The organism is Solibacillus sp. FSL W7-1436 (genome assembly GCF_038007305.1).
Classification (GTDB): domain Bacteria; phylum Bacillota; class Bacilli; order Bacillales_A; family Planococcaceae; genus Solibacillus.
In genome coordinates this window covers 3,101,957-3,217,299 of the sequence record NZ_JBBOWV010000001.1, presented here as the reverse complement: position 1 = coordinate 3,217,299, position 115,343 = coordinate 3,101,957, and the positions used below count along the sequence as shown (strand labels likewise).

Annotated in this window: 117 protein-coding genes and 6 pseudogenes (2 of these 123 running past the window's edge); 36 read left to right on the top strand and 87 right to left on the bottom strand. The window is 38.2% G+C overall.

What is annotated here, in order from left to right; translation table 11 throughout:
- From MKX73_RS15885 to MKX73_RS15875, 3 genes are all read right to left on the bottom strand, one after another.
- A protein-coding gene (locus tag MKX73_RS15885; RefSeq protein ID WP_340718297.1) for a nucleoside-diphosphate sugar epimerase crosses the window boundary here: on the bottom strand, window positions 1-500 show its 5' portion. It extends 253 nt beyond the left edge of the window; 500 of the gene's 753 nt are visible here — the first part of the coding sequence; it begins with the start codon at window positions 498-500; the stop codon falls past the left edge of the window.
- Between the two features lie 20 nt (window positions 501-520).
- Window positions 521-4,267, bottom strand: coding sequence for an AAA domain-containing protein (locus MKX73_RS15880; RefSeq protein ID WP_340718296.1), 3,747 nt, complete (start codon window positions 4,265-4,267; stop codon window positions 521-523).
- Window positions 4,268-4,388: 121 nt separating this feature from the next.
- Window positions 4,389-4,814: an acyl-CoA thioesterase gene (locus MKX73_RS15875; protein WP_340718295.1), complete on the bottom strand. Its 426-nt coding sequence runs from the start codon at window positions 4,812-4,814 to the stop codon at window positions 4,389-4,391.
- A gap of 228 nt (window positions 4,815-5,042) precedes the next feature.
- Here MKX73_RS15875 and MKX73_RS15870 point away from each other — a divergent pair, with 228 nt between their 5' ends.
- The 3 genes from MKX73_RS15870 (at window position 5,043) to MKX73_RS15860 (ending at window position 6,600) form a co-directional block, all read left to right on the top strand.
- Complete coding sequence (locus tag MKX73_RS15870; protein WP_340718294.1) at window positions 5,043-5,936, top strand: AraC family transcriptional regulator; 894 nt, start codon at window positions 5,043-5,045, stop codon at window positions 5,934-5,936.
- Between the two features lie 215 nt (window positions 5,937-6,151).
- Entirely contained in the window at window positions 6,152-6,325 is a 174-nt protein-coding gene (locus tag MKX73_RS15865) for a hypothetical protein (protein WP_251688012.1), read from the top strand.
- 119 nt (window positions 6,326-6,444) lie between these two features.
- A complete protein-coding gene (locus MKX73_RS15860) occupies window positions 6,445-6,600 on the top strand; it encodes a uroporphyrinogen-III decarboxylase (protein WP_340718293.1) in 156 nt (51 codons plus the stop codon).
- Between the two features lie 57 nt (window positions 6,601-6,657).
- Here MKX73_RS15860 and ligD (MKX73_RS15855) read toward each other — a convergent pair whose 3' ends face one another.
- The 3 genes from ligD (MKX73_RS15855) to ligD (MKX73_RS15850) form a co-directional block, all read right to left on the bottom strand.
- Entirely contained in the window at window positions 6,658-7,884 is a 1,227-nt protein-coding gene (gene ligD / locus MKX73_RS15855) for a DNA ligase D (RefSeq protein ID WP_445783328.1), read from the bottom strand.
- Complete coding sequence (locus tag MKX73_RS19900; RefSeq protein ID WP_445783316.1) at window positions 7,835-7,969, bottom strand: hypothetical protein; 135 nt, start codon at window positions 7,967-7,969, stop codon at window positions 7,835-7,837. Before MKX73_RS19900 ends, ligD (MKX73_RS15855) begins: the two co-directional genes overlap by 50 nt.
- 113 nt (window positions 7,970-8,082) lie before the next feature.
- Complete coding sequence (ligD, locus tag MKX73_RS15850) at window positions 8,083-9,264, bottom strand: non-homologous end-joining DNA ligase (RefSeq protein WP_340718292.1); 1,182 nt, start codon at window positions 9,262-9,264, stop codon at window positions 8,083-8,085.
- 240 nt (window positions 9,265-9,504) lie between these two features.
- On the opposite strand from ligD (MKX73_RS15850), the gene MKX73_RS15845 reads away from it, so the two are divergent.
- Window positions 9,505-10,446, top strand: a complete 942-nt coding sequence (locus MKX73_RS15845) for an ATP-dependent DNA ligase (RefSeq protein WP_340718291.1) — start codon at window positions 9,505-9,507, stop codon at window positions 10,444-10,446.
- A gap of 305 nt (window positions 10,447-10,751) precedes the next feature.
- Here MKX73_RS15845 and MKX73_RS15840 read toward each other — a convergent pair whose 3' ends face one another.
- From MKX73_RS15840 to MKX73_RS15800, 9 genes and pseudogenes are all read right to left on the bottom strand, one after another.
- Window positions 10,752-11,531 carry a sulfite exporter TauE/SafE family protein gene (locus MKX73_RS15840; RefSeq protein WP_340718920.1) on the bottom strand — a complete coding sequence of 260 codons (780 nt, stop codon included), beginning with the start codon at window positions 11,529-11,531 and terminating at the stop codon, window positions 10,752-10,754.
- An 81-nt stretch (window positions 11,532-11,612) separates the two neighbouring features.
- Window positions 11,613-11,840: a sulfurtransferase TusA family protein gene (locus MKX73_RS15835; protein WP_340718290.1), complete on the bottom strand. Its 228-nt coding sequence runs from the start codon at window positions 11,838-11,840 to the stop codon at window positions 11,613-11,615.
- 122 nt (window positions 11,841-11,962) lie between these two features.
- Window positions 11,963-13,090, bottom strand: coding sequence for an MBL fold metallo-hydrolase (locus MKX73_RS15830; protein WP_340718289.1), 1,128 nt, complete (start codon window positions 13,088-13,090; stop codon window positions 11,963-11,965).
- A 119-nt stretch (window positions 13,091-13,209) separates the two neighbouring features.
- Window positions 13,210-13,605, bottom strand: coding sequence for a DsrE/DsrF/DrsH-like family protein (locus tag MKX73_RS15825; protein ID WP_340718288.1), 396 nt, complete (start codon window positions 13,603-13,605; stop codon window positions 13,210-13,212).
- Window position 13,606: 1 nt separating this feature from the next.
- Window positions 13,607-14,167, bottom strand: a complete 561-nt coding sequence (locus MKX73_RS15820; protein WP_340718287.1) for a sulfurtransferase TusA family protein — start codon at window positions 14,165-14,167, stop codon at window positions 13,607-13,609.
- Window positions 14,168-14,229: 62 nt separating this feature from the next.
- Window positions 14,230-14,526 (bottom strand): rhodanese-like domain-containing protein, encoded by a 297-nt coding sequence (locus MKX73_RS15815; RefSeq protein WP_340718286.1) that lies wholly within the window; start codon window positions 14,524-14,526, stop codon window positions 14,230-14,232.
- 13 nt (window positions 14,527-14,539) lie between these two features.
- A pseudogene (locus tag MKX73_RS15810) lies at window positions 14,540-14,827 on the bottom strand (rhodanese-like domain-containing protein).
- A gap of 64 nt (window positions 14,828-14,891) precedes the next feature.
- Window positions 14,892-15,368 (bottom strand): DsrE/DsrF/DrsH-like family protein, encoded by a 477-nt coding sequence (locus MKX73_RS15805; RefSeq protein ID WP_340718285.1) that lies wholly within the window; start codon window positions 15,366-15,368, stop codon window positions 14,892-14,894.
- Window positions 15,369-15,418: 50 nt separating this feature from the next.
- A complete protein-coding gene (locus tag MKX73_RS15800; RefSeq protein WP_340718284.1) occupies window positions 15,419-15,679 on the bottom strand; it encodes a metal-sensitive transcriptional regulator in 261 nt (86 codons plus the stop codon).
- Between the two features lie 1,018 nt (window positions 15,680-16,697).
- Here MKX73_RS15800 and MKX73_RS15795 point away from each other — a divergent pair.
- Complete coding sequence (locus MKX73_RS15795) at window positions 16,698-17,924, top strand: MFS transporter (protein WP_340718283.1); 1,227 nt, start codon at window positions 16,698-16,700, stop codon at window positions 17,922-17,924.
- A 335-nt stretch (window positions 17,925-18,259) separates the two neighbouring features.
- On the opposite strand, the gene MKX73_RS15790 is transcribed toward MKX73_RS15795, so the two are convergent.
- Window positions 18,260-19,252: a DGQHR domain-containing protein gene (locus MKX73_RS15790; protein ID WP_340718282.1), complete on the bottom strand. Its 993-nt coding sequence runs from the start codon at window positions 19,250-19,252 to the stop codon at window positions 18,260-18,262.
- A 126-nt stretch (window positions 19,253-19,378) separates the two neighbouring features.
- Between MKX73_RS15790 and MKX73_RS15785 the strand changes: the two genes are divergently transcribed.
- The 3 genes and pseudogenes from MKX73_RS15785 to MKX73_RS15775 all read left to right on the top strand — a co-directional run.
- Window positions 19,379-19,726 carry a helix-turn-helix domain-containing protein gene (locus MKX73_RS15785; RefSeq protein WP_340718281.1) on the top strand — a complete coding sequence of 116 codons (348 nt, stop codon included), beginning with the start codon at window positions 19,379-19,381 and terminating at the stop codon, window positions 19,724-19,726.
- A 127-nt stretch (window positions 19,727-19,853) separates the two neighbouring features.
- Window positions 19,854-20,681 carry a hypothetical protein gene (locus MKX73_RS15780; RefSeq protein ID WP_340718280.1) on the top strand — a complete coding sequence of 276 codons (828 nt, stop codon included), beginning with the start codon at window positions 19,854-19,856 and terminating at the stop codon, window positions 20,679-20,681.
- 241 nt (window positions 20,682-20,922) lie between these two features.
- A pseudogene (locus MKX73_RS15775) lies at window positions 20,923-21,006 on the top strand (IS3 family transposase); the annotation flags it as partial.
- Between the two features lie 75 nt (window positions 21,007-21,081).
- Here the strand turns inward: MKX73_RS15775 and MKX73_RS15770 are convergent.
- Both MKX73_RS15770 and MKX73_RS15765 read right to left on the bottom strand, forming a co-directional pair.
- Complete coding sequence (locus MKX73_RS15770) at window positions 21,082-21,495, bottom strand: universal stress protein (RefSeq protein ID WP_340718279.1); 414 nt, start codon at window positions 21,493-21,495, stop codon at window positions 21,082-21,084.
- 13 nt (window positions 21,496-21,508) lie between these two features.
- A complete protein-coding gene (locus tag MKX73_RS15765; protein WP_445326860.1) occupies window positions 21,509-22,936 on the bottom strand; it encodes a SulP family inorganic anion transporter in 1,428 nt (475 codons plus the stop codon).
- Window positions 22,937-23,029: 93 nt separating this feature from the next.
- Here MKX73_RS15765 and MKX73_RS15760 point away from each other — a divergent pair, with 93 nt between their 5' ends.
- Entirely contained in the window at window positions 23,030-23,572 is a 543-nt protein-coding gene (locus MKX73_RS15760; RefSeq protein ID WP_340718278.1) for a recombinase family protein, read from the top strand.
- A 160-nt stretch (window positions 23,573-23,732) separates the two neighbouring features.
- Here MKX73_RS15760 and MKX73_RS15755 read toward each other — a convergent pair whose 3' ends face one another.
- On the bottom strand, window positions 23,733-24,356 hold the full coding sequence (locus tag MKX73_RS15755; protein WP_340718277.1) for a DUF421 domain-containing protein: 624 nt from the start codon (window positions 24,354-24,356) through the stop codon (window positions 23,733-23,735).
- 153 nt (window positions 24,357-24,509) lie between these two features.
- Between MKX73_RS15755 and MKX73_RS15750 the strand changes: the two genes are divergently transcribed.
- Window positions 24,510-25,373 (top strand): manganese catalase family protein, encoded by an 864-nt coding sequence (locus MKX73_RS15750; protein WP_340718276.1) that lies wholly within the window; start codon window positions 24,510-24,512, stop codon window positions 25,371-25,373.
- Window positions 25,374-25,527: 154 nt separating this feature from the next.
- On the opposite strand, the gene MKX73_RS15745 is transcribed toward MKX73_RS15750, so the two are convergent.
- Complete coding sequence (locus tag MKX73_RS15745) at window positions 25,528-25,863, bottom strand: STAS domain-containing protein (protein WP_340718275.1); 336 nt, start codon at window positions 25,861-25,863, stop codon at window positions 25,528-25,530.
- A gap of 224 nt (window positions 25,864-26,087) precedes the next feature.
- On the opposite strand from MKX73_RS15745, the pseudogene MKX73_RS15740 reads away from it, so the two are divergent.
- Both MKX73_RS15740 and lgt read left to right on the top strand, forming a co-directional pair.
- Window positions 26,088-26,853, top strand: a pseudogene (locus MKX73_RS15740) (IS110 family transposase); the annotation flags it as partial.
- Between the two features lie 263 nt (window positions 26,854-27,116).
- A complete protein-coding gene (lgt, locus tag MKX73_RS15735) occupies window positions 27,117-27,935 on the top strand; it encodes a prolipoprotein diacylglyceryl transferase (RefSeq protein WP_340718274.1) in 819 nt (272 codons plus the stop codon).
- Window positions 27,936-28,127: 192 nt separating this feature from the next.
- Here the strand turns inward: lgt and MKX73_RS15730 are convergent, their stop codons facing one another.
- Window positions 28,128-28,460 carry an STAS domain-containing protein gene (locus MKX73_RS15730; protein ID WP_340718273.1) on the bottom strand — a complete coding sequence of 111 codons (333 nt, stop codon included), beginning with the start codon at window positions 28,458-28,460 and terminating at the stop codon, window positions 28,128-28,130.
- Between the two features lie 493 nt (window positions 28,461-28,953).
- Between MKX73_RS15730 and MKX73_RS15725 the strand changes: the two genes are divergently transcribed.
- A complete protein-coding gene (locus tag MKX73_RS15725; RefSeq protein WP_340718272.1) occupies window positions 28,954-29,625 on the top strand; it encodes an exosporium glycoprotein BclB-related protein in 672 nt (223 codons plus the stop codon).
- Between the two features lie 207 nt (window positions 29,626-29,832).
- On the opposite strand, the gene MKX73_RS15720 is transcribed toward MKX73_RS15725, so the two are convergent.
- The 6 genes from MKX73_RS15720 to MKX73_RS15700 form a co-directional block, all read right to left on the bottom strand.
- Window positions 29,833-30,384 (bottom strand): cupin domain-containing protein, encoded by a 552-nt coding sequence (locus tag MKX73_RS15720; RefSeq protein WP_340718271.1) that lies wholly within the window; start codon window positions 30,382-30,384, stop codon window positions 29,833-29,835.
- A 121-nt stretch (window positions 30,385-30,505) separates the two neighbouring features.
- On the bottom strand, window positions 30,506-30,766 hold the full coding sequence (locus MKX73_RS15715) for a spore coat protein (protein WP_340718270.1): 261 nt from the start codon (window positions 30,764-30,766) through the stop codon (window positions 30,506-30,508).
- 12 nt (window positions 30,767-30,778) lie between these two features.
- Window positions 30,779-30,967: a hypothetical protein gene (locus MKX73_RS15710; RefSeq protein ID WP_340718269.1), complete on the bottom strand. Its 189-nt coding sequence runs from the start codon at window positions 30,965-30,967 to the stop codon at window positions 30,779-30,781.
- Window positions 30,968-31,094: 127 nt separating this feature from the next.
- Complete coding sequence (gene cydS / locus MKX73_RS19895) at window positions 31,095-31,187, bottom strand: cytochrome bd oxidase small subunit CydS (RefSeq protein WP_445326859.1); 93 nt, start codon at window positions 31,185-31,187, stop codon at window positions 31,095-31,097.
- Between the two features lie 12 nt (window positions 31,188-31,199).
- Window positions 31,200-32,228, bottom strand: a complete 1,029-nt coding sequence (locus MKX73_RS15705; RefSeq protein WP_340718268.1) for a cytochrome d ubiquinol oxidase subunit II — start codon at window positions 32,226-32,228, stop codon at window positions 31,200-31,202.
- Complete coding sequence (locus MKX73_RS15700) at window positions 32,219-33,559, bottom strand: cytochrome ubiquinol oxidase subunit I (RefSeq protein WP_340718267.1); 1,341 nt, start codon at window positions 33,557-33,559, stop codon at window positions 32,219-32,221. The genes MKX73_RS15705 and MKX73_RS15700 overlap by 10 nt, the downstream gene beginning before the upstream one ends.
- 338 nt (window positions 33,560-33,897) lie before the next feature.
- On the opposite strand from MKX73_RS15700, the gene cydD reads away from it, so the two are divergent.
- Complete coding sequence (gene cydD, locus MKX73_RS15695) at window positions 33,898-35,613, top strand: thiol reductant ABC exporter subunit CydD (RefSeq protein WP_340718266.1); 1,716 nt, start codon at window positions 33,898-33,900, stop codon at window positions 35,611-35,613.
- Window positions 35,597-37,273 carry a thiol reductant ABC exporter subunit CydC gene (gene cydC / locus MKX73_RS15690; protein WP_340718265.1) on the top strand — a complete coding sequence of 559 codons (1,677 nt, stop codon included), beginning with the start codon at window positions 35,597-35,599 and terminating at the stop codon, window positions 37,271-37,273. Before cydD ends, cydC begins: the two co-directional genes overlap by 17 nt.
- 230 nt (window positions 37,274-37,503) lie before the next feature.
- Here cydC and MKX73_RS15685 read toward each other — a convergent pair whose 3' ends face one another.
- The 27 genes and pseudogenes from MKX73_RS15685 to MKX73_RS15550 all read right to left on the bottom strand — a co-directional run bounded on the left by MKX73_RS15685 (window position 37,504) and on the right by MKX73_RS15550 (window position 56,282).
- Window positions 37,504-37,893, bottom strand: coding sequence for a DUF302 domain-containing protein (locus MKX73_RS15685; protein ID WP_340718264.1), 390 nt, complete (start codon window positions 37,891-37,893; stop codon window positions 37,504-37,506).
- A 283-nt stretch (window positions 37,894-38,176) separates the two neighbouring features.
- Window positions 38,177-38,363 (bottom strand): annotated as a pseudogene (locus tag MKX73_RS15680) (ArsB/NhaD family transporter); the annotation flags it as partial.
- A gap of 82 nt (window positions 38,364-38,445) precedes the next feature.
- Entirely contained in the window at window positions 38,446-38,970 is a 525-nt protein-coding gene (locus MKX73_RS15675) for a peroxiredoxin family protein (protein ID WP_340718263.1), read from the bottom strand.
- Entirely contained in the window at window positions 38,967-39,653 is a 687-nt protein-coding gene (locus MKX73_RS15670; protein WP_340718262.1) for an ABC transporter ATP-binding protein, read from the bottom strand. Before MKX73_RS15670 ends, MKX73_RS15675 begins: the two co-directional genes overlap by 4 nt.
- A complete protein-coding gene (locus MKX73_RS15665) occupies window positions 39,650-40,462 on the bottom strand; it encodes an ABC transporter permease (protein ID WP_340718261.1) in 813 nt (270 codons plus the stop codon). The genes MKX73_RS15670 and MKX73_RS15665 overlap by 4 nt, the downstream gene beginning before the upstream one ends.
- The gene (locus tag MKX73_RS15660) at window positions 40,459-40,917 is read right to left on the bottom strand and encodes a nitrous oxide reductase accessory protein NosL (protein WP_340718260.1); all 459 of its coding nucleotides are present in this window, start codon (window positions 40,915-40,917) and stop codon (window positions 40,459-40,461) included. The genes MKX73_RS15665 and MKX73_RS15660 overlap by 4 nt, the downstream gene beginning before the upstream one ends.
- A complete protein-coding gene (locus MKX73_RS15655) occupies window positions 40,914-42,245 on the bottom strand; it encodes a right-handed parallel beta-helix repeat-containing protein (protein WP_340718259.1) in 1,332 nt (443 codons plus the stop codon). Before MKX73_RS15655 ends, MKX73_RS15660 begins: the two co-directional genes overlap by 4 nt.
- Window positions 42,246-42,250: 5 nt before the next feature.
- Window positions 42,251-42,913, bottom strand: coding sequence for a nitrous oxide reductase accessory protein NosL (locus MKX73_RS15650; protein WP_340718258.1), 663 nt, complete (start codon window positions 42,911-42,913; stop codon window positions 42,251-42,253).
- A 277-nt stretch (window positions 42,914-43,190) separates the two neighbouring features.
- Entirely contained in the window at window positions 43,191-43,973 is a 783-nt protein-coding gene (locus MKX73_RS15645; protein WP_340718257.1) for a sulfite exporter TauE/SafE family protein, read from the bottom strand.
- A gap of 65 nt (window positions 43,974-44,038) precedes the next feature.
- Window positions 44,039-44,266 carry a sulfurtransferase TusA family protein gene (locus tag MKX73_RS15640; RefSeq protein ID WP_251401579.1) on the bottom strand — a complete coding sequence of 76 codons (228 nt, stop codon included), beginning with the start codon at window positions 44,264-44,266 and terminating at the stop codon, window positions 44,039-44,041.
- A 129-nt stretch (window positions 44,267-44,395) separates the two neighbouring features.
- Entirely contained in the window at window positions 44,396-45,523 is a 1,128-nt protein-coding gene (locus MKX73_RS15635) for an MBL fold metallo-hydrolase (protein ID WP_340718256.1), read from the bottom strand.
- Window positions 45,524-45,635: 112 nt separating this feature from the next.
- The gene (locus MKX73_RS15630; protein WP_340718255.1) at window positions 45,636-46,031 is read right to left on the bottom strand and encodes a DsrE/DsrF/DrsH-like family protein; all 396 of its coding nucleotides are present in this window, start codon (window positions 46,029-46,031) and stop codon (window positions 45,636-45,638) included.
- A gap of 1 nt (window position 46,032) precedes the next feature.
- The gene (locus MKX73_RS15625) at window positions 46,033-46,593 is read right to left on the bottom strand and encodes a sulfurtransferase TusA family protein (protein ID WP_340718254.1); all 561 of its coding nucleotides are present in this window, start codon (window positions 46,591-46,593) and stop codon (window positions 46,033-46,035) included.
- Between the two features lie 50 nt (window positions 46,594-46,643).
- Entirely contained in the window at window positions 46,644-46,940 is a 297-nt protein-coding gene (locus MKX73_RS15620) for a rhodanese-like domain-containing protein (RefSeq protein ID WP_340718253.1), read from the bottom strand.
- Between the two features lie 12 nt (window positions 46,941-46,952).
- Window positions 46,953-47,294, bottom strand: a complete 342-nt coding sequence (locus MKX73_RS15615; RefSeq protein WP_340718252.1) for a rhodanese-like domain-containing protein — start codon at window positions 47,292-47,294, stop codon at window positions 46,953-46,955.
- Between the two features lie 10 nt (window positions 47,295-47,304).
- Window positions 47,305-47,781, bottom strand: coding sequence for a DsrE/DsrF/DrsH-like family protein (locus tag MKX73_RS15610; RefSeq protein WP_340718251.1), 477 nt, complete (start codon window positions 47,779-47,781; stop codon window positions 47,305-47,307).
- Window positions 47,782-47,830: 49 nt separating this feature from the next.
- On the bottom strand, window positions 47,831-48,091 hold the full coding sequence (locus MKX73_RS15605; protein WP_340718250.1) for a metal-sensitive transcriptional regulator: 261 nt from the start codon (window positions 48,089-48,091) through the stop codon (window positions 47,831-47,833).
- A 558-nt stretch (window positions 48,092-48,649) separates the two neighbouring features.
- Window positions 48,650-49,729 (bottom strand): sensor histidine kinase, encoded by a 1,080-nt coding sequence (locus tag MKX73_RS15595; RefSeq protein WP_340718249.1) that lies wholly within the window; start codon window positions 49,727-49,729, stop codon window positions 48,650-48,652.
- On the bottom strand, window positions 49,716-50,399 hold the full coding sequence (locus tag MKX73_RS15590; protein WP_340718248.1) for a response regulator transcription factor: 684 nt from the start codon (window positions 50,397-50,399) through the stop codon (window positions 49,716-49,718). The genes MKX73_RS15595 and MKX73_RS15590 overlap by 14 nt, the downstream gene beginning before the upstream one ends.
- Window positions 50,400-50,503: 104 nt before the next feature.
- Entirely contained in the window at window positions 50,504-51,256 is a 753-nt protein-coding gene (locus MKX73_RS15585; RefSeq protein WP_340718247.1) for a cytochrome c biogenesis CcdA family protein, read from the bottom strand.
- Between the two features lie 31 nt (window positions 51,257-51,287).
- Window positions 51,288-51,872: a TlpA disulfide reductase family protein gene (locus tag MKX73_RS15580; protein WP_340718246.1), complete on the bottom strand. Its 585-nt coding sequence runs from the start codon at window positions 51,870-51,872 to the stop codon at window positions 51,288-51,290.
- Window positions 51,865-52,275: an OsmC family protein gene (locus tag MKX73_RS15575; RefSeq protein WP_340718245.1), complete on the bottom strand. Its 411-nt coding sequence runs from the start codon at window positions 52,273-52,275 to the stop codon at window positions 51,865-51,867. Before MKX73_RS15575 ends, MKX73_RS15580 begins: the two co-directional genes overlap by 8 nt.
- 50 nt (window positions 52,276-52,325) lie before the next feature.
- Window positions 52,326-52,532 (bottom strand): hypothetical protein, encoded by a 207-nt coding sequence (locus MKX73_RS15570; RefSeq protein WP_340718244.1) that lies wholly within the window; start codon window positions 52,530-52,532, stop codon window positions 52,326-52,328.
- Window positions 52,533-52,660: 128 nt separating this feature from the next.
- Window positions 52,661-53,038 carry a YidH family protein gene (locus MKX73_RS15565; protein ID WP_340718243.1) on the bottom strand — a complete coding sequence of 126 codons (378 nt, stop codon included), beginning with the start codon at window positions 53,036-53,038 and terminating at the stop codon, window positions 52,661-52,663.
- 153 nt (window positions 53,039-53,191) lie between these two features.
- Window positions 53,192-53,503: a thioredoxin gene (gene trxA / locus MKX73_RS15560; protein ID WP_340718242.1), complete on the bottom strand. Its 312-nt coding sequence runs from the start codon at window positions 53,501-53,503 to the stop codon at window positions 53,192-53,194.
- A gap of 3 nt (window positions 53,504-53,506) precedes the next feature.
- The gene (locus MKX73_RS15555) at window positions 53,507-54,553 is read right to left on the bottom strand and encodes a TlpA family protein disulfide reductase (RefSeq protein WP_340718241.1); all 1,047 of its coding nucleotides are present in this window, start codon (window positions 54,551-54,553) and stop codon (window positions 53,507-53,509) included.
- A 39-nt stretch (window positions 54,554-54,592) separates the two neighbouring features.
- Window positions 54,593-56,282 (bottom strand): annotated as a pseudogene (locus tag MKX73_RS15550) (FAD-dependent oxidoreductase).
- 662 nt (window positions 56,283-56,944) lie between these two features.
- Here MKX73_RS15550 and MKX73_RS15545 point away from each other — a divergent pair.
- A pseudogene (locus tag MKX73_RS15545) lies at window positions 56,945-57,144 on the top strand (flavoprotein); the annotation flags it as partial.
- 222 nt (window positions 57,145-57,366) lie between these two features.
- Here MKX73_RS15545 and MKX73_RS15540 read toward each other — a convergent pair.
- The 6 genes from MKX73_RS15540 to istA (MKX73_RS15515) form a co-directional block, all read right to left on the bottom strand.
- Entirely contained in the window at window positions 57,367-57,816 is a 450-nt protein-coding gene (locus tag MKX73_RS15540; protein ID WP_340718240.1) for a hypothetical protein, read from the bottom strand.
- 222 nt (window positions 57,817-58,038) lie between these two features.
- A complete protein-coding gene (locus tag MKX73_RS15535; protein ID WP_340718239.1) occupies window positions 58,039-59,391 on the bottom strand; it encodes a transposase in 1,353 nt (450 codons plus the stop codon).
- Window positions 59,392-59,578: 187 nt separating this feature from the next.
- Window positions 59,579-60,559, bottom strand: a complete 981-nt coding sequence (locus MKX73_RS15530) for a hypothetical protein (protein ID WP_340718238.1) — start codon at window positions 60,557-60,559, stop codon at window positions 59,579-59,581.
- Window positions 60,522-61,214 carry a hypothetical protein gene (locus MKX73_RS15525; protein ID WP_340718237.1) on the bottom strand — a complete coding sequence of 231 codons (693 nt, stop codon included), beginning with the start codon at window positions 61,212-61,214 and terminating at the stop codon, window positions 60,522-60,524. Before MKX73_RS15525 ends, MKX73_RS15530 begins: the two co-directional genes overlap by 38 nt.
- Window positions 61,215-61,361: 147 nt before the next feature.
- Window positions 61,362-62,114, bottom strand: coding sequence for an IS21-like element helper ATPase IstB (istB, locus tag MKX73_RS15520; RefSeq protein WP_340718236.1), 753 nt, complete (start codon window positions 62,112-62,114; stop codon window positions 61,362-61,364).
- A complete protein-coding gene (istA, locus tag MKX73_RS15515; protein ID WP_340718235.1) occupies window positions 62,114-63,667 on the bottom strand; it encodes an IS21 family transposase in 1,554 nt (517 codons plus the stop codon). Before istA (MKX73_RS15515) ends, istB (MKX73_RS15520) begins: the two co-directional genes overlap by 1 nt.
- A 669-nt stretch (window positions 63,668-64,336) precedes the next feature.
- Here istA (MKX73_RS15515) and istA (MKX73_RS15510) point away from each other — a divergent pair.
- The 3 genes from istA (MKX73_RS15510) (at window position 64,337) to ku (ending at window position 67,851) form a co-directional block, all read left to right on the top strand.
- Complete coding sequence (gene istA / locus MKX73_RS15510; RefSeq protein ID WP_340718234.1) at window positions 64,337-65,758, top strand: IS21 family transposase; 1,422 nt, start codon at window positions 64,337-64,339, stop codon at window positions 65,756-65,758.
- On the top strand, window positions 65,751-66,473 hold the full coding sequence (gene istB, locus MKX73_RS15505) for an IS21-like element helper ATPase IstB (protein ID WP_340718233.1): 723 nt from the start codon (window positions 65,751-65,753) through the stop codon (window positions 66,471-66,473). The genes istA (MKX73_RS15510) and istB (MKX73_RS15505) overlap by 8 nt, the downstream gene beginning before the upstream one ends.
- Window positions 66,474-67,026: 553 nt before the next feature.
- Window positions 67,027-67,851 (top strand): non-homologous end joining protein Ku, encoded by an 825-nt coding sequence (ku, locus tag MKX73_RS15500; protein ID WP_340718232.1) that lies wholly within the window; start codon window positions 67,027-67,029, stop codon window positions 67,849-67,851.
- Window positions 67,852-67,898: 47 nt separating this feature from the next.
- Here the strand turns inward: ku and MKX73_RS15495 are convergent, their stop codons facing one another.
- A complete protein-coding gene (locus tag MKX73_RS15495; RefSeq protein ID WP_340718231.1) occupies window positions 67,899-68,462 on the bottom strand; it encodes a glutathione peroxidase in 564 nt (187 codons plus the stop codon).
- A 346-nt stretch (window positions 68,463-68,808) separates the two neighbouring features.
- Between MKX73_RS15495 and MKX73_RS15490 the strand changes: the two genes are divergently transcribed.
- Window positions 68,809-70,050, top strand: coding sequence for an erythromycin esterase family protein (locus MKX73_RS15490; protein ID WP_340718230.1), 1,242 nt, complete (start codon window positions 68,809-68,811; stop codon window positions 70,048-70,050).
- 114 nt (window positions 70,051-70,164) lie between these two features.
- The gene (aac(6'), locus tag MKX73_RS15485) at window positions 70,165-70,599 is read left to right on the top strand and encodes an aminoglycoside 6'-N-acetyltransferase (RefSeq protein WP_340718229.1); all 435 of its coding nucleotides are present in this window, start codon (window positions 70,165-70,167) and stop codon (window positions 70,597-70,599) included.
- 112 nt (window positions 70,600-70,711) lie between these two features.
- Here the strand turns inward: aac(6') and MKX73_RS15480 are convergent, their stop codons facing one another.
- From MKX73_RS15480 to MKX73_RS15460, 5 genes are all read right to left on the bottom strand, one after another.
- The gene (locus tag MKX73_RS15480) at window positions 70,712-71,221 is read right to left on the bottom strand and encodes a YfiT family bacillithiol transferase (protein ID WP_340718228.1); all 510 of its coding nucleotides are present in this window, start codon (window positions 71,219-71,221) and stop codon (window positions 70,712-70,714) included.
- A gap of 31 nt (window positions 71,222-71,252) precedes the next feature.
- Window positions 71,253-72,773, bottom strand: coding sequence for a succinate CoA transferase (locus MKX73_RS15475; RefSeq protein WP_340718227.1), 1,521 nt, complete (start codon window positions 72,771-72,773; stop codon window positions 71,253-71,255).
- 382 nt (window positions 72,774-73,155) lie between these two features.
- Window positions 73,156-73,695, bottom strand: coding sequence for an NADPH-dependent FMN reductase (locus tag MKX73_RS15470; RefSeq protein ID WP_251688034.1), 540 nt, complete (start codon window positions 73,693-73,695; stop codon window positions 73,156-73,158).
- 189 nt (window positions 73,696-73,884) lie between these two features.
- Window positions 73,885-74,196: an ArsR/SmtB family transcription factor gene (locus MKX73_RS15465; RefSeq protein ID WP_079528762.1), complete on the bottom strand. Its 312-nt coding sequence runs from the start codon at window positions 74,194-74,196 to the stop codon at window positions 73,885-73,887.
- Window positions 74,197-74,238: 42 nt separating this feature from the next.
- Window positions 74,239-75,195, bottom strand: a complete 957-nt coding sequence (locus MKX73_RS15460) for a cation diffusion facilitator family transporter (protein ID WP_340718226.1) — start codon at window positions 75,193-75,195, stop codon at window positions 74,239-74,241.
- Window positions 75,196-75,288: 93 nt separating this feature from the next.
- Between MKX73_RS15460 and MKX73_RS15455 the strand changes: the two genes are divergently transcribed.
- Window positions 75,289-76,671 carry a DHA2 family efflux MFS transporter permease subunit gene (locus MKX73_RS15455; RefSeq protein WP_340718225.1) on the top strand — a complete coding sequence of 461 codons (1,383 nt, stop codon included), beginning with the start codon at window positions 75,289-75,291 and terminating at the stop codon, window positions 76,669-76,671.
- Between the two features lie 48 nt (window positions 76,672-76,719).
- Here the strand turns inward: MKX73_RS15455 and MKX73_RS15450 are convergent, their stop codons facing one another.
- Together MKX73_RS15450 and MKX73_RS15445 are read right to left on the bottom strand one after the other, a co-directional pair.
- A complete protein-coding gene (locus MKX73_RS15450) occupies window positions 76,720-77,898 on the bottom strand; it encodes a M14 family zinc carboxypeptidase (RefSeq protein WP_340718224.1) in 1,179 nt (392 codons plus the stop codon).
- Window positions 77,899-77,998: 100 nt separating this feature from the next.
- Window positions 77,999-81,085, bottom strand: coding sequence for an efflux RND transporter permease subunit (locus MKX73_RS15445; protein ID WP_340718223.1), 3,087 nt, complete (start codon window positions 81,083-81,085; stop codon window positions 77,999-78,001).
- A gap of 93 nt (window positions 81,086-81,178) precedes the next feature.
- Here MKX73_RS15445 and MKX73_RS15440 point away from each other — a divergent pair, with 93 nt between their 5' ends.
- Window positions 81,179-82,000 carry a TetR/AcrR family transcriptional regulator gene (locus MKX73_RS15440; protein ID WP_340718222.1) on the top strand — a complete coding sequence of 274 codons (822 nt, stop codon included), beginning with the start codon at window positions 81,179-81,181 and terminating at the stop codon, window positions 81,998-82,000.
- Window positions 82,001-82,037: 37 nt separating this feature from the next.
- On the opposite strand, the gene MKX73_RS15435 is transcribed toward MKX73_RS15440, so the two are convergent.
- Both MKX73_RS15435 and MKX73_RS15430 read right to left on the bottom strand, forming a co-directional pair.
- Window positions 82,038-82,775, bottom strand: coding sequence for an alpha/beta fold hydrolase (locus MKX73_RS15435; protein WP_340718221.1), 738 nt, complete (start codon window positions 82,773-82,775; stop codon window positions 82,038-82,040).
- A gap of 102 nt (window positions 82,776-82,877) precedes the next feature.
- The gene (locus MKX73_RS15430; protein WP_340718220.1) at window positions 82,878-83,750 is read right to left on the bottom strand and encodes a DMT family transporter; all 873 of its coding nucleotides are present in this window, start codon (window positions 83,748-83,750) and stop codon (window positions 82,878-82,880) included.
- 430 nt (window positions 83,751-84,180) lie between these two features.
- On the opposite strand from MKX73_RS15430, the gene MKX73_RS15425 reads away from it, so the two are divergent.
- Window positions 84,181-84,561 carry a nucleotide excision repair endonuclease gene (locus tag MKX73_RS15425; protein WP_079526647.1) on the top strand — a complete coding sequence of 127 codons (381 nt, stop codon included), beginning with the start codon at window positions 84,181-84,183 and terminating at the stop codon, window positions 84,559-84,561.
- A gap of 220 nt (window positions 84,562-84,781) precedes the next feature.
- Here MKX73_RS15425 and MKX73_RS15420 read toward each other — a convergent pair whose 3' ends face one another.
- The 8 genes from MKX73_RS15420 to MKX73_RS15385 form a co-directional block, all read right to left on the bottom strand.
- Complete coding sequence (locus MKX73_RS15420) at window positions 84,782-85,375, bottom strand: transcriptional regulator (protein ID WP_340718219.1); 594 nt, start codon at window positions 85,373-85,375, stop codon at window positions 84,782-84,784.
- 137 nt (window positions 85,376-85,512) lie between these two features.
- Window positions 85,513-86,085 carry a 5' nucleotidase, NT5C type gene (locus MKX73_RS15415; RefSeq protein ID WP_340718218.1) on the bottom strand — a complete coding sequence of 191 codons (573 nt, stop codon included), beginning with the start codon at window positions 86,083-86,085 and terminating at the stop codon, window positions 85,513-85,515.
- Between the two features lie 9 nt (window positions 86,086-86,094).
- Entirely contained in the window at window positions 86,095-87,171 is a 1,077-nt protein-coding gene (locus MKX73_RS15410) for an FAD-dependent monooxygenase (protein ID WP_340718217.1), read from the bottom strand.
- A complete protein-coding gene (gene ribD, locus MKX73_RS15405; RefSeq protein ID WP_340718216.1) occupies window positions 87,164-88,279 on the bottom strand; it encodes a bifunctional diaminohydroxyphosphoribosylaminopyrimidine deaminase/5-amino-6-(5-phosphoribosylamino)uracil reductase RibD in 1,116 nt (371 codons plus the stop codon). Before ribD ends, MKX73_RS15410 begins: the two co-directional genes overlap by 8 nt.
- Window positions 88,280-88,291: 12 nt before the next feature.
- Entirely contained in the window at window positions 88,292-89,026 is a 735-nt protein-coding gene (locus MKX73_RS15400) for a GTP cyclohydrolase II (protein ID WP_340718215.1), read from the bottom strand.
- A 261-nt stretch (window positions 89,027-89,287) separates the two neighbouring features.
- A complete protein-coding gene (gene panF / locus MKX73_RS15395; RefSeq protein WP_340718918.1) occupies window positions 89,288-90,733 on the bottom strand; it encodes a sodium/pantothenate symporter in 1,446 nt (481 codons plus the stop codon).
- Window positions 90,733-90,996 (bottom strand): YhdT family protein, encoded by a 264-nt coding sequence (locus MKX73_RS15390; protein ID WP_340718214.1) that lies wholly within the window; start codon window positions 90,994-90,996, stop codon window positions 90,733-90,735. The genes panF and MKX73_RS15390 overlap by 1 nt, the downstream gene beginning before the upstream one ends.
- A gap of 210 nt (window positions 90,997-91,206) precedes the next feature.
- Entirely contained in the window at window positions 91,207-92,190 is a 984-nt protein-coding gene (locus tag MKX73_RS15385; protein WP_340718213.1) for a diaminopimelate dehydrogenase, read from the bottom strand.
- A gap of 252 nt (window positions 92,191-92,442) precedes the next feature.
- Here MKX73_RS15385 and MKX73_RS15380 point away from each other — a divergent pair, with 252 nt between their 5' ends.
- Both MKX73_RS15380 and MKX73_RS15375 read left to right on the top strand, forming a co-directional pair.
- Window positions 92,443-92,895 (top strand): hypothetical protein, encoded by a 453-nt coding sequence (locus MKX73_RS15380; protein ID WP_340718212.1) that lies wholly within the window; start codon window positions 92,443-92,445, stop codon window positions 92,893-92,895.
- The gene (locus tag MKX73_RS15375; RefSeq protein WP_340718211.1) at window positions 92,883-93,176 is read left to right on the top strand and encodes a YxcD family protein; all 294 of its coding nucleotides are present in this window, start codon (window positions 92,883-92,885) and stop codon (window positions 93,174-93,176) included. Before MKX73_RS15380 ends, MKX73_RS15375 begins: the two co-directional genes overlap by 13 nt.
- Before the next feature lie 270 nt (window positions 93,177-93,446).
- On the opposite strand, the gene MKX73_RS15370 is transcribed toward MKX73_RS15375, so the two are convergent.
- The 6 genes from MKX73_RS15370 to MKX73_RS15345 form a co-directional block, all read right to left on the bottom strand.
- On the bottom strand, window positions 93,447-95,600 hold the full coding sequence (locus MKX73_RS15370) for a 5'-nucleotidase C-terminal domain-containing protein (RefSeq protein ID WP_340718210.1): 2,154 nt from the start codon (window positions 95,598-95,600) through the stop codon (window positions 93,447-93,449).
- A gap of 200 nt (window positions 95,601-95,800) precedes the next feature.
- Window positions 95,801-97,063, bottom strand: coding sequence for a group II intron reverse transcriptase/maturase (gene ltrA, locus MKX73_RS15365; RefSeq protein ID WP_340718832.1), 1,263 nt, complete (start codon window positions 97,061-97,063; stop codon window positions 95,801-95,803).
- Window positions 97,064-97,670: 607 nt separating this feature from the next.
- Window positions 97,671-100,367: an aconitate hydratase AcnA gene (acnA, locus tag MKX73_RS15360; RefSeq protein ID WP_340718209.1), complete on the bottom strand. Its 2,697-nt coding sequence runs from the start codon at window positions 100,365-100,367 to the stop codon at window positions 97,671-97,673.
- Between the two features lie 300 nt (window positions 100,368-100,667).
- Entirely contained in the window at window positions 100,668-101,498 is an 831-nt protein-coding gene (locus tag MKX73_RS15355) for a DUF2785 domain-containing protein (protein WP_340718917.1), read from the bottom strand.
- A 114-nt stretch (window positions 101,499-101,612) separates the two neighbouring features.
- Window positions 101,613-102,995, bottom strand: coding sequence for a vWA domain-containing protein (locus tag MKX73_RS15350; protein ID WP_340718208.1), 1,383 nt, complete (start codon window positions 102,993-102,995; stop codon window positions 101,613-101,615).
- A gap of 24 nt (window positions 102,996-103,019) precedes the next feature.
- The gene (locus tag MKX73_RS15345) at window positions 103,020-104,138 is read right to left on the bottom strand and encodes an AAA family ATPase (RefSeq protein WP_340718207.1); all 1,119 of its coding nucleotides are present in this window, start codon (window positions 104,136-104,138) and stop codon (window positions 103,020-103,022) included.
- 277 nt (window positions 104,139-104,415) lie between these two features.
- On the opposite strand from MKX73_RS15345, the gene MKX73_RS15340 reads away from it, so the two are divergent.
- Window positions 104,416-106,350, top strand: coding sequence for a right-handed parallel beta-helix repeat-containing protein (locus MKX73_RS15340; RefSeq protein WP_340718205.1), 1,935 nt, complete (start codon window positions 104,416-104,418; stop codon window positions 106,348-106,350).
- 98 nt (window positions 106,351-106,448) lie between these two features.
- Here the strand turns inward: MKX73_RS15340 and yfkAB are convergent, their stop codons facing one another.
- Together yfkAB and MKX73_RS15330 are read right to left on the bottom strand one after the other, a co-directional pair.
- Complete coding sequence (yfkAB, locus tag MKX73_RS15335; protein ID WP_340718204.1) at window positions 106,449-107,552, bottom strand: radical SAM/CxCxxxxC motif protein YfkAB; 1,104 nt, start codon at window positions 107,550-107,552, stop codon at window positions 106,449-106,451.
- Window positions 107,553-107,689: 137 nt separating this feature from the next.
- The gene (locus MKX73_RS15330) at window positions 107,690-109,507 is read right to left on the bottom strand and encodes a dynamin family protein (protein ID WP_340718203.1); all 1,818 of its coding nucleotides are present in this window, start codon (window positions 109,505-109,507) and stop codon (window positions 107,690-107,692) included.
- A gap of 240 nt (window positions 109,508-109,747) precedes the next feature.
- Here MKX73_RS15330 and MKX73_RS15325 point away from each other — a divergent pair, with 240 nt between their 5' ends.
- The 5 genes from MKX73_RS15325 (at window position 109,748) to MKX73_RS15305 (ending at window position 112,882) form a co-directional block, all read left to right on the top strand.
- The gene (locus MKX73_RS15325; protein ID WP_340718916.1) at window positions 109,748-111,181 is read left to right on the top strand and encodes a SulP family inorganic anion transporter; all 1,434 of its coding nucleotides are present in this window, start codon (window positions 109,748-109,750) and stop codon (window positions 111,179-111,181) included.
- Between the two features lie 10 nt (window positions 111,182-111,191).
- Window positions 111,192-111,611, top strand: coding sequence for a universal stress protein (locus MKX73_RS15320; protein WP_340718202.1), 420 nt, complete (start codon window positions 111,192-111,194; stop codon window positions 111,609-111,611).
- Window positions 111,612-111,730: 119 nt separating this feature from the next.
- Window positions 111,731-112,198: a hypothetical protein gene (locus MKX73_RS15315; RefSeq protein WP_340718201.1), complete on the top strand. Its 468-nt coding sequence runs from the start codon at window positions 111,731-111,733 to the stop codon at window positions 112,196-112,198.
- A gap of 22 nt (window positions 112,199-112,220) precedes the next feature.
- Window positions 112,221-112,403, top strand: coding sequence for a hypothetical protein (locus tag MKX73_RS15310; RefSeq protein WP_340718200.1), 183 nt, complete (start codon window positions 112,221-112,223; stop codon window positions 112,401-112,403).
- Between the two features lie 179 nt (window positions 112,404-112,582).
- Entirely contained in the window at window positions 112,583-112,882 is a 300-nt protein-coding gene (locus tag MKX73_RS15305) for a hypothetical protein (RefSeq protein WP_340718199.1), read from the top strand.
- A 137-nt stretch (window positions 112,883-113,019) separates the two neighbouring features.
- On the opposite strand, the gene MKX73_RS15300 is transcribed toward MKX73_RS15305, so the two are convergent.
- Complete coding sequence (locus MKX73_RS15300; RefSeq protein WP_340718198.1) at window positions 113,020-113,577, bottom strand: DNA-3-methyladenine glycosylase I; 558 nt, start codon at window positions 113,575-113,577, stop codon at window positions 113,020-113,022.
- Window positions 113,578-113,672: 95 nt separating this feature from the next.
- Between MKX73_RS15300 and MKX73_RS15295 the strand changes: the two genes are divergently transcribed.
- From MKX73_RS15295 to MKX73_RS15280, 4 genes are all read left to right on the top strand, one after another.
- The gene (locus MKX73_RS15295) at window positions 113,673-114,239 is read left to right on the top strand and encodes a TetR/AcrR family transcriptional regulator (RefSeq protein ID WP_340718197.1); all 567 of its coding nucleotides are present in this window, start codon (window positions 113,673-113,675) and stop codon (window positions 114,237-114,239) included.
- Between the two features lie 5 nt (window positions 114,240-114,244).
- A complete protein-coding gene (locus MKX73_RS15290) occupies window positions 114,245-114,583 on the top strand; it encodes a DMT family transporter (RefSeq protein WP_340718196.1) in 339 nt (112 codons plus the stop codon).
- Window positions 114,583-114,897, top strand: coding sequence for a DMT family transporter (locus MKX73_RS15285; protein WP_339176356.1), 315 nt, complete (start codon window positions 114,583-114,585; stop codon window positions 114,895-114,897). Before MKX73_RS15290 ends, MKX73_RS15285 begins: the two co-directional genes overlap by 1 nt.
- An 83-nt stretch (window positions 114,898-114,980) precedes the next feature.
- Window positions 114,981-115,343 carry the 5' end (the start) of a TDT family transporter gene (locus MKX73_RS15280; protein ID WP_340718195.1) on the top strand. Its footprint extends 609 nt past the window's final position, so the window shows 363 of its 972 coding nt (coding positions 1-363); the start codon lies at window positions 114,981-114,983; its stop codon lies beyond the right edge, outside the window.

Here is a 115,343-nt window from a genome sequence, read left to right as displayed (position 1 = left end):
AACGTCTCTTCAATCGCTTCGATTTCTTCTGTTTCGATTGTCGGGAAAGGCTCCGGAAATTCTTCCAGATCCGCAAATTCCTCCAGGTCACCCCCGAGTGGCTGTTCATGAATCGGGCTGTATTGAATGAAATAACTTGTTTCTTCAAGTTCCTCTTCAAAAATGCCCGATTCCAGCTGTGCTTTCCCTTTGGCAGTAAGTGCAAATTCCTGTTCCTTCACAATCATACCCAGTCGTAACATTTTATTCGTCAAATCATGAATAAATAACAGTTCCACCAATAAAATTTCGGCTAATAGCTCCACATTTTTCAGTTTCGCCTTCTCAAATGAAATGAGCATCATTTTCATCAAAATATCCATGACATTACGCATTACCGGATGATATTTCACTTCCAATGTGTGAATCGGAATGGCATACTGCATTTGTTTTTTGATTTCAACGGGTGGATTTTGGGTGAGTTCTTTCTGCAGCTGTAAAACTGTATTTTGTAAATCCATTCAATCCAATCCCCCTGTTTCTACACAGCAAAATAGCCGTCTTGCTCTTTTACTGTCGTTAATACATGGGCATACATATCCCTTGTTTTCGCGCTCTTTGGACGCTTTGTGAACATTTCGGTACTGCCGACCATAATGAGCAGTTCCCGTGCGCGGGACAAGGCAACATTCAGACGGCGGTAATCTTTCGCAAATCCGATTTCTCCGCGCTCATTGTCATGATTCCGCACCATGCTGACGATAATGACATCCATCTCCATCCCTTGGAATTTATCGACGGATCCTGTACGGATGTGTAAATGCGGTACACTGATTTCCTGGTCGATCAGACGATTGATGCGCTTCACCTGCTCCGCGTAGAATGATATAACACCAACCGATTTTAATGCGTCCTGTGGAATCAGCCCTTGAGCTTTCGCCTGTTCTGTTGCGGCATTTAATTCAAGCAGCTGCTGTTTAATCTGTTCCAGCTCCGCTAAATTGAATAAACTCGAACCTTCTTTCATACGCTCTTCAAAATACGGCTTGGCATTCGGAATATCAAGCCATAGTAAATGGTGATTTCGTGTAATTTTTGATGTTTCAAGGAAATGATCACGTACGGCATCTGAATCCTCCAAACCACATTGCAGCTGTTCGGATTCATTTTCGTAAAACGGTGTGATAGTTGACATAATATTTTTATGCATTCGATATTGGAGTGCGAGCATCGTTTTGTTTTGCGATGGCAAATTGTTATAAAGACGCTCGAACAATGATTCTTCCAGTAACTTTTCAAGCTCCCGTTTTTCTTCAAATGTTGTACTTTCCTTCACAACTTGCTCCAATGTCTCTTCAAATGTCGCATCGCCTACAAGCGGCGGCAGCTGGTGATGGTCCCCAACTAAAATGATTTTTGCGCCTTTTAACATCGGCAACAGCAGTTCCGGCGGTGTTGCTTTCGAAACTTCATCAATAATGACGACATCAAATGTCGGATAGTTGTCCATAAACTCTTTATTGGCCGATGCGACACAAGTTGTGCCGATCACATTGGCATGTTTTACATACAATTTGCGGATTTCGTCCAAGTCATGGGCATTGGCATTTTTCAGCAGACCGTGCCATTCGTTTTGAAGTTCTGCCGTTACCGGAAGCAGACTGATTTTCACTTCAAGCGTCTCGATCTTTTCTGTAAGAAGCCCGATCTTTTCATTTACTTCATTAATCGCCTGCTCAGGGTTCAGTTTTGTCTGCTGTTCAAGTTCTGTCCTGCGTTTTTCAAGCTGCACGCCTTCACTGTTGATTCCTTTAAAGCGCACTGTTAACTGTTCGACCGTCTCCGTACCAAGGGCAATCTGTTCATTTAACACTGCCAGCTCTTCCGCTTTTTTGTTCAGCTGAAGTTCCACTTTTTCACGGTTTTGGCGCTGTGTTTCGGTTTTCATCTGATCCAGTTCATTTGTCGCGAGCAGTTCTTCCAGTTCATCCGTGGAATGGTTTAGCGTAATCGTCGGATCGATTTTTTCATTGATCGCATCCATTTGGGCTTTTACAGCTGTCGCCTCTTCTTCCAGCTGCTGAAGATGCTGTGCTTTCACATCATTTTGTTCTTTGAACTGAAGAATGATCTCCTCTTTCAGCTTTTCGAATATAAGCACGGTTTCACGGATCGCGTCCATATACTTATTGTTCAGCTGCTCGATGTATTGCATGCGCAGATGAATCCCCTGAATGGAGCGGGTGCCGTTTTGAGCATTTACACGTTGGTCTCTAAATGCGATGCTAAGCTTCGTCAAAAACTCCTGAATCTCTTCAAGCGTATAATGATGGCCCATGTCCAGTCTGTCCGGTGTTACATGGATTCCTAACGCGGTTTCACTGTAGTGCAGTGCCTTTTCCAGACGTTCCTTCACATCTTTAATCGGCTTATACTGCTCCATTTGCGGCTGAATTCGATCAAGTGCTGTTAGTAAACGGTCCATTGCATAGTTTCGGCGAATATTGTATTCACTCATGAACTCCTCTATTTCGTACACTTTTTTCAACGAAGCAATTTTATCTACAAGCAAATCATAGTGGGACGTTTCATTCGCCTTTTCGATTTTCGTTTTAACCGCATCAAAACGCTGCTGGAATTGATCCAGTTGCGCTTTATAGTGACTTTGCGTTAGTTGCTGCTGGAAGTTTTCTCTCGCTTCTTTCAACTGTTGTGCTTGTTCTGTCAGTTGCTCGACAGTCAATCCGTCTTTTACCTGCTGTTCAAAATTCGCTACGGTTTCGGCTACTGTACTTTGTGTCGCCTGCAGTTTTTCCAGTTTGCGTTCATTGTCTTCCAGTTCTTTTTTGCATTCAGTCAATTGTTTTTTTAATGCCAGGATCTTTTCGGCCAAAACATGCAATTCTGCTTTTGCCGCTTCTTTTTGTTCAATTTGCAGTTCAAGCTCTTTTTGTTTTTGTTCAAGCGCGGCAATCTCCCTTTGCGCTTCATTGATTTCATCATTTAATAGCTGTTCTTTTCTTTCATGCAGCGAAATTTCATGCCCGATTGCTTCAAATGTCTGCTCCTGCCAATAGGACGCAACATTTTCCTCAATGAACTTTTTCCCTTCTTCTTCAATGCTCTCTGTACGGCCGTAACGCAAAATCCGAATATCTTTGTTCGATAAAAGCCGGCTTAATGCATTGTCGACCGCTAAGTTTGATTGGGAAGCAACGAGTGTTTTTAGTCCTGCTTTTGCATTTTGATAGCAAATTTCCGAAATTACCGTCGTTTTACCGGTACCCGGCGGACCTTGAATGACATAAAGATCTTCGGAACTCATCGCCCCTTCGACTGCCTGCTGCTGGTACTGATTCAGACGGTTATGAAAATCGAGAGGAACCGTTTTTCTGCGCTCGGCGATGACCGGTTTATCTTCAAATAAAATCGTTTCGAGGTTCGCATTTGCGGCCAAGCCTTCTTTTAACCGCTCAAACCCTTTTAACAGGCGTTTTAGCTGTGATTTCGTCGCAGCATTGGAGAATTCGATATCTTCTGATTGGAACTGAAGCTCATTTCTCCGCGCCAGATTGCTGTAATACGGTTTCAACGCAATTTCAACGGTATTTTCGTTGCGGCGGATTTTGGCAACATCCCCGATTTCCTGGACATACCCGCGCAAACGCGCACTAAGCCCTTCCAGTTGTTTCCACTGCTTTTTATCGAGATTGCTTATGCGAACCGTCATATGAGAAAAATCGGCGTCAAACGTGACACTTGAAAAACGGGCATGAATATCTTCAATGTCCGCGTTTTTGTTTAACACTTTTAAATAGCCTTCCCAGCTGCTGATCCGCTTATTGACATAGTCAAAACGTTCCTGTGCAATCGGCAGTTCATCAATGGCTTTCAGGAACGGCTCCTGGTATGTATGGCCGCTAATACGGGATGCAACGAAGTGGATTTTCATTGTGGCGCGGCGATTTGTGACAACCGGTGTCCCTTTGCCGCGTGTTCGAAAGCTTTTCGCCACAAGTCCGTTTTTCCGGTCAAATACACAGTCCATGATGACGACACGTTCTTCAAACTTGTTTTTTAGTTTTACGTTTTTCTCATTATCGAAAAAGATGCTCAAATGGGTTTGCTCTGCATCGACCGATACTTTTTCAATCGCGACAATGAAATATTGCTGTAAATTAAAAAAGGCGTGTTCATCTGGAACATGCTCCTTCATCGCTTCACGTGCCGTATTCGTCAATAAAATATGACAGCGGGTTTGGATATTTGCGATTGTTTTTGGTGCCATGAACACACCTCCCTCATAGTTTTTTTATATACAGTTCCGTTTGGTCGTATATGATTATAACAATATTCGTCAGTTCGTTAAAGAAAAAATGCCCTGTTATCAATTTAACAGGACATGTCGATTAACTTTGAATTTTCGCAACTTCCGCATATTTGGCATCCCATGCCGCGTCAATCTTTTTCAAAGCGACCGGACGGAAGTTTTCCTTTTTCACTAAAATATGTTGAGACTTCGCCGTTACTGCAACGGTGCCGTCTTCATGCAGAATTTCATAGCCGTATGTAGTGCGCAGCTTCGTATGTTCTTCAATCCATGTGCGAACCGTAGCCGTTTGTCCATAGCGCATCGCCGCTTTATATTGAATCGAGAAATCCATAACAGGCGATAAATAGCCGTCTTCTTCAAGCTTTGCATAGTTAAACCCTAAATCCTTCACGATTTGCGTTCGCCCGATTTCGCACCAAACGAGATAATTGGCATGATAAACGACACCCATCTGATCTGTCTCAGCATAACGGACTTCTACTGTTGTTTCTGAAATAAACATTCTCTTCACCTCTAGAGGTATTATAGCGCTAAAGTGAACGAGTTGTAAGGATAATGATTCGATATTTACTTTAAACACAGGAAATTTTGAAGTAATGAAGAAATCCAATGAACACTTCTTTAGGCACTCAAGAATTTTCCAAATACAGCAATTTTGGAACAGTTTTCCTCTAGTGCTTTGGTATACTGATTTTACTGTACGAATTACTTTACAGCTGGGGGAATTTAAATGGACACAAGAGAAACTTTACAGATGATTTTAGAGTTTATTGACGAGAATATCACTGAAAACATTAGTCCGGATATTTTGGCTGCACAAGCTGGCTATTCAACTTGGCATTTCAGTCGAGTATTCCAATGGGGTACCGGATATTCGGTGATGAACTATGTCCGGAACCGCCGCCTTGCGTTTGCTGCACATGAACTTTCATCGGGCAAGCGGATTCTCGATATTTCAATAGAATACGGGTTTGAAACTCACTCTGGATTCAGTAAAGCTTTTCGGCGATTTTACGGCTGTTCACCAGGAACTTACCGTCTGCATGCGCACAGTACTCGTCCGTTTCCGCCAAGCCTTTCCTGCACGTACAAATACTTTATCGGAGGAATTGTTATGGAACCTAAATTTGTCACACTGCCTGCAATTAAACTAGCTGGTTATGCCATTAAAACGACGGCAACTGGCGGCGAAAACTCTACCGCAATCCCGGCTTTTTGGGACGACTATATAAGTGGCGGAAGAATGGAAAAACTTCATTCGGAAAACTTTATTAAAAAGCACGATGAATACGGTGTATGCTTCCCGGAAGATCCGACAACCGGAGAATTTGAGTATGTAATCGGGGTCGAACTGAAAGACGGTGCTGAAATTGCTGGTGAATACCATGTTCGTGAAGTATCTCCCGCAACTTATGCGGTCTTTTCAACACCTCCTTCTGATGCCACAAACTTTGTAGCTGCTATTCAAGGAACATGGAATTTTATTTTTAATGAATGGTTCCCTAAGTCTGGTTACGAATATGCACCGGGTTGTAATGATTTTGAATTGTACGATGACCGTTGTATGCTTGATGAAGGAAAAGTTTGTGATATTTATATTCCGGTAGTTAAGACTCAAAAATAAAGTTTTGAAATAGTCATTAACTGCAGTTAAGAAACATATATTATTATAAGTGGTCATTTTATGGACTTGAGTGGTCGCTCAGGTCTTTTTTTTTATGTTTATGTAGTTGATTTGTTACTTAAGACCTTTTTATAACATAAATCTATCTGAAATAGTTTAAAGCTATTATTATTTTGGGAATAACAAAACTAGAAACTTAAAAAGGGGTAATTATCATGAACATTTCAAAATTATTAGGTGCGCCATATGCTAATTTAAAAACAGCCAAAGTGTTTGTTAAACCGGGGCAAGTCGTCGTTACATATAATAAGAAAACATACTTTATTGTAAAAAAGGATGTATTTACAAATATTCTTCATCCATTAAACTATAATGCTATTAATTCTTGAGAGATAATTTTATCTCTCTTTTTTATTTGTCTCCGTCAATTTTCTCATAACATGCAGCATGGATAAATATAAAATAAATTTTCATACTAATTCTATACTTTAAAAAGGATGTGACTTTTGTGGAAGAAACGAAATTTGCCGATTTGGATCGCGATAAAATCGGAGAAATTAAGAAACTGGAACAAAAATTAAATGTTACTTTGATTGCTTATGATTTATCCCCGAGTCATCAAGCCCATCATGAGGAATCCCCAATTGTGATTAATCCTTCTTAATGTATAAAAGCCTCCGCATTACTTGCGGAAGGCTTTTTTAAGTTGAATGAATGCCAACTACACTTGCTTCCCCTTTATTTGATCAAGAACAGATCGGAATGGCTGCCACTCACCCGCTTGCCTAAAATCTTTAAAGGGATTGCCTATGCTATTTAAACGCGCCATCACATTCGGAATAGTGAAAAGATCGGGCGTTAATTTTTCGTTTACTTCTTCCCATAACATCGGTGTGGCGATCAATCCTTTATTATTGCCGCGTGCTGAATAGGGTGCAACAATCGTTTTCCCTTCCCTATGCTGGACATAATCCAAATACAGCCTCTTTCCTCTGTTTTTCTTCATCCTCTCGATTGTGAACGAATCAGGATATTGCTGAACGAGGAATCGGCATATAAACTCCGTAAACACACCCGTTTCTTCATAGGAGAATGTGTTGAGCGGCAATGGAATATAAATTTGCATACCTTTACCGCCTGACGTTTTGACAAAGCTTGTCAGTTCAAAATAATCCAAAATCGATTTGAACTTCAATGCAGCATCTACCGCCATTCCAAATTCTTCAACGGATGGTGGATCCAAATCAAAGACAATTTCTGTCGGCTGTTCTGTAGTAACCGGCTGAAATGGAATATGGAATTCCAATGCGAGCTGATTGCCCAACCATAAAAGGGACTCAATATTATTACATAAAATAAAATGGGTGTCGTCCACTAACTTTGTCTTCATAAAATCCGGCAATTTATCTGGATAGTTTTTCTGATAAAAGCTTTCTCCTGGAACCCCGTGCGGATAACGGATGACCGTCAATAAACGGTCCTTCAGAAAAGGCAGCATCATCGGTGCAACCGTCTGCAAATAATATAAGTAATCATCTTTTGTAATATTGGTTGCAGGAAATACCGGTTTATCCGGACTTGTGACTGTTACCTTTTCCGGAATCGGGTTTAACTGTCTATGCATTTGGTGCCAGTTACAATCCGAAACCTCCAGATGATGCTGGAAAGAATGAAAGCGCGGTTCTCTCAATTTACTGCCGTCAAAATCAATACAGGCAACGGATACGCAAATTGAAGGAGTAATTTCAAATATACTTTTTGTCACCAGTGTTCCATTTGTTTTAAAAAAGGCGATCAATGTTTTGCTTTCTTCTTCAGATAAACCATGTTTAAACGACACAATCTCCAAAAGCATATCTTCTTTATAAATTGCACCATTTAAGAAACCGTTTGACTGATCAAATTTTGTAAGAATGACATTTACGTGTTTCCAGTTTTTTATTTTCAGCCAGCTTTTCGTTCTCGTCTCTTCCAGCCATTTGCTGTTGCGCTTCTTTAAAAGTATCTACATAAAATAGATGTACATATATCAATGAAACTTATCCTAAACCTTTTAAGACAACATTATCTAAAGCATAATAGTGATGTACATAAATAAAAAACGTACATAACTGTGCCAATTATGTACATTTAATCAGAATTATCTCTAAAGATTTACCTTTAAAGTAGAAATAATTTCTAATAGATTTGCATTCTCCTGTATAAAAAAATCATCCATTGGACATTTAACTTTTGAAAGTCGATCAAGTACAAATGGAATATTGAATTTCTCTATTCTTAAATTTCCGTTCACTTCTTCCCAATAAAGGGGTGCAGCAACTGTGGCATTTTCTTGTCCACGGGTTGAGTAAGGGGATATAATTGTTTTCCCTTCTGCATGTTGCAGATAATCGATGTAAAGTTTACCATTTCGTTTTTTCTTTAACCTTTCAATTGTAAAATCATCAGGAAATTTTTCGATTAAATATTTCGCTATAAAGTACATGAAAATTCGAGTATCCTCATACGTAAGAGAATTTACCTTAATTGGTATATGAATTTGCAGACCTTTATTACCAGAGAGTTTTGGGTAACTTCTTATTTCCAAGCTGTCGAAAATTTTCTTCATTTCTAATGCTGCTTTTATTGCCAAGTGAAAATCCCCCTTACTTGGCGGATCTAAGTCGAAAACAATTTCTGATGGTTTTAATGAATCAATTGTTTGAAATGGAATATGATATTCAATTGCAAGTTGGTTACCTAGCCAGAGTAAAGTTGATAATTCATTACAAACTATATAATTTATGCCCTCTACTGATTTCGTCAATATTGAGCTAGGTGCATAATCTGGACAATTCTTTTGATAAAAGAAATCACCAGGTATACCATGTGGATAACGAATAGTAGTTAAAGTTCGTCTTTCTAAAAATGGTAACATATACGAAGAAACCTGAATTAAGTAAGATAGAAACCCTTCTTTATTAATATAAGGTGTCTTCCATAAAGTTTTTTTAGAGTGAGTTAACTTCATTCCACCTTCAACTAGTGTATTATCTATAATTAATCTGTCCCATGTACAATTCTCCCAGCTAATCTCTAGTTGAAATGAATTAAATATAGGATTTATTAACTCATTTTCCTTTATCGTTTTAAAAAATAATTTTACACATATTCCTGGTTCGATTAAGATATTTCCATTTTCTCTTCTCTTTTCATTCTTAATAATGGATTGGATTAAAGAATCTTTTTCGTTTGTTTTCATTCCCTTTGAAAAGGTACCAATTTGAACAATAGCATCATCTTTCTTTAAACCAACCAGGAAATTTTCATTCTGACTATTAAAACCCAATACAAAAAAAAACCACTAAATTCCGACTTTTTTCCATCAACTTTCCAGATATTCTGCAATAAAATCACCTCTTCCTCAGTTTGTCCAAGTTAATATAGATTAATCGATTTTAAAATTACATTTAAATCAGACTATCTGTGTTATACTGACAAATTTTAACTCCCTAAATAAAAAATTCTTTATAATGGCACATTAATCACAGAGTAATTGTAAATGATAAATATAAAAGGAAAAAATACTATGACAAAAATAAAGCCGATAAAACCTTTTGAACCTATTGTTACAGAGATAATTCCTAATGATGATAATTGGATTGGACAAGTGAAGTGGGATGGAACTAGAATTTTGGTTTATTCATCTGATAAAAACATACAAATTTTCAACCGGAACTTAAATGAACGTTCAAAACAGTACCCTGAGTTAATGACTCCACAAGAGTACTCCAATACTAAGAATTTTATTATTGATGGCGAAGTAATAGCTTTTAAAGATGGTGTTCCATCATTTTATGAGGTTATGAAAAGAGATAAAATTAAAAACATTGAGAAAAACAAAGAACTTATTGAGAATACACCGATTGTTTATATGGTTTTTGATCTGCTATCAATTAATAATAAATGGATTACAAACCTACCACTAATTGAACGACAAAAAATCTTAAAAGAAATGATTATTCCAAATAGCCATGTACAAGTTGTAGAGAACTTTTCTGATACTGAAGCACTCTTCGATGCCTGTATAGAAAATGACTTGGAGGGCGCAGTTTTCAAAGATATAAATAGCACTTATATTATAAATGGTAAAGATAACAGATGGCTAAAGAAAAAGAAAAATCAAGATATAGTTGCTATAGTTGGAGGTGTAACCTTAAATGGCTCATTAGTAAAATCTCTTCACTTAGGATTATATAATGAAAATAAACAATTAGTTTATATAGGTAGTGTTGGCACTGGAAAGTTAACAAAGGAAGACTGGTTGCAGTTTACTGTAGGAATAAATTCATTTATTAGGAATAATTCCCCTTTTGAAAACTTTATTAGTAAAGATAGTGTTTGGATAGAACCATTAATTACTGTGAAAGTTCACTTTCTTGAATGGATTAATGGAAAAAAGTTAAGACAACCAGTTATCGAAGCTTTTGTATCAATAAATCCTGAAGAATGTAAATTAATTTTCGATTAGTCCAACTCCCTGTCCCCTTATAAACTTAATTCAAGTTAGAAAATTCGTTCTGAAATTTTCTCATAGTTGTTTGACACAAATATCTTACTTAACGGTATAAACTAGTAATTGGGAATTTAATCGAATAACAGAGAACTAAAAACGCCTTATGGTAGATATATTCTTCCATAAAGCGTTTTTGGTTTAATTCATATGTCTGTGAAAATGTTTAGGTTTACAACTTTATTCTTAATAGAATAAATTAAACGTCCTTTTTTGAAACATCGTCAGCAATTCTTTTATTTTACTTTTTCCCCTGTTGGATTTTATCCTAATATATCCATCCAAATTTTAACTGCAGTACCTGCGATCATAACTGCTAATAACCATTGTAATACTTTGACATTCATCTTTTGGCCTACTTTTGCCCCCAGTGGCGCCGCTAAAATACTCGCAATGATCATAATGAATGCTGGCCAGTACTCAACTTGACCCGTCATCACTTTACCAACTGAACCACCGATTGATGAAATAAACGTAATAGCTAAACTTGTCGCAATTGTAACACGTGTTGGAATTTTAAGCACCGTTAACAAAATCGGTACTAATAAGAAGCCACCTGCTGCACCGACAATCCCTGATGCAATGCCGACGATTAACGCTAAGCTTACCGCTAACGGTTTATTAAACGTAATATTTGTTGTGTCCTCCACTTTTTTACGCGGAATAAACATCATAATAGCCGCAATCACAGCTAACATTCCGTATACAATATTAACCGCATTCTCCGATAAGAAGCCCGAGCCGTAACTACCAATAAAACTACCAACTAAAATTGAAGCCCCCATATAAATGATTAACTCTTTATGCAGTAATCCGCTTTTACGATAAGCCCAAACTCCCGCAATCGATGCGAACAGTACTTGAACGGCACTAATGCCAGATACTTCATGTGCCGTAAACGCTGCTAAACCAAATAGTGGTGGAATATATAACAGCATCGGATATTTAATAATTGAACCACCGACACCTAACATCCCTGAAATAAATGAACCGATAAAGCCAAGCCCAAAAATTACGGCGATATACATGATAGATAAATCCATTTCCATGTTCTTTTCCTTCTTTCTGAAATGAAGAAAGCTGCCTTCACAACTTGTTGCGTCGACAGCTTACAACCTTTTAAATTATGCTTTTTGAATGTAGAAGTAAAGCACGCCTGCTTCTTCTTTTTGTTCTATGATTGTGTGGCCGCCTGCACCTGCCCATGCTTTGAAATCGTTTAATGCGCCTTTATCTGTTACTAAAACTTCAAGTACTTCACCAGAGTTAATTTTATCGATTGCCTTTTTCGTTTTTACGATTGGCATTGGACATGCTAAGCCTTTTGCATCTAATGTTTGTGTAATATTCATTGAAATTCCTCTATTCTTAAATTTGTTTGTTGTAAGCGACCTATAAGTTTATCGTGTAACCAGGTTGCGTGCCTCTTGAGCGTAAGGCACGCATAGGTGTAACATCTCATTGCTAAACTAAATTAGCGTACTGCGCAACGGTTTGGACCAATCTCCATTTCCGTTTGCTCGTCGTTATCAGGTGTAATTTTACCCATGTTAACGTGGCGAATTTCCTGATAAGCATTTGGTTGTGGTGGTAAGTTATCTGTTACCATTGAGCGGAATACTGCTTCGTCCTCCACGTTTAGCCCGTGGTTTTCAGCAAATAAATCACCAAGGCGTTTTGCAACTGTACCGTCTTCGTTTAGCTCGTCAATGATCATAAAGTGAGCTGGTAAAACGATTAAGTCTTCTGCTAATGTGCGGTAGCGAGAATATAATGTTTCGCGTAAGTCACCAACCCAGTCTTCAGCAAGTCCTGCTAAGTCTGGACGACCGATTGAATCGATGAATAAGATGTCACCTGTTAATAAGTATTGACCGTCGACGACAAATGATGTTGAACCGATTGTGTGACCAGGTGAATAAAGTGCGCCTACTTCGATTTCAGAAGCACCTAATTGTACTTTTAAACCGTCTTCAAGTGGTGCGTAGTCAAATACAACTTCCTCTGCGTCTTTCGGTGGTAAGTAGTATGTTGCACCAGTAGCTTCAGCGATATGACGACCGCCTGAGATGTGGTCTGCGTGTAAGTGTGTATCGAATACATGCTTAATTTCTACGCCTTTTTCTTCAGCGAACTTTGTGAATACTTCTGTGAAGCGTACTGCGTCGATGATCGCTGCTTCGCCTTCAGAAATCACCATGTAAGAAAGACAGCCTTTACCTAAGCGTACGAACTGGTAAAGTTCACCGCCGTTTGCAAGATCCCCGACTTTAATTGGTTCAAGGTACATTGACCAAGATTTCATACCACCTTCTAAGTAGCCAACTTCGCGACCTGCTTCAGATAACATATCTGCTACCATGATGGAAGAACCTTCTTTTGCACAAACAACCAATACCTCTTTGTCGGCAGGAATTTGTGGTAAAATTTCTTCTACACCGTCTAATAATTCGAAGTAAGGAATGTTTAAATACTCGAATTTGTGACCGTCAATTTTCCAGTCTTCAAATGCATCTGCATTACGAACGTCTAAAATGAATAATTCTTTATTATCAATTACTTTGCGTGCTACTTGAGCCGCTGTCCATGCTGTTACTGTCATAATTAATTACCTCCATAGGGACAATTTTTGTTTTTTGATTTGGTAGCATAAAGCTACCGAAACCAAGTAAAGAAAATTGTGTATTATATAAAACAATTTGGTAAATTGAATACCGCTAATTAAAAAGTTAATGTTGGTGCTGCGTCTTTTGCATATTCTAGGAAAGTTACGGCGCCACCAACTTCGATGCCATCTACGAAGTCTTCTTTCGTTAAGCCCATTACGTCCATTGTCATTTGGCAAGCTACAAATTTCACACCTAGTTCCTGAGCCATTTCTACTAATTGTGGAATGGCTGGTACTTGTGCATTTTTAAAGCCTTCGGCAAAATGCTCTTTACCTGCTGGCATTTCTAATGCATGCATACCTTGCTTGTGGATTAAGTTTAAGCCTTCGAATGTGAAGAAAATTTCTACTTCCTTTTCAGAAGCTGCTGCTGCCGTTGCGATATTGAATACTTTATACGCATCGAAAAGTCCGCCGTTCGCTGCGATGATTGCTACTTTGTTTGTCATTTTACTCTACCTCTTTCTGTAATTCGCCTTCATAACCTGTCATTCCAGGCAAGACGTTGTATACTTTTGTAAATCCTGCTTCAGCCAGTTGTTTTGCTGCCATGTCTGAACGCGTACCTGTACGGCAAATCACGTAAATGACTTCGTCATGATTTAATTCACCCATACGGTCTGCAAGCTCACCCATTGGGATTGATTTTGCACCTGGGATGTGGCCGAATGCGTACTCCGCTGCTTCACGCACGTCTAAAATCGTTGCGCCTGCTGCGATCGCTTCTTCATTTGTCGCTGTTTGTTCGAATGTTTTTTCAGCTGCTGCACTCGTTTCAGGATTACATTTGCGGATGTAATGATATAAAACGTCGCCTTCTTCAGTAGTACCGATATATTGGTGCCCAACTGTTTTTGCCCAAGCTGCTAGATCCGCCTTTGATCCTTTATCAGTTGCCACTACCTCTAATACTTGACCATCTTCTAAGCCTTGCATTGCCTTTTTCGCTTTCACGATTGGCATTGGACAAGCTAAACCTTTTGCGTCTAATTTTACGTCTGCTTTAATCATCATGTACCTCCATACCTATTAGGGTATATTATTTTATAAATTTTTTTTGCTTAAGAAGCGGATTACTCTATCTCTCCAGCCCAATCTAACATGCCACCTGTCATGTTCGTTACGTTAAATCCTTGGGACTCAAGGAACTGTGTTGCTTGACCGCTGCGACCACCTGAACGGCATACCATGTAGTAATGCTCGTTTTTATTTAATTCATGCATACGGAATTCCAATAAACCAAGGGGAATATGTGTAATACCAGGAATATGGCCTGCTTCAACTTCTCCTATTTCACGCACGTCGATTAAGTTAACTGCTTCACCAGCTTCAATTTTCGCTTGTAATTCTGTTGTTGAAATGGATTTCATTAAAAGTTCCTCCTTAGTATTCACTCATGCCACCACGGACATTCGTTACTTTTTCATACCTTAACTTCTTTAATTTTAAACATGCTTGCTTTAAGCGCATGCCGCTTTGAGAAATCTCAACGATCTCTTTATCCTTTGGTAGCTTTGAAAAGGCTGATCCAAGTGGTAAGTTTTTAAACTGCTATAAACCGCGTGCTTTATACTCGCCTTGTGTGCGAACATCGATAAAAAATTTGTCCTTATCGTTAATAATCGATTTCAATTGTGCCGTTGTAATCGCCTTTACACTTTTTGTTGGCATCATACGCCATGCTAAAATCCTAATAAGTACTTCAAGTTCAATCTAAGTTTCCATTTCGCATCCCTTAAATAAATAAGTTTACGTTGCCATCTTCTGCGTCTGCTAAATAGGCAGCTACCCCCGCATATTCGATGCCATCTAATAACTCTTCTTTTTGTAAGCCAAGTAAATCCATTGTCATCGTACAAGTTACAATTTTAATGTCTTGTTCTTGTGCCATTTCGATTAATTGTGTCAATGTTAAGGCATTATGCTTTTCCATTACGTGCTTAATCATTTTAGGACCCATACCTGCCATTTGCATTTTAGATAGACCTAATTGCTCTGCACCACGTGGCATCATTTTGGCAAACATTTTTTCTGAAAAGCCTTTTTTCACTTCAACAGGCTCTTGCTTGCGTAATGCGTTAATTCCCCAGAATGTATGGAAAATCGTTACTTCATGATCATACGCTGCTGCACCATTTGCAATAATGTAAGCCGCCATGGCCTTATCATAATCTCCACTAAATAAAACGATTGTTGTTCTTTTCTTTTCCATCGCAACCTCCACTACCCATAGGGGTATTAAATTATTTAAAAATAAAAGTCCTATCGACTTTTTAACAATAAATCAACTGCTTGCTTGATCATTTCATCTTGATTCATACTTTTTTTATTTTCTTCTGACATACAACTCACGAGATTCTCAGTAACAATCACACCAATTGAACGATCGACAGCAGAACGAACGGCACTTAGCTGCGTAATAACGGCTTTACAATCTTTTTCGTCTTCCATCATACGTAAAATCCCTTTCAGCTGACCTTCAATTTTTTTTAGTCGGACTGTGACTTTCGCATCGTATTGCATAATGTTCACCTCTTTACATGTTGCGCATCAATCTAATACACATACTACTACCCCTATAGGTATATGTCAACGCTTTTACTTCACTTTTTTTAAAAGTTTTTAAATTAGCGTAAATTACTCTTATATAACTTTAAATATACTTTCCTAATAATTATTTCTTTCCTTTTAAGATTTTACTAAAAGAAAAAGCCCTATACTCTATGTATAAAGCTTTCTTATTTTTTTGCTGATGGTCAATTAAAAGCAAAAACAGCAGGATTTTAACCCCTTTCTAATTTAATTGAATTTAATTGAATTAATGTTTTAAATTATGTGTTTTTATTTTAACTGAGGGAATCGTAAATGAAAATTGCCTACTTTGTTAGGTTTTAAAGATATTATAAAAGTAAACTTACTTTAAAATATACTTCTTTGGGTTAAAGAATCCTTCTTTCACTAACCTGCTTCGTTAGTTCAATATGAATTAAACAACTTTATTATTTTTTAAAGGACTTTATTATAAAATTAAATAATTATATTATCTCCGCACACCTATCCGGTGGTTTAACTGTTGGCAAAATGGGTTGGATCATTGCTGTTTATCATGCAACGTGGGGAATTTTCTAATTGTTCACAGGTGGCTTATTGTATAAAATTGGATGTAAAGGACTGATTGTGGGCGGGATATGAGTACAGGCGAGCTCGATTTGGCTTATTTTACTTGAGGATTCCTATATGGCATGGCTCATTGGAGCAATTTTAGTTGGACTTGGGACCGCGATGGTTTATCCAACGCTACAAACTGCCATTAGTGATATGGCACCAACAAGATGGCTTGCTCATTAATGAGAATTTATCGTTTTTGGCGTAACAGTGACTCCACGTTCGGAGCACTATTTGCAGGGCTGTTAGCGGACTGGCACTCGCTACCGGTTGCGATGGGGATTATCGCTGTTTTACCAATGCTAGCAAGCTTTAACTATTTACGAACAAAAGAAACTTTACAAAAATATAATCAATTTAAGAAAGTTGGGACTATATGCATACTGAAGTGCTTTCAGAACAACAGCAACGCAAACTCTATAAACGAACACTTTGGATTATTATCACCTCTCAAATTTTTGGTGGGGCAGGTTTAGCAGCAGGTGTAACAGTTGGGGCTCTTTTAGCAAAGGACATGATGGAGAGTGATGCCATTGCCGGGTTACCGACAGCCCTCTTTACACTCGGTTCAGCACTTGCCGCTTTTTCCATTGGGGCGATTTCACATAAAAGGGGACGCCGCATCGGGTTAGCAACAGGCTTTTTCATTGGAACGATTGGGGCACTCGGGGTTATATATGCAGCAGCGATTGATTCCATTGTGCTACTTTTTAGTAGTTTATTTTTATATGGTGCAGGGACTGCGACCAATTTACAAGCTCGTTACGCAGGCACCGACTTAGCTACTCCTACGACGAGAGGTAAAGCGATTAGCTTGGCGATGGTTTTTACAACGATTGGGGCTGTCACAGGACCAAACCTTGTTGCACCGACTGGTAGAATGGCAGATTCAATCGGTCTTCCTACATTAACAGGACCATTTATCCTAGCAGCTGTAGCTTACGGCTTAGCGGGCGTCATTATATTCTTTTTACTAAAACCAGATCCACTGCTCGTTGCCCGAACAATTGAAACGAAGACGCAAGTAACGACCGAATCTACTGAAAAGCGACCACTCATTTATTTAGGTGCAATCGTAATGATTGTTACACAAGTCATTATGGTCGCCATCATGACGATGACACCGATTCATATGACGCATCATGGGCATTCCTTATCGGCAGTTGGTTTAGTCATTGGTATGCATATTGGAGCCATGTATTTACCGTCCCTTGTGACGGGGGCGTTAGTCGATAAATTTGGGCGTTCAGTTATGATTATCGCTTCATCGGTTACCTTATTCTTATCAGGGGTCATCGGAACGTTTTCACCTGCTGATTCCCTACTTAGCATTACGATTGCGTTAACTTTACTTGGTGTTGGTTGGAATTTCGGTCTCATTAGTGGAACAGCACTCATTATTGACGGGACGACATTGAAAACACGTGCGAAGGTCCAAGGAACAACCGATGTATCCATTGCAGTTTTCGGTGCAAGTGCTGGTTTACTGTCAGGCGTATTCATGTCTATGTCGTCATTTGGTACACTGGCATTTGTAGGCGGAGTAATCGGCTTTATTTTACTTCCGGTCTTGTACTGGGCAACCAATAAAACACGTTCATAACGAATATCTCAGCACCAACAAAAGCCCACCGATTCGATGAGCTTTTGTTGATGCTATTTTTATTTTCGCTACTTTAACATATCTTGTCGTGTGATTTGTCTAACAAAAGACGTTTTCACGCCATTTTCATTCATGACAAACCCCTTAGTATTTGCAAAAGCTTTATCATTTAAACACATCGCACAAAATGCCTATAGCGGTACTTTCACAATTCCAGCAACTGTTTGTAATCAATGTCCCCTACTTGAGTGCCAAGTCGGCAGCTTACATCTTTTCCATTTCACTTTTTTAAAATAAAAAAGCTGACAGCATATTGCTTAGCCAGCTTGAAATTCTTATTTAACACAATTCAAAATGTCTTTAGCCAACATTTTAGATCCGGCTACCCCTTTTAAATACTTTAAATCTCCAATAGAAAGCCAATCTATATTACTTAAATTCGCCATTTTGTTAGCGATTTTAACTGAATCCGGTTGTTGCGATTTTGAAAGATAATTTTCATTTAGAATCGTATTACCTGCAATCGCTAATGCATTTAAACAAGTTATGTGAGTCATTCTATATAATTTATTATCCTCCCACTCATCGGGAAACAATTCTTTAATTAAATTGAAGTAAAATAGCGCTAAATTTAACTTTTTTTCTTTCGGCAGTGAAGCTAACTCTGAACCTTTTGTAAGAAGATGAACGATATTATAAAGATTTTGTAATGTGATATTACGCTCTTTACTTCGCATACCTATTAAAGTTCCTTTAGAGAAAAAAGGACTTTCGGGTTTAAGAATGAGGTTTGTAGCTACCCAGCTTAAATCATCCGTATTTCGGTTGAGATAACGGCTTAATGAAGTCCCAATCCCCTTTGCTTTCGTGTTTATGACATCGAAAAGTAAAATTTCTTCATCTTCATCTAAATAATGAAATGCTAGGAATGGGACATTTAATGTAGATCCTGTCTCTTCCATATATTCTTTGATTCCTCCGAGACGATGTTGGCCATCCATCAAAGCGGCCTTGTTTTTACATAATAATCGTCCAAAAGACGGGCGATTTTTATCGTAGGCATGAAACTCCCAATTCCCTGCTGCATTTAAAAGAATAGGCGTATAAAGTGCGCCTTCACCTTGTGATAAATAATTCGCAAAATCAGTACAACGCTTTTTCGTTATTGGGCGCTGGTAACCTTTTCCTGATGGATCGTTATAGAGCTTAGAATAAGAAAACTGTATAGCAATTTGCGACGAGACAGCACCTTGATATGCTACTCTGCCTCTCATTTTAGTCTGAACAACATTTTCTATTGCAATATTAGAATTTAATAAATTACTCAATTTCTTAACTCCTTTTTGTTACTACTAAGTATAATAATACTTTTACGTATAGTATTCAAGTTTTTTGCGCTTATGGTTATCTTTTGGATTTTTAAATCTCACATAATCTTAAAGTGAGGTGATAAAATGTCAGAACTAATTAAAGTTATTTGTGCAAACATTAGAGAAGTTAGGAAAATTAATGGTTTAACGCAAGAAGAATTGGCCGAAAAATGCGGTTTACATACCACTTACTTAGCAGGTGTTGAGCGTGGAGAACGCAATATTACTATGCAAACACTTGAAAAAATAGCGCATGGATTAGAAATATCACCGATCGAATTATTAAAGTTTGAAGGATTAGACATTGATGAGCAATTTTTTAATAAGCAAGAGAAGCTAAAGGTATTATTAAACATAATGAATGACTTTAATGAGCGTGAAATAAGTAGAATTATTAATATTGTTCAAGAAATAAAACAAATGTATAAATAAATATGTATCTATATAGTTAGAGCAGCAATTCCATCATGGAATTGCTGTTTTTTTATCCTGGTTATTATCACTTACTATATGGAATTGATATAATACAATTAAACATTAGTTGCAGGGAGGAAGACTTTTGATAGATGAATTTCTTAATTTTTTAAATTCAGAATCAAATTTGCTACAAAATTTAGTTTCTATTTTCACAATATTTGGGGTTATTATTGCAGTAATAACCGTTATACTTACTATGATTAATTTAAAGGCTGTTGTTAGACAAGTTTATGAAATGCAATTACAAAGAACACATTCACAAGAACCAGATTTATTTATCGAACCGGTTGAGTTATTTGTTAATTTTCAAAATGAAGAAATCTTATTTGCTGCCTCATGGAGCAATAACATTGGAGATTCATTCAGTGAGGTTAATCCTCTACCAGTTAAAATAACGAATATTGGAAATGGTGTGGCAAAGTATGTATCACTCAAGGCATATATTGAAAAAGACTATCTCAATGAATTAATAGAATTGGATAAGGATAAAATTTTTAATTTACGAAATTTGTATACTGATTACGGTATGGAATTTTTTCAGTATGAATACGGTGAAGATTTTAAAAAGAAGTCTATGCACAATTATGATATGGATTCAACAGATAATCAGTCTTTTAATTATATACGACCAGAGCAATCAGTTTCTTTTCTATTAAATAAAAGTCATCAAGCGATTTTTAATATTGCTATACTCTTAAATTGTATTCATTTTGACTCTAAATTAATTCCTAGAATGAAAGTATTAGTAACCTATTATGATTCATTTAATAATAAATATGAAAAGGATACTGACATTTACATTGGAAGAAGTACTGTTAAACATTCATTTCAAAATGATTATGATATTTCGGTAAATTTTAAACTAGAGGGACTCAATAGATTACCTAACAAGGATATTAATCTTGATTAATGCTGCTTTGTAATAAAGTTTAATTAATCTTATTAATCTCAAACAATAAGAAGAGCGTTTTGATTAAGATTAATCAAAACATACTCTTTCTTATTCGCAGCTTATTTCTTTAATAAGTTAAAGTATTTAATAAACCTTTTTTCTCTAAAGCCGTTTATCTAGCCTCAGTTAGTATTCTCCAGGCACAATCCCTATTACGTCTTATGTGTCTGGGTTTACAAATACAAGTGGGCAGTAAGTGTATCTACGATTGTATTATAATCACAAACGGATTATAGAAAAATTAAAAGGATTGAGTCCGGTACAATACCGAATTCAATCCTGAAGTTGCCTAACTTAATATATAATATTTAACTTTTTGGGGTGCAAAAGGTGATAAGTACTTTTTAATTACATCACGTTATTTCACAATTAATGCTGGGCAATGAACACGCTTCATTACTTTATGGCTTACACTACCTAATACCATTTCCTGTAATGAATTCAAGCCACGGCTACCTATGATAACAAGATCAACTTTTTTCTCATTAGCATATTTCACAATTTCAGGGCCTGGTGTACCATGTAAAATTGTTAATTTAAATTGCTTACCAGCGGATCTTAAAACTTCTTCTATTGGCGCTATTTTACGTTTACGCTCCAACATTAAACTTTCGCTGGACTTTGCATGTAAAACTTCGGTTTTTGCCTTTTCAAAATCTGCAACATATATCATTTCAATTAATGAAGCATCTGAAGCAATTTTCACTGCTTCTTTAGCTGCACGCACAGCATTTTCAGAACCGTCAACCGCTAATAAAATATGCTGATACATAAAGAATCCCCCTTTAATGTGACACACTAACATTTAATAATTGTTTATAGAGCTTTTCACTCGCAGGATTCATACCGATGACTTTTACTGTCTTACCCTGCTCTTCCAGCTTTGTGACGACTTTTACAACAGCACCAACAGCGGATTCGTCCCATAAATGACTACTTGTTAAATCAATCGTGACATAATTTTCTTTTGCTTCTTCAAGCGTTTGAATAAAGTTTTGTGTCGATGCGAAAAACAGTGGCCCTTCTACAATAAACACACCTCTATTCTGATGGATACGAACCTTTGAAATCGATGCTACGAAGAATAATGCACTTAAAATTACTCCCAGAACAACGCCAATTGCTAAGTTGTGTGTATATACAACTGCTGCAACTGTAGCAAGCATCACAATCGCATCTGTCCGAGGCGCTTTTGCAAGATATTTAAACGAACCCCAATCAAATGTACCGATACTCACCATAATCATAATTCCTACAAGTACAGGCATTGGGATATCTACTACAACATTCCCAAGTACTAAAATCAAGAACATTAAGAATAAACCTGCAACAAGTGAAGATAGGCGACCTCGCCCACCAGATTTGACATTAATAATCGATTGGCCAATCATTGCACAACCAGCCATCCCACCGAAGAAACCGTTAATTAAGTTTGCAATTCCCTGTCCACGTGCTTCTTGGTTTTTGTCTGATTTCGTATCTGTCATATCATCGACAATTTGAGCCGTCATCAGAGATTCCATTAAGCCAACTAATGCCAGTGCAAGTGCATATGGGAAAATAATCGACAATGTTTCTAAATTTAACGGTACATCTGGAATGAAAAAGCTTGGTAAGCTCTGTGTAATTGAACCTAAATCCCCAATTGTCTTTAATTCCACATTAAACATAAATGTGACTGCTGTTAATAATATAATCGCGATTAATGGAGCTGGAATCGCTTTAAAGAAACGTGGCAATATATAGACGATAAGTAATGTAACGGCTATAAAAACATACGTCATTGTCCCTTCACCTAAAAAATGGGGTACTTGTGCCATAAAAATAAGAATCGCTAAAGCATTCACGAAACCTAACATAACTGAATTCGGAATAAAGCGCATTAATTTCGCAATGCCAAACACGCCAAATAGTACTTGTATAACCCCTGTTAAAATTGTGGCTGCTAATAAATACTGTAATCCATGATCTGCTACTAAATTAACGATAACTAATGCCATTGCGCCAGTTGCAGCAGATATCATTCCCGGTCTGCCACCAACAAATGCTATAATAACTGCAATAGAAAATGACGCATAAAGTCCGACCATTGGATCGACACCAGCAATGATGGAAAAGGCAATTGCTTCTGGAATGAGCGCTAATGCCACGACAATCCCTGATAAGATGTCTCCACGTACATTACCGAACCATTGTTGTTTTAAACTTTGCATGATATTCTCCTTCATATAAAATAAATTCCTAGAATATCATAGCATACTTTTCCCAAAAAGGAACCTTTATGGGACGAAAATGGAGTGAAATGAATGATTTACGGTTATCAACGACCACTATACAACGATGAAGGTATGCACATACAAACGGCTGCTTTAATGAATTGTGACCAAGTTTTCACTGAAAATCATGGCCGTGCAAAAAAGCGGATAGCTCTTGAAGAATTACTCATGGCAATAGAAAAAGGAGATACGATTCAAGTACTACGTTTCTTTAGTATTGCCGATTCTACGAGGCATTTAGAGGAGTTACTTAAAATTTGTAAACGTGATCAAGTCACGCTTCATTTCATGGAGGAAAATATTACATCTACACAATTACTCGGAAAATCGCTTGAACAGGTTTTACACTTCTTTTTAACATTTCAAAGCGATATCGTTAAGCAATCGACTACTTTAGGTATGGCGGATGCAAAAGCGAAAGGTAAATCTATCGGGCGCCCTAAAAAATCCGATGATAATGTGAAGAAAGCGATTGATATGTATCAGTCCGGGAAATTTACACTTTTAGATATTAAAAATGAGACAGGCATTAGTAAATCGACACTATACCGCTATCTTGAAACTATTGAATAAAGGACCTATTAAAAAAGCATCTGTGCATAGAGTAAACCAACAGATGCTTTTCAGTATTATATACTCGTTCACTTCCCTAAATTAAATCTTATAAGTAGTGGTGGAGTTATAGTTAGCGTCACAATAATATTATCATTGTATCCAATGAACACAGTCCCTATTATTGTAGGTCCTTTGGTGGTGGCGACTGGTGACCCTTGTTCTGAATTTCTAAGAATATATTTTCTTGATTATTTCCTTCATTGGTTACTTCATTTGTATGATTATCTTGAGAATTATTAGTTATTAAACTAATCATATTTCTTTTAAATTCTTCGAAATCCTTTTTCGTTACAGGTTGAGCATCTTGTTTTAACTCAATACCTAATTGACCATTCGGTTCTAATGTTGCCCATTTCACGTCACTTATTTTAGATACACTATTTTGCCTCAATTTCATTTCCAGTTGGTCTACGGATAACCTAAGTTTCTTTAAATTTTGTTTATTCAATTTTCCATTATCTATTACAATTTTTGCTTTACCTGTAATTAATTTTTCAATAATATCAGATTTTATTTGAATATATTCCATCACTAACAGTGTCCCAACAAGCACACCTCCAACTAATATGGTTGTCCAAATATCCTTACCGGCTACAGGTTGAATAAGTAATGACCCAATTCCAATCATAATAACTGTTTCAGCCAATGTCATTTGTGAAATTGTCTTCCTGCCTGCAATTCTCAAGAGAACTGTTCCCGCAACAACAACTAATATAGCTTTCCATATATAATCCCATTCCATCTAACAGATAACCACCGTTCATTAAAAGAATTAATAATAGCTTCTCCAAATTTATTATCACTATTCAATGATTAAACAATCCTAAAAAGGTTTAGGATTAAAAATGAATTTTAATGTCTAAAATAAAAAGGAAAATTAAAGGAGGGGCTTTTAATGTTCTACCATATTAAAGAATTACAATATAATGCTAAACCAGAACGACCAGATCCGGTTTATGCAAAAAAACTTCAAGAAATTTTAGGTGGACAATTCGGTGAGATAACGGTTATGATGCAGTATCTATTTCAAGGTTGGAACTGTCGAGGAGAAGAAAAATATCGAGATATGCTTTTAGATATCGGTACTGAAGAAATCGCACATGTCGAAATGATTACCACAATGATTGCCCAGTTACTTGATGGAGCTCCCGTGAATGAACAAGAACAAGCTGCTAAAGATCCTCTAATAGGAGCCGTCTTAGGTGGAATGAATCCACAACATGTTATTGTTTCCGGACTAGGTGCAACCCCAACAGATAGTGTGGGTTACCCGTGGAATTCACGCTATACGATTGCTAGCGGCAATCTTTTGGCGGATTTTCGTGCAAATCTTAACGCTGAATCTCAAGGAAGATTACAAGTAGTAAGATTATATGAGTCTACAACAGACCCCGGTATAAGAGATATGCTATCATTTTTAATTGCTCGGGATACAATGCACCAAAATCAATGGATGGCTGCTATAGAAGAGTTAGAACAAAAACAAAAGCCAATTGTTCCTAGTACCTTCCCACAAGGACTTGAAAAACAGCAAGTCTCTTACTCTTTTATGAACTTCTCAAAAGGGGAAGAAAGTTCACAAGGGCGATGGGCTTCCGGACCAAGTATGGATAAGCAGGCTAATTTTGAATATATTGCAAATCCTGAAGCAATGGGACAAGTACCTAAACTGGGGCAAGCACCCGCTTATATTCATAATACACCAATTCCCGGAGAGGCTGCTCCCTCAACGGAATCAGCAAACTATACACAAGAATAAAAGCTAAAGTTTCAATTGAAAAGACTTCAAACTATAGAGGGTGTTTATCGCCCTCTTTTTTATTTATCACTCCATTGGACTTCGAATTATTTCGAGACATTGTTTTTTTATTCAAAAAACAATAGGTAATCATCGTTATTACTTTTAATATTAATTACACTTCTAGAATTTTCTCGTTTTTTACTTCAATATCTATAAACTGACTAAGGCCCGTTATATTAAATATTCTTGTTAATTTTGCAGATGGGTTAATAAATATTAGTGAAGTGTTTTCTTTAATTACTTTCTTATAGAAGGCTACAAGTACACCAAGGCCACTACTATCCATATAAGTTACTTTGGATAAATCTAATTTTATAATCAAACCGTCCGACAAAACAATTAACCCTAATTCATCTTTTAATATTGGTGCTGTATGAGTATCGATTTCACCTTCAATAAATCCATAGAGTAAATCACCAATTTCCCGCCTTTGTAATTTTAAATTCATTTAGTTTCCCCTCCGTTAATCTACAGTAATATTCGTCTCCCTTAAGACTATTTAACCATTTTTATTTAGATTAGAAAAGAAGAATAATCCTTCGTCATTGATTTGTGTATATATCGCAACCCAATAGTGAGCCACTTAACCCACTGTGTATTTTTCAGACGCACAGCTCGGCTTCATTTGGAGTGGCGGGCATGATACCCTTATTCGAGCGTTAAACCCCTACAGTTTTAGATCAAGTTTTCCCTGAATATAGTAATGTTTTTGGAGACTTATATTCGGATGTTTCTTTAAAAATACTACAGGCATTTCCTACATCAAAAGATATATTGAAAGCCAATAATGAAGTATTAACAACTAAAATAAAAGAATTCTGTAATTCTCGTTCTCTATAATGGGCAAATCAACAGGCCGAAAAGCTAATGACTGCAGCAGCTCAAAACCCTTTTCAGAAGGCTTTATATTAGTCTTTCCCTAAGTTTAGATATGTATGTTAATATGCTCTTTGAATACAAAAAACATCTATCCCTACTTGAAAATGAGATAGATGTTTTAACAAAAAGTATTGAAGAATCTAAGATTATCCAATCAATTCCTGGAATCGGAAAAAAAATCGCTGCCACGATTGTTTCTGAAATTGGGGAAATTGAAAGGTTTAATCACCCTAAGAAACTAGTCGCATTTGCCGGTCTTGATCCAAGTGTCTTTGAATCTGGTACATTCAAAGGTACTTACAACCGAATAACCAAAAGAGGCTCTAGCAGACTACGGCAAGCTTTGTATATGGCTGTTAAATGTGCTATTCGTGACTGTCGAAAACAGAAAACAACGGATGAAATCCTTCCTCGTAATAAGAAATTACGAGCGTTTTATGATAAAAAACAGGAAGAAGGAAAACTATTTAGAGTAGCTGTAATAGCTTGTGCAAACAAACTCTTACTTTGGATTTATGCACTATTAAAAAGCAAGAATTCTTTCCAAGACATAGATTGATTTAACAATTTAACCAAGTAAACCTGAACTTTCCAAATTAAGAATTTGGACGGTTATTTGGCATGCACAAATTTAGTATAACATGATATTTTTATTATTTTTAATAAAAATTATTGACAACTATTAGCTGGTTTTGTGGAATAAACACGCAGAAATGCCCCCTAACTTTATCTAGAGGTAATACTTATATTTCATTTTAATGTTAAAATAAACATAATTGTGTCATTCTTATTTAGTTAAATGAAATGGAGGTTTTTGTTTTCGTGAATTTGTTATTGCTTACCATTAATCCTATTGCTTTTAGCATTGGATCTATAGATATTCGTTGGTACGGTATTTTAATTGCATCAGGTATTCTTTTAGGATACATAGTTGCAAATAAAGAAGCTGATAAACGGGGCTTACCAAAAGATTTTTATACAGATTTTTTAATGTGGGCTATTCCTATTTCGATTATTTCTGCACGAATCTACTACGTTACAATGGAATGGGATCAATATGCGGCTAATCCTCTGCGAGCAATTGAAATTTGGAACGGTGGTATTGCGATCCATGGTGGATTAATCGGAGCCATTTTAACGACTATTATTTATTGTAAAGTAAAAAAAATATCCTTTTTCAAAGTTGCAGATATTACAGTACCAAGTTTACTAATTGGACAAATTATAGGACGCTGGGGTAACTTCATGAATCAAGAAGCTCATGGTGGACCAGTGAGTCGAGCATTTTTAGAATCATTACACTTACCTAATTGGTTAATTAACCAGATGTATATAGAAAGCTTGAGTAGTTATGTTCACCCTACATTTTTATATGAGTCTTTATGGAATTTAGTCGGGTTAATTATTGTCTTACTTATTCGCAAACACTTAAATCGGGGTGAAGTATTTGCAACATATTTAATTTGGTATGCGATTGGTCGTTTTTATATCGAAGGCATGCGCACGGACAGCCTTTATTTAATCGGGGAATTACGTTCAGCACAAATTGTATCGATTCTTAGCCTTATTGTAGCAATTGGATTAATTGTTTATCGTCGATTTTTTATAAAAATACCTACTAAATATCAAGAAAAATTTTAGCAAGAAACAATTCTAAGCCCCTACATTAAGGAAACATAAATGTAGGAGCTTTTTTGTTGTATTAATTAAGGAAAGCGCCCGATTATGTATTAGGGGTGGGACGGTGGGTTAGGGAGAATGTCAGCATCGTCAGTGATGGAATTAATAATTGAATTGGCTTTCTTACTAAAATTCATTAGCGTTATTGCTTTTTTAGCCTACACTAGTGACTTTTCTTATTTCAATATTCATAAACTGACTAAGGCCCGTTATATTAAACATTCTCGCCATTCTTGCAGATGGATTCAACAATTTTAGGGAAGTATTTTCTTTAATTACTTTCTTATAGAAAGCAACAAGTACACCAAGACCACTACTATCCATATAAGTTACTTTGGAAAGATCTAATTCTATAATAAAGCCGTCTGACAAAGCAATTAATTCTAGTTCACCTTTTAATATTGGTGCTGTATGACTATCGATTTCACCTTCAATAAATCCCTGTATCAAATCTTCAACTTCCCGCTTTTGTAATCTTAAATTCATTTATTCCCCTCCTTAAGTCCCATTATATTTTCCCATCTTAAGAACTATTAAAACACTTTTATTCAGAATAAAAAAGCGAAATCCTTCGTCAAGATTCCCTATTTTTGCGTAAAATATGCATAAATTTATGCATATTATCTTTAGCAACAGATACCCATTGTTCTACAGCGCTTTTTCTATTTGCTCATTTGTAATAGCTGCTAATAGCTTACTGCCTATTCCTTCTCACTTTCGATTTGGATTTAAATACAATACATAAAGCTCTACAACATCGTCCTGTATCGTTTTTCTGAATTTTGAACTAGTTCTTTAAATCCTTTTGAATTACTCGATTGAATGCGTCGAATAACTTTTTCGAAATTTGACTTACAATTCGATTCGCGGTACCGCCCATGCCGCTTGAGTCTGCAAAAAGAGCGCAGTCTCATTCGTCATGATCCGGCGGTTGGTAAGGCGCGAATCATAAATAACTGCACTTCAATTTTATATTGTTATGAATAGGATATTAAAGAAGGGGGGTGAGAGAATGTGTAATTGTATGAATAGAGGGTGCAGTGTTAGTTCTAATCAACTATCGGTTAAATGTGGAAATCTATGTTTTTCATCAGGTCCACTTAGAGCAACTAGTACAGTATGTCCTCCTGAAAATATAGGTTCCATAATTCCGTTTTCTTCAGGAACTGGACTAGTAACAGTAACGTTTACACCTCCAGAACTTGGAGAAGTTAGAGGAGTGTCTGCAATCGGTTTTGGAAGTGCTGTTGATACTATTGCAATAGGAAATACGGTTATCTTACCAACTGAAGTAGCAGGTACAACAGAAGCTTTTTCTGTTCCACGTGTAGGAACTAATACCGCTATTTCTGCAACATTTACAGAAACAGCTATTGCTGATGTTACAGGAACGGCTATTATTACTGCACAAGTTTATCGCGCCCCTGCTGGAATTATCACATTCACAGCAACAAATGCATTTGTTAACTTAACGCCGGTACTTACAGGAACGATTAATGTCGGTACTACCTTCCAAGGATTAGCGAATTTATCAAATATTCCGGTATCCGCTGGTGACCGTTTAGCAATGGTGTTTTCTGTTAGTGGAACAGGTGTTACAGATATTATCGTACTTACAGGTGCTGCAACAGCAGGTATTACGATTTCTTAAACTTCTACCAATTCATATGCTTTTTCTGGAACATATCCTTTTCCTACAAGAATTCCCATGAGTATAAATTATTAAAGAATGTGTTTTATATTATTTTCTTTTTTAACATCTTCCAACCCTTCGTTGACTAAAAATTCCGACCTTTGAATCCATAGGTCTGGGTGTTATACCATCAATTCCGGGGCTACCATTAAGTTAAGAAATCCCTTACTCAGCATGCATTGCATCTGCCTTGGTGCGGTGAATCGTGCCAAATGGATGATTAGGTGGTGCATAGATAGAATATAGCCTTAATGGAATATTCCCTGTATTCGTTAAGTTATGCCATGTTCCAGCGGGGATAAAAATTGCGGAATCATCCTGAACATTTCTACTAAAGTCTAACTGATTTTTACTTTTACCCATTTGAGTAACACCTTGACCTTGTTCGATTCGTAAAAATTGGTCAACGTCAGGATGCATTTCTAAACCGATATCTTCACCTGGATTTAGGCTCATTAATGTAGCCTGTAGGTGATTTCCTGTCCACAAAGCAGTACGATAAGTATTGTTTTGTTTAGCTGCCTCATTAATATTTATAACAAAAGGACGTTTTCCGTAATCACTGATTGGCAAACCATTATTTTGAGATGAATTAGTTTGATTTACAAGAACAGGACCTTGAGGATTCCATTGATTTGTATTCACAGCATAATGATACATCGGAGCAATACTGTAATATGGGTGTTGATATGGATACCCGTATGGGGAATAATACATTTTTTCAACCCTTTCGAAAATAATATACTATTGTATGCTAACTTTTAATAATGTGTTTTCTAAGTATAGATTTCGATTTAGGCAAAAAAAAAGCCGAATACATAGTTCGGCTTACTAAATATTAGTTCTGCATGTCAGACATTAATTGGTTTCGCAATTGCTGAACGACCTCTTTTGAAGCTGGTGCAGCAGGTTGATAGTATCCTTTTTGAAGGGCATAACTGTATAAAGTTCGTTGACGGGATTCATCCTGATTTCGCAATTGGATTAATGTTTGTCTGAGTTCCGCATTATTCGTTTGTGCGATGATATTGGCATATCCAGTTAAGCTTGCATTTAACCCGGCCAGATAATCATTGACCATTTCTTTATCTTGAAACATTTACACTCCTCCTTAGTTTAAATATGTTATTAAATCCTGTTGTGCTTGCTTAGCAGCTTGTGCATCTCTTTCAAAGAGTGCTTTTAAATCTGTATCTGTGCAACTTGATGCATACATTTCCAATTTTTTTGCAACGTTTCCATGCCCACCAATTAAACTACGTAAATGCTCAACTTCTAGTTCAGTTAAGTTATGATTCACTGTTAATTCCTCCTTTACATTAATAATTCACCTTTATTAAAAATTTATACAATACTTGACTAACAACTTAACACATGAAAACGACATATTTTCCTAAACAAAGGATTCAATCCTCCAGTTAGGTACTTTATAACTCCGTTTTTGCTGCAACGAAAAATGCAGCAAAAACGGATATGATCACAACAATAATCGGTGCATAAGTTATTAAAAATGCTTCCATTTCCACATCTCCTCATACATGCGTTTCATCATCACCTGAAAGATAGCCTTTATTAAAAATAAAAAGCTTGAAAACTAAATATAGTGAAGGGATTAACAAACATAACCCTGCAATGAAGACAACAACAAGTGAAATTGCCATGGCTTGATTTGTAAAACTATCATGAATGGTTAAATGCGGATACAACAAATATGGATAATGCGAAAATCCATATGCAAAAAATGCAGCCGCAAATTGTAGTATTAACAAAATGACGGCTAAGCCGTATTTCGCTTTTCTCCATAAAAGCCAATACGTTGCTAAGAAGAGAGTACCTGAAATAATAAATAACCAAGATATATCTAACATATTTTCATAATGCCAGTGTTTTTCAGCTCTAAATTCAAGAATAATACCAATGGCACTAACAATTAATGGAATCCCCCAAATAAGTGCATATTTACGCATTAAATCGCTTGCATCTGAGTCCCCTGCTTTTTTGGCATACCACGTTAAAAATACTGCTGATATATAGAGTACTGCTGTAACACTTAACGCGACAATCGACCAAGATAATGTACTAGTGAATAATGCAGGATAATCTAATTTAGGACCTGCATCTTGGATCGTCACAAAGCCTCCCTCAGAAATCGTTAAAATAACCGAAAAGGCTGCAGGGATGAAAAGACCGGCGATTCCATAAGCAAATGCATAGCCTTTATGTCCACGTAAAGTGCTGTAGGATTCAAACGCATAATAACTTCCTCGTATCGCCAGTAAAATAAGCGCAACGGATGCAGGTACTAATAGAATAGTCCCATAATAGTAAGCTGTTTGTGGGAAGAACCCAACGATTCCGACAAAGAAAAATACTAAAAATACATTGGTAATTTCCCATACGGGGGATAAATAACGTTTAATAACTTTAGAGAGAATATGGTTTTTCTTCGTGATTAAACTGTAAGCATTGAAAAATCCCGCACCAAAATCTATGGAAGCGATAATTACATATCCAAATAGAAAAATCCATAGTACAGAAATCCCTAAAATTTCTATGTCCATGACTTTGCACCACCTTTACGTGCAGCCAATTCTTTCTCTGCAGGATTATTTTTAAACATACGATTTAATACCACAATACTGCCTATTCCTAAAATTAAATAAACAATCGCAAAAACAATAAATAACCATTCGACGCCTGTTGCTGTTGTCGCGCCTTCTTCAGTACGCATAATACCGTATAAAATCCATGGTTGACGTCCTTGTTCGGCAAGCCACCACCCTGCTTCAATAGCAATTATTGATAAAGGTCCACTTAGTACAATCAACCATCTAAACAAACGGGAATGGATCCATTTCCATTTCCCCCATCTACCAATAACAAAAGCAAGGGATAAAAGAATCAGTAAAACTCCAATGGTAACCATTGTATCGAAGAAATAGTGAATATACAGTGGAGGCCGATCTTCCTCCGGATATTCTTCCAAACCGATCACTTCCGATTTAAAATTACTAAATGCTAAAAAGCTTAGTAATTTGGGAATGCGAATTTGATATTTTACATCTTCTTCATCTAATATACCGAAAAATATTAAATCCGCTCCTTCTGTCGTTTCAAAATGCCATTCCGCTGCCGCTAATTTCTCAGGCTGATATTCTGCTAAATACTTGGCCGAAAAATCACCTACCAATGCTGTAGCAAGCGAAAAAATAATACCAAGCTTCATGAGTAATGATAAGGCTTTTTTATGATAAATTTCGTTTTCACCTTTTAATAATTTGTAAGCAGCAATTGCAGCTAATACGAAGGCTACCGTCATAAAACCAGAAACTAATACATGTGCAATTTTAGTAGGCATTGCGGGGGTAAACATTGCTAATAGTGGTTGAATATTAATCAATTCGCCATTGACTATGTCAAAGCCCCGAGGTGAGTTCATAAATGCATTTACAATTGTAATAAATATGGCAGACATTGCTGAACCCAGCGCTACTGGAATGAGTAATAGCATATGATGCTTTGGATTTTTAAAGCGATCCCATGTATATAAATATATGCCTAAGAAAATAGCTTCAAAGAAAAAGGCAAAGGTCTCCATAAATAATGGGAGTGCAATAACCTTTCCAGCAAGTTCCATAAATTGTGGCCATAATAATGATAATTGCAAGCCGATGATGGTTCCTGTTACAACACCTACAGCAACAGTAATCGTATATCCCCTTGCCCACCTCCGTGCCATTAACGTGTAATGTATATCATTCTTTTTATAACCGACATATTGTGCAATCAAAATCATTAGCGGTACTCCAACACCAAGCGTTGCATAGATAATATGGAATGATAAAGTTAATTCTGTTAATGCCCTACTCCAAAATACCGAGGAGCCTTCCATCTCAATTCCTCCTAACATCCAAAAAAATTGCGGTTATAACATAAATCATTACGATGGTTGATAACGAGAGCTCGTCACAAATATTGCTTTTTTCTTAGGCATAGTTATTCACCTCGTATAGAATATTTAATCAATTTAATTTTCTTCTAGTGCAAATTTAAAAGGTTTTTCATTATAAAACGGTGAGATGCTTCGATTAATGTTCGAATCTTCTTTTTCATAATTCCCGCTTATTGTACGCGTTTAAATTTATCCTAATCACGTAACACTAGTAAATATTCTACTTCGCCTGTTTTAGTATTCGTATAAATAGCTGATGTGCGAAAGGAGCGAATCTTATGCATTTTTTACAACAACTTACAAATAAAAATAAGTTGCTATTATTACTTCTCATTCTTATTTCCGGGATAACTGGCGCAAGTATCATATTACAAGCCTTAAGCATTGTAACAATTGTTAATGACGTGTTTATCGAACACGTACCGTTCCAGGATACGTTTCCGTCTTTTGGTTACTTATTTTTATCAATGATCGGAAGATTGCTTTCTCAATTTGGGATTGGCAAAATCGGTGGCATATTTGCAGCGAGCGTGAAAATAGCTGTTCGACATGAGCTTTTAGCGAAGTGGTCTGAATCTTCTTTAGAGAAGCACATTCAACATAAAACTGGTGAAAGAGTGACACTTTTTGTGGATACAGTTGAACAATTAGAAAGCTATTATCGTGAATACATTCCGCAAGTAATTAAAACAATCATTGTGCCAATAATGATATTAGCCACTGTCTTTTATATTCATCCTAATAGTGGTTGGATTATGCTCATTACTGCCCCGTTTGTGCCGATTACGTATATTATTATTGGCATGCAAACAAAGAAAAAATCAGAAGAACAACTAGAGGCTTTAAATCGTTTTTCAGGGAAATTTCTCGATTTACTACAGGGCCTGCAAACCATCCGATTATTTGGACAAAGTAAACAACAGGAACAAGTGCTAGCTACCAGTAATGAAGGCTTTATGAAACGTACATTAAGCGTATTAAAAATTGCGTTTGCATCGACATTATTTATTGAACTAATTGCCACATTAGGTATTGGCTTAATTGCACTCGAGATTGGCTTTCAAATGATTGTCTTTCAAACGCTCGCATTTGCACCAGCCTTTTTCATTTTGACACTTGCACCTGAGTATTATAATTCATTGAAGGAATTAGGCAGTGCCTTTCATACAGGACGAGGAAGCCTTGGTGCGGCAAATTTAATCGAACAGCAACTTACTGAAAAAACAGCCCCTGTTCAATGGGGTACCAATAGCTTACCAACGCAGCCCAAAATAGCATTAAATCAAGCCGTTTACAGCTATGCAAACGGGACGACCATTGGACCTATATCTTGTACAATATCTCCTAGAAAAACCGTTGCTTTCATCGGTCAAACTGGACATGGGAAAAGTACAATTTTAAATATGCTTTCAAGTTTGATTGAAATTGACCAAGGTTCCGTTATGTTAAATGATCAGCCGCGTGCAATCTATAAGGAATCGGACTGGTATGCTCAGGTAAGCTACATTTCACAACATCCTTATATATTCTCTGGTACGTTGCGAGACAATATTTGTATGGGGCTGCCGTATAGTGACGCAGAAATTTTAAGAGCATTGAAGGATGCCCAACTTATGGACTGGCTCTCAATGATTCCACAAGGATTGGACATTGCGCTTGGCGAAGGGGGACTTGGCTTATCAGGTGGTGAAAAGCAACGCGTTGCCATTGCGCGTGCCTTTTTAAAAAAGGGACACATTGTATTTTTTGATGAACCAACAGCTGGACTTGATGTGTTAACAGAACAACTATTAACACATTCCATTCAAGTATTAAGTGAATTTGCAACCGTCATTATTGCCGCACATCAATATAAAAGTATTCGCTTTGCAGATGTTATCTATATCGTTGAAAACGGACAAATTGCTGCTTATGGTACACAAGGTGAACTAGTCCAACATCCATTTTATCAAAAGATGATGAAGGGAGGATTTATCGATGAAATCATTAGTTGAGTTCATTTGGACAGATAAGAAAGATGTGTTACTAGCACTGTTATGTGGAACAATTGGTGGTTTAACAGCAGTTGCGCTTTTTGCACAAAGTGGGCTTCTTATTTCTAAAGCCGCGCTATTACCACCCTTTTATATCATTTTAATCCTAACCGCCTTTTTAAAACTATTTGGTGTAACAAAATCAATTAGTAAATACACCGAGCGCTTGATTACACATCGTGTAACATTTCGTTTCATCAGTAAAATTCGAATGCTATTTTTTAATAAACTGCTACCTAAAGCGCATTTATTAAACACTTATAAAAGTGGTGATTTACTAACCAGAGTTACAACAAATGTGGAGACTGTACAAAATTTTTTTTTACGTGTATTATACCCACCGTTTGTGACAGGCATTGTCTTTTTTACAACATGTTTATTTATGCTTTTCTTTTCAACTTGGATTGCGCTTTGTTTACTATTAGGCATTGTTTTAACAAGTCTTATCGTGCCGTATATATTACTCCGTATTCCGCATAAAACAGCAACTGAAGATAAAAAAATGATGACAATAGAGGGTACGGAATATTTTTATGGTTATCGTGATTTAGTCTTGCATAATCAGCTAGAAGCTAAAAAACAAACTTTATTACAGTGGAATAAGCAGTTCGCAAAAGCAAAACAAAAAGAATTGGATCAAGAACAATCAGCATTTTTAGGGAATCAACTTGTTGCCCTATTTACGACCTTTTTGATTCTGTTCATTGGTGCTTATTTAACTTCAACGAAGCAACTAGATGGAGTTTATTTAGCGATGATTGTTCTTGTTTCTTTAACGGTTTTTGAGTCTGCAATTCCCCTCGCAATGGCTCCTAACTATGTGAGACATACAAAAAAGGCCATGCAGGAGCTTAATGAAATCTCACCAACAATCGAGAAGCAGAACGGTATTTTACTTAGAGACAATATCCATTCAATTCATTTTAATCATGTTTCCTATGTTTATCCAAATATAGAACGACCAGCAATTGAAGACATAAACTTATCGGTACAATCCGGTCAAAAGATTGCCATTATAGGTCCAAGTGGATCTGGTAAGTCAACAATATTACAGTTATTGATGAATGAATTTGAACCAAGTAACGGGGAAATTTTATTTGATATGTACCCTTTATCAAGCTTTGATACTGACTCAATTTATAAACAATTAAGTATAATGCTACAGCACAACCATTTTTTTTCTGGAACCATAGAGACAAACTTACAACTAGCGAAACCAGAGGCAACACGTGAAAAAATGCAACTCATATTGAATAAAGCTTGTCTCTTCAAAAAACTAGAGGATGTTGTATATGAAAAAGGCGAGAATTTATCCGGTGGTGAAAAGCAACGTCTAGCTTTTGCTCGTTTTTTATTAAAAGATAGCCCGCTTTTGGTTTTAGATGAGCCATTTACAAGTTTAGATATTCAAACAGAAAGAAAATTGTTTCAAACGTTGTTAAATGAATCAACAAATAAGATACTTATACTCGTGACACATAAGTTAATAGAGTTAGACAAGTTCGATTGTATTTTTGTCATGCAAAACGGAAGATTAGTCGAAGCAGGAAAACATGCGGAGTTAATCAGTCAGCAGGGGCTTTACTTCGCCATGTACCAAAAACAATTCAACAATAGGTAGTTTGGATAATCAGTAAAAGCAAGATCTTAGCTATTATTTGTACCTACCAAAATAAACAAATTTTAGGACAAAACATAGTTTAGTGACTAATATGTTTTGTCCTTTTTTAAAAAGAATATTATTCAATTGATAGTCCTAGGTGTGATTCTTGTATAAGTATTACCCGTAATCCTTAAATAAAATGAAAAAACAAGAATGCATTATTTCATACATTCTTGTCCGGTAATTCATTATTTACTTTTTTCTAATACATCTATGAGGATTTTTTCAATTTTTTCTGCTATTGCAATTAATTCAGTATCATTTAATAAACCTATCATAGCAGTTGGTTTAGGAAGTCCAATTTTGGTTTTTCCTTCTTCTTCATAAACGGTAATTTTACAAGGTAAGAAGTAACCCACTAAAGGATTATGCTCTATTACTCGTGCCGCTTCTAATGGATTGCAAACTTCTAGAATTCGGTAAGGCTTTTTATAGCTGTCTACGCCTTTTTTCAGCAAAGTTTCAGTCAAGTTAAGTTGCCAAAGAACCCCAAACTTATTTTCTTTAAGATTTTGTTCTATAGATGTAATCGCTTCATCAATTGATTTATCACTATTTACTGTAAAATGAAAATCCATATATATCCCCCTATTTTGAATTATAATTTAATCAGATTATAATTTGATTATTTAGTTTGGATAATTTTAAAAAATCTATCCATTTCTTTAAAGCAGTTGCTTTATTAGAACAGCTAGTATTCCTTGTAATACTTTTGTGTCCATCTTTTTGCTTATTTTTACCCCAATTGGTGCTGCAATTAAACCCGCAACAATTATAATGACCGTTGCCAGATAGAAAAAGCTATTCCCCAATCATGTCTGCCGATATGATATTGACTAAGTTACTCACGGTAAAAGGTTAGCTCGTTGTACCATCAATATAACCCCTCGCCAAATAAACTGGAAAATCATTTTTCGCTAAACAATTGGCGTTAAGAACAGTTCAGCTCAGCCATTCGAAATTAATGCAGCAACGGCAGCTCCGATCAAACTAATATACACAAACATTTTTATGCCATTCCCATTGCAACACGTGCCAGATGTAATGCCCAATAAACTTATCAAAATATAAAAGGATGTTTGAAACTTATAACTCTTTCAAACATCCTTTCCATATATTTAGATCTTTACTTATAATAAGGGTTCTACATATTTAAGTAATAAAGCTTCATCCATTGGGCCTAAGATTTCACGAGCAATATTTCCTTCTCGGTCAATTATAATTGTCGCTGGAAGTGCAAAAGCACCATAGATCGTACTAATCTCTCCAGATGTGTCTAGTAAGATTGGAAACGTTAAATCATACTCATCCACAAACGCTCCTACATTTTTCATCTTGTCTTTTCTTGTAACATTCACAGCTAAAATTTCAATGTCTTGATTATATTCTTCATAGAATGTTTGAAAATGGGGCATTTCAATTCTGCAAGGCTCACACCACGAAGCCCAAAAATTTAAAATAACAATTTTCCCATGTTGCTCTTGAAGTGAAATTTTTTTCCCATCAAACGTTGGAAGTTTAAAATCTGTGGCTTGCATCATATTTTCCACTCGAACTGGAACATGTTCTTGCGATTCCTTTATGGTTCCAACAAGTTCCCAGCATATAAACAACATAACAGATACAACGAAAATAATCGTAAACCACTTTTTCATCGCTCTACCTCTTGTTTTGTTATTTGTAGCCATAGTTGCTCAAGTGTGTGGCATTTACCCTCTTGTAATAAGTATTTAATATCACCTGAAGCCAAAATACGGCCATGATGAATTAGAATAACTTGATCAGCAATTTCTTCTGCTAAACTTAGTAAATGCGTAGAAAATAAGATGATTTGCCGATTGTCCCGCTCTTCTTTGAGCATAGCTTTTAATTGGGCAATCCAAAAAGGATCTAACCCATTTGTCGGCTCGTCTAAAATATAAAATTGGCTTTCCCCCATTATGCTTTGTGCCAAATTCAATCGTTGCCGCATTCCTTTTGAGAATTGACCAACCTTTAAATTTCTTGCTTCCCATAAGCCTACTTTATCTAATAATTCTATCTGTCTTTTTACTGGGACCTTTTTCAAATTCCCTAAAAAGTGCATAATCTCCTTAGCTGTTAGCGTATCAGGAAATTCAATATCATCTGGCATAAATCTTACTTCTTGGGATTCGCGAATAATCTCTCCATTATCGGGGTGCAATAAATTCGTTAATATGTTAATAATCGTACTTTTTCCTGCCCCATTGGAGCCGACAAGCGCAGTAATATGCCCTGGCTTTAGTGTGAAATTGACATCAAAAATCCCTCGTTCCCCTTTAAATACTTTCGTAACATGATGAAGTTGTACCGTCATACTCGTTTACCTCGAATCTTCAAAATAATTGTCGCCACAACTAATGAAATGATGACCCATAGACTTGAAATGATGATGAAGAAAAGATAACCTGGTGGAGAAGAATAAAATTTCGACATTCCATAAAAGGCCGGCCCTAATACAGCTGTTTGCTCGGAAAATACGAAATAGCCATAACGAATCCATTCAAGTGGATTAAAGTGAATCGTTGCAATGACTAGCTTCTGTAAAAAGTTTTCAGACGTAACAGTACCGATCGCCATCACCATATAAGAAAATAATAAACTTATAACAGACCAAACCCCTAACCCCATTGCAAGTGCATGCAAGCGACTTTTTGCCATCGTTCCTACTAATATACTCACCGCATTAAATATGAGCAAAATCAAAGCTGTAATACCTATTGCAAATAGAGGTAGCTTCAGCCCGCCAAAGAAACTTCCCACTAGAAAAGCCACAGCAAACACAAACAGGACTACTCCCGCGAAAACTATGCAGAGTGCTATATATTTTGTCAACACATACTGTCCCATTGTTAAAGGATATGTTCGAAGTAATCCCAACCAGCCTGATTCTTGATCACTCGCTATATTCATACTGCCAATCGTTAACATAAACAGCGGCAACAAAAACAGCAAAATATTAAGTAAAGAGGCGGTTTGACGGGTAAAGCCCTCCGTTTCCGGTAAAGCTAAATGTTGAATCATTAAAATCGCAGTAAATACAATTGCAAATAAAATTGTTACAATCTGTATCCATCTACTACGTAAAAGCTGCTTACATTCCAATAAAATCATTTGCATGCTCATTCGTGCTCATGTACTCCCCAATTAAATGTAAGAAGCTCTTCGTAAGGAACAATTTCGCCTGGCTGCGCTTTTATATAATCGTTTGCTTCCTCTTGTGAATTAAAGGCGAGTACCCCATAATTCATAGGCGTCCAATATTCTTTAGAATACACATAAATGGCTTCTTCAATATTCAACCATTTAGAAGAATTAGTATCTCGAATAAAGCCTGCACCTATTTTCTCTTTCCCCTGTTCCAATACATATTCCATTAAGCAACCTAAATCATCAAAGGCGACATGATCACCATTTTTCAATACAATCTGTGCTGCATAATCCACATGTGTAATACTCATATTGCACATATAGCAAACATCTGCCTCTGCGTTAATTTCTCTCGGCTCATACGTTTGTTCACTACATGCTGCTAAAATGAAAACCGATATCGTAAACCCAATCCATTTAAATAATTTCATTTTAATCTTCTCCTTATAATCAACATGCTTATTAAAAGGATACTGCTAATAAGCAACTGCCAAATATGAATATCTATCTCCAAACTAAACGGCTTCTTTAAAATGATAGGGTATTCATCTACAACAACTTGTGTATTGTTTTCCGTTACTTCTGTATCCATCATATTTAAAGTCACAACACTGGGGGATTCCATAAAGTATTGATAAACGGGTTTACGTACCATCCATTGACCGAATGAATTCGTCGCTATATATTGGGTATCCCCTATCTGATCCCCGTTATAATCTTTTCCTTCATAATCGTCATAATAATTCCTTTTTAAGCTGAAACCTTGCTGATCTGTACGAACAGTTAAAATATTGCCATGAAATTCATTTTGTTGAACGAATAATTCTTGTGAGCGCTGTACATGTAAAACAGTACCATTTACTAAAAAGACATTCTTCTCAACTGTGATATCACGAGCATTTTGTATATCCATCGCCGTCGTATTTTCCCTTAATTCATTGTCTTCAAATAGCACATTCTCAACGTCATATACGTAAACTCCTAAACTGTTGAGCATATTATTTTTTGCTACCATATTATCGGAAATCTGTACATCCTTTGCAATCATCACCATAAAGCCAGTCATATTATTAAATAGGTTATTATTGGCTAACTCGATATGATTGCTATACATCATATGCATGGCATAACGACTATTTTTGATACTATTATTCGTCAAATGAATGTCCTCGACACTTTCAAGATAAAATCCGTCCAGTACTTGCTCTATATCATTATCTGTAGCTGTAATTTTCTTCGATTCATAGATTGCAACAGCGTGTCCCTTTGAAGAGAAATGTCCTTCTTTTCCGAGAACATCTACATCGTGCAGACTGATATTTTCACTTTTCGTAATTTGTATACCAGCCATCGAATCGCCTATTCCGACATTTTTCAAGTGAATATTTTGTACATTGCTTACAACAATCGCTGTATTCTCTGCTTGAAAACTGATATTCTCCAACACGACATTTTGTGTATCAGAAACTGTTAATGCCGTTGTGAGTGAGTGAATCTTAGTATCGTCCATTCCAATAATAGTGATGGGCTTTGTAATCGATAAAGAACCACGATAAACACGCTTTTCTAAGAAAAGCGTGCCCCCTGGTTCCGTACGATCTATTAATTTTTGCAACTGGCTTTTTTCACCCTTTAACGGTTTTTTCGGTTGCACAAAGCTAGGTGATTCATGCTGATGCTCCGAACTTGCTTCTGCAACAATCGGTGTAAGAATACCTACTAGTACGCCACAAACAGTGGCAATGATCCAGTTTTTCATTGTCATCACTCGCTCGATTCATCTGAAGACATATTTTCTTGGTGACCATTAGTATTATTTTCTTCATTCGAATGATCGTTATTCTCTCCATGACTATGCTCTTCGCCATTTTTCATTTGCTTTTTCTTATGACGTTCGATTGCTTGCGTTCTGATTTCATCAATTGTTGCCATAGCAGCATGCTCGTTCTCAGCAATGTAGTTTTCCGCATCTTCTTCAAACTTAAAGAAAATGTAGCCCCAGTTCATTGGTGATTTCATATCAGTCTTTACAGCAAATGCTTCTTCAACGTTAAACCAGTTTAGCGTATGATAATCACGTACAAATTTTTCATTCTCTACTTTATTGACATACTCATCGTTTAATAAACAGCCAATATCATCATAGAAAACCACTTCGCCATTTTCATGTACAGCTTGTGCAGAAAAGACACCTTGTTCATGATCTCGTGTATACACTTTCATATTGCACATATAACACGTTGTATCCTCTGTTGGCTCTTGTAAACGCTCATCTACAGTCCATTCTGCTTGTTCAGATACCGAAACCTTCTTCTCTTCTAGGGATTCTTGTGAAACCTCTGCTTTTTCACCACTTCCCTTCACTTCCTCATCACCACAAGCATATAAAGTGAGTGCTAAAGGTGCTGCAAACAATAGTTTTTTCATAATTCCCCTCCGACATGGATAGTTTTACAAATTCAATTATATAAGTGAAATATGGACTTCAATTGAAATGGATGTGACGATTCTATAGCGAATTAATGAACTAATCTTCACAAATTTTATTCTAAGATAGCTTACGATCTAACAGTCAACACCTTCAATTCTACCTCTAATCCAGTATGGCGCAAGTTACGAAAAAAATTCATGATCGTATTGCCTCAACTCAAACTAACTTCGTAAATAACAAATAGGAACTCTATTTTAAACTAACGATTTTGTACTATAAAATATCGATCCAGATTTTAATGGCTGTTGCACCAATCATAAGTGCCAATAACCATTGAAGAATTTTAACATTCATTTTTTGTCCGATTTTTGCGCCCAGAGGAGCTGCAATGATACTTGCAATAATCATAATAAACGCTGGCCAGTACTCAATTTGACCGGTAATGATTTTACCCACACTACCTCCGACCGAAGAAATAAATGTAATCGCTAAACTCGTCGCAATTGTTATGCGAGTTGGAATTTTTAAGACCGTTAACATAATCGGTACGAGTAAAAACCCACCGGCTGCCCCTACAATTCCTGAACCGATACCAACAATTAATGCTAATGAAATTGCCAACGCTTTATTAAATGTAATAACAGATGTGTCTTCAACCGTTTTACGGGGGATAAACATCATTACTGCTGCAATTGCTGCTAAAATTCCATATACGATATTCACGACTTCTTCTGATAAGAAACCTGAACCATAACTACCGATAAAACTACCGATTAAAATAGCGCCCCCCATATAGATGATGAGCTCTTTGTGCAGTAAACCACTTTTTCTGTACGCCCAAACACCCGCTATCGATGCGAAGAACACTTGAATCGCACTAATTCCTGATACTTCATGTGCAGAGAATGCTGCAAGTCCAAATAGTGGTGGAATGTATAAAAGTAAAGGGTATTTAATAATAGACCCTCCAACACCTAGCATCCCTGAAATAAATGATCCAAAAAATCCAAGTGCGAAAATAACGGCTATAAATGTGAATGATAAATCGATTTCCATTTGTTTGTCCTTCTTTCATAAAAATTAAAGCGAGTAGAACAATGCTCTACTCGCCCAAAACACTGTTATGCTTTTTGAATATAAAAGTACAGTACGCCTGCTTCTTCTTTTTGCTCTAAAATTGTGTGACCACCTGCGCCAGCCCATGCTGTGAAGTCTGCAAGTGCACCTTTATCTGTTACTTGTACCTCTAATACTTCACCTGAGTTAATTGTGTCAATTGTTTTTTTCGTACGTACGATTGGCATAGGGCAAGCTAAACCTTTTGCATCCAAAGTTTTTGTAATATTCATGTTGAATTCCTCTTCTCGTAAATTTCTTTTTTGTAAGCGATTTTCTAATTTACCGAATAAAACGTAAACGGTTACTTGCCTTTTGAGCGTGAGACAAGCATAGGTGTAACATCTCATTGCTAAACTAAATTAGCGTACTGCACAACGGTTAGGACCAATTTCCATTTCCGTTTGTTCATCATCACTAGGCGTCACTTTACCCATATTCACGGTACGAATTTCTTGGTACGCGTTTGGTTGTGGTGGTAAGTTATCTGTAACCATTGAACGGAATACGTCTTCGTCTTCTACGTTTAAACCGTGGTTTTCAGCAAATAAATCACCCAGGCGCTTCGCTACTGTTCCATTTTCGTTTAACTCGTCAATGATCATGAAGTGTGCTGGTAACACGATTAAATCTTCTGTTAATCTGCGGTAGCGAGAATATAATGTTTCGCGTAAGTCACCAACCCAGTCCTCTGCAAGACCTGCTAAGTCAGGGCGACCGATTGAATCGATGAATAAAATATCACCTGTTAATAAATACTTGCCGTCAATCACAAATGATGTTGAACCAATTGTGTGACCTGGTGAATAAAGTGCGCCTACTTCAATTTGAGAAGTGCCTAACTGTACTTTTAAACCATCTTCAAGTGGTGTGTAATCAAATACAACTTCTTCTGCATCTTTTGATGGTAAATAGTATGTTGCCCCTGTCGCAGCTGCGATATGACGACCGCCTGAAATATGGTCCGCATGTAAGTGTGTATCAAATACGTGCTTAATCTCTACACCTTTTTCTTTTGCAAAGTTTGTAAATACGTCTGTAAATCGTACTGCATCGATAATCGCTGCTTCCCCATCGTTGATAGCCATATAAGAAAGACAGCCTTTTCCTAAACGTACGAATTGGTATAACTCGCCATTGCCGTTAAGATCGCCTACTTTAATTGGCTCAAGGTACATTGACCAAGATTTCATACCTCCTTCAAGGTAGCCCACTGAAAGACCCGCATCCGATAACATTTCCGCTATCATGATAGAAGAACCTTCCTTCGCACATACTACAAGTACGTCTTTATCCCCAGGGATTTTCGGTAAAATTTCTTCTACCCCATCTAAAAGTTCGAAGTAAGGGATATTTAAGTAATCGAATTTATGACCATCAATTTTCCAATCTTCAAATGCATCTGCATTACGAACGTCTAAAATAAATAATTCTTTGTTATCAATCACTCTGCGTGCAACTTGTGCTGCTGTCCATGCTGTTACTGTCATATAATTGTACCCCCATAGGTATTATTTTAATTAAATTTTTTTCGGCTCAGGTAGCCTAATTGCTACCGGAACCAATGGATATGTTACATATATGAAAAGAAAATGCTAGTCATTAGAATGTTAATGTCGGTGCTGCGTCTTTTGCAAATTCTAGGAATGTAACGGCGCCACCAACTTCAATATCGTCCACGAAATCTTCTTTCGTTAAGTCCATAACATCCATTGTCATTTGACAAGCGATGAATTTCACGCCTAATTCCTGCGCCATTTCTACTAATTGTGGAATGGCTGGTACTTGTGCATTAGCAAAGCCTTCTGCGAAGTGCTCTTTTCCTGCAGGCATTTCAAGTGCTTGCATCCCTTGCTTGTGGATTAAGTTTAAGCCTTCAAATGTGAAGAAGATCGCTACTTCTTTTTCAGAAGCGGCTGCTGCTGTTGCGATATTGAATACTTTATACGCATCGAAAAGACCACCGTTAGCTGCTATAATTGCTACTTTGTTTGACATATTACTTTACCTCTTTCTGTAATTCGCCTTCATAACCTGTCATGCCAGGTAAGACGTTATAAATATTTGTATAACCTGCTGCTGCTAATTGCTGTGCAGCTAAGTCAGAACGCGTGCCTGTACGGCAAATGACATAAATAGTTTGTGCTGGATCAAGCTCATTCATACGGTCCGCCAAGTCACCCATTGGAATGGATTTAGCACCTGGAATGTGGCCAAAAGCATATTCTGCTGCTTCACGTACATCTAAAATTAACCCTTCACCGTTAACAGCGTCTTCATTTGAAATTGTTTGCTCAAATGTCTTTTCAGCTGATTCACTCGTTTCAAGATTACATTTACGAATATAGTGATAGAACACACCGTTATCTTCACTTGAGCCAATGTATTGATGACCTACTGTTTTTGACCATGCGGCTAAATCCGCCACAGAGCCTTTATCTGTTGCTTGAATTTCTAACACTTGCCCTTCAGCCACATCATTCATTGCTTTTTTCGTTTTTACGATCGGCATTGGACAAGCTAGACCTTTTGCATCTAGTTGTACGTCTGATTTAATCATTAGAAACCTCCATTTATACTTATGGTATTATTTATAATAAAATTTAAGATTTACTTCACTTCGCCCGTCCATTCAAGCATTCCGCCTGTCATGTTCGTTACATCAAAGCCTTGTGATTCTAAAAACATTGTTGCTTGACCACTCCGTCCACCTGAACGGCACACCATAATATAAGGCGTTTTTTTATCTAATTCCTGCATGCGGAACTCAAGTAATCCTAGTGGAATGTGCGTAATACCAGGAATATGGCCTGCTTCTACTTCTGCTACTTCACGCACGTCGATTAGATTCAATGCTTCGCCAGCTTCTAATTTTGCTTGTACCTCTATTGGTTGAATTGTTTTCAATATTTACTCCTCCTAGTATGCACTCATGCCACCACGGACATTCGTTACTTTTGTATACCCTAATTTTTTTAACTGCTTACATGCCTGCTTTGAACGCATTCCACTTTGGCAAATAACGACAATTTCTTTATCCTTTGGCAACTTTGAAAAGTCAGAACCAAGAGGAATGTTTTTAAATTGCTTTGCATTGCGTGCCTTATACTCGCCAGGTGTGCGTACATCGACAAAAACTTTATCTTTATCGTTAATCATTGTTTTAAGCTGTGCTGTTGATATATTGTTAACTCCTTTTGTTGGCTTCATACGCCAAGCAAAAAATGCGACAATTCCGATTATTAAAATTACAGTTTCCATTGGTCACCTCTTAAATGAATAAGTTTACGTTACCTTCTTCAGCATCTGCTAAATAAGCAGCTACACCAGCATACTGAATACCATCTAATAATTCTTCTTTTTGAAGACCCAGTAAATCCATTGTCATCGTACAAGTAACCAGCTTAATATCTTGTTCTTGTGCCATCTCAATAAGTTGCGTTAACGTTAATGCGTTGTGCTTGTTCATTACGTGCTTAATCATTTTAGGACCCATACCGAGCATTTGCATTTTTGATAAACCAAGTTTTTCCGCACCACGTGGCATCATTTTAGCAAACATTTTTTCAAGGAAACCTTTATTCACTGCTACTGGCTCTTGTTTACGTAGCGCATTGATACCCCAGAATGTATGGAAGATTGTTACCTCGTGATCATAAGCTGCTGCACCATTTGCAATAATGTACGCTGCCATTGCCTTATCATAATCCCCACTGAATAAAACGATTGTTGTTCTTTTCTTTTCCATAATATCTCCTTACCCCTATAGGTATAATTTATTTTAAAAATAAAAAGTCTTAGCGACTTTTTACTAACAACTCTACTGCTTCTTTTACCATTGCATTTTTATCTAAACTTGCTGCATCTTCTTTCGATAAACAATCTACTAAGTTGTCTGTGACAATAACACCAATTGTGCGATCAACAGCTGAGCGAACGGCACTTAATTGTGTGATAACATCCTTACAATCTTTCTCTTCATCCATCATACGTAAAATACCTTTAAGCTGACCTTCAATCTTTTTCATTCGTGCTGTAACCTTTGCATCGTATTGCATTATTTCACCTCTTTTTTAAATCATTTCATTATCTATTTCGTATCATACTACCCATACGGGTATATGTCAACAAATAAAACTTCTTTCATAAAACCTCTAAAAACATTAATTTATAAAGGTTAAAAAAATATTTAAGAGCAATTACTATCTGTTTAATATGCTACTACCCCTAAGGGTATATGTCAATTGATAAATTCACTTTTACACTAAACTAAAAAACAGAAGCTACTTTTAGATAGCCTCTGGTTTACATCTTCATTATTTATCTTGATATGTGACGGTCGATTTTAAATAAAAACGGCGATAAATAATCGCAGAGAATCCTACTACAATTAAAAGTAATGATACGACTTGCGCCGAACGTAGTTCACCAATTAAATATAAGCTATCTGTACGAAGTCCTTTAATATAAACGTCCGACCGAATACCAAATTAGTTCGCTATGTTCATATACCTCAAATAGTAGTACCCCCCTAGGCACTTACAATCCTTAAACATAATACGTTTCTCCATCACTGCAAGCATCGTTCAATATGGCCGTTTCTATAGGAAACGACCTTAATTTCGAAGTGGGAGCTTTACAAGAAAGGTATGATAAGTACCGTCTGTCTTAAGCGAAACCGTCCCTTCATGCTGTTCAACAATTTGCTTGGAGATGGCTAGTCCGAGCCCTGCCCCTTTCTCTATTGAATGATTTATCGCGTCTACACGATAAAAACGTTCAAAAATCAATGGGTTTTCCGCTTCTGAAATGGTTTTTCCTTGTCCGCTAACTGAAATTACATAAAAACCCGTCATTTTTTTTCCGACAATTTCAATAGGTTTCATCCCTTCGTAATAACGAATGGCGTTTTCAATGAGATTACTCATTACCTGTGTAAGTCCATATGGATCTACTTCAAGTATTTGCTGCTCTAGTTGTACATGGAGCGCGATGTTTCTACTTTTCATTGTCCAACTAAACATTTGGATAACTTGATGTATGACGTCTGCTATTTCAATGTCTTGTTTTTGTAAATACTTTTGCTGCTCCGCATAGGTCAATTCTTCAATCGATTTTAATTGCTCCACCATCAAAATTAAACGCTTCGATTCTTGATGCAATGCTTGAAAGAGCTCTGGATTCCCAGAAATCACGCCCGTTTGAAGAGCCTTTAGATAGCCATTAATGTTGGTTAAAGGTGTACGAAATTCATGAGAAAACTCTGATAAACGCTGATGACGTTGCTTTTTATTAGATTCTAACTGGTTGACCAAGTCATTAAATTGATCCATCAACGCGGTGATTTCATCTTCATACTCTGAGCGAACATTTTGTACTTCTTTGCCTTGCTTCAACTTTTCCATCGACTCCATTAATTCACGTAACGGTTGTAATTGATGACGTGTAAAAAAATACTGAAGTGATACCACAAAAGCAGTAAATAATACAACGAAAATCCCTATGTACTGCAATAATATATCTTTAATAATTTTTCCTTCTTGAATCGCAACATTCTCGTCTACAACTATGCAAGTTGCTTCATAAATCGCCCAGCACGCAAACAAAATAAATGCGCTGATAATCAAACTATTGACGAATGTTAACCGCCATAACAACTTTTTTGATAAAAATCTCGCCCATCTATTTCGTAACAAACTTATACCCCATTCCTCGTACCGTTTGAATTCTTTTCGGTCGACTTGGGTTTTCTTCAATTTTCTCACGTAGTTTTTTGATATGGGCATCAATCGTTCGCTCCATCACGTCTTTCTCAAGATACGGATATAACGATTCGATTAACCTTTCTCGGGGCATAATAATATTTGGATTATCCATCAAATGAAATAGCAATTGAAACTCATGCTTCGTTAAACGGAGTTTTTGATTATATAGTAGGACTTCTCCTTTTCTTGGCTTAATACAAAGTCCATCATAAGTAATCTTTTGACAAAACTGTCCTGTTCGCCGTAAAACTGCCTCAATATGTGCCACTAGTTCCTCTGGGTCGAACGGTTTCGTCATATAATCGTCTGCACCGAGTCGTAGCCCATGAATTTTGTCAGCTGTCTGCACTTTCGCACTTAACATAATGATCGACACTTCATTTCTTCCTTGCTCCTTGACCCATTCACAAAGCAGTTCCCCACTGACTTTCGGTAACATCAAATCCAACACAATTAAACACGGATGCTCGTTAAGAAAAACAGACTTCGCCACCTCACCATCGTCTGCTTCTACGACCTCATAACCTTCTTTTTGTAAATAAATTTTAATGAGGTTACGAATCATTTGATCGTCTTCTACAATTAGTATTTTTTGTTTCATAGTACCCCCTCGTCCTGTTGGTTGAAGGGAGACACCTCCCTTCAATCAACAAAAAATTCTTATTTTATTGTACCGAAAATTGAATGCTCGCACTATCAACTGAACTAACCTAAATTAGAAAGCCATGTTCCTTCTATTAAGCGTAATAAAAAAATACTCAGTTGGGACATTTGGCCAAAAAACAATAAAATCCCCATGAAAATCATCATAATGCCACCAATTTTCATCAGAAGACCACTTTTTTTCACAATCCACTTTGATTTCCCGATGAAAAACGTTAACAGGATAAAAGGCACGGCAAAGCCAATCACATACATGAGAGTATACACTAAGCCTGCTCCTGGATTCGTCGCTGCTAATAATAAAATTGACGCAAAGATCGGTCCAATACACGGCGTCCATCCTGCCGCAAAGCCTAAGCCCACAAAAAATGTTCCGACATAACTTGTTGGTTTTTTCGCCACATGGAGTCTTTTTTCTTTCATAAGTACTGGAATCGTCAGCCATCCTGCCACAATTAAGCCCATAAAGACGATAAAAATACCCGCTAATTGCTGAATGAGTGTTGCCGTTTGCCCAATAAATAAATGCTGTAGCCACTGTCCAAAATAGGAGGCACTTGCACCTAAACTAATGAAAACCACGCCGATTCCTGCTAAAAAGGTAACTGAATGGATCAATATTTTTTTCCGAATTGCTGCCGTTTGATCGGCTTGCATTTCCATGACACTAATTCCTGTAATATAAGAGAGATACGCTGGGAATAAAGGTAATACACAGGGTGATAAAAATGACAGCACCCCGGCCCCGAATGCTAAAAGAATTCCCACGATGAGGACCGTATCTGTTTCAATCATGATTTCCCACCTACTTTTCTAATCAATTTTATTATTCATAGGAACGAAGGGCTTCAACTAATTCATTCATTACTTGCTCATCCATTGCTCCGATAATTTTTTGAAAAACACGTCCTTCCGCATCTAAAATATAGCTCGTTGGCAGCGTCATGATTTCATACGTGAGACCAACCTCTCCACTTTCATCGAGTAAAATCGGAAATGTTAGCTCATGCTCCTGCACAAATTGCTCAATTGCTGGTCGACCATCATCCATATTTTTTACATTGACAGCTAGAATTTCAACCTCTTCATGATGCTTCTCATAAAAACTTTGCATATGGGGCATTTCTTCTCGACAAGGTGGACACCATGTTGCCCAGAAATTGACGATTGTAATTTTCCCTTTCGAATCCGACAAACTTACTGGCTCCCCATTTAAAGTCGGTAGCGTAAAATCCTGTGCCACAGGAATGTCGGACGTAATTGCTCCCGTCTCAACCTGTTCTTCTGGAGCATCCATCATTTCTTGAGTCGGTTCGTTCACTTTTTTTGTCTTCTCACCGGCTAAGTAATCCCAAGTAGCATAGCCTCCAAGTAAAACGAGGAGTACAATCGCTAACAATTTCTTAATCATGCTCTTTCTTCCCCTTTGCTGTAGCGGGTACAATTGTAAATTTGATATCCACCGCTTCGATTACCGTTTGAATCATCCCACAATTTTTTACAACCAACTTTTCAAGCTTCGCTAGTTGCTCTCCCTTCACTTCCTCGTTAAATGACACGTGTGCTGTGATGACAATCGCTTCGATTCGATTCGCCATCTCTGGATTACGATGCCCCTCTGATGTAAATGAAACCTCTACAAAATGAAGACGCATCTTTTGTAACAGCATCACTAGTAACGATCCACTACACGTCGTCAACGAGGCGAGAAGTAACTCATACGGCTTATAACCTTTTAGTGGATTCGTAGACGTGTACAACTCACCAAATGACAACTGCCCAATCAATCGCTCCTGTTCATAAACAAATTGCATTTCACCCACTCCCTTCACTTGAAGTATGGAGGAGAAATGTGAAAATTTCGTTAATATATACAAAAAAAGCAAGCAAATGAATCATTCACTTGCTCGCAACTGGATGGAACTATTCGTTTGCTTCCTCTGAAGAAGTCATTTCTGCATGACCATTCACCTTCATTTGAATGGTCATGATTATGTGCTTCGCCATCTTTCATCATTTTCTTTTGATGACGTTCGATTGCTAGTGCACGAATTTCATCAATTGTTGCCATTGAAGTATCTTCATTTTCAGCTATATAGCCTTTTGCATCTTCTTCAATTATTACTTAATCTAAATGAACCAAAATCGGTTCTCTTCATTCTTTTATAGATAGATAGCTTTATAAAAAAACCGATTTTATCATGCCCATAATATAAACATGAAATAATTAATGATTAATAAAATAAAAATAATCATCAGTATGGATAATAAATTAATATGTGCACTAGATGGCTGAAACTTTCCATTCATAATCCCTTGCTCTTTATTTTTATAATTACGATTTGTAATATAAATGACGATAATACCTAAAATGCCAGAGAAAATACCTAAAATAATTGACAACACATCTACCCACGCATTTCGTATGTTTCCAATTGTAAAATGCAAGCTTGTTGCTAAAAAGCCCACTCCTACAATGGCAATAGCTGTTCGTACCCAAGCCAAGTACGTTCGCTCATTGGCCAAATGCTGTTGTGCATACTGGATTTGATTAATCTCCGTTTGGTCTTTTTTCATTTTTTCACCTCTTCCTTTTACTCTAAAAATAGAAATAATTTGTTTAACTCTATAGCCAGCTTTAAAAAGCATCTGTTTAATAGAGCGGTAAAATCTTTACAAAAGGACACTAGAAAAGCCATACACATTTGCTGTATATGGCTTCTTTGACCATTAATATTGCCGAATAAAATCAATTAAATCTTCTTTTGGCATGAAGCCCGCAGTCTTGCCTTTTAATTCACCGTCTTTAAATACTAACAACGATGGAATTGACATAATCTGATAGTTCGCTGCTGTAACTTGGTTCGTATCTACGTCTACCTTCACAATTTTCACTTCGTTGCCGATTGCTGCATCCACTTCCTCTAAAACTGGCGCAATCATTTTACATGGACCGCACCAGGCTGCCCAAAAGTCCACTAATACGACACCGTTTGAAATTTCTTGTTCAAATGTTTGATCTGTTGCATGTACAATTGCCATGTTTTATTCCTCCAAATATGTTTGATGTTTTTTGATTAATTGGCGCAAGCCCTCTTCACTGACAGGGCCTACGATGCGCTCCAGTTCCTCACCTTGTGCATTAAGTAGCACGGTTGTCGGAATGGACATTACCCGAAAGGCAGTTCCTACTTCATCTGTTTCATCCATTAAAATTGGATAGGTCACTTCATAAGTTTCCATAAAATTAGCCAATGCCTGCTCGCCATTATCACGGTCTGTTAAGTTCACCCCGATGAGCGCTACCCCCGCCGGTAAATTTCCCGCAAAGCTTTGCAAGTGTGGCATTTCTGCTTTACATGGTGGACACCAGGTTGCGAAGAAGTTAACTATGGTCAGTTTCTGCTCTTGCTCCGATAAATTATACATTTCCCCGGTCGTTGTCGGTAAATCAATCATTTCATGGGCTATTGTTTCAGTTGCTCTCTCTACATCCACAAGCATCATTGCCACTAAACTTAAAATACCCGTAATAACCAAATACTGTGCTTGCTTTGTTTTTAGATACACTGTTAACAAAACAAAAAGATGGACGAGTGTTAGACTACTCGTAAAGCCATTCAACCATGCTAGTAGTAAAAACTGTCCGAGTAACAGCCCGTGTTGATATTTTCTTTCAACAAGTACAAGGGCCAAAAGCCAGATCACCGCAAGCAGCCAGTGCTCCTGAAACCCTAAACTAATGACGTTAATTACAGCCACAACCCTTGCCCAGTATATCCAAATATCTGCCCATACTAGTATTTGTCTTTTTCTTAATAGAATAAAAGCAAGCACCACTAATGCGAGAATATGTCCTCTTAGCCCTCCGTCAAAATAAACTAGTGATAACGGTGCTTTTATAAAGTCAGGTAAAGAAAATAGGATATAGCTGAACTTCCAAACGAGAATATAGGTAATGACAAGTTGCTCTAATAATTTATTTGTTGCTACACCTGCCTTCCGACTTCTAAAATCGCTATAAAAAATAGCAAGTAAGAAAGCGAGCCATGCGATCGGAATATTTACTTGTCCTAAAGATATATACGTCATCTGAAAATTCCTCTCTACCAACAGTTGGCTCTCTATAGCTTATTTAAAATTATAATTTGTCACAATCGGATCACGGTTTTTTGCTTGATCCTGGTAATACTCAAATAAAGAAATTCCTAAAAACGAACCTGAAATATTCTTAACATTTTTATACCCATTATTATTCAATTCCATTACTGCATTATAGCTACGCTGTGATGAACACAGTGCACATAAACTGGTACATCTGTCGGAATTTCATGCAAACGTGCACGTAACTCACTTAATGGAATATTGACTGCCCTTTTAAGGCACCTTGTGCAAACTCATTTACTTCACGTACATCGACAATATACGCTTCTTCTTCCACTAAATCACGTACGTCACTCACACGTACTTGCTTAAAGCGTCCTGCCATTAAGTTTGTTGCAACTAATGCCGCTAAATTCACGACATCCTTTGCCGTTGAAAACATTGGTGAATATGAAAGCTCTAATTCCTTTAAGTCCTCTATCGTGCCGTTCATCGTAATAAGCGTCGCAATGACATCAATTCGCTTATCGGAATTGCCCTTACCGATTGCCTGTGCCCCAATAATACGACCTGTTGGCACTTCGAAAATTAGTTTGAAATGTAAGGGATTACTCGAAGGCATCAAGCCAACTTTATCCGGTGCAATGATATACACCGCATCGGCCGACATTCCAATTTGTTTCGCTGTACGCTCATTTAAACCTGTAGCAGCTGCTGCATAATCAAAAACTTGAATACTGGATGAACCAATGATCCCCTTATTTGTAACCGTCAATCCATACATATGATCTGCTGCTGCACGGGCTTGACGCTGCGCAGGACCGGCCAAAGCCAGACGCGTTGCCTTGTTCATTAATCGGTGGTAAACCTCAATGGCATCGCCCACTGCATAAATATCAGGGTCATTCGTTTGGTAATTTTGATTTACTTTAATCGCACCTGTTTCTCCTAATTCTAAGCCTGCTTCAGCAGCTAGCGACGTTTCTGGTCGCACGCCAATGGCTAGAACGACTATATCCGCCGCTATTACTTTCCCTGAATTCAATATAATCGCAGACGGTGTAATTTTTGCTAAACCATCACCTAAAGTTAAATCCACACCATGTTCTACCAATTCCTTATGTAAAATTTGCGCCATGTCATCATCAAATGGTGTTAAAATTTGTGGGGCAAATTCTACTAGGGATACCGAACGTCCAGCTAAACACAGATTTTCTGCTACTTCCACGCCAATAAAGCCACCACCTATAACCGCAATGTTTTGCGCTTCCTGCTCGACGACTGCTTTTTGTAAACGCTCAATATCTACAACGTTTCTAACGGTAAATACATGCGGTAAATCATTTCCGGGTAAGCTTGGCACAATCGGACTAGCCCCAGGCGATAAAACTAATTGGTCGTAAGATTCTGCCGATAGTTCATCGGTTACGACGTTTTTTACCGTCACCGTTTTGTCCGTCCGGTTAATCGCAATAACTTCACTATTCACGCGGGCGTCAATATTATGCTTGGCTTCAAATGAATCTGGTGTCATCATTAATAATTTTTTGCTGTCCGCTACAATACCACTTAAATAAAACGGTAATGAACAGTTTGAAAAGGAAACGTGTGGGCCTTTCTCAAACATCACAATTTCAGCTTGCTCATCCAAACGTCGAATTCTTGCTGCTGCGGAAGCACCGCCTGCAACTCCACCAATAATGACTACTTTTTTCATTGTGAACCCTCCTATGCCACTTCTTAGATTTGCAAATCACCTATTTCTTACACACATAATATACCCCGCTAGGTATATTGTCAACCGTTTTTATTATATCCATTCTAGTACTCGTTAAAGCTTGTCCTATCTCATCTTATGTAATATTCTTAGCTGCTTCCTTTTTCATTAGGGCTATAATTAAAGTATTTCCTTAATCTCATTTATCACTATTAGTATATATGTATATTTAGTTAATTCAAAAATTTAAAATAATTCATGGTAAAAAAACGAATCGACTTGAAGATAAAATGAATAACTTAAAACCAAACTCTGAAGTGAAAGCCAAGTTTTAGGCTGGACTAGAAGCATATAAACGAGATTCAATTGTGTCATTTGGAAGAATTTAAAGTCATCTAATATCTGAGAGTGAAATCCTTCGTCATAAGGAGATGCAGATAATTGAAATGAAATAGCTTAATATTTAAAGCTTCATTGTAACAAGAGAGGTCGTGTTCCCTAATAAAAAATGGGCTGATGTAAATGGATATAACGGAGAATAATCATCATTGAAGTATATTCGAGTAAAAACTACTATTGTCAGGACCTTAAAAGAACGTAGTAACTGCCATATTGTGATTAATTCTATCAATTGATACTACTGTAGAAAGTGCAGAAGCATCGAATCAAGCTTTTATATTGTCGTAATGAAAAGCTATAGACGTGCGTCAATCTTTTTTACGGCGACTGGTTATGAGCAAGTTCGTTCATTTTCAATTACTTAACGGGTGATATTGAAGCGGCTCTTAAAGTAAAGCAATATCTTCCTGAGACAGGCATATGTAAATTTAATTTAAATAGAAGTAGTACTTTAAATTGGTGATAAAAAAGAATCCATTTAAAAAAAGATTAATCAAACGGATTCTTTTATGGGTTTAAGAACTAAATAAACTTAATACTTCTTTAACTTCGTCTTGATTTCATCTACGGTTATTTGTTAAAGATTTAATTTAATTCTTTTGGAAGTATATAAACATATTCAATAATTTTAATTGTAATCCATAAAAGGTTCTCAACCAGGTATTGTCCTTTATCGAATCTAAATTTAATCCTTTTTAAATAAATCCGGAAACATAGTAGTTAGATTTTGAATGGAATCTTCATCAGCTATTTGGTTTACAGAAGAAAAAATCTTATTAAATTTATTTTCTTCTACTGTCATATGATCCGCTTTTCCACTATTGAATTGTAATAAATCTCCTTGAATGTTTTTAAAGTCACGAAGATGTGAAAAGCTACTAGTAAGGATTAAAGATTTGTATAAATTCTCATAATGGGTGGCCTTTTGTTTAGCTAATTTCACTTCTTCTTTCTGTTTTTCAACTATATATGGTAATTGTTCCAAATGAACCATTTTTTCTTTTAATGAAGTTAATTCTTGAAAAGTTTGCCGAAACATTTCTTCAAAATGGTAAAATTCGTCGATAATTTTTGTTTTGTTGTTATTATGTCGTTCAAAAATATCTTCAATATTTGGAAAGTAAACACCTTCCAATGTAGCGTTAGTAGGTAGAATAATTGGCTTATTTAGTTCATTAATATAGTCCTCAATTCTGCGTTTCCACGTTTGTCTTCCAATACCCGTTTCATTTTGAAGAAATTGAAAAGTAATTTTTTTCCTCCCATTTTTATGTTTAATGCTAAGTGAATCAATTTCATAAATCGATTTTTTTTAGAGCTTAGACTGCTCCATTGTGAAAACTACCGTTTTTTAAAATTAAGCAGCTACTTGTAATTTATTTAATTGCGCGTTGATACGATCGACTGCTAACTTGCAGGCATTATAAATAAACGTCACGAGATTGAAATGGAACTTTGCCTTTCTCCCTGTTTTGTGACGGACGTTGTTTAACTGAAAGTATTGTTTTAAATACGCATTTACACGTTCTACTGCCGTGCGTTCTTTATAAAGCTTTTTCCATAAATCTGAGCCACGTGCTGGATTCGTATATTTTCGAATATCGGTTTCACACTTGATTTTAAACACCTTTTGACAGAGCGAATCATCACGTAATGGACAGGTTGCACATTCCTTCGGGCGTGTAAATTTCAATGCCTTGTACTTCTCATCGAAACTATCATAACAGTAGCTATGTTCACGTACACAAGTTGGACGGAAATGTGCATCAAATCCGACCATTTCACCTTCTCGGCGTACATTATAGGGAATGACAACACGCATCGTTTGGTTGAGTGCCTGACGATAAATCGGTTCATAGTCGTAGCCCGCATCGAAAATCGCTGTCGTAAAACGGTTGGGCATGAGGTCATTCACCTTTTTAAGCAATGGAATCGCTGCTTTACTATCGCTCAGATTTCCTGAGGACATCAGAGAAGCGACGATATATTGGCTTTTCGTGGACACGGCTAAATGACCTTTAAAGCCATACCAGAACGTATTTTTACCGTCGCTATTTTTCTTGATTCCCCAGTTCGGCTCAAGAGGGATGTCTTGCCAAAGTGTATTCGTTGGAATCGTTAGCTGTGCAGCCAGTTTCTTTTCATAAGTCGTTAAGTTGGCTTCGATTTCGGCTTGTTCAGCGAGCCAGGCAGCACGCTCTTCTTTTGATTTACGCCCACGTTTTTTCGGCGCTGTTTCTTTTTTCTGAGAAGACTTGGATGCATCACGGGCTTCAAAATGTGTGGCATCATGGGCAATGTTTAGGTCATCTAAAAAGCCTTCGGTAAAGGCCATTAAAACTAATTGATCCTGCATAGAATCCATGATATCTGATTGACTAATCACGTGAATCATACGTGAATAAGAAGCTTCAGATGGAACAGAATCTGAAACGAGAAAGCCACAATCTAAGCGAAATAAAGGATCGTTGACTAAACGTTTGACTAAGTCCTTTATTGTTGGAATACGTTCGACGATTCGAACCATGAGTGATTGAATCATCGCACCGTAGTTACATTCGCGTGGAGCGCCACGAAATGTCTTTTTAGAAAAGAGCTGAAAGATCGGTTGTACATCGAAAGTGGAGAAAATTGCATCAAATCGATGCGAACTTTCCATTTCGAATAATTCCTGGATGTCAAACAGGCTAATTTGTTTTACAATAGTCATGAGGCATCATTCCTTTCGGGTTTAGGTTGTTTAGTCGCTACCATTATACCGAATTTGGGGAGGTGCCTCATTTTTATTTAGTTGGACCCCTTGATACCGAAGGGATTGGAATTATGAAATTAACTCAAGTGCGATTTCTTTTAATTTTTCATCACTAATTTTTTTAGGGCGCCCAGGCTCTTTAGTTTCACTCATCTTTATATCTCCTAATCCATGCTTCAACAGTAGATCTCTGGTCCATTAATCTTGTTAGTTGAGAGGAAGCAGAATTTAATTTAGTTTGCCCAGATTCTTGATACTTATGGTTCTGAAGATCATAAAACATATTTTTGCTAAGTGAAAACATCATTTCAGTTACTTCCTGTATATTTCTTTGTATAGACAGCGAATAATCGGTTAACCACTTTAATCCTTCTTCTAAGTCATTTAAAGCTGGTTTAAATATATAAAAAGGTTGACATACTTTACATTCACCAACACAATCATTCGGGAAATCAAGATTACTACAGTATCCGAAATCTACTTTTCTAAGTTTTTCGAGCTCGATATCTTCATAAATTAATCCCTTATCGTATAAATATCTTGAAGTATTGTTTATGGTTTTACCTATGTTATTTTCAATATTTAATTCAAGTTTCTTTTGTGCAAGTAAATAAACCTGTGATTGTACATAATGGTCTATATGAGAATAATAGTTGAATTGCATTTCCAAATTATCGTGACCAGCCATTCTAGCAATTGATAACATATTGAATCCTTGCAAAAACATATTCATAATTGAAAAGTGTCTGGTGTCTCCTAAATTAATTTTTTCTAATGATTCATTTTGAATAACTTGGGTATAAAAGTCGTCCAATATTCGTTGTAAATATTTATCGATCAATCTATTCTTTTTTCCTTTTCTTTGACCAGAGCTCCCTTTTGGTTTTGGTAAAAATTTAACATACAGATTATAGGGAAATAAGTATTCTGTTTCAATTTTATTGTCATCTATAAATTGAATGTAGCATGAAATGATTTCGAATGTTTCTTTATCAATTTGAACTGTATCAGTAATATCTAGTTTAAAAGGAGAGTTTGCTTTTTTCTTCTCTCTGGGAATGGTAATCCAAAAGGTTCCATCATTTTTTTTATCTATACATTTTTTTTTTAAGTTTAAGAACTTCAATAACTCTCATTGGTAATACATTTGTTAGTTTCCACCAAATTAAAATGGGATAAAACCGAAAATATTCCTCTGAATTGTAAGAACTAAAGAATTCCTCTATAATTTCATCGAAGGCAATTACATCAGGAAAATACGGTAGTTCTCGGTTTTTTTTCTCTGGGGTTTTTATAGAGTTACAAATATCGATAATCTCCGAACTCAATGGATGTTCATAAAAAGTTAAAAATAATCTAATTATCCCAGCCGTTTCAAATCCGACAATTGAGGTTTGCGACATTAAAAAGATTTCTAGTTCCTTTAAATCTTCAAATTTACTCGTTTTTAAGATAACTCTTTTTAATGTCATTAGTATTTTATGGCAAGTATTGATAGCTGTTCCTGTCATTCTTTTTAGAAGTATATAACCTTTTAGAGCTTTATTTAATTCTTGATACATCTCTAAATCAAATTTAAATATAATTTCTCTGTCTTTATTTTCGTTATATATTAACCACACTGATTCATCAAAATTATCAGCATTAATTAAAGAGTTTTCTTTCAAAAAAGAAAAGTATTTCCTCAATTCCTCTTCTGGAATTTGTGTATGTGTTACGTTTTCAATTGATTTTAATGTAATATTCTCAGAAAGTTTACCAATGTCGATTTTCACTTCCATATTATATGCCATCCCCTTTGGTTTACATTAGTAATGGACTCAACTGTAAGATTCGTTTTCTAATGCCAACTAGGTCAATAAAAGTTTCTATATATTTTGTATTTCGCAAGTTAAATATGAGCCAATTGTTAATTAAAATATGAGCCACTAAAAATTGCTCTGTTCGATCCATTCTTTCGTTTCTAAAATTCGATAGGAGCCACCAATCATGTTGATGATGTGCGCTCGATGCGTGAGTCGATCGGTTAAAGCTGATGTTAATACTGGATCGTGGAATACTTCTTCCCAGCGTTCAAACGTTAGATTACTTGTTATAATTGTCGCTGCTCGACCGGCACGTAACGATAAGTGCGTGAACAGAAGTTCTGCTCCTTCTTTATCGAATGAAATGTACCCGAGTTCATCGATGATGACTAAATCATACTTCTCAAATTTTAGTTCAAAGGAGCGCAATGTTCTCGCAGAACGGCTTTCCTTTAATTGATTCACAAGTGATGCTACACTTGTGAAATACACTTTATAGCCCGCTAAACAGGCTTCAATGCCTAATCCAATCGCAAGATGGGTTTTACCGGTACCAGGTGAGCCAATTAATAATACATTTTGCTTCTCCTGTATAAACTTTAGTTCCTTCAAATGAGGAAGGCGAACCGCCGCATTTTGCGGCAGTGCCTCTACATCTAATTCCTCTAATAGCTTTTTCTCTGGGAAGTTGGCTAATCGAATTCGATTAGCTTTTGCTCGTACGTAACGGTCCTCCATTTCCTGTTTTAAAGCGAAATAGAGAAAGTCAGCCGGGGTTGTATGTTGTTCAAATAATGCTTCTTGTTCAAGTAAAGAACGAATACTTGGTAAACGTAATTCTTTACACATTTCAATCATTTCTTTTTGCTTGTCCATTAATGAATCACTCCTGTTCCTTTAGAATGAAATAATGCTGCTAATGAAGATAGATTATCTAAAGATTGACTGGTGACATCATCTTGGCCAGTTAGAACAGTACGTACTTCAGCTGACTGTTCTGCTAAGAAAATGATTTTTTCTGTTGTTAGATGAACCAAAGGGTTCTTTTCTAGTTCAGTAATGACTTCTAGTACTCTTGTTAGGCAATCTCGTTCTTTGACATAAACAAGTAGTTCTAGAAAATCTTTTTCATTTCCGATATAATAGCGGTGGTAGATATTTTTTATATCTTTTGGTGCTTGGCTCAAACATTCACTTTGGGCTAAGGCACCTTTTTTCTTTTCCAAGGTGTTTAAATAGTGGTAGATATTCATCACCCAGGCATGAACTTGCCAGCTTCGTTTATGCTTCGTGATGCATTCACCTTCGCTAAATAGAAGCACTTCCTCTGCACGAGCTTTTAACTTAATGTATTCTCCTACATGCCCCTCTGGTACAGAGTAGCGATTGTAACGGTAGGTAACCGTACTATATTTATCCACACGTAGTTCCACTAATTCTGCAGGGTCGAACGGTGCCACTGTTAAACTGCCAGCTCGTTCAGCTTTTTCTTCCAACATCAATTCATGATGTGTTTTCTCTTTCAAATAATGAACGCGACCATTTAATTTTTTGATAATAGAAACTAAATACTCCTGTGCCTCTTCTAAAGAAACAAACGTATCTCGATGCGCAAATGCTTTACGACGTATGTATTCCACGCTTCGCTCCACATGGCCTTTCTCATTGCCTTTACGAGGCTGACAAAGTCGTATTTGAAAATGATAATGCAAGGATAAACTTTTCATACCGTCGGTAATAAAGCGGTCATAACCGATAAAGTTTTTGACAACTGTACGCATATTGTCGTATGTAAAAACGTGTGGCACAAAGCCTAAAGCTTCGATACATTTTACGTGTGCATCCTGTACACAAACCATTGTTTCTGATTCGTAGAGTCGCGCAAAGCGATCGTTACTATAGGCTAAAGTAAATACTGCCATTGAAAAACTTCTTAGTTTTCCATCGATAAATAACTTTACTTCTCCCCAATCAAACTCAATTTCACGACCAACTTTAGGCTCTTGTCGGATGAATACTTCCTTTTGCTTCTTTTCCTCACGATTCACGAAATTGCGAACTGTTGTATAGCCGATTTTAAAACCTTCATCTAAAAGTTTGTCATGTATATCAATAATCTTTAATTGCTGCTTATGCATATTTACTTCACGCTTATTTTCATTCTGTTTCATCATCTCGCGAATACGCTTCATCACCGTATTTGTTAAAGCTCTCTTTTTTCCCTTACGCTTTTTATATGCCGGAGGCGTAACGTAATTATCTGTAATCGGTAAATTCCTTGTATCTTGTTGTCTTGCCGCTAAGTCTTGTTCGATATATTTCTTAACAGTATTTCGTGACATATTAAGCTTCTCTGCAATTTGACGCTGACTTGTATTGTGCTGGTAGTACTCAATCAATACCAATTGCTTTTTCTCCAAACTGATCACCTCTATATCCTCCTAACTTTTAACAGTTAGGATTATTTTGATATAAAGTGGCTCACATTTCAATTGCGTTTGTGGCTCAGTTTTAGCTTAACAAATACAATATTTCTCTCCATAGACAGAAATAGCTTCATTTAGAAGTAATAAATATATTTTTAGAAAGTAAGAATCCCTCTCAATAATAGTTGTATACCTCGTTGACTCAATCGATGTCATTAAATTTTCAATTTCTTGTTTAATATGAATAATTGTATATACTTCTGGAATAAAGAATTCACATGAATAGCAAGACTGTAGATGCGGTTTCTCGCAATCAGGGTAACTCAAACATGAACCGTGTTCATTACGAGAAGGCCTTTTTCCACTTAGTATGCCATTTATTAATTCTTTAATTTGTAGATTATTTAATTTACTTAGTTTATTTAATATAGGCAGCCTTTTTTTATCTATATTTTGGAGAAATACTGCCCAATCTTCTATTTGCTTAGGGCTAAATTCTTTTCTGAATTCCATTATTGTTTATTGCAAAATAAAAGTGCAGACTAGTGCAAAGAATTTGTACAGAGTCCTGCACTATTTTTGTGCATAAAAAAAGACTTGCCAGCCACCCCAAGTCCCTCTACTGTATTAGGTGTCGAAGCCGAAACAGGGAGGAAAGAAAGGATGCTAGCAATGTCTGAAGTTAATTGTATCAAAACATTACGAAATGAAAAAGGATTATCGATTACTGAAATCGCAAAAACAATGCAAGTCAATTGGCGTACTGCCAAGAAATACGGCGATGGGAATCAGCTCCCTCAAGAGAAAACCCATTTTAAAAAAGGCATGATGTACGATGAAGAATGGGGAGAAATTGTAATTGACTGGTTAGAAGAAGATTTAAAGCTGAAGAAAAAGTTACGACGTAAAAACAAAAAAATATTTGAGGACTTAGTAAAAAAAGGATTCAAAGGTTCTTACAGAACGGTGTGTAATTTTATACAAGAATGGAAAGCCTCACAAGAAGATGAGGTAGATAAAGGATATGAACGTTTAGAACATCCAGAAGGAGAAGCGCAGGTAGATTTCGGTATCATGGAGGCAGTTCATGATGGTGAAATTCTGGATATACATGCATTAGTCATGTCATTTCCAGCAAGTAACACAGCTTTCGCCGTACCGATGCCAAGCGAAAATTTAGAATGCTTTTTAGGCGGATTACAAGCGTTATTTAAACAAGCTGGAGGCGTTCCTCTAAGTATTCGAATTGATAATCTAACACCTGCGGTGAAAAAAGTGAGAAAAGGCGATTTAGAAGCGCAATTAACGGATGCCTTTCGACATTTTCAGCAATATTATGGCTTTAAGGTTCAAGTGTGTAATCCACGCAAAGGGAATGAAAAAGGCCATGTAGAAGGTAAAGTGGGATATGTCCGTTATAACTTCTTTAGCTTACCGCCAGTCATAAAGGATTTAGAAGACTTAACGAATCAATTAGAACAACAATTAATATCTGATCGCCAACGTATTCATTATAAAAAAGAGGTGCTAATTGATGAGCTATGGCAGCAGGAGCAAAAGCAATTAATCAAGTTACCTGAAGAAGCTTATCCTGTATTTAAGCAGTTTTCAATTAAGTTTAATAAATATAACGAATTCAAACTGGATGGGCATTTGATTCATGTTCCTAAAGCGAAGAATTACGTGCAGCTTTCTTGTGTGACATACTGGGATTCGTATAAAGTCATCACGAATGACGGTGAGATATTATTAGCGGATGCCCGTCCTTATATGAAAAAACGTCGTTTTATTCCGTGGCAAGATATTTTAAAGGATTGGTTGAAAAAACCACGTGTCGTAGGTCATTCCCGTTACGCAACGTATCTACCAGCGCGTGTTAAAGAGTATTTAGCCGTGCCTTCGCTGGCATTAAGGAAGCAACGGATTAATGAATTACTAACGCTTCTACTCACACATGATATGAATGATATTGAGCAAAACTTTTATAGTTATATTGGCCGTGAGGCAGAAGAAACAGAACATCCTTACGGTGTAGATTGGACAGAATATGATGCTTTATCGCCAAAAGGAACGGAGGCATTGCGTCATGAATGAAGCGATTTTAACACTCTGTAAGCAATTAAGATTAGCGCATGTGGCTGAGGCAATTAAAGAAGTGCCATTTACCGATCCAGAAGAATATATGTATCAAATTTTATTAAAGGAGCAGCAAGGCAGAGAACAGGCAAAAATAGCCCGTAACTTGAAGCATGCTCGCTTTATCGATACGAAGACGCTTGAAAGCTATCAGTGGCATAAAGATATTTGTTTACCTAACTATTTAACCAAAGATGAATTAGAGCAGCTGAATTTCATTCGTAGAAAAGAGAATGTCATTTTAGTTGGCGCACCTGGCACAGGTAAAACGCATTTAGCTTCCGCACTTGGCCGGAAGGCTTGTGAGCAAGGATATGAGGTGCGTTTTTATCGTGTTTCTCATTTAGTTGAAGAGTTAGAGCAAGCACTAAATGCGGGAAAATTGAAGCAATTTAGAAGTAAATTAGAAAAAGTCGATTTAATGATTTTGGATGAAATGGGCTATCTGCCTTTCGGCAAAGAAGGAGCAGAATTACTGTTTCAAATTATTTCAGAGTTCTATGAACAAAAAAGCTTAATTATCACGTCGAATTTAGAATTTAGTCAGTGGAACCGCATTTTCTCGGATTCACGTTTAACGGCAGCTCTGGTGGATCGTTTGATTCACCATGCCCATATTATTTCATATACGGGCCAGAGCTTTCGTTTAACCAATGCATTGTCGAGAAAATAGGAAAAATATTGGGTGGCAACACTCTGTATTTTTCGTTGCAATTCTCTGCACTTTTCTGTTGCAAAACACAATTATATAATGAGTTCTGACATCAATTGGTATTGGACCCTTTTCATCTTCAAATAAAAGTTTAATCAATGTATTGTATAACCATCCAAAATGACCTCTATTGAATAAGTTTAAGGAAACATTTCCAAGGGATCCATCGAAGTTTGTAGCTTTAACATAGATAGCTGTAGTATCTTCTTTTTCATGAGAACGCGTCTGCTGTGTATATGTTAATGCCAATTCAGGATCAGGAGCTTCATCTACGTTGGATAAATCAGGGTAGATTTGATAGAATTAGAAAATTTAGGGAATCTACTTCAGGACAAACAAGTATTTTTCTTATACCTGAATCCTCTGTAAGAACGGGATTTCCGGTGCATCGGTTAATAACATTGGTTTCACATAAAGGCCAACTTTCGTTTTACTATTTATCCTTTGTTTTTTTTCGAAGACAATACATAAATTAAATTTTTAGTCCCATAGTAAGGAAAAATGAGGTGACAACATGCATACTGTCTGGAAAGGTAGTATTAGTTTTGGCTTAGTAAATATTCCTGTAAAACTTCATGCAGCAACTGAAAATAAAGATGTTAAACTTCGACAGCTCCATAAGGAATGTCATACACCAATCAGCTACAAAAAGGTGTGTGAAGGATGTCAAGCAGAGGTAAAAGACGAAGATATCGTAAAGGCGTACGAGTATACGAAGAACAAATTCGTCGTTTTGGATGAAGAGGACCTGGAAAATTTGCGGAAAGAAAATGAAGATAAATCTGTAGAAATTATAGACTTTGTGAAGCTGGAAGAAATCGACCCGATCTATTTTGAAAAAACGTACTATTTATCCCCTGATAATACGGGCGGAAAAGCATATGTCCTATTACGAAAAACGTTGGAGGAATCCGGTAAAATCGGTGTGGCTAAAATTACGATTCGATCGAAAGAGCAACTGGCCATTGTCCGTGTTTATAAAAACACATTAGTGATGGAAATCATTCATTTCCCGGATGAAGTGCGGGATGTCGGGGATGTACCGAATATCCCGAGTGTTGAAGCTGTCGTGCAAAAGGAACTCGATACGGCCCTTATGCTTGTTGAACAATTGACAACCGAGTTCGATCCGAATAAATACACGGATGAATACCGGACGGCGCTTATGCAGCTGATCGAGGATAAGAAAGCGGAAAGCACGGTTGTTGCAAACGAAAAACGACCGTTGCCTGATAATGTGACCGATCTAATGTCCGCATTGCAAGCATCCCTTGATAAAACGAAGAAACCGAAAACGAGAAAGCGAACAACTACGACAAGAACAAAGAAAAATGCATAAATCAAAGCCCATTTCCAATGAAGAAATGGGCTTTGAATGGTTTCAAATTATTTTACAGTTGCCGTGACCAATAATTCTTCGATCGCCTTTTCAACATCAAGGAATGAAGCATCGGGCTCAAAACGTTGGATGACACGTCCATCACGGTCTACGAGAAACTTCGTGAAGTTCCATCGAATATTACGGCCGATTAAATATTCGGGATAGTTGGTTTGAATTGTATTGTATAAATGTTTTTGCTGCATTGTCTCACGAACAAATTCCGGACAATCAACTTCGTGTTTTAAATAGTTGAATAGCGGATGAGTTTCTTTGCCATTCACATCGATTTTATCGAACACTGGATATGTAACACCGAACTGAAGCTTGCATTGTCTCGCAGACGTTTCCCCGTCTTCCGGATTCTGCTCGCCGAATTGGTTGCATGGAAAAGAAAGAACAGTGAATCCTTTATCTGCATAGCGTTCATATAACTTTTGCATGTCCTCATATTGGAAAGTAAATCCGCAACTGCTTGCCGTATTCACAATCAACATTACTTGATCACGATAAGTTTCCATCGAGAGGATCTCATCATTTGTTTTTTTTACTAAATAATTATAAATGCTCATTAAGTCATTCTCCCTACAACGCATAGTATAAAACTATCATATTATAAACTTCCATAAAGCACAAAATAACTAACTTAAAAATTATAAATAGATAGGGGGTTGTTTGTCTGTCTTATATAAAAATGGGCAAAATTAAAGGCGCATCAGATTCACGAGGAATCATGCGCCAAATCATACGATGGCTAACCGACCATCACTAATAGTATGACCGCTGAAATTTACTTTTATACATAATAATTTAAAAATAAATTGTTTTCATCTTTGTTTCAGAGTAATTTACACGGAGCAGGGTATTCATATGAGTAGCACGGGAAAGATAACGGTGTAGGAAAGGAGCGAATACAACATGCCGAGAAAACTGGTAGCTGCTATAAAAGAGCATGCACTTCCCTTTAACGAACTAAGTTTAAATAAAATTGTCGAGTCGATCGGAAATGCCAAAATTGTGATGATCGGCGAAGCTTCGCATGGTACTTCGGAGTTTTACACAGTCCGCGCCGAGTTGACGAAACTGCTGATCAATCAAAAAGGATTCAATATTATCGGTGTAGAAGGAGACTGGCCGTCTACACAGGCAGTGAACCGCTACGTAAAAGGTTATGGAGCGGATAATGCAAATGCAGGTGCCATTTTGAAAGAATCGTTTAATCGATGGCCGCAATGGATGTGGGCAAATGAAGAAGTCGAACAATTTGTAGAGTGGCTAAAGGATAAAAATAACACTTTAAGCACTAAAGTCGGGTTTTATGGCATCGATTTGTACAGTCTCTTTGAATCGATGGATGAAGTCATCCACTTTTTATCCGAAAATCCTAAGTACAAAGCCGATTTTGAGCATGCAAAGAAAGCATTTTCCTGCTTTGAGCCTTATAACAGAATGCCCGAGCACTATGCCCTGTCCACCGCGCAATTTACGGATGAATGTATCCGTGAAGTAACGGATTTGCTAAGGTCAGTACGCAATAATAAGGAACAGTACTCGAACAAATATGAAGAAGATTTAAATGTCATGATGAATGCGCTAGTCGCCAAGAACGCCGAAACATATTACCGGGAAATGATGCAGGATGCCATCTCCTGGAATACACGCGATTCGCATATGGTCGAAGCAATCAACGAATTATTGAAGTACCACGGTGATGATGCAAAAATCATTATTTGGGAACATAATACGCATATCGGGGATGCTTCCGCTACAAGTATGAAAGAAGATCAAATGATCAATGTCGGTCAACTAATCCGCGAACAGTATGGTAAGGACAATACGTATGCCATCGGATTCGGAACATATGAAGGAACGGTCATCGCTGCTGACAGCTGGGGTGATCCTCTACAAGTAATTCCGGTGCCCCCTTCCAAACTCAACACATGGGAAGGACAGCTCCATGCAGCTGGCGGACAAGATAAAGTATTGATTTTCACTGATGAAAATCGGGAATTATTCAATGACCGGATTGGCCATCGCGCTATCGGTGTTGTCTATCACCCTGAATATGAGGCGTACGGAAATTATGTTCCGTCCAATGTCGGTTCAAGATATGATGCTTTTATTTACCTCGAACAGACAAAGGCATTAAAGCCATTATAAAGTAAGCCAGCGTTTATCGTATGGCTTGCTTTTTATTTAGCCCCTCCCACTATCCCCTTCCATTTTATTCTATAATAGTAAACATACTAATCTTTATAAAACAGGAGGAAACCTATGATTAACGAAGCGACACTGAACCAGGCAACTGCAGCAGCCAGACTTGCTTTACTCCTTTGGCCGGGCAACGACTTAAATGAATTCGAGCGAAACATGGAAGACGTTATTGCAAACTTGAATAGTACCGTCTTCTTAGCATTTGATGATGAAAAGCCGATTGGATTTGCACAATGTCAGCTCCGTTTTGATTATGTCGAAGGCACACATTCCAGTCCGGTTGGTTATTTGGAAGGCTTATATGTCGAAGAGTCCTACCGAAGACAACATTTCGCGCAACTTTTAGTGCAGGCGTGTGAACAGTGGGCTAAATCAAAAGGATGTACAGAGTTTGCGAGCGACTGTGAATTGGCTAACGCAGATAGTTTAAACGTTCATCTTAAACTAGGCTTTACAGAGGCAAATCGCATTATATGCTTTACAAAGAAGCTATAAGGGGGCGGTTGATTGTGAATATAAAAGAACAGACGCAACTGATTAAGCAGCATACACAGCAACTAAAAAATTGGCTTACCTGTCCGGGTAAGCCAATTCGATAAATATTAAATTAATTTGCAAGGGCAATTTTAATATGAGCGAAATGATGCTCCTCATGCCATGCCAGTTTCGCCACTTTAGCGCCAACTGTGACCGGCCCGTTTGTTTCATGGGTAAATTCCCGCTTTAGCTGGTCTTCAGTTAAATGTTGTCCTAACGAAACGACACGCTCGTTAATACCTTCAAGCATTTTAATCGAGCTTTCTACAGGCAAGTCATTGTCCGGCAGAACGGCCCACTTTTCTTCATCAAATCCCGGTACTGTCGGATTGTCGTCCGTTAGTGCCAGCTTCAGTCGCTGATACATATTCAGCTGTGAATCGGCAATATGGTGAACGAGTTGACGAACCGTCCACGCACCTTCACGGTAAGTTTTGTTTAGCTGCTCTTCATTCAATGAATCGACAACTTCCCTTAAACGTGTCGTATATGATTCCGTTTGTTGTAACCATTCCTTTACATTGTCAAGTGTCACCTGTTCAGGTACTTGCAATGGACCAATCGGAAATCTTACATCCATGTTAAAACGCCACCTTTTTCTTTTTACTCAATTAGTGTTTGATTTTGTCATCCTCAAATAACATTGTCCCATGCTCTTTTAGATTGTTATGGAATGAGAAGGCTTTTTCAAGAATATGCGGTGTTTGGCCGCCAACTTTCTCTTTTGCCTCTTCAAAATAAGCACGTAATTGTTCTTTATATTTCGGGTGAGAAATTTCAATCAATTTCTCTGCACGCTTCACTGGTGGAAGACCACGAAGATCCGCATAGCCTTGCTCCGTCACAATTACATCAACATCGTGTTCTGTATGGTCGATATGTGAAACGAATGGAACGATTGTTGAAATAGCACCGTTTTTCGCTAATGAAGATGTCACGAAAATTGTAATGCGCGCATTACGGGCAAAGTCCCCGGAACCGCCGATACCGTTCATAATTTTTGTGCCGTTTACATGTGTCGAATTGACATTACCGTAAATGTCTACTTCAATCGCTGTGTTAAACGAAATAACACCTAAGCGGCGAATGACTTCCGGGTTATTCGAAATTTCCTGTGGTCGGAACATGATTTTATCTTTATACTTTTCCAGGTCTTCCGCTAGTGAGTCCACGCGCTTTTTGGAAAGTGAGAAGGCCGTTCCTGCAGCGAATTTAACGATACCCGCATCAATCAGGTCAAACACACCATCCTGCAGTACTTCCGAGAATACTTCAAGATCTTTAAACTGTGATTTTTGCATTCCGTTTAATACGGCATTCGCTACCGAACCAACACCTGATTGAAGCGGTGCCAATGATTCAGGTAAATTCCCCACTTCCACTTCATTTGCCAAAAATGCCAGTAAATTATCGGCAATCTTCTGTGTTTCTTCGTTTGGCTCGAATAATGGTGACGGAATATCCGGCTGCTCCGATAAAACAATTCCTTTTACTTTTGCAGGATCTACTTTAATTCCGATTTCACCAATTCGGTCTCCTGTACTGTAAATAGGAATTTCTCTTCGCTCACCTTGTGATTTCTGAACATAAATATCATGAAGCCCTTCATATGCTTTCGGGGCAGTTGTATTAATTTCGATGATGACATTTTCAGCCTTTTCTACAAAGATCGGTGAGTTCCCTACAGAACCTGTAGGAATGACTAGACCGTCTTCTGTAATCGCTGCAGCTTCAATGATCGCATAGTCAATTTTACCAAGTGACCCTTTACGAACTTCTTCTGCTGTATGTGATAAATGCTGATCAATATAGAAAATTTCTCCGTTATTGATTTTACCGCGCATAATCGCATTTCCTTGATAAGGCACACGTAAGTTGATGATTCCTGCTTCTGCCATTGACTGGTCAGCAGTTGGCCCTAATGATGCACCTGTATAAAGATTTACTTTGAAATTTTCTTGCTCTCCACGTTTAGAAAGTGCAAGCGGAAATTCTTTTGGCTCTCCGAAAAGCGTAAAACCACTCATACCCAGATTCATGCCGTCTTCAATCCAAGACGCGGCTTCCTCTGCTGAAACAACTTTGTTTAAAAACGCTTCATTTCTGATGAACTGACTTAAATCTTTTCCCATTAACAATCACCCCAAAATAGTATTTTTAGTTCGATGTTACGATGAATTTCTGTAAATCCATTTAGCCAATTAAAAAATCCGTTACACTTTATTTTTTAATCGCCTTATCTACATTGTAATGAGAGATTCGTCTTTCGTCCATTAGATACTTCCTATAATTTTGATAGAAAAAAACTATAGTAAATAAAAAAGCGGATTTAGGGAGTTTTCTTCCACTTAAAAACCTGCTTTTTCGCAACATTAATCTATTGACAAAACGCTGATCCCGGACCTTTCACGCTATATCTTACGCTCGAAGTTCCTATTTTTGTGTTAATATTGTCATATAAACTCATTTCATAAAAAAACACCTCTTCTTTTAAAAAAAGAGATGCCAATAATATTAAAACTGTCTCATCCATTCCAGGAAGTTTGCAATGACGCCATCTAAAAATGCGATTGTCACTTCATCTGTCAGCTGTCCTTGCGCATCGATTTTTTCATGAACGGCCCCAATATACACTTCATTACCAGGTAAAACCGGTGAATTTAAGCCGATTGCAAATAAAATATCGCGTAAATGCATTTGAGCTTTGACAGAACCTAACATTCCCATTGATGACCCCATGATTATAGATGGTTTGCCGTTCATTACCTTGTCCACACGGCTTAGCCAGTCAATTGCATTTCCCAAAACACCGGGTATTGTGGCGTTGTATTCAGGTGTTATCCAAAGAACTGCATCTGCTTCTTTTACTTTTGCCTTAAAATTACGTACAGCTTCGGGAGCTTCCATTTCGATATCCTGGTTGTACATTGGTAGAGGTGCAAGGTCGAGAATTTCCAAGTTGAATTGATCTGCATAACGGCCCTGAATATATTTTGCGATTTTTAGATTGTATGATTCTTTGCGGATACTTCCTACAATTGCCACAACTTTCATATAGAAAAAAACCTCCATTATTATAGATTTAATCGATAGTCTTGCTTCGGCCTTAACCTTAAATGGGCAATGATTTTAGTTTACGACTTCCGTTTATAGATATACCCAACATCCTAAAGTGACGAAACCAAATAAAAAACACGTAAAAGTTTATCAAAAAACTTTTGCGTGTTGCTGGTTTTTATTTACTTAATGATGGGCATGATCAATTGCCTGATGAAGCAAGTTGATAACATGGTCATCTGCGCTTGTATAGTACAATGTCGTCCCTTCACGCCTGAACTTTACTAAACGCAAGTTCTTCAAAAAACGCAATTGGTGGGAAACCGCCGACTGATTTAAATCAAGCTTTTCCGCAATGTCATTTACCGAATGTTCTTCACAGCATAACATGTTTAAAATACGGATACGTGTTGGATCGCTTAACGCTTTGAACGTTTGCGACACGACAAACAATGTTTCTTCATCCAATTCATGTTGGGTTCTTTTTTCCATTGTCATACGATTAAACACTCTTTTCTCCTATACGCCAGGCGTAATTGATTAATGATGATGGTGGTGGTGATGCTGATGGCTTATATCCTGCTTTGCTGTACAATAAACCGAACGTTCATGCTGATGCGTATTTGTCTCTACCTGAATCGTCACATGCTGAATATTTTGATGAAGTAAATCATGTTCGACTTTATCTAAAAGTTGCTCGCTTTCTTTAATCGTCAAGTCGTCATTTACAACAACGTGGCAAGACAAGGCATTTAATCCGCTCGTGATCGTCCAGATATGCAGATCATGAAGCGCTTTTATTTCATCATACTTTTCAATCGTTTGAATAATTTCTTCGACAGTTACATCCTGAGGTGTACCTTCCATTAAGATATGCAATGAAGCTTTCGTTAAATGATATCCGCTTCGTAACACAAGTGCAGCTACAAAAACGCTGGCTAATGGATCCGCCCATCCCCAATCAAAGAACAGGATAAGTAAAGCGGCAACAATGGCACCGATTGAACCGATCATATCGCTGATTACGTGTAAGTACGCGCCTCTCATATTTAAATTATCTTTCGTATCTGCCCCACGCATCATAATCCACGCAACTAAAATATTAACCGCCAATCCGATACTGCTGATGATGAGCATTCCGGTTGAAGCAACTTCAGGAGGATTCATAAATCGCCCAATGGCTTCGTAAAAAATAAACAGGGCGATGACAATTAATGTCAGGCCATTCAGTGTGGCCGCTAAAATTTCGATACGTTTGTAGCCAAATGTTTTACTGGCATTTGCTACTTTTTGCGCAAAAATAATAGCCATTAATGCAATTCCAAGTGACACGGCGTCACTTAACATATGCCCTGCATCAGACAGCAGCGCAAGACTGTTCGTCAGCACCCCACCAATCGCTTCGACAATCATAAATCCGGTAATAATTAAAAAGGATATGAAAAGGACTTTCTTGTTCGTACTATGTGAATGATGGTGATGATGGTGCTCTCCCATTTAAAACGCCCCCATTTATCTTTTATATATGAACATATACTCATATATTAACATATTACGAATTCAGAAAATTGTCAATTACATACGCCCGATATGGTGACCATCACTCATAAAAGTATTGTCATGATCGCTGGCTGTTTCTTCTCCACTTTAAATCAGACGTTACTCAATGTCGCTTTAAGTGATTTAATGACCACCTTCTCAGTTGCGCCTACGACAATCCAATGGCTGGCAACCGGTTTTATGCTCGTGAACGGAATTTTAGTCCCAATAACTGCTTTTTTAATGAAGCGCTTTTCAACACGTCAACTGTTCATTAGTGCAATGCTGTTTTTATTGGCTGGTTCTGTTGTCGCAGCATGTGCGGTGAATTTTGGCATGCTTTTAACGGGGCGTATGATTCAGGCTGTTGGTGCAGGCATTATTTTACCTTTGATGATGACTGTCATCGTCTACTTGTTCCCCGAAGAAAGAAGGGGCGCGATTATGGGTCGGGTAGGATTTGCCATTATATTTGCACCGGCCATCGCTCCGACGCTTGCCGGATTTATTATTGATTATTTATCATGGCGCTGGCTGTTTATCAGTTTAATTCCTTTTATCGTGATTATTATTGGCTTGGCTTATAAATACTTGATGAATGTAAATGAAGGCGCAAAATCAAAAATCGATTTGATCAGCTTGCTTTATTCTACATTCGGCTTTGGTTTGTTATTGTTCGGCTTTAGTAGTGCAGGAAGTCGTGGTTGGGATGATGGGGTTATTTTGACAACGATTGGTGCCGGATTGATCATTATCTTTCTGTTTTGCCAACGTCAACTGGCTTCACAGGATCCTTTACTGAATTTGTCGGTATTCCGTTATAAAATGTATTCCATGACGACAATTATTAATGTCGCCATTACGATCATCATGTATGCAGACCTGATTTTACTGCCGATGTATTTACAGGACGGGCGAGGTTTTTCTGCATTGGATGCAGGGTTGCTCTTGCTTCCCGGTGCGATTATTAATGCACTATTGTCACCGGTTACAGGAAAACTTTTTGATAAATACGGTGCGAAACCATTATTTATTTTCGGGTTACTGTTAACTGCGATTTCGATGTGGCTCGTCATTGACCTCTCTTCTACAACAACATATGTATATATTCTAGTACGTACTATTGTTTTGCGGATCGGGTTGGCGTTCATTACAATGCCTTTGAATACAGCTGCGCTTAATGCGATACCGAAAGAACTGGCATCACACGGGTCTGCTGTGAATAATACAATCCGTCAGCTTGCAGGGGCAATCGGAACAGCTGTTATCGTCACTGTGTATTCTTTGCATCTAACCGACTCTTCGGTACTGGCAAATGAAAGTTATGCAAGTGCGGCAAGCTCAACATATTTCTATATGTTCATATTAGCGATCATTGCCTTTATTATCGTACTTTTCGTTCCAAAGCATAAACGAAAAATACCAACTCAATAAACAAACAAAAAACTGGTGAACCTCCGCAATTGGGGTTCACCAGTTTTTTTACCAATTTCGCGCTTCATTGGCTACATATAGTCCGACTGTTTTATTTTGCTTCCAAACCGTGTTCCAGCGTTTTAACGGAACGGATGCTTCTCCTGTAAATGGTGCAATTTCAACCGTCATCGCAGGGCGGTCTTTTACTTTTGTAAAGTAATCTTCAGATGCCGCAATCGGTTCATATTTTTTGGTTACAGGCATCAACTTATAACCGGTAATGTTCGATACCCCTTTTACCAACGTTTTCGTTCGGCTGAATTTTGTTTTTGTTTGGCTCCAATAAATAATCTGTCCGGATGAATGATATGAAACATACGCTAAATGATTGCCGCGATCGATCAGTCGTTTGATTGCGAGCGCTTCCGGTTCTGTATTTGGCGCTTTTCCTTTATATTCCTTGAATGAAGGCTTTGTCTTTTTAATTAAATGCCAGTTTACATTGAACTGACGATTCAAATCGACTCCGTTAATGTTTGCTTTCCAGCGATTAAAATTGTTGCTGTTATTGTTCATCGCTTTTAGTTTTGTCATCGATGTTTTTACTTTGCCGCCTTGTGCAAGCGTTACTCCATCCGGATTCACCATTGGCACAAATACGATGCTCACTTCACTTAATAATTTCTTTACGTCGTATTTTTCAATTTTCGTTCCGTTTACATATGCCTTAACATATGTATCAATCATTTCCATTAACACATTTGCCGTCATATGTTCCCTTCCGTGGAAAGACGCATCCAGTAATACTTCCTTTTTACCTGTTCCAACTTTTAGTGAATATAATGGCCGTCCCTCAACCGATTTTCCGATTTCCTGCAATTTCGTCAGTGACGGATACATTGTTGAAACAAGCTTTAGCTTTGCTGCCACTTCGTCATAGGTAATTGTTTTCGCACCATCGACTAACTGGATATAATGAACATCGGTTAAAGGGATATAAGTTGAATGGGAAGAATTTTTGATCACTCCGGACTTCCCTTTTATCGCCTGCAGTAATAGCTTGTCTCCTTTGATTACAGTTTTTATGACCTTACCCTGTTCATCTTTCAGTTCCGTATTCTTCTTCGCAACTACTTGCACAGGGTATTTACCAAGACTGACTGTGTCTGAAGCGGCTTCGGCAGAAATCGAATTGAAACTGAAAATCGCTGCAACAATAAGACTAAACAACAATATTTTCTTCATCTTAAGCCTCCTCTTATGTAGATCAAAACTTCACTTCTATACCCAATACTTTACAACAAAAAACAGCCTGCAAGAAATGACTTCTTACAGGCTGCACGTATTAATTGTCTTTTACATCTTTACGATTTTTCTTCAGCATTTTTGATAATACTTCATATACAATCGGTACGATGATTAATGTTAATAATGTTGATGATAATAAACCACCAATTACTGTTACAGCCAAGTCCTGAGAAATCAGACCGCCGCCAGCTCCACCGAATGCCATTGGCAACATTGCACCAATTGTTGCAATCGCCGTCATTAAAATCGGACGTAAGCGGGTTGCGCCGGCTTCCAGTATTGCTTCACGCATGTTCATACCTTCATGTTCCATACGGATAATACGGTCAACAAGTACGATCGCATTTGTGACTACAATACCGATCAGCATCAGTAATCCCATCATAACGGAAACTGAAATTGTAAGGCCGGTTGCGAATAATCCAATCCAAGAACCGATTACTGTAAACGGTAATGAGAATAGAATCGCAAATGGTGCCAAACCTTCACCGAATGTTACGACTAAGATGAAGTAAACAATTGCAATTGCTGCAATCATCGCAACACCTAGTTTAGTAAATGTTTCAGCCATATCTGCTGCAACACCGCCAACACCAGTTGTAACGCCTTTCGGTAAATCTAAATCAGCAATTTTTTCATCTGCTGCAGTTGTTGCTTTTGAAATGTCTTTATCTGTAATCGCTGCAGTTACTGTCGCAAAGTATTCACCTTTTTGGCGTGATAAAGAATTTAAAGTCGTACCTTCTTCAAGTTCAACAATGTCTCCAATTGTCATTGTCTGACCTGTTGCCGTTTGAATTGGTGTTTCCAGTAATTCATCGATATCCGCTGCTGCAGATTTAGCTTCACGTTGTACAACTACATTAATATCAGCGCCGTCACTTTCAACAGTTGTCAGCACTTCTTTTGCTGTATTTGTTTGTAAAGCCATTAAGATTTGGGCAGTAGTCAGACCGTATTGTAATACATTTTCCTGATCTACTTTAATTACATTTTCTACATATGGTGCAGAAGCATTTGATTCAACTTCCTCAAGTCCTTTAATGTCCACTAGAACATCTTCGACTTGAGCAACTGCTTCGTTTAAATTATCTAGGTCTTCACTGTATAATGTGTAGCTGACTTCATTCGAAGACATGCCCATCGCGAAGTTTTGCGTTTTCCATTCGCCCGATTGGTCTACGTTGAAGATATAGTCTTCTACTTCTTTTTTCGCTTTCGGGAAGTCATCCATGTCCGGATCGAAAATTGCATAGATTAAACCGCCGCCTGCACCGCCGCCAGTCAACATTGCAGCAGCATCAGTAGAAGTTTCAGTGTTCACCGATAATTGTAAAATATCGATGTCTTTACGTTTCAGTAATTCCTGTTCCACTTCTTCAATATTTTCCAGTGTTTCATCCATCAATTCGCCAGTACCTGGTGTGTATGTTAAATACATAACTTTCTCTTCTTGAGAACCCATGAAACTGAAGCCAATTAATGGTGTCAACGCTAGTGAGCCGACTAATAGTACAATTGCAATAATTGATGAAATCCATTTATGGTTCAATGATTTCTCCAAGAAATTACGGTATGTTACGGCAAGCTTACCAACTTCTTTATGCTGACTTTCAGACTTTTCACCGTAAATTTTCTTACGGAACAATGTGTGTGAAAGTGCTGGTACGATTGTAATCGCAACGATTAATGAAGCGATTAATGCAAATGACATTGTTAATGCGAATGGTACGAATAATTCTCCTACCATGCCGCCTACAAATACAAGTGGTGCGAATACCGCAATTGTTACTAATGTTGAAGACATGATTGGCTTAAACATTTCTATTGTTGCTTCACGAATTAACGCACGGCCTTGTAATTTTTCTTCTCTTAAATGCATACGACGATAAATATTTTCTACTACTACAATCGAGTCGTCAATTACCCGTCCGATCGCAACCGTAATCGCACCAAGCGTCATAATATTCAGCGTAATGTCCAACCAGTGCAATGCCAATAATGCCATGAATACCGACACCGGAATTGAAATGATTGAAATGATCGTTGATTTAAAGTCACGCAGGAATAATAGGATAATCAATACTGCGATTAAACCACCGAACACCGCTTTTTCTACCATTGTAAAGACAGAATCTTCAATTGGTGTCCCTTGGTCTAGAGAAACATCGATTTTAAGACCGGAAATGGCTTCCTGCTCTTCTTCGATTAAGTCTTTTACTGCATTTGCTACAGTAACCGTATTGGCATCCTGACCTTTTACGATTTGAATCGCAATCGCATCTTTACCATTTGTACGAGATACGGATTGGACTTTACCTACTTTTTCGATTTCAGCGATCTCCCCTAGTTTCACGAAAGGAACCGGGTTTGTTTCAGAAGGTGTAACAGGAATCAGCATTTCTTTTAGCTGCTCTTCTGTTTTGAACTTGCCGTCAACAGCAACCGCCTGTTCGCCATCTTCAAACTCGTATAATCCTAACGAGACTGCAAGGTCACTTGCCTGAATCATCTGTTTAACAGAGTCTTCCGTTAAACCGAGTTGTGCCATCTTTTCTTCATCATATGTGAAGGCTACTTCTTCAAGATGCTGACCTGTAACTGTCGCAGATGCAACACCGTCAATTTTATTTAGTTTTGGTAGAATTGTTTTCTCTACTGTTGACGTCAGCTCAACAATATCTTCTTCCGAGCTACTTACTGATAAAGCAACTACAGGCATCATGTTCATGCTGATTGCCATAATTGAAGGCTCTTGTGCACCTTCTGGAAGCTCAATATTATCTAAAGCCGCTTCTAATTGACGTTTCTTTTCATCCATATCCACGCCATATTCATATTCCACTTGAACCTGTGAAACATTTGATGAAGATGTTGAATATACAGCCTTTACATCTTCTAAACTTTCAACTGCCTTTTCATAGGGAATTGAAAGATCATCCATTACTTGCTCTGGTGTTGCACCAGGATAAACACCCATAACGATTAAGAACGGGATCGAAATATCTGGAATCGATTCCATCTTCATACGTGTGGATGAATAAATACCGGAAAACACAATTATGATTGTTAGTAACCATACGGCAAGCTTATTTTTCAATACGAAATTTACTAAGCCTTTCACGGTTCCACCTTACCTTTCTTGACTATATGTAACCACCATTCTATAATAATGACTAGTCGGTCACGTGTCAATTGAAAGGGGCTTGAAATTATTATGACAAGAAAACAATTGATCATCGATTCTGCACTTCATTTATTTGCCGAAAAAGGGATTGAAGCCACGTCAGTACAGCAAATCACTGATCATTGCGGGATTTCTAAGGGCGCCTTTTATTTATCGTTCAAATCAAAAGATGAGCTCGTTTTTTCTATTATTGAACATTTTATGAACAATATCATTCGTGAAGTTGACCAAGCAGTCAGTGAAGCACATACACCTTCAGATAAGCTCCATATCTATTTTGTTCAGACGATGAAAGTGTTATCACAATATGCGGGATTTGCGGATATTTTGATGAAGGAAAATGTTTCAGCCATCAATAAAGCATTAATTGAACGGATTCATTATTATGTAGAGCTTTCCAATAAAAATTTGGAGAAGCTGTTATTCGAAGTTTTTGGCGATCAAATCGAAGGAAGACAATATGATTTAGTCGTTATTATCAATGGAATGGTCCAATCGTATATGCAGTATATTTTCGATTCGTGCCAGCCGTTCGATTCGGGGAAATTTGCAGATTCGCTCGTTGAGAAGACGACTTTATTAGCAACAAAAAGCAAAATCGCACTGCTTGAACATCCTTCCCAATTTTACAAACGGATCGAAAATTATTCAAGTGACCATATAATGGAGGATCTGTTATCGCTGCAGCAACAGACTACCAACAATTTAGAACTCGATTCCATCCGGTTATTAATGGAAGAACTGAAAAGCGAAAATCCAAGAAATGCGATCATTATTGGTCTTGCCGCCAATTTAGAGAAGAACGAATGCTTTAATTGGATTACATTATATTTGAAAAAGCAGTACAGTTAAAACGAGAGGGACTCCATAAACATGGGTCCCTCTCGTTTTATTTTTCGTTCAGGAAACGGATGATTTCTCTTGCTACAGTTTGCGCATCTTCCACCATACCGAGATGTCCTGTATTTGTTGTTACTTTCTCCACATTCGGATTGGATGTCGTAATCGGCGTAACCGCTTTGTCCTGTTCTCCTTCGATTACAAGGATCGGGATCGGTAACGTATCGACCAGGTCTCGCTGGTTTGGACGTGATTTCATCGCACCGAGTGCCGCAATGAGCCCTTCTTCCTTTGCTTCATAGGCAACTTCTTTTGCAAACAGCACATCTTCCGTGTCAGCATCAGGCGCAAGGAAATTATGAATAATTCCATCGACAAACGAACCCGTTCCATGTTCCTGAATCTCTTCCTGCTGCTTTGTTCTCTTATCGATAGCTTCCGGTGTGTCCGATGAATCGGATGAATACAATAAGACAGCCTTTTCGATTTTAGTATATTGTTTCTCGATTGCGGCCAATGTAATATAGCCTCCCATTGAATGCCCGATCCAGTAAGCCTTTTCAACTTTTTCTGTTACTAATACATCGATTATATCTTCGGCATAGCGATATACTGTATATTCCCCTTCCGGCATTTCACTTTTACCATGCCCCGGTAAATCGATTGCAATTACGTCAAATTGTTTTGTTAATGGCTCCATAATTTTTTCGAATATTGCTGTACTCCCTAAAAATCCATGTACTAATACGACAACTTCCCCTGAACCATTTCGAGTGTAGTTTAACATCTAACCAGTCCTCCCCTTATTTCATCTCTTATCCTTTACCGAATTTCTATAAAAATAAACTAAAACAGCCATTTTAAACGGATCGCTTAAAATGGCTGTTCACTAAACATAGGATTTCTTTCGTCTAAAGGTCGGTTTGACTTCCGCAAACAATATCGCAAAGAAGATAAGGACACATCCAACAAGCATACGGCCTGTCAGAAGTTCGTTTAAAATAAGCACAGAGAACATCGTACCGAACAATGATTCCGTCGATAAAATAATGGCGGATTTGGTTGGGTTTGCATATTGCATTCCGATATTTTGACATACATATGCAACAGCAGTACAAAATATCGCCAAGTAAACAATGATCCCCAAGCCTTGTGAAGTATACGTCGTCGGTACTTCCCCAAGTATGACGACACTCATCACACTCAATATAGTCGCTGTATAAAACTGAACAATCGTCAGTGCTAAAGCATCTTCGGTTTTTACAAAAACATTCGTGTAAAAAATATCGAAAGCGAATCCGACCGCACAAAGAATCGATAAGAAGTCACCGATATTGATCGTCAGCGAATCCTGTAACGATAAAAACCCGATTCCAACAACGGCTACACCGGCTGCGATAAACTCAAACCGGTCAATTCTTCTTTTGTAGATGACATAAGCGATAATGGGAACGATAATGACATTAATCGCTGTCAGGAATGCATTTTTAGAAGGTGTTGTATATTCCAGGCCCATTGTCTGTAATGCAAATGCGACAAATAATATTGCTCCGAGAATTGCGCCTTTCCATACTACTGCCTTAGAAATGAGCTTTAATTTTTTATAGAAAATGAAGCTTAAAATAATGGAAGCCAATAAAAATCTTCCGGCCATCAATTGAAATACAGTCCAATGTTCAAGCCCTTTTGCCATTCCTACAAAACCGCTTCCCCACATTACGGCCGTGATGAGCATGAGCAGCTCACCTTTAAATTTTTGCATATGATTCCTTCTCTCTGTTGAAACTGTTGTTAAAATTTAATATGTATAATTAGTAATTGAAGAACAAACTATTAATACCATAAGCAATCTTCCACGAAAAAGAAAGCGAAAATTCAAAATCAATCCATACGAGCAAATAAGTTAGAATTTTTTGCTTGACCTTAGATTGTTAACAATGGTTTTTTATTAGCTTGGGAATGTATAATTTGAAATTTAATGTTAGTTTTGTTCGGAGGAGTTGATATATAAATCAAAATATAGTGTCGGATAATATGTTTATATAGATTGTAGGGAGTGCCTTCGGATTTGAAAATAACGGTAAATTTCCCGCTTATTTTTCAATTCTCCAATGCTTGGACCTATATCAATAGCAATTTAGCGGAATATCGTGTAAAATAAACTTTTAGAATAATTTAGGGACGTGAAAAGTTTGATTAAAATTGAAATGCCAAAACCAGATTTAGTAATTCGTCAACGCGAACAAGTGTTAAAACCAGGTGATGTGGAAATTACTCCATACTTCGGATTTATTGATTTCCATAAAATTACGCGCGACAAAGGCGGAATCTTCTTCTTCTACAACGAAAAGAATGAGCTTTTATTTGTAGGGAAAGCACGCAAAATCCGTCAGCGTATTAAAAAGCACTTCGAAGATAATGTATCACCAATGAAAAATCACCGTGCTGAAATCCACAAAATTGAAGTATATGAAATTGAAGATCCAATGGAACGTGAAATCTACGAAACATATGCGATCAATCAATTCCAGTCAAAATACAACATCGATAAAGTATTTTTCGAACGCGCATAATTAGTAGAACATAACCCAAAAACGCCAATTTTCTCCGAAAGAAAATTGGCGTTTTTTTGCTGAGCGTTAAAAATTGATTTCCATTCCGGGTCGGACGCTTTCCGCGGGCGTGGCCTGAGCCTGTAGTCTCAGGCGTCACGCTGTTCCCGCTGGAGTCGCCTCCCCTCCATTCCAATCAATTTTATTAAATTATTCGGTTTCTAATTAGTTAATCTTTTTATTACTCCGCTTTAAAATCGAGCATTTCGTTGATTTTCGATAGATCTTCCATAATGCCTTTTTTCTGGTTGGCGATGCCGTCATACCATTTGTTTAAAATGTCCTGCATGCCCTTTTCGATTTCCTTTCCTTCTGATACGAGCTGTACCATCACATCGATAACCTTTGTACGTTCTTCATAAAACTTGACACGTGCCGGGAAATCTTTGCCGATATTTTGCTTGAAAATATAACCGAGCTTAATGATTCCGTTATTCATCGTCTGTTCCGAGTAAAGCGTCGAACCGACAACTGCCAGACGCTCTTTTAAATCCGGATTTTCTTTAATATAATTTTGCATCAAAAGGGCTACTTCATCTGCAAACGATTTAAGTTTGTTGCGCTGGCCATCCATCAGTTCTTTGGATTCCTCAAAAATATTAAGCATCAGCTCTGTATGTTCCAGCATACTTTTTACTTTATTTAGTGGTTCTTCACTTGCACCATTCAGACGTACTTGAATTGTACGATATACATACTGGCGTTGCAGGTAAGCCGACAGTAATATAATCCCATTGTAATGAATGCTTGCTTCGTAATGTTGTTGTGTTATCATAGTAAAATCCTCCAACCGGTATGTCTATACACTGTTAACAATACCACATATTCAATCAGTTGAAAGGGAAAATTCAAACTATTTTCACTTTTTATACAAAAAAATTCCCGGAAAAGCTCCGGGAATTCCTTTATCGATTACACTGATGCGTAACCGACCAGTTTATTGAATTCATCCCAGTTTGTCAGACGCGGATATTGTACTGCCTGATTATACGACTGATTTTTCACGATGACTTTCGTTGTACTTCCCGCCAATGTGTTCAAAACAGCCGGCTTATCGTCTACATAAACGTCAAGTTCCAAACTTTTAATGATATCGATTTTCTCATGGTCTGCCATTCCGCAGTAAAAACGTTCATCCACCACCGGGAATCCTTGAGCTTTTACCCATGCACGGGTCTGTTCACAATACCCTTTCGGACGGGACGTTATATAATAAATTTCATGTCCTTCAGCTGCCAAAGCATTTAAAACTTCCTTTGCCCCTTCAAAGCTAGGACAGTCCGTGAAATAGATTTCTTCCATCGTATCTTTCCACATTTGGCTGCCTTCTTCATTCGTTAACCCAAATGATGCGTGAATTTCAACAGTCGGGATTGTATCGAAAACATCTTCGCCGATCGTCTTGTTCAATTTTTTATTGTATAAATGGAATGCATGTCGACGTAAATCGATTAACGTATCATCAATATCAAAACCAAATTTCATATCTCTCACCTAACTTAATACGAGAAAAGCTTCATGAAACTTTTGCTCTTTTTCTATTTGTATAGCCTGAATTTTTTCGATTTGTTTTTTTCGTGCCGTTGCACAGCTGACATAATCAAATTCGTCATTTTCCAGCAGCATTTGTGCCAGCATATGGGCATCCATTAACGAACTATTTAATCCGTAGGCGCCTGTAGGGGTCATTGTATGGACAGCATCCCCAATCAATGCGACACCTTCTTTTCCCCATTGTTCGGTCGTACTGCTGAATACATCAAGCAGCACAAAGTCTTTCCATGTCCGGATATGCTCCTGTACGACAGGCGCCAATTGGGGAAATGCTTTTACGAGCTTTTCTATAAACGGTATAAACGGCTGTTTGCGTAATTCCGGATAGCTGCCCTTTTCGATGTTCCAGCCAATTTGAACAAATCCCTTTGCCTGTGTAAACAAGGAAATTTGCATACCATCAACTAACGCCATTTTAATCGAAGGCGTCCACTTTTCAGGTGCCGGTATTCTCGCCCAAAGCAAATCATAGCCGTGATCACGGATCGTTACATCCAAATCCGCCAATTTTCTCACTGTAGAATAGCGCCCGTCCGCACCGATGATCAGCTGTGCTTCGATTGTCAGATCAGCATCACCTTGCTTGGCGCGAACAGCAGTATATTGTCCTTGTTCGTTTTGAATAAGCTCTTTAACCGTCGTATTCAACAAGTAGTTAAACGTTGGATAGCCTTTTGCCTGCTCGATAATTGCCTGAAGCAGATGAGCCTGCGGAACATGGATGCCCAAATGGCCTATAGCCGGATCCGGTTCAATTGTTTTAAACTTTTCACCGTTCATCCAATATTCCAATGTTTCCATGCGCAGCAAACCGAGCTGTTCAATTCGCTCAAAAAGCTCGTACTGTTTAAGAATCTGCTCGCCTTCCTCATTTAAATGTTCCCCGCGGAATGCCTTCGCAAAGTCATTAGTCCGCTCGATCAATAGAACCGACACATTATTTTTCGCCAATATATTGGCAAGCAGTGCACCACCAGGACCACCGCCTACAATGCAAACATCCACTTTTTTATTCATGTAAACCAGCCTTCTTTGGATAGGCGATGATACGCAAATCTTCCCCGATGCGAGTGACTTCACCGAATTCTAGCTGACTTGCCAAATCGATTGTTTCCACATCAGATCCGGTAAACGGCGTAATGGAGTTTTTACCTCCCAATACTTTCGGGGCAACATATACCATATACTGGTCAATAAAACCGCCCCGTAAAAATGATGCGTTTACATTGCCGCCACCTTCAACAAGCAGATGCGTAATTCCTTTTTTATATAAAGCTTTCAACATAGCCTCTATGCCTAAGCCTGATGATTCTTTTTCAACCCGAACAATCTCCACACCGTTGCGCTCCAGCTGCTGTGCCTTTTCTGCAGCTGAATCAAGTGAAGTAACAATGATTGTACGAGCTTCTGTCGTATCCGCAATATGCGCATCTACCGGCGTTTTCAGAGTACTATCCAAAACTACCCGAATCGGATTACGACCTTGCCGATCATCCTTCAGACGTGTCGTCAGTTTCGGGTTGTCATTTAAAACCGTTTGAACACCTACCAATATTCCGTCCGCTTCATGACGCAATTCATGGACATCCGCACGTGCTTCTTCACCTGTAATCCATTGTGAATGACCGTTATATGTCGCGATTTTGCCGTCAAGTGTCATCGCAAATTTCGCAACGACAAATGGACGCTCTGTCAGCATATTATGAATAAAACGTTCATTCAGTTTTTGGGCTTCCTCCTGAAGAATTCCAACTTCCACTTCGATTCCCGTTTCACGTAACAGACGAATACCGCGCCCTGCCACTTCAGGGTTTGGATCTTCCGTTGCAACAACAACACGTTTAAATCCGCTTTCTTTCAGCAGCTTTGCACATGGAGGTGTTTTGCCGTAGTGCGAACACGGTTCCAGTGTGACATAAATGGTCGCATCTTTTGTATGCTCGCCTGCCATGTTCACCGCATGTACTTCTGCATGGGGTTCCCCTGCTTTCCGGTGAAGTCCTGTACCGACGATGACGCCATCTTTTACGATAACGGCTCCTACTAACGGATTTGGATTTGTATTCCCTCTGGCGCTTGCCGCTAATTGGAGCGCCAGTTGCATATAGTCCTGATCAGTTTTCATTCGAAATTCTCCTTACACAGTTAGCTTTTCCACCATCGCGATATGTCCAGACTTTTCTACCTTTGTTTTCAAATACTGTTCATTCGTTTCCGTCAGGCCGCCCCATAATGGAATATGGCCATCCGCAAGTAATCCGTTCTCCTGCAGCGCTGCAAGCTTTTTCGGATTGTTCGTGATGAGTGTTACCGGTTTTGCACGTAATACTTGTAAAACGCGGATTGCATCATCATAAGAACGGACATCATCTTCAAAACCGAGTGCATGATTGGCTTCCACTGTATCAAACGCTTCTTCCTGTAATAGGTAAGCCAATGATTTAGAAAACAGCCCAATGCCGCGCCCTTCATGATCCGCTAAATAAAAGATCGCGCCACAGCCATGCTCGACAATCATTTTCATTGATTCATGCAACTGATAGCCGCAGTCACAACGCTGTGAACCGAAAATATCACCTGTATGACAAATACTATGCATGCGGATCAATGCATCGTCCTGGTTGGCAAAATCTCCATATATAAGTACAGAAGACTGCTGGCCAAATGCCAGATGCATTGACGGTACAGACTCAACCACCTGTTCTTTAGTAAGATTTTTTCCGACAGTCGTCCATGAATACCATTGGAATGTCGCTTCTAAATTTTCTTGTTTTATAGGTAGCTTTACCGGTCCGACTACTGCAATGTTTTGCAGGTCATCACGACTGATAAGCTGTATTTTATCTTCTAATATAGCCATTAATTTTTTCATCTGATCACCTTTAATTTTTATTAAGTTACTTTATGTAACCTAGTTTACAATAATAAGCGCTTATCGTCAAATAAGAGATTGGCATCTAATCTAAAAACAACATCTTTCTCCCAGAGAAAAATGTTGTTTTTTGGTGAAGTAAAATCGATTTCCATTTAAATCTATTTATACGTTTCTTAATTAGAGTTTCCTAAACCAATTAAATTTGGCCTTATAATAATCTGTTTCTTCTATCATACAGACCTTAAGCGGTTCTGGCTATCAGAAATGATAATCTTCTATTTTTTTCATCTTTTGTGCAATCATGCTTACTGCCACAAATGTAATAAGTGATGCGATGATTGGAATTGTAACGGAATGCATACCATAAATATTTTCCGCAAATCGGTAGATGACAATATATAGTGTCAGGCCGACAATCATCGAACTAATCGCCCCGTATTTATTGGCTTTTTTCCAGTACAGTCCAAATACGACACTCCATAGGAAGGCTGATTCCAGTCCGCCGAACGCAAACAGGTTCAGCATGATTAACAGCTCCGGCGGTTTCACGGCGAAAATAACGACCGCGATCCCGATAATGCTTGTCACCCAGAAGCTGCGGTTCTTAATTTGTGCATCGCTTGCTTTCGGGTTGATATAGTTTAAATAAATATCTTTTACAACTGTTGAACTTACTAGAATAAGCAGTGCATTGACCGTCGACATAATGGCGGCCATTGGTGCTGCAAGTACGATTCCTGCCAGTACCGGCGGCAGCACTTCCAATGTCAGCAACGGCATAACTTTATCGCCGACTTCAATACCCGGCATGACCGGACGTGCAAAAACACCGATTAAATGCATGCCGAACATGATTGTCCCAATTCCGATTGTACCGATTAGAATCGCTTTATGTAAGCTTTTCGAATCTTTGTAGCTCATCGCGCGAACTGCAATTTGAGGCAACCCGATGACACCCAGTCCGATTAAAATCCAAAATGTTGATACATACAATGGTGTCAGATTTTGTTCTGCACCAAACGGCGTCACTAAATTCGGATTTTCCGCAACGAGCCCTTGCATGATCGTATCAACACCGCCACCGGCAATGACCGTAGCAATAAGCAGGATGACTGTACCGACAATCATGATGGACCCCTGCATTGCATCCGTTAACGCGACCGCCCGGAATCCGCCGATAATTACATATGCCAAAACGGCTACCGCGAAAATGAGCAGTGCATTTGTATAGGACAGCCCTGTCAATGATTCAATCAGACGTGCACCACCTACCCATTGCGCTGTCATCGAGGCAAAAAGGAAAATGATGATGCTGATCGCCGATAAAATAACGATCGTATGGCTGTCATAGCGTTTCTTTAAAAAATCGATCAATGTAATGGCTTCAATACGACGTGCAACAATCGCAAATTTCTTGCCGAGCACCATTAATACAAAATAACCTGCAGGCAGCTGTGCCATTGCTAACAGAACCCATCCAAGTCCTGTGTTATAGGCAACACCCGGTCCTCCGATAAAGCTTGAGGCACTGCCATATGTCGCCATCATCGTCATCGCCAGGATGAACCCGCCCATTTCGCGCCCGCCTAAAAAATACTCCTGTAAAAATGAATTCGATGTACGTACTTGGCGATTTGCCCAAATACCGATGCCAAAAATGATAATTAAAAATAGGAGTAATGGAATAATGACCGACCAATGTATCATTTTTGCTCGTCCTCCTCTTCAAGTGGGATATCTTTGAAGAAAAGTTTCATCGCAAGCCAGATTGCGATAATCATAAAAATGGTTCCTGCGATACAGCTATAGAAAAACCAAGCCGGGAATCCGAATACGTAATCATATTCCAAAGGGTCACCGGAACCGAGCCCATATGCAAATCCGAACCAGATTGCAAAATTGATGATGACAAGCACGACACCGATCAGTGCTTCTTTATGTGCGATTTTAAAACGCTTATCCTGCACATTAAACATCCTTTCTGTTTACCATTTGAATCTGCTGTAATTTGAGATTCTTTGGGAATTAACCGCTCTAAAGGTCCAATCATCTTTCAGAGACTTAACCTCTCTATTCTACGTTGCCAAACCGCGAAAGAAAAGACTTTGTCGACGATTTGTCTAGCAAAAATCGAAAAAAACGTCGTCTAAATTTATTAGACGACGTTCGTTTGGAAATTACAGTAATTCTTTGCGCAAATCTGCTGGAGATTTTGGTGATAATAAACCGTATGGAATATCGAATACCGTTTTTGCGCCTTTGTCCCCTTTTGCGTGCAATTTGTAGGCAGCACGTGCATAGGCAACGAGAACACTGGATGTGAACATCGGATTGGATTCAAGCGTTAAAGAAAATTCCATAATTTGCTTGTCTGATTCGCCTGATTGACCGGAACGGATTACAAACCCGCCATGTGGCATCCCTTGGTGATTTTCTTTAAATTCCGCTTCTGTAATAAAGTTCACCGTTGTATCATAGTCCGCAAAATAGTTTGGCATCTCTTTAATTTCTTTTTCGATCGCGGCTGCATCCGCACCTTCAGCTAATACAACAAAGCATTCACGGGCATGTTTTTCACGTGTTGTCAGCTCAGGATTTTCACCATTGCGCACACGGTTAACCGCTTCTTTAATCGGCAAAGTGTATTGGACTGCATTTTTTATCCCTTCAATGCGTCGTACTGCGTCTGAGTGGCCTTGGCTTAAGCCGTCGCCCCAGAACGTATATGTATTTCCTTCAGGCAGAACTGTTTCACCTAGTAAACGGTTCAATGAAAATAACCCTGGGTCCCAGCCAACCGAGATGATGGATATTGTATCACTTTTTTGTGCTACGGCGTCGACCGCATCAAAGAATTCCGGGATTTTTGCATGCGTATCATAACTGTCAATCGTGTTGAACCATTGCGCAAAATGCGGAACCTGCTCAGGTAAATCGGTTGCAGAACCGCCACATAAAATCATAACATCAATCTGTTCTTTATATTTATGTGCATCATCCACCAAATAAACCGGTACATTTGATGAGTGGATAGCAACTGAAGCAGGATCACGACGCGTAAACACCGCTACCAATTCCATGTCACCATTTTGACCGATTGCCGCTTCCACTCCTCGCCCTAAATTTCCGTAACCTACAATACCAATGCGAATTTTACTCATTATTTATTCCCCCAACTTCATTATTCGATGATTTTCTCTTTACATGACGATGTAAATTCAGAATTTTCATCTAAATTATATTTCATCATACAGTTTCATTTTTATGAATACAATAATTTTCGTGAATTTCACAAGAAATGTTATCTTTCGCGCATTGCATGTATTATTCGCTCAAAAGTGTTTTCATTTTCTATTTAGGTAGATTTTTGATATACTCAGAAAGTAAATAAATAGATTAATTGGGGGAAAAACATGAAAAAGTTATCAGCGGTTTTATTAGCTTTCACACTTGTCTTTTCAAGTGTAGGAACGACAATTTTATTTGCAAATGATGCAGATACTGTAGAAGCAAAAGGATACAAGTCCGGTAAAAAAGGCTTCAACAGCAACAATACTAATATTCAAAAAAACAATAATGATGCAACAAACCCGACAACAACTAAACAAAATAACAATACAACAAAAAAGAATGACTCAAATACAGCATCTTCAAACAAAGGCGGCTTAATGAAAGGCTTAATGCTTGGTGGTTTAGCCGGTTTATTATTCGGCAGTTTATTTGCCGGCATGGGGATGTTAGGTAACATTTTAGGTCTGTTGATCAACGTAGCAGCCATTGCGGCGATTGTCTTCTTCCTAGTGAAGATTTATCAGTTAATCAAACGCAAAAAAGATAAAGAGGTTACTGACACGTGGAGAAACTAACATTACTTGAACAGGATTTAATTAATGCCGTTTGTCTGTTCCATGCAAAGTTCAAAAACGCAGCACCTGAAGAAGTGGAAGCGGAGCTGATGTATGATGATGTTGCCGGATATTCAGCGGAAGCTTTCTACAACGGACAACTGGAAGTATACAACTCTGTGAATTTCATCATGGCACTTCGTCTGTATATTGATGAGCAGCTTGGCCGTGATTCAATGTCAGCGCGTATTACACTGGCCATTGATGATGAAGAAGGCATGATTGCCAACGTAGAATTTTGATTAGATACCATTAGACCCGTCTCACTCGAAAGAGCAGACGGGTCTTTTTTGTTATGCAGCAGGCTGCACTTGCGAGTATGTATTCTGCCGTATAAATATAGCCTTGCGATGAATGCAAACAATGCCAGCACAGAAGCAGCAGCTAAATAAATGACCGGTGTTTTCCCGGTGAATGAAAAAACCACTAAAATGGTTGCCCAAATTAGTGGTTTAGTGGTTTAGTTGTTTAGTTGTTTAGTTGTTTAGTTGTTTAGTTGTTTAGTTGTTTAGTTATTCTGCTTTCGGCGCAGCTGTATCTACAATGCGGCCTTCAGTCGTAAATTTAATTTCTTCCATTGATAGTAATTGTTCTTTTAAGTTTTCCCAGTCCGATAATCCTAAGTCTGTTACACGGCCTTCTCCATATGCTTTTTCAAACATGCTGAAGCTGTCCCCGCCTTTTGCAGTATAAGCGTTTGTTGCTACTGTATACGTTTCGTTATCCGCAACATCTACGTAAGCTTTTGTTGCTTCATCGTAGTATTGCAATGAAACTACACGAGAACCTTCCTCTTTTGAAGAATCATACACCAGTTTCCCTCCAGCGATGTGAAGGAAGCCTCCATTTTCTCCAGGCGCAACTCTTACTGAGTGTTCAAATGCTTCTTTTAATTCTGCTCCTGTAACATCCATAAGAGCCAGTGTGTTACCAAATGGCAGTACATTAATTACTTGTCCTGTCGTAACATTACCGGCAGGAATTGCTGTACGGATACCACCGCCATTTTGCAATGCCATTACAACCTTTTTATCCGTATACTGTTTCGCTTTTGCCAGCATGCCGTCCGTAATGATATTACCTAATACCGTTTCGCTATTACGTACATTCACTAGTTGACCATCTGATTCACGAGGATTAACCAGGTCCTCAGCCAATGTAAGCCCGATTTCTGCATTATTAACCGCATCCACTTTTTCTTTAAATGGAGCAAGCATTTTTAAACCTTCAGCGTCGTCTGCAAGTTTACCGATTTCAACTAACTCACCGTCATGTTTAACGATGACACCATTTTCATCGAATTCAACATTTACTGTACCTAGGAAACCAGCATACTCTTTCGCCTGAACGATTAATGTAGCATCCTTTTTCTCGCCAACTGTGTTTGTATCGACTACGAATGGCTCTTTCAGCTCAGTATGTGAGTGACCGCCTACGATAATATCAATTCCAGGCACTGATTTTGCTAGAATTTGATCATTATCATATGCAGGGTTATCGTCAAATCCGATATGTGTAAGTGCGATAATTTTATCGACACCTTTATCTTCAAACGCTTTTACCGCTTTTTTCGCTTCGTCGATATAATTTTCAAACGCCACGCTGCCCGGTGAAGCGATGTCTTTCGTTTCAGCTGTTGTTAAACCGAAGATTCCGACTTTTTCACCGTCTACTTCTTTAATCATACCAGCATAAATCTTGCCGTTTTCCGGCTCGCTCGATACTAAATCCGAGAACATACCTGTAAACAGGCTGTCTTTTGTAAAGTCCACATTCGCCGTTAAAACCGGGAATTGAGACGCTTTAATGAAATCTGCCAATGCTTTATGTCCTTCCGGTGAAGAACCTAAGTCAAATTCATGGTTTCCTAATGTAATCGCATCAAATTTCAAGGCATTTAAAAACGGCAGATCTGCTTGTCCTTGGAATTCGTTGAAGTATAATGTACCGCTGAAAACATCCCCTGCATGCAATAAAAGCGCATCCGGTGTTTTAGCGCGTTGTTCCTTAACCGCCGTCATTAATTTCGGGAATGAATCAACACGTCCATGAGTATCGTTCACATGCATGATCGATAATTTATAATTGTCTGTTTCTGGTTCAGGCTGTGGTGCTGGTGCAGCTGCTGCAAGCATTGTTGCCAATACGCTTGACAGTTCACCACGAGTTAGTTGTTTCGTAGGATTGAACACTACTTTAGACTCTGTTAATAATGCCGTTGTATCAATCGGATATACCGCTGAAACGTTTGTTAAAATTTTAGCTAATTGATTATGCGTGATTTTATCCGCTGTACGGAATGTGCCGTCTTCATAACCATTTACAAATCCAGTAGCTACTAATGCCGCTATTTGACTGTAATACTGGTTTGACGTATTAATATCTTTAAAGTTAGGATTTTTTACGTTTGTTGTATCAAGTTTAAGAGCACCTGCAATCATTTTCGCTGCTTGTCCGCGAGTAACCGTTGCATCCGGTTTAAATGTACCGTCTCCAAATCCTTTTACGATACCTGCAGATGTTAATGCATTGATCCCTTCCGCGTATGGATGGCTAGCCGTCACATCCGTAAAAATTGTCTCTTCCGCCATAACACCTGTTGCTCCTACAGCTACTGCCGTAAATGCTGCTAAAGCTGTTGCCGAATACATTCTTTTCTTCTTCATCCAAAAGACCCCCCAAATTTTTAACCTTCCTTTTGATAGTAACTAAATATTATAAAAATTTCTACATTTTCCGGAAAATTTTACTGTTAATTAACAAAAAATACATTCTTTAGGTCCTTTTAGTCAATCGAGTAGGAGGGAGTGATTAACTCCCGACCTCTCACACCACCGTACGTACGGATCCGTATACGGCGGTTCAATTAAGATGAATAACGCAAAGTTTCATAACGAACTTGCAGACTTTTCAGCCCTTGGCTTTCCCAATAGGAATTGCCGAGGGTTCTGTGTAATATGGGGCTTTTAGAAATGCGCCAGTACCCTTTTCGGGTGTTTCCCCATTCGTATGCTTTCCCATAAGGTACTTTTAAACGAATAAGATTTCTGACTCTTGTTCGGGGGTTCTTCCAATTCTTCCATAGACACATACGTAATCTTCGTTTAATCCATCCATCTAATGCTTTAAATATTGAAGGAGTATCCGCTAAAGCGAAATATCCACACCACCCTATCAGATATTGGTTCAACTTTTCAATTCGGTATTCTATGGAATAAGGCATCTTTCTTGAGGTAATTTCTCGTATTTTCTTCTTCATTCGTACGAGACTTAATTTCGCAATGCGAACTTTCGGTTCTTTATGATTCGTAAAACTAAAACCTAGGAATTTACGATTCCATGGACGGTCTACTGCTGATTTCTTTTCATTTACTTTTAAACGAAGTTTACCCTCGATGAATCGCTGTACACTTGCCATCACCCGTAATCCAGCACGTTCGGTTTTCACATAAATATTGCAATCATCTGCGTAGCGAACGAATTTATGTCCTCGTTTCTCTAGCTCTTTATCGAGTTCATCTAAGACGATATTAGAAAGTAGCGGACTTAAAGGACCACCTTGAGGGGTCCCTTCTTCTGTACTTGAAATTACTCCATTAATCATGACACCCGCTTGGAGATATTTACGAATAAGTTTTAATAACGGTTTATCTGAAATTCGTTTTGCTAATGTTCCCATTAGGCGGTCATGATTAACCTTATCAAAGAATTTCTCTAAATCCATATCAATTACCCATCGGTATCCCTCTTTTAAATAGCCTTTTGCCTTCCTCACCGCATCATGAGCACTCCGATTTGGACGGAATCCATAGCTGTGGTCCGAAAATGTTGGGTCATATTCTTTTGATAAAATCTGCGAGATGGCTTGCTGAATCAAACGGTCCGTCACGGTTGGTATTCCTAATAGACGCACACCGCCGTCTGGTTTCGGGATTTCGACACGACGGACTGGTTGCGGTTCGTAGGTACCATTCAAAATCTGCGATTTTATGGTTTCCCAATTTTCGAGGATGTGCTGTCGTAAGGTTTGTACGGGCATCATGTCTACTCCATGGCTTCCTTTATTCGCTTCTACTCGCTTTAATGCTTGTATCATGTTTTGCCGTTCCAAAATTTGATTCAACATCACCATTTTGTTCCTTTCCGTGAATAGCTGTTCTTCTCTTGCCCAACTGGACTACACCCTCCGCAAATACCCTCGTGGGATTCACCACTACTTTCTAAGCGTGAGGTTTCTCCTGTTTTCTGTGTTCATCCGTCCAGGTTGGAAAGCCAAGGGCTATTCTCTCTTAATTGTTCAGTCCTTCCAAGTAATTCTAGACTTACTTGTACTATGACCTCTGCTGACTTCTGACAGTTCAGCTACTTGTCACCAAGTAGGTTATGAAGGGTACTTCACATTCCTGTCAGACCTCCCCGGGTAAGCGTACGCACTTTCACACCATCTATCCGCCTCATTTACTAAATATGACCTTCGACAGAAGGGACTTTGTTTTGTTATGCAAACTCATCCAATCACACCTAGCCTTCTATGAGATTCGTGTTCCTCGGACCGGTGTTTTGCCTCCAGCTTCCTTCAGATTCCGCGTCACCACGGACACCCTTGCTCTTGGCTAACCTCTACTTCTGTCTTCGGGGTTCGGGACTTGCACCCTATAGTTCGTACGCATGCCGGGCGCACAAAAAAAGACAAAGCCAATCGAAATTGACTTTGTCTTTCTAATTATAGAATGGAATTATTGTTGTGCAGCTTTAGCACGTAATACCATTTGCAGGATACCACCGTGACGGTAGTAGTCTACTTCTACTTCAGAGTCGAAACGAGCTAACGCTTTGAACTCAGTTACATTTCCTTCTGGAGAAGTTGCAGTAACAGTTAGGATATCACGTGGTTTAACATCATCAGTTAAGTTAACGTCGATTGTTTCGTCACCTTTTAATCCTAAAGTTTCAGCTGATTCGCCAGCCATGAATTGTAATGGTAATACACCCATCATTACTAAGTTTGAACGGTGAATACGCTCGTAAGATTGTGCGATTACAGTTTTAACGCCTAGTAAGAATGTACCTTTAGCAGCCCAGTCACGAGATGAACCCATACCGTAGTCGTTACCAGCTAATACTACTAAGCCAGTACCTGCTTCTTTGTACTTCATGCAAGCATCGTAAATGTACTCAACTTCGCCTGTTGGCCAGTAAGTAGTGAAACCACCTTCTGTACCTGGAGCGATTTGGTTACGGATACGGATGTTAGCGAATGTACCGCGCATCATTACTTCGTGGTTACCACGACGAGAACCGTAAGAGTTGAAGTCACGGATTGCAACACCGTTTTCGATTAAATACTTACCAGCTGGTGTATCTTTACCGATTGCACCTGCAGGAGAGATGTGGTCAGTAGTGATAGAGTCACCGAACTTAGCCATTACACGCATTCCAGCTAATGTTTGGATAGCATCTGGCTCTTTAGAAAGACCAGTGAAGAATGGTGGGTTTTGGATGTAAGTTGATTTTTCATCGAAAGTATATAAGTTTTCAGTTGAAGTTTCGATTGCATTCCAAGCTTCGTTAGCAGTGAATACTGTTTCGTATTCTTTTTGGAATAATTCACGAGTTACAACTTTATTTAATACTTCGTTAACTTCTTCAGTTGATGGCCAGATATCAGCGAAGAATACTTCTTTGCCTTCTGGAGTTACAGCGATTGCGTCTTTTTGTAGATCGATATCTACAGTACCCGCTAAAGCGTAAGCAACAACTAATGGTGGTGAAGCTAAGAAGTTAGCTTTTACTAATGGGTGTACACGACCTTCGAAGTTACGGTTACCTGATAATACAGATGTTACGAATAAATCGTTTGATTTGATTGCATCTTCGATTTCTGGCAATAAAGGACCAGAGTTACCGATACATGTTGTACAACCGTAACCAACTGTGTTGAAACCGATTTGGTCGAAGTAGTCTTGTAAACCTGATTCTTCTAGGTAGCCAGTTACTACTTTAGAACCTGGAGCTAATGAAGTTTTAACCCACTTAGCAGGTTTAATACCTAACTCAACAGCTTTTTTAGCAACTAAACCAGCAGCTAATAATACGTATGGGTTAGAAGTGTTTGTACAAGAAGTGATTGCTGCGATTGCTACCGCACCAGCCGGAATTTCAACTGCACCTTCTGCAAAGTCAGCAGTAGATGTTTTTGAGAATTCTTCTTCTGTTAAACCGAAACCTTGTGTACCTTGAGGAGCTACTACTGACTCACGGTAAACGCGTTTCATTTCAGTTAAAGGAATTAAATCTTGTGGACGCTTAGGACCAGAAAGGTTAGCTTCGATGTCCGCTAAGTTAATTTCTAAAACATCAGTGTAAACAGGCTCTAAGTCCGGGTTGAAGAACATGTCGTTAGCTTTTAAGTAAGCTTCAACAACAGCAATGTGCTCTTCGTCACGGCCAGTTAAGCGCATGTAGTTTAATGATTCTTCGTCAACTGCGAAGAAACCACAAGTAGCACCGTATTCTGGAGCCATGTTTGAGATTGTAGCACGGTCAGCTAATGGTAAACCAGGTACGCCAGGTCCGAAGAACTCAACGAATTTGTTTACTACGCCGCGAGCACGTAATACTTGAGTTACTTTTAATGCTAAGTCAGTAGCTGTAGTACCGTTTGGTAATTCGCCTACTAATTTAACACCGATAACATCAGGAATTGGGAAGTAAGATGGTTGACCTAACATACCAGCTTCAGCTTCGATACCACCAACACCCCAACCTAGAACACCGATACCGTTGATCATAGTTGTGTGAGAGTCAGTACCTACTACTGAGTCAGGGAATGCTACTAAACCTTCTTCTGTTTCGTTAACGTGAACGATTGGAGCTAAGTACTCTAAGTTAACTTGGTGTACGATACCAGTTGCTGGTGGTACAGCGCGGAAGTTATCATAAGCAGTTTGAGCCCATTTTAAGAAGTTATAACGTTCAGCGTTACGCTCGAACTCTAAATCCATGTTCGCTTGTAATGCTGCTGCGTTACCGTATTTATCTACTTGTACTGAGTGGTCAATTACAAGGTCTACAGGAATTGCAGGGTTGATTTTAGCTGGGTCTCCACCCATTTCTTTCATTGCAGAACGTAATGAAGCTAAGTCAACTACTACTGGAACACCAGTGAAGTCTTGTAATACTACGCGTGAAGGTTTGAATGGTACTTCAGCATCAGCATTGTGATTACCGAAGTTAGCTAAATCATTAACGTGCTCGTCTTTAATTACATAGTTATCATATTGACGTAATACTGATTCTAATAATACTTTAATTGAATAAGGTAGGCGTGATACTTTTGCGATACCAGCTTCTTCGATTGCAGCTAAACGGAAATAGTTATAAGTTTTACCGTTAACTTCAAAAGTCGAACGACTGTTGTGTAAGTTTGCCATGTTGTGTTCCCCCTAGTTTTTCTTAATTGAAAAGGTTGTGAAGCTCTTTTCTCCACAGTCAATAATAACGCACATTCATACATAAGTAAATTGCATTATTATTATCTTTTGCGATAAGTTAAAATTATGACCTATCGGAAATACCATTTTCTTCTGCAATACATTTAGAAATCCTACTTTGTCAGAAAGTTCTTCTCACACTGTTTTCCTCAACATTTTCATCATGCATTTTAATTGGCCAACAATTTTAGTACATCTGATAAATTAAAATAAATTTATTATTGTACTAAAATAAAGTTCTTAGCTTAATTTGAGCCATTGCTGAATGAATGCGGATACAATACTGCGCAATTTTTCATTCCGATTGGCAAATTTCAAATAAAAGTAGAGCGTTTTTGCCAAGTTCAGCTGATTTGTTCTCGCTTTAAACCAAAGTTCATCATAGCCGCGCTCAAAGGCGACCATTTCTAGCTGGTCAAACAGCTGTTCAAACCATTCAATGAACAGTTCTTCATCGATCTTTTTGGCTGACAATGCCTGGATAATATTGCAGAAACGTTCTTCCTCGTCATCGACAAATACATAGCCCTTCCAAATATTTGCGCGGATTGCCTGCAGTATCTGGGCCGTAAAGCGAATCGGATAAAGCGGATGCGCAATAATGGCGCTGATTAACTCCGTTGTATTTGGAACGCTGTGCGCCCACCCCGACTTCGAATCGACGAAGCTTCGCAAATCCTGCTCCTTCGCCAATAGAGCCACCGCATTTTGTGCAAGCAGCTCCAACTGCTCACTTGTTAAAATGGCAAGCTGTCGATCGGCATTCACGATTGCCGCCAAAAAAAGAGCCGCATAGGAACGCTGAAAAACGGATGTCGTCCCTTTTTCGCCGATATTGTAAAGTAAACCGTCTGCTGAAGAAAGTTTGCTTACAAAACCGGCAATCACTTCTTCGCCAAGTGCATTTTCCGATAACAGCAAAATGAACAGGCGGTAATTCAGCTGGTCACGGATTGCTGTTTCTTCATGACCAATTGTCTCCAGTAAATCATCGAGTATCGACGGGTGCCCCTGTATAGATTGTTTTCGCTCTTCCGTCGTCATTTCAAAAAACTTTTCATAATCTTCCACTAACAAAAAGACGCCTCCTAACCAAATGCCTACCAATATTGTAAGAGACGTACGATCATTTGACTAGGTAAAAGCTCTTCTAATAGACGCACACCTTCTGAATATACCCGTTTTTCACAAAACAAATGCATCTTCTGCTTCAAATAATTCATTTACTTCAATAACGCGGTCCGAAAAGCGGTCGACAACATTCAGATCGACGGTATTGAATAAGTTGGTCAATACGATTGAAGTACATTCAAACTGTTTCTGCTTTTTTGTTTGCGCAAATTCTTCGATAAAACGTGACGGTAAAAAGCTGGACCCATCCGTTACGAACAGAAGATCCGCCTTTTTAAATTCACTTTTCTTCAATAGTTTCAATGCTTCCCTTAACGGCAGCTCATAATTCGTCCCTCCGCCGATGAAACTTTCACTGAACTGAATGAGATCCTGGGTCTTTGCCTGACCTTTTCTGAAAAATTTAATTTCCCCCACATTTGTCGCAAAAGGGATAATCGCAAAATCTCTTTTCTGTTTTTTGGCGATATTCAATAAGGCAATACAAAACGCCTTACTTTGGGCTTTAATCGATGTCATGGAACTGCTTTCATCCATGCAGACAATAATCGGCCCTCTTCCTTGGCGCTCTTTTCCCTTCTTATTAAAAACGAGTGTCTGCTGCTCGCTTAACCGTTTCAAAAAATCGAGCTTGCTATGTCCGAGCATGTAGTTGCCCAATTCGGCCGGCAACAGCCGGGACAGCTCATGGCCAAAAGTTACGGATTGATGCTGGATAGTCTCGTTTTGTTTAGATTTCTGTTTTCTTGTCGCAATTTTTTTAAACCGGCCTACCAATTCGGCAATTTTATGCAATTCCTTGCGCTCGCCAATCATTCTTGCCAGTTTGAACTGATCGCTTAAAGGGACTTGATCCATTTTTTTGCCGTCCATTGTGCCGACTTTCATGACCGCTGCTTTTGTATGATGAATATCCTTTTTGTTTTCCTGCAGCATCAGGCCGATTGATGTTTTGGATAACTGCTTTAAATACTCTTGTTTTTCCGGTAAATCAATAATTATATGCGGTGTTTGCTGCTGCTTTTCATAGGCTTCCAGTTGCTCGATCTCGAATGGATTCTTTTGTTCCTCATAATACTGGAAGCTTTTAAGAAGCTGTTCTGCGATGCTGACAGAAGTGAGGACGCTTAACAGCTCGTCACCTTTTGTCAGCTCATGCCATTGCATATATTCCTCATTTTTCAGCAGCTCGTCCACAAATTCATATTGCATTTTATCCAGCCGCTTTGCATTTACATTCAATACAGGCGCTTTATAATAGAAAGCATGCCAGCAATCTCCGATGATATTCGTAAAGCCCGGAACAATTTTTTCTCCTGCAATACAGCTGTCACTTAACAAAGTCGCCATTTTCAACAATTCGTTAAACCGTGTCTTCTGCTCTGCGCTTCCCTCAAAAACTGTACGGCTATAGATTACATGTATGTTCTCACTCAAAAAGCATCCCACCTTCTGTATTCTTTAAAACCCGATAACATCTGAAGTAATTCTGAGCAATTGTTTATGCATTTCCATCTTAAGCCTGTTTAATTCCGGACGACTCGGGATTTGACGGCTCATATTTTGCACTTCCATAAATAATGTTTTCCCCTTCAGCAGCAGTTGACTCAGCTCCGATTTGGCAAACGGGGAGTTTTGAAGCATCGCGTTCCTCGCAGTTAAAATAATCATGTCAAACTCGGTCGTTGTCCTGTGAATAAATGCTTCAACCGTATCAAAGGCCACTTCGTTAATAATTCGTTCCGTCACTGGCTTTTGTTCAGCCGTTTCCCATAAAATATTCGTCAAAATCGTCAGGTCATCCCGGATTACCTCAGCCCGTCCGTCTAAATACGCTTTCGCTTTTAAAACGGACAGGGACTGTTTAAAGCGGCGATCGGACGGACGAATGCCTTCATCTTGAAGTGCCTGCCTAATTTTAGCGAGCACTTTAAAAATTGTATCCGTAATCGCAACCTGATTCGTTTTTTGCTGATGTTCGTAAAGCTCGTCCAATGTTATTTTTGATACTTCCTTTTCACCAGTATCCTTTAACATTGCGATAAAGTCTTCTTCTTCCCGAATATAATTAACTTCATAGCGCAGCAAAAAACGGTCGAATAATGCCTCCAGCCCTTCCCCTTCTTCGATATATTCATTGGATGAACCGACCATCGTCAAAAGCGGTGAAGCAATCGGAATCCCGTTGTTATAATAGATTCGTTCATTGATCAGTGTCAGCAGTGAATTCAATATTGCGGAGTTTGCCTTAAAGATTTCATCAATAAATGCAAAATGGGCTTCGGGCAGCATTTTCGTCACATTCCGTTTATAAATTCCCTGTTCCAAATCTTTCAAAGAAAGGACACCGAACAATTCTTCAGGCGTACTGAAAGGCGTCAATAAATGCTGAAAACAATGAATTCCCTCTACAATGGAGCCAAGCATGGACGACAGCACACTTTTACCCGTCCCCGCCGGACCGATAAATAAAAGGTGCTGCCGTGATAATAGAGCAGTTAATAATGCATCAATCTCTTCTTCCCGGTCATAAAAACGTTCATTCAGTTGCTGACGTATCGTTTGCAGCTGTTCACACATTGATGGACCACCTTTCCTTTTTCCGTCAATCCTTTATCCGCACATTTATGTATTCCTCTCCTTATAACGTTACACTTCCTGTACGGTTTTTAAACCTTTTGCCCATCCCTCTTTCTCCCTTTAAATATCTAGGAATATTTCAGGTGAGTTTGCACTATTTTAGTAAGAGCAAAGGAAAAATTCTTTTCATGTTTTTACACAATTTTAATGGCAAATGATTAATTTTGTTATTTTACGTGAACATATTACATATAGCATGTTTTGTAGGAGGAATCGTATGGCGTTAGTAAGAGTGTCATCTTCAATTTTTTCACGCATTAAAACTATTCAAAAAGCTGTGCAACGAACAACAAGCCATGATGAAATTACCGTTGCATCCGGGACATATAAAGAAACTTTAACTTTTGAGGAAAACAGAACAGTTGCAGCACAAAAGGATGCAACCGTCTGCATAAAAGGTGCTATCGTGATCGCTGATAGTGCGACAGTCACATTTGAGAACATGACGATTCAACCTACGACGCAAATTTACGTAGAAGGTCAAATTATCTTGAAAAACTGCGTTATTCAAGGTGGTCGTACGAATGTACTGCTGGCATTGAACGGCGGAACAATACATTGTGAAAATACGGTATTCAGGGATGCACCGGATGCTGCCGTCACATTGATTTACAATAGTGAAGCCCAATTTGTACATTGTCATTTTGAAAACAATAAAAAAGTCCATATACTGGCGGAAAATTCAACGCTTCATTTGACGGATTGTACTCTATCCAAAGCAAATCAGGCGCTTTGGGTAAAAACACGTGCGAAAGCTTACTTAACCCGTGTGAAAGTCCAGCATCATTCCGGCACACAGCTGATTATTCAGGATCATGCCTTACTGGAAATGAATGCCTGCGAAGTAATGCATGGCGAAGGTAATGGTATATATGCATCAGACCATTCAAACATACATTTAACGAAAACAGCAATCCAACACCATCACCTACCCCAAATCTGGCTGCAAAGAAGTTCCCTGAACATAACAGATTGCCAAATTCAATACGGCAATGAATCCGGAATTATTTTACGGGACTATTCGGAAGCAATGATCGAGAATTCCCTGATTGCATTTCATAAAATCGCAAATATCCAGTTACTGCTCGAATCTTTCCTTAATATGACGAACTGTGAAGTGAACAGCTGCCAGGGCGTCGGAATTCATATTAAGGAAAAATCAATCGCCAATTTCAATGGTACGGTGTTTGCCTATAATGTGCTGCCGCAGCTCTTCATTACCGAAAATTCCATTTGTACAATAAAAGATGCGACCATTCAGGAAGGAAAACAGATCGGGGTTTACACAGAAAAGGGTGCTTCCTGTTCAATCGTTTCCAGTACGATAACAGGACATAAAAATGCCGCGCTAACGGTCATGGAGGCAGAATTATTCCTATTAAATACGACGGTTCACCATAACAAAGGCAATGGCATCTTAGCCGTCAATCATGCAAAAGCCTCTATGGACAACTGCCATTTCAACCACAATGACCTGGCACATATTGCCGGGAAAAATAACAGCAATGTGACGATTTACCAAAGTGAGTTAATCGGCGGGAAAAGTATCTTTGTCATGGACCAGTGTGAACTTGAGGTAACCGAATCGGTTGTTAAAGATGGGACGGGGATACAAATTGAAATGGTCGGCAATACGAATGCCAAAATTCAGCATTCTCAAATCAGCGGCGGTGAAACGAATGGGATTGTAGCGATGAAAGATACGTCCGTCCAAATTATCGGAAGCCAAATTTCCTGTCATAAAATGCCGCAGATTATCATCAATGACAGTTCACTCGTGTTAAAAGACAGCGAGTTGATGGAAGGTGAACGGAACGGGCTAATCATCGAAAACCATGCAGAGGCGTTAATTCAGGATACATTCATTTCCAATCATATGTATTCCCAGCTGTGGATCGACTCCGAATCTTCAGTTGAGCTGAATACTACCCAGATTATCGAGGGACATGAATCCGATATATTTGTTCAAAACAAATCGATTCTACACGCTTCAAAATGCATCATCCAAAATGCGAAGTTTGACTTCAACATTCAGGCAGTCAACTATTCAAAAATTTATCTGTCCGAAACAATGGTCGACAACTCATTCGGTTCCAAGTTTTACAGTGAAAATAACAGCGAAATTTCATCAAATCTGGATGAAATCAGCTAAAATATGACTACCTGCAACTTTTTTGGTTACAGGTAGTTTTTTTACGGCGATAAAAAACAATCTATCCACATTCGGATAGATTGCTGTATTTCTATTATTTATTTCACAATCCCACTCACAAATTCAGTAGAAGGATAATACATGTTTTTAACAATGACATTCGCCCCTAGGCACTTCACCGCAGGACAATGACAATTGATTGATTTGGAAATATTCGAATCGAGCCATCTCTTGTAAATTTGAGTCAATGATTCATTTTTTATATTCCCGAATGCCTGACCGTCATCCGAGAAATCGGTCACCGAAATATTACCCGAGAAAATATTCAGGTTCATTCTTGAACGTCCGTCAACATCATTTCTCATTGTCGTATTCGGTGCATTGTTGATTCGGTTGATTAATGCGGTATCGCGCTCATCCCGGCTGCACGGATAGAAAGGCAATGTTCCGAATAAAACCCAAATATCTTTATTTCGGTAATCGAGGATTTCATTGATTACAGTTCTGTATTCATCCAAGCCGATCGTCTCTAAACTTTCAGCGAAATCACTGGCGTACATCGGGTGAATTTCATGACGTTTACAAAGCATTTCATTGGCTACTTCATGATGAATTTTCTCCATAAACGGCACCGTGTTGCGGTTCAGCATTGTTTCTGCGGAAACGAACATACCGCCTTTTGAGAGTTCACGTGCATTATCAAAAATATTGCGATATAAGTTCCCTCTATATTCAACTGACGGCGTTTTTTCCATCATTGCGAATCCTGTTTCAACAAATTCCTTTTCATCACACCAGTTGTGCGAAATATGCATGACATCCAGATATGGTGCAACCAGCTCATAATGGGACATCGGTAAAGTAAGGTTGGAGTTAATTTGTGTCTTAATCCCCCTGCTCTTCGCATATTTCAATAGCGGTAACAGGTTATCCTTAATTCCCTTTTTCGTTAATAGCGGTTCCCCGCCTGTAAAACTCATTGTCCGTAATGTTTCTACCTCATCCAGTTTACGAATTATTTCTTCTGCGGGGATGGCCGGTAATTCTTTCGTTAATAACGTATATCCTACTGCACAATGCGAGCATCTCATATTACATAAGTTTGTTGTTGTAAACTCAATATTAGATAATGTTAGCTTCCCATGTTGATCGATATCAATATATGGTTCCCATTCATCATGTGGTTTAAAAATTGTATTCATTTAAAGACTTCCTTTCTGCGAGTACAATTTTCTCATAAAACCGTTGGATTGGAAAGGCTATTGTTTCTATGGTATTCACAGTACTCCCGTAAAAAACAAATGGCCGCCCGAGATAAAAAATCCCGCACAGCCAATTTTTAGATTTCGATTTTTTCAGGTAATTCCGGAATATCCGATATGATATCTTCTTCGGTTAAACGCAGCTTGAATAGTTGGTATTTTTCTTCCAGATTTTGCTGTACCGACAGTTCATCCGGTTCTGCTGCAGTTGGTGTTTCATACGTAAAATCAACCTTTACAATATGATCGATCGTCTGTTGGATTTGTATTTTTTCCTGCTCCTTGACCGGCAGAACTCTTTCCAGCAATAGAGGCTCGATCGCATCTTTTAAATAGCTCTGTGCTTCGGGAATGCAATTGAACTCAGCCAGTTTATTTACAGAGGCTGTCATGCCGGACAGTTCACGAATCCGTTCCGCTTCCAAATCGCTCAGCTGATTGTGTGTTGATAATAGCCGGTTTTCCACCAGTTCGTTCAGTCGGCTTTGTACTGTATCCAGTTTTTCCAGTACAAATTGTTCGTATTTTTTTATAAATATCAGTTTCTGTTCACAATGTGTCCGGATATTGTTCAACGTTTGAATTTGCTCCATCAGAAGCGGGGTATGCTCACTCTCTTCTAACGGAAAAGCAAGCGACACCCCGGTTTGGTTTTTGAACTGCTTTTCCAGCTGTCCATATTCCATCGTGTATTCTACATGCAATTTCCGGTATTCCCGCACATTTTTTTGGTAAAGCTCTGCCATTTCCTCATACATTTCGATGAACGGATCACGTAAATAACTATGGTTTTCCAATGTCTGTAACAGCTGAAAAAGGGTTTGTACTTCTTTGAATACTTTACTGGCCGTTTCATATTGTTTTTCAAGAGAGGTGATGAGCGCTTTTTCCTGTTGAAATTGGACTACCTCACTACTCAAACCATTTTGATGCTGTATGACATATTCAAACGCCGATACATACGGTTCCCTTGCAGGAATTGTACTGATTTCCACACGGAGACGTTCCAGCCACTGTATAAACCGCTCCGTAATATGGCGCATCTTTTTTTGCTTGTTATCGATTAACTGGAACATCAGTTGTGACAGCTGTGTAATGCGGGAATCAATAAGCAGCTGGGTACTGTTCGCTATACGTGCCTGCTGTGCCTGTAAAGCCGAAACCGGTACATCTTCACCTATAAAATAGCCGTAACGTTCTTTTTCCATATCAAGAAAGGCTTCCACTTCCCCATCTACCCGGTCAATCCCGTTTACGATTAAATGGGCGGTAATTCCCTTTCGGTTCAGTTTTTCGATAAAATTCAATTCTGCTTCCGTGGCAGGTGAACCCGCCTGCAGGATCCAGAATACTTCATTGCACCGCTGTATTAGAGCTGGTGAAAAGTAAACTGCATTGTTTGCGCCTGCTTCCAGCGCTACCGAATCGACAATGGTCACTTTTTTTAATAGCTCACATGTTATATATACTTCCAGATAATCCAGGTGCTTACGAATTATTTGGGCGCTTTCCGTATTCGAAACGGTGAATAATGGGAGGCTGGCAATATTAAAAGTCACTTCCAAGCCATTTAAAAATATGGCTTTTATATACTCCTCATCCCCATATTTTATAAATGTATTGGTCCTTGTCGGTTCAGACGGGCGGTCTTCCAGCAGATTTCTTCCTATTAAACTGTTGATCACTGTTGTTTTCCCCACCCGCTCTTTTCCGAGAAAGAGCACAATCGGCTGGCTTTCTGCATCCTCTATAATCTGTTTCAAACGGGCCGTCGTATCTTTTATATAATGATTTCGAGACAGAATACTATGCAAAGGTTTTAACCGTTCAATTAATTGTTCCAACGGATTCTGTTCATCAAAGTTGTTTAGCTGTTCGCTGAATCGCTCAGTCATACGGGTCACTCCTTTACAAACAATTGTTATTCTATTATAAACGCAGTGTTTTCCGTGTGGAGCAGTAATTACGAAAATCGAAATAATTGGTTCCTCATACTTAATCATTACAGCAAAGACTAGGTAATAACACACGGAAATTTTATTGTGGCATTTGGATTTCCTCAGAATATTGCTATTGCTGGACATTGTTTGCGTGCTATTATAGTAGAAGAATATTTAAAAGGAGCTACACAGTATATGTACAATATCCGTGAGCAATGGTTTGGGAATGTACGCTCAGATGTGCTGGCAGGACTAGTTGTCGCACTCGCCCTCATCCCTGAAGCAATTGCTTTTTCTATTTTAGCCGGTGTAGATCCGATGGTCGGACTTTATGCCTCATTTGTAATCGCTGTAACAATCAGCTTTGTCGGCGGTCGTCCTGCGATGATTTCCGCAGCAACAGGAGCGATGGCCCTCGTAATCGTCTCGCTTGTAAAAGACCATGGACTGCAGTATTTACTCGCTGCAACGATTTTAACTGGAATTATTCAAATCATTTTCGGCATGCTGAAAATTGCACGCCTGATGAAGTTTATTCCGAATGCGGTCATGATCGGTTTTGTGAACTCATTGGCGATTCTGGTATTCATGGCCCAAACACCGCACTTTATCGGTGGCGACATCGTGACATGGGCATTCCTGCTTGCAACAATTGCACTTATTTACGCAATTCCTTTTGTCATTAAAGGGATCCCTGCCCCGCTCATTGCCGTAGTTATTTTATCGGCGGTAGCTATTTATTCAGGCTTTAATTTAAATACAGTCGGAGATATGGGAACAATTACACAATCATTGCCATCCTTTTTAATACCGGATATACCGTTTAATTTAGAAACGTTGATGATCATTTTACCTTATTCATTGGCTTTGGCTGTTGTCGGATTGGTGGAATCATTGCTGACAGCATCGATTTTGGACGATATGACGGCTTCTGAAAGCGATAAAAATAAAGAAGCGCGCGGACAAGGGATTGCCAATGTTATTAATGGGTTTTTTGGTGGCATGGCCGGCTGTGCGATGATCGGACAATCCGTTATTAACGTAAAATCCGGCGCACGCGGCCGACTCTCCACTTTTGTTGCTGGTGTATTTTTAATGTTTTTAATACTCGTTTTGGGTGATTATGTTGTTCAGATTCCGATGCCGGTACTTGCCGGTGTAATGGTTGTAGTATGTATTACCCAATTTGACTGGCAATCATTCAAATATGCCGTGACAGCACCGAAAAAAGATGTGTTTGTGATGCTACTGACAATCGCGGTTGTCCTCTATACACATAATTTAGCATTAGGAGTTGTCGCCGGTATTATTGTCAGCGCACTGTTTTTCGTAAACGAGATTTCACGTGTAAGTATTTCACAGGAAGGGAAAACATACTTTGTCAAAGGGCAGCTGTTCTTCGCTTCAACAGAAGGTTTTATTAATTATTTCAAAACAGTTCAAACGGAGCAGTCATCAATTATCATCGACTTCTCACTATGTAAAGTGTGGGATGACTCGGCAATCGGTGCTTTAATGAAGGTAAAAGACCAGTTGAAAGCGAAAAATATAGAAGTAACCTACTTGAATATTGATGAGTCAAGTAAACAGCTATTGAAAAAGTTAACCGGTACGACATTAATCGATTAGGAGGTGGCTTATGTATCAACATATTCTACTGGCCGCTGATGGTTCGCAAAACTCGATACGTGCGGCAAAAGAAGCTTTAAAAATAGCCCGAATAAATGCTGAAACATTGGTGACAATCATTTTTATCATTGATATGGAGAAAGCGAAAACGGATGTATTGCATTCAAGCTCCATCGAAAGTCTTTACATGGAACGCCGTCGGAAGCTCGTGCCGATCGAGGAAATGTTCAACGAGCAGCAAGTCCGTTATAAAGTGGAAATCATTCACGGCTCACCGGGACCTGAAATCATCAAATATGCCAACACGCAAAATGTCGATTTAGTGGTAATCGGCAGCCGCGGTTTAAACAGTTTGCAGGAAATGGTGCTGGGCAGCGTATCACATAAAGTGATGAAACGCGTCCAATGCCCCGCTATGCTGGTGAAATAAGGGAATATTAAAAAGAGAAATGACAAAACATTTTTAGAGCTTCTAATATGTTTTGTCTTTTTTTTTATGTATAACTGGTATAATCAGGATCAAAGGCCAGATTCAGGATGGTGGGAAGTATGTTTTTCTTAAAACCTAAACTAATTAAAAATGATAAGAAATCTATTGCGAAATTGTTATTTGAAGATGTTTCACCAGATCAATGGGATCAGGATCATTTAACAAAAGCTCATTTGGATTTTTCAATTGATAGTGTTCGTCTCGTTAATGAGTATGCTGAACGGTTAATCCATACAGAATTTGGACAGCAGCTTCTAAAAACTTTCATCTCACGGATTGGTGCCTATTTAGGCGAAGTAATAAGAAATCACAAAGACGGACAATATCGCTGGTTTGATTTTAATTCAGTAAAAGCAAATACCGTACATTTAAATAATTATGTACCGAGCATTAAAAATGAATCGGTTCTTTATTCTAAAAAAATGGATCACGTATTGTGCCCCATCTATGAAGTGAAGCTATATTTTGAAGGTAAATCCAACTATAATAATTTTTTAGCATATGTAGAACAAGCGATAAAAACCTAGAATTACCGGGGAGGAACGATTTATGTCCAATGAAGCTCTAATCATATTAGCCATAGTATCGACTGCAATATGGATTGCTGTCTCTAAAGAAGCTATAAAACCTACAAAAGAGGTTAACAGACGAAAAATGATCACTTTATTATCCGCAGGAACTTTATCGGCCATTATATTAACGGTATCCCTTTATCAGCATTTATTGTTTTAATTCTATTTGAAGTGAATGTGTAGATAGTAGAAAAAGAGTATTTTTTCAATAACGAAATCAAGAAAAGCAAAAAGGCTGTTTTACTATCTGCAGAACCGAACGAACCATAAACTTTTGATACAAATTGCCTTAAACATGCTGTCCACCGTAGTAAATATGATTAGAAAGAGGTTAGATTTATGATTATTAAAGTAGGCTTTGATTATGAAGAGGATCTAGAATATATAAAGTGTCCTGCAAAAGTTGGAAGAAATATCAATCAATTACAATGGGAATTTTGGGAATGGCTTTTTGACCGGAGTAATGACCACGGTTATTGGTTTAAATATGAAGAAGATGGCCGGGTAAATTATGGGGTATCTTATCGCACCGATGCATTTATTTATTGGCTGAATAATATAAAGTTTAAGAAAGGCAAGAATATCGCAAGGTTAATAGAAACTCCTAAGACACCGCCCAAAAAGGCAATTAGATTTTAATATTTTTCCGTCAAATCGCATTGGTCTAAAATATATTCCGCAGTTCTTGTTCGTTATTCCTCACTTCCACGTACATAATATGTTTCCCTATATGGGGGCAGAAACTCCGCATGTCCGGTTGGAGACTGCCCCTTCTTTTACCTTTTGAAACAGTGGCAATTCGTTGTATGGTCATTCACCATGCCGACTGCCTGCATATAGGAGTAGCAGATTGTGCTGCCGACAAATTTGAATCCGTCTTTTTTCAGCTGCTTGCTCATACGGTCGCTTATTTCTGTTGTAATCGGTACTTGTGCCGGTGATTCCCATGCATTAATTATCGGCTTGCCGTCAACAAATGACCAAATATAGTCTGAAAAGGAACCGTACTGTTTTTGAATAGCCAAAAAGCTTTCGGCATTTGTCACGACACTTTTGATTTTCAGCCGGTTGCGGATAATACGTTCGTCATTTCTTAATGCTTCAAGTTTTTCTTCATCATATTGTACAATCTTTTCCGCATCGAACTGATCAAATGCAGCCAAATACCCTTCTCTTCTTTTTAATATCGTCAGCCAGCTTAACCCAGCCTGTGCCCCTTCCAGACAAAGCATTTCAAAAAGCTTCCTGTCGTCATAAACGGGGACGCCCCATTCTTCGTCATGATATTTCACATAAATGGGTTCATCCAGCTTCACCCAACTGCAACGTTCCATGTCCTCACCTCTTTTTAACCACTCTAATCCAACTCGGTTGCAATCGCAATTAATATTTGTTACGCTTGCCTTACGAACGTCAGGAAGGTGATAATGTGACAAAAGAAAAAATAATCCAGGCAGCTCTGGTTAATTTCAGCGAACACGGATACAGTGGCGGATCACTGGCCCAGATTGCGGAAGAAGTAGGTATACGGAAACAATCGATCTATACGTATTTTAAAAGTAAAGATGAACTCTATTTATCGATTTCGAACCAGGCAATGGAAGCTGAGCTGTTATTTGCAAAAGAGTTTATCGCAAAACATCAACAACTTCCTGTCGAAAAAGTGTTGCTGCCATTTCTGCAGTCTTTTCAGCAACGCTTTGAATCCATCGCGGAAACTAAATTTTTCATGCGTTCCATTTTCTTAATGCCGCAGCATTTGGAGCAGCAGTTAAGTGAACAGACGTACATTTATTTGGACGAATTGGAAAGGCTATTTACGGATTATTTAAAAAAACAGCAACTGTCCGTTTCAGCGAATGACGCAGCAGTCGGCTTTTTGGCATTGCTTGATAGCCTGTATGTCGAAATGCTTTATGGCGGCAGTGAACGGTGTGAAAAGCGTTTGCAGGCGGGATGGACCATATTTTACAGAGGAATAAGAACTGAGGTGTAGACATCATGACAAAATACTGGATACTCGTCCTCTTGGCAGGCATCATCGAAATTATTTGGGCAATGGGACTGAAATACGCAAACACAGTGTGGCTATGGATCGGCGTTGCCGCATTGATTGTTGTATCGTTTTATATATTAATCATCGCAACAGAAAAACTACCGGTCGCTACCGTTTATGCGGTGTTTACAGGGATCGGTACAGCCGGTACTGTCATTGCGGAAACGGTCATTTTCAACGAGCCGTTCAGCTTCACAAAAATCGGCTTTATTGGATTATTATTAATCGGTGTCATTGGGTTAAAACTCATTTCAAATGAACCGGAAGAAGCGAGGGATGCATAATGGCTTGGGTATATTTAATTTTTGCTGGCCTTTTTGAAGTCGGCGGTGTTATCGGAATGAATAAAGTTGCCCAGAAAAAGTCATTCGGCTCCTATGCATTTCTGATCGGCTCCTTTATCTTCAGTTTCTCGCTCCTTTCATTGGCAATGAAAGAATTGCCGATGGGCGTTGCCTATGCTGTATGGACAGGGATCGGCACAGTCGGCGGTACACTTGTAGGAATGTTTATCTATAACGAATCCAAAGACTGGAAAAGGATTCTATTTATTTCGTTTATTATTATTGCGGTTGTCGGATTAAAAATTACGCAGTAGAATAGAGTTAATAGAAACAATGTGTACAATCTATGAATATTCTCATAGATTGTGCACATTGTTGTTATATTTTGGAGGCCATTGTGAGAAATTTATTTCAAGTCGTCCCAATTCCGATCAGTGGGCTAATGCTCGGACTGGTTTCATTGGGAAATTTATTTTTAAGTATGGACAAAGCCACTCTTGGTCACGTCTGTTTTTTTACAGGAATCTTTTTATTTCTATTGATCATTGGAAAACTGATTTTTGCATTTTCCAGTATCCTTGCAGAAATGCAAAATCCGATTATCGCATCCGTGTCCCCCACTTTTACGATGGGTACTTTATCGATAAGCAGCGGGTTGCACTATTACGGTGTAAGTGAATTCGTTATACATATGATCTGGATTCTTGCTGCAACGACTCAAATCTTTATTATCTTTTATTTTATTCGAACTTTTATTTGG

What these genes read in the sequence shown, in the direction of transcription:
- MKX73_RS15880 (WP_340718296.1), bottom strand. Translation starts at nt 4,267, where the DNA reads ATGGCACCAAAAACAATCGCAAATATCCAAACCCGCTGTCATATTTTA.
- MKX73_RS15875 (WP_340718295.1), bottom strand. Translation starts at nt 4,814, where the DNA reads ATGTTTATTTCAGAAACAACAGTAGAAGTCCGTTATGCTGAGACAGAT.
- MKX73_RS15870 (WP_340718294.1), top strand. Translation starts at nt 5,043, where the DNA reads ATGGACACAAGAGAAACTTTACAGATGATTTTAGAGTTTATTGACGAG.
- MKX73_RS15865 (WP_251688012.1), top strand. Translation starts at nt 6,152, where the DNA reads ATGAACATTTCAAAATTATTAGGTGCGCCATATGCTAATTTAAAAACA.
- MKX73_RS15845 (WP_340718291.1), top strand. Translation starts at nt 9,505, where the DNA reads ATGACAAAAATAAAGCCGATAAAACCTTTTGAACCTATTGTTACAGAG.
- MKX73_RS15840 (WP_340718920.1), bottom strand. Translation starts at nt 11,531, where the DNA reads ATGGATTTATCTATCATGTATATCGCCGTAATTTTTGGGCTTGGCTTT.
- MKX73_RS15835 (WP_340718290.1), bottom strand. Translation starts at nt 11,840, where the DNA reads ATGAATATTACACAAACATTAGATGCAAAAGGCTTAGCATGTCCAATG.
- MKX73_RS15830 (WP_340718289.1), bottom strand. Translation starts at nt 13,090, where the DNA reads ATGACAGTAACAGCATGGACAGCGGCTCAAGTAGCACGCAAAGTAATT.
- MKX73_RS15825 (WP_340718288.1), bottom strand. Translation starts at nt 13,605, where the DNA reads ATGACAAACAAAGTAGCAATCATCGCAGCGAACGGCGGACTTTTCGAT.
- MKX73_RS15820 (WP_340718287.1), bottom strand. Translation starts at nt 14,167, where the DNA reads ATGATTAAAGCAGACGTAAAATTAGACGCAAAAGGTTTAGCTTGTCCA.
- MKX73_RS15815 (WP_340718286.1), bottom strand. Translation starts at nt 14,526, where the DNA reads ATGAAATCCATTTCAACAACAGAATTACAAGCGAAAATTGAAGCTGGT.
- MKX73_RS15805 (WP_340718285.1), bottom strand. Translation starts at nt 15,368, where the DNA reads ATGGAAAAGAAAAGAACAACAATCGTTTTATTTAGTGGAGATTATGAT.
- MKX73_RS15800 (WP_340718284.1), bottom strand. Translation starts at nt 15,679, where the DNA reads ATGCAATACGATGCGAAAGTCACAGTCCGACTAAAAAAAATTGAAGGT.
- MKX73_RS15795 (WP_340718283.1), top strand. Translation starts at nt 16,698, where the DNA reads ATGCATACTGAAGTGCTTTCAGAACAACAGCAACGCAAACTCTATAAA.
- MKX73_RS15785 (WP_340718281.1), top strand. Translation starts at nt 19,379, where the DNA reads ATGTCAGAACTAATTAAAGTTATTTGTGCAAACATTAGAGAAGTTAGG.
- MKX73_RS15770 (WP_340718279.1), bottom strand. Translation starts at nt 21,495, where the DNA reads ATGTATCAGCATATTTTATTAGCGGTTGACGGTTCTGAAAATGCTGTG.
- MKX73_RS15765 (WP_445326860.1), bottom strand. Translation starts at nt 22,936, where the DNA reads ATGCAAAGTTTAAAACAACAATGGTTCGGTAATGTACGTGGAGACATC.
- MKX73_RS15760 (WP_340718278.1), top strand. Translation starts at nt 23,030, where the DNA reads ATGATTTACGGTTATCAACGACCACTATACAACGATGAAGGTATGCAC.
- MKX73_RS15755 (WP_340718277.1), bottom strand. Translation starts at nt 24,356, where the DNA reads ATGGAATGGGATTATATATGGAAAGCTATATTAGTTGTTGTTGCGGGA.
- MKX73_RS15750 (WP_340718276.1), top strand. Translation starts at nt 24,510, where the DNA reads ATGTTCTACCATATTAAAGAATTACAATATAATGCTAAACCAGAACGA.
- MKX73_RS15745 (WP_340718275.1), bottom strand. Translation starts at nt 25,863, where the DNA reads ATGAATTTAAAATTACAAAGGCGGGAAATTGGTGATTTACTCTATGGA.
- MKX73_RS15730 (WP_340718273.1), bottom strand. Translation starts at nt 28,460, where the DNA reads ATGAATTTAAGATTACAAAAGCGGGAAGTTGAAGATTTGATACAGGGA.
- MKX73_RS15725 (WP_340718272.1), top strand. Translation starts at nt 28,954, where the DNA reads ATGAATAGGATATTAAAGAAGGGGGGTGAGAGAATGTGTAATTGTATG.
- MKX73_RS15720 (WP_340718271.1), bottom strand. Translation starts at nt 30,384, where the DNA reads ATGTATTATTCCCCATACGGGTATCCATATCAACACCCATATTACAGT.
- MKX73_RS15715 (WP_340718270.1), bottom strand. Translation starts at nt 30,766, where the DNA reads ATGTTTCAAGATAAAGAAATGGTCAATGATTATCTGGCCGGGTTAAAT.
- cydS (WP_445326859.1), bottom strand. Translation starts at nt 31,187, where the DNA reads ATGGAAGCATTTTTAATAACTTATGCACCGATTATTGTTGTGATCATA.
- MKX73_RS15705 (WP_340718268.1), bottom strand. Translation starts at nt 32,228, where the DNA reads ATGGACATAGAAATTTTAGGGATTTCTGTACTATGGATTTTTCTATTT.
- MKX73_RS15700 (WP_340718267.1), bottom strand. Translation starts at nt 33,559, where the DNA reads ATGGAAGGCTCCTCGGTATTTTGGAGTAGGGCATTAACAGAATTAACT.
- cydD (WP_340718266.1), top strand. Translation starts at nt 33,898, where the DNA reads ATGCATTTTTTACAACAACTTACAAATAAAAATAAGTTGCTATTATTA.
- cydC (WP_340718265.1), top strand. Translation starts at nt 35,597, where the DNA reads ATGAAATCATTAGTTGAGTTCATTTGGACAGATAAGAAAGATGTGTTA.
- MKX73_RS15685 (WP_340718264.1), bottom strand. Translation starts at nt 37,893, where the DNA reads ATGGATTTTCATTTTACAGTAAATAGTGATAAATCAATTGATGAAGCG.
- MKX73_RS15675 (WP_340718263.1), bottom strand. Translation starts at nt 38,970, where the DNA reads ATGAAAAAGTGGTTTACGATTATTTTCGTTGTATCTGTTATGTTGTTT.
- MKX73_RS15670 (WP_340718262.1), bottom strand. Translation starts at nt 39,653, where the DNA reads ATGACGGTACAACTTCATCATGTTACGAAAGTATTTAAAGGGGAACGA.
- MKX73_RS15665 (WP_340718261.1), bottom strand. Translation starts at nt 40,462, where the DNA reads ATGAGCATGCAAATGATTTTATTGGAATGTAAGCAGCTTTTACGTAGT.
- MKX73_RS15660 (WP_340718260.1), bottom strand. Translation starts at nt 40,917, where the DNA reads ATGAAATTATTTAAATGGATTGGGTTTACGATATCGGTTTTCATTTTA.
- MKX73_RS15655 (WP_340718259.1), bottom strand. Translation starts at nt 42,245, where the DNA reads ATGAAAAACTGGATCATTGCCACTGTTTGTGGCGTACTAGTAGGTATT.
- MKX73_RS15650 (WP_340718258.1), bottom strand. Translation starts at nt 42,913, where the DNA reads ATGAAAAAACTATTGTTTGCAGCACCTTTAGCACTCACTTTATATGCT.
- MKX73_RS15645 (WP_340718257.1), bottom strand. Translation starts at nt 43,973, where the DNA reads ATGGAAATCGATTTATCATTCACATTTATAGCCGTTATTTTCGCACTT.
- MKX73_RS15640 (WP_251401579.1), bottom strand. Translation starts at nt 44,266, where the DNA reads ATGAATATTACAAAAACTTTGGATGCAAAAGGTTTAGCTTGCCCTATG.
- MKX73_RS15635 (WP_340718256.1), bottom strand. Translation starts at nt 45,523, where the DNA reads ATGACAGTAACAGCATGGACAGCAGCACAAGTTGCACGCAGAGTGATT.
- MKX73_RS15630 (WP_340718255.1), bottom strand. Translation starts at nt 46,031, where the DNA reads ATGTCAAACAAAGTAGCAATTATAGCAGCTAACGGTGGTCTTTTCGAT.
- MKX73_RS15625 (WP_340718254.1), bottom strand. Translation starts at nt 46,593, where the DNA reads ATGATTAAATCAGACGTACAACTAGATGCAAAAGGTCTAGCTTGTCCA.
- MKX73_RS15615 (WP_340718252.1), bottom strand. Translation starts at nt 47,294, where the DNA reads ATGGAAACTGTAATTTTAATAATCGGAATTGTCGCATTTTTTGCTTGG.
- MKX73_RS15610 (WP_340718251.1), bottom strand. Translation starts at nt 47,781, where the DNA reads ATGGAAAAGAAAAGAACAACAATCGTTTTATTCAGTGGGGATTATGAT.
- MKX73_RS15605 (WP_340718250.1), bottom strand. Translation starts at nt 48,091, where the DNA reads ATGCAATACGATGCAAAGGTTACAGCACGAATGAAAAAGATTGAAGGT.
- MKX73_RS15590 (WP_340718248.1), bottom strand. Translation starts at nt 50,399, where the DNA reads ATGAAACAAAAAATACTAATTGTAGAAGACGATCAAATGATTCGTAAC.
- MKX73_RS15585 (WP_340718247.1), bottom strand. Translation starts at nt 51,256, where the DNA reads ATGATTGAAACAGATACGGTCCTCATCGTGGGAATTCTTTTAGCATTC.
- MKX73_RS15580 (WP_340718246.1), bottom strand. Translation starts at nt 51,872, where the DNA reads ATGATTAAGAAATTGTTAGCGATTGTACTCCTCGTTTTACTTGGAGGC.
- MKX73_RS15575 (WP_340718245.1), bottom strand. Translation starts at nt 52,275, where the DNA reads ATGCAATTTGTTTATGAACAGGAGCGATTGATTGGGCAGTTGTCATTT.
- MKX73_RS15570 (WP_340718244.1), bottom strand. Translation starts at nt 52,532, where the DNA reads ATGGCAACAATTGATGAAATTCGTGCACTAGCAATCGAACGTCATCAA.
- MKX73_RS15565 (WP_340718243.1), bottom strand. Translation starts at nt 53,038, where the DNA reads ATGAAAAAAGACCAAACGGAGATTAATCAAATCCAGTATGCACAACAG.
- trxA (WP_340718242.1), bottom strand. Translation starts at nt 53,503, where the DNA reads ATGGCAATTGTACATGCAACAGATCAAACATTTGAACAAGAAATTTCA.
- MKX73_RS15555 (WP_340718241.1), bottom strand. Translation starts at nt 54,553, where the DNA reads ATGACGTATATATCTTTAGGACAAGTAAATATTCCGATCGCATGGCTC.
- MKX73_RS15535 (WP_340718239.1), bottom strand. Translation starts at nt 59,391, where the DNA reads ATGACTATTGTAAAACAAATTAGCCTGTTTGACATCCAGGAATTATTC.
- MKX73_RS15525 (WP_340718237.1), bottom strand. Translation starts at nt 61,214, where the DNA reads ATGGAAGTGAAAATCGACATTGGTAAACTTTCTGAGAATATTACATTA.
- istB (WP_340718236.1), bottom strand. Translation starts at nt 62,114, where the DNA reads ATGGACAAGCAAAAAGAAATGATTGAAATGTGTAAAGAATTACGTTTA.
- istA (WP_340718234.1), top strand. Translation starts at nt 64,337, where the DNA reads ATGTCTGAAGTTAATTGTATCAAAACATTACGAAATGAAAAAGGATTA.
- istB (WP_340718233.1), top strand. Translation starts at nt 65,751, where the DNA reads ATGAATGAAGCGATTTTAACACTCTGTAAGCAATTAAGATTAGCGCAT.
- ku (WP_340718232.1), top strand. Translation starts at nt 67,027, where the DNA reads ATGCATACTGTCTGGAAAGGTAGTATTAGTTTTGGCTTAGTAAATATT.
- MKX73_RS15495 (WP_340718231.1), bottom strand. Translation starts at nt 68,462, where the DNA reads ATGAGCATTTATAATTATTTAGTAAAAAAAACAAATGATGAGATCCTC.
- MKX73_RS15490 (WP_340718230.1), top strand. Translation starts at nt 68,809, where the DNA reads ATGCCGAGAAAACTGGTAGCTGCTATAAAAGAGCATGCACTTCCCTTT.
- MKX73_RS15480 (WP_340718228.1), bottom strand. Translation starts at nt 71,221, where the DNA reads ATGGATGTAAGATTTCCGATTGGTCCATTGCAAGTACCTGAACAGGTG.
- MKX73_RS15475 (WP_340718227.1), bottom strand. Translation starts at nt 72,773, where the DNA reads ATGGGAAAAGATTTAAGTCAGTTCATCAGAAATGAAGCGTTTTTAAAC.
- MKX73_RS15470 (WP_251688034.1), bottom strand. Translation starts at nt 73,695, where the DNA reads ATGAAAGTTGTGGCAATTGTAGGAAGTATCCGCAAAGAATCATACAAT.
- MKX73_RS15465 (WP_079528762.1), bottom strand. Translation starts at nt 74,196, where the DNA reads ATGACAATGGAAAAAAGAACCCAACATGAATTGGATGAAGAAACATTG.
- MKX73_RS15460 (WP_340718226.1), bottom strand. Translation starts at nt 75,195, where the DNA reads ATGGGAGAGCACCATCATCACCATCATTCACATAGTACGAACAAGAAA.
- MKX73_RS15455 (WP_340718225.1), top strand. Translation starts at nt 75,289, where the DNA reads ATGGTGACCATCACTCATAAAAGTATTGTCATGATCGCTGGCTGTTTC.
- MKX73_RS15450 (WP_340718224.1), bottom strand. Translation starts at nt 77,898, where the DNA reads ATGAAGAAAATATTGTTGTTTAGTCTTATTGTTGCAGCGATTTTCAGT.
- MKX73_RS15440 (WP_340718222.1), top strand. Translation starts at nt 81,179, where the DNA reads ATGACAAGAAAACAATTGATCATCGATTCTGCACTTCATTTATTTGCC.
- MKX73_RS15435 (WP_340718221.1), bottom strand. Translation starts at nt 82,775, where the DNA reads ATGTTAAACTACACTCGAAATGGTTCAGGGGAAGTTGTCGTATTAGTA.
- MKX73_RS15430 (WP_340718220.1), bottom strand. Translation starts at nt 83,750, where the DNA reads ATGCAAAAATTTAAAGGTGAGCTGCTCATGCTCATCACGGCCGTAATG.
- MKX73_RS15420 (WP_340718219.1), bottom strand. Translation starts at nt 85,375, where the DNA reads ATGATAACACAACAACATTACGAAGCAAGCATTCATTACAATGGGATT.
- MKX73_RS15415 (WP_340718218.1), bottom strand. Translation starts at nt 86,085, where the DNA reads ATGAAATTTGGTTTTGATATTGATGATACGTTAATCGATTTACGTCGA.
- MKX73_RS15410 (WP_340718217.1), bottom strand. Translation starts at nt 87,171, where the DNA reads ATGAATAAAAAAGTGGATGTTTGCATTGTAGGCGGTGGTCCTGGTGGT.
- ribD (WP_340718216.1), bottom strand. Translation starts at nt 88,279, where the DNA reads ATGAAAACTGATCAGGACTATATGCAACTGGCGCTCCAATTAGCGGCA.
- MKX73_RS15400 (WP_340718215.1), bottom strand. Translation starts at nt 89,026, where the DNA reads ATGAAAAAATTAATGGCTATATTAGAAGATAAAATACAGCTTATCAGT.
- MKX73_RS15385 (WP_340718213.1), bottom strand. Translation starts at nt 92,190, where the DNA reads ATGAGTAAAATTCGCATTGGTATTGTAGGTTACGGAAATTTAGGGCGA.
- MKX73_RS15380 (WP_340718212.1), top strand. Translation starts at nt 92,443, where the DNA reads ATGAAAAAGTTATCAGCGGTTTTATTAGCTTTCACACTTGTCTTTTCA.
- MKX73_RS15370 (WP_340718210.1), bottom strand. Translation starts at nt 95,600, where the DNA reads ATGAAGAAGAAAAGAATGTATTCGGCAACAGCTTTAGCAGCATTTACG.
- acnA (WP_340718209.1), bottom strand. Translation starts at nt 100,367, where the DNA reads ATGGCAAACTTACACAACAGTCGTTCGACTTTTGAAGTTAACGGTAAA.
- MKX73_RS15345 (WP_340718207.1), bottom strand. Translation starts at nt 104,138, where the DNA reads ATGTGTGAACAGCTGCAAACGATACGTCAGCAACTGAATGAACGTTTT.
- MKX73_RS15340 (WP_340718205.1), top strand. Translation starts at nt 104,416, where the DNA reads ATGGCGTTAGTAAGAGTGTCATCTTCAATTTTTTCACGCATTAAAACT.
- yfkAB (WP_340718204.1), bottom strand. Translation starts at nt 107,552, where the DNA reads ATGAATACAATTTTTAAACCACATGATGAATGGGAACCATATATTGAT.
- MKX73_RS15330 (WP_340718203.1), bottom strand. Translation starts at nt 109,507, where the DNA reads ATGACTGAGCGATTCAGCGAACAGCTAAACAACTTTGATGAACAGAAT.
- MKX73_RS15325 (WP_340718916.1), top strand. Translation starts at nt 109,748, where the DNA reads ATGTACAATATCCGTGAGCAATGGTTTGGGAATGTACGCTCAGATGTG.
- MKX73_RS15320 (WP_340718202.1), top strand. Translation starts at nt 111,192, where the DNA reads ATGTATCAACATATTCTACTGGCCGCTGATGGTTCGCAAAACTCGATA.
- MKX73_RS15315 (WP_340718201.1), top strand. Translation starts at nt 111,731, where the DNA reads ATGTTTTTCTTAAAACCTAAACTAATTAAAAATGATAAGAAATCTATT.
- MKX73_RS15310 (WP_340718200.1), top strand. Translation starts at nt 112,221, where the DNA reads ATGTCCAATGAAGCTCTAATCATATTAGCCATAGTATCGACTGCAATA.
- MKX73_RS15305 (WP_340718199.1), top strand. Translation starts at nt 112,583, where the DNA reads ATGATTATTAAAGTAGGCTTTGATTATGAAGAGGATCTAGAATATATA.
- MKX73_RS15300 (WP_340718198.1), bottom strand. Translation starts at nt 113,577, where the DNA reads ATGGAACGTTGCAGTTGGGTGAAGCTGGATGAACCCATTTATGTGAAA.
- MKX73_RS15290 (WP_340718196.1), top strand. Translation starts at nt 114,245, where the DNA reads ATGACAAAATACTGGATACTCGTCCTCTTGGCAGGCATCATCGAAATT.
- MKX73_RS15285 (WP_339176356.1), top strand. Translation starts at nt 114,583, where the DNA reads ATGGCTTGGGTATATTTAATTTTTGCTGGCCTTTTTGAAGTCGGCGGT.